This is a genomic window from Nevskia soli DSM 19509 (assembly GCF_000711955.1).
Taxonomy (GTDB): Bacteria; Pseudomonadota; Gammaproteobacteria; order Nevskiales; family Nevskiaceae; genus Nevskia; species Nevskia soli.
Genome location: NZ_JONR01000001.1, coordinates 1 through 115,343, shown reverse-complemented (window position 1 = coordinate 115,343; position 115,343 = coordinate 1). Strand labels below are relative to the sequence as shown.

89 protein-coding genes and 4 tRNA genes (1 of these 93 running past the window's edge) are annotated in these 115,343 nt (G+C 64.3%); 41 read left to right on the top strand and 52 right to left on the bottom strand.

Annotated features, from left to right (window positions below):
- The 3 genes from BP26_RS0100465 to BP26_RS0100455 all read right to left on the bottom strand — a co-directional run.
- Positions 1-1,842: the 5' portion of an efflux RND transporter permease subunit gene (locus BP26_RS0100465; RefSeq protein ID WP_029918613.1), read on the bottom strand. Its footprint begins 1,215 nt before the window's first position; 1,842 of the gene's 3,057 nt are visible here — the first part of the coding sequence; it begins with the start codon at positions 1,840-1,842; its stop codon lies beyond the left edge, outside the window.
- Positions 1,839-2,930 carry an efflux RND transporter periplasmic adaptor subunit gene (locus tag BP26_RS0100460; protein WP_029918612.1) on the bottom strand — a complete coding sequence of 364 codons (1,092 nt, stop codon included), beginning with the start codon at positions 2,928-2,930 and terminating at the stop codon, positions 1,839-1,841. Before BP26_RS0100460 ends, BP26_RS0100465 begins: the two co-directional genes overlap by 4 nt.
- Before the next feature lie 71 nt (positions 2,931-3,001).
- The gene (locus BP26_RS0100455) at positions 3,002-3,640 is read right to left on the bottom strand and encodes a TetR/AcrR family transcriptional regulator (RefSeq protein WP_211254783.1); all 639 of its coding nucleotides are present in this window, start codon (positions 3,638-3,640) and stop codon (positions 3,002-3,004) included.
- An 81-nt stretch (positions 3,641-3,721) separates the two neighbouring features.
- Between BP26_RS0100455 and BP26_RS0100450 the strand changes: the two genes are divergently transcribed.
- The gene (locus BP26_RS0100450; protein WP_211254782.1) at positions 3,722-5,203 is read left to right on the top strand and encodes an efflux transporter outer membrane subunit; all 1,482 of its coding nucleotides are present in this window, start codon (positions 3,722-3,724) and stop codon (positions 5,201-5,203) included.
- 606 nt (positions 5,204-5,809) lie between these two features.
- Here the strand turns inward: BP26_RS0100450 and BP26_RS0100445 are convergent.
- From BP26_RS0100445 to BP26_RS0100385, 13 genes are all read right to left on the bottom strand, one after another.
- Positions 5,810-5,896: transfer RNA gene (locus BP26_RS0100445), tRNA-Leu, on the bottom strand.
- A 52-nt stretch (positions 5,897-5,948) separates the two neighbouring features.
- Positions 5,949-6,022 (bottom strand) — tRNA-Cys (locus tag BP26_RS0100440).
- Positions 6,023-6,156: 134 nt separating this feature from the next.
- Positions 6,157-6,232, bottom strand: a tRNA-Gly gene (locus tag BP26_RS0100435).
- An 81-nt stretch (positions 6,233-6,313) separates the two neighbouring features.
- Positions 6,314-6,874: a CDP-diacylglycerol--glycerol-3-phosphate 3-phosphatidyltransferase gene (pgsA, locus tag BP26_RS0100430; RefSeq protein ID WP_029918609.1), complete on the bottom strand. Its 561-nt coding sequence runs from the start codon at positions 6,872-6,874 to the stop codon at positions 6,314-6,316.
- 117 nt (positions 6,875-6,991) lie between these two features.
- Positions 6,992-8,809: an excinuclease ABC subunit UvrC gene (gene uvrC / locus BP26_RS0100425; RefSeq protein WP_029918608.1), complete on the bottom strand. Its 1,818-nt coding sequence runs from the start codon at positions 8,807-8,809 to the stop codon at positions 6,992-6,994.
- Between the two features lie 108 nt (positions 8,810-8,917).
- On the bottom strand, positions 8,918-9,952 hold the full coding sequence (locus BP26_RS27200) for an SRPBCC family protein (RefSeq protein ID WP_051747932.1): 1,035 nt from the start codon (positions 9,950-9,952) through the stop codon (positions 8,918-8,920).
- Positions 9,953-10,125: 173 nt separating this feature from the next.
- On the bottom strand, positions 10,126-10,446 hold the full coding sequence (locus BP26_RS26295) for a hypothetical protein (RefSeq protein ID WP_157572285.1): 321 nt from the start codon (positions 10,444-10,446) through the stop codon (positions 10,126-10,128).
- Between the two features lie 17 nt (positions 10,447-10,463).
- The gene (locus BP26_RS0100410; protein ID WP_211254781.1) at positions 10,464-10,814 is read right to left on the bottom strand and encodes a hypothetical protein; all 351 of its coding nucleotides are present in this window, start codon (positions 10,812-10,814) and stop codon (positions 10,464-10,466) included.
- Positions 10,815-11,050: 236 nt separating this feature from the next.
- Positions 11,051-12,346 carry an isocitrate lyase gene (aceA, locus tag BP26_RS0100405; protein ID WP_029918605.1) on the bottom strand — a complete coding sequence of 432 codons (1,296 nt, stop codon included), beginning with the start codon at positions 12,344-12,346 and terminating at the stop codon, positions 11,051-11,053.
- A 115-nt stretch (positions 12,347-12,461) separates the two neighbouring features.
- Positions 12,462-14,045 (bottom strand): malate synthase A, encoded by a 1,584-nt coding sequence (gene aceB, locus BP26_RS0100400; protein ID WP_029918604.1) that lies wholly within the window; start codon positions 14,043-14,045, stop codon positions 12,462-12,464.
- 264 nt (positions 14,046-14,309) lie between these two features.
- Positions 14,310-15,650 (bottom strand): MATE family efflux transporter, encoded by a 1,341-nt coding sequence (locus BP26_RS0100395; RefSeq protein ID WP_036515739.1) that lies wholly within the window; start codon positions 15,648-15,650, stop codon positions 14,310-14,312.
- 204 nt (positions 15,651-15,854) lie between these two features.
- A complete protein-coding gene (rraA, locus tag BP26_RS0100390; RefSeq protein WP_029918602.1) occupies positions 15,855-16,337 on the bottom strand; it encodes a ribonuclease E activity regulator RraA in 483 nt (160 codons plus the stop codon).
- A 113-nt stretch (positions 16,338-16,450) separates the two neighbouring features.
- A complete protein-coding gene (locus BP26_RS0100385; RefSeq protein WP_029918601.1) occupies positions 16,451-16,951 on the bottom strand; it encodes a disulfide bond formation protein B in 501 nt (166 codons plus the stop codon).
- A 200-nt stretch (positions 16,952-17,151) separates the two neighbouring features.
- On the opposite strand from BP26_RS0100385, the gene BP26_RS0100380 reads away from it, so the two are divergent.
- Positions 17,152-18,510, top strand: coding sequence for a WS/DGAT/MGAT family O-acyltransferase (locus tag BP26_RS0100380; RefSeq protein ID WP_029918600.1), 1,359 nt, complete (start codon positions 17,152-17,154; stop codon positions 18,508-18,510).
- 52 nt (positions 18,511-18,562) lie between these two features.
- Positions 18,563-19,537 (top strand): quinone oxidoreductase family protein, encoded by a 975-nt coding sequence (locus BP26_RS0100375; protein ID WP_029918599.1) that lies wholly within the window; start codon positions 18,563-18,565, stop codon positions 19,535-19,537.
- A gap of 73 nt (positions 19,538-19,610) precedes the next feature.
- On the opposite strand, the gene BP26_RS0100370 is transcribed toward BP26_RS0100375, so the two are convergent.
- The gene (locus BP26_RS0100370; RefSeq protein WP_245611660.1) at positions 19,611-20,945 is read right to left on the bottom strand and encodes a sigma 54-interacting transcriptional regulator; all 1,335 of its coding nucleotides are present in this window, start codon (positions 20,943-20,945) and stop codon (positions 19,611-19,613) included.
- Positions 20,946-21,275: 330 nt separating this feature from the next.
- A complete protein-coding gene (locus tag BP26_RS0100365) occupies positions 21,276-22,694 on the bottom strand; it encodes a class II fumarate hydratase (protein ID WP_029918597.1) in 1,419 nt (472 codons plus the stop codon).
- Positions 22,695-22,794: 100 nt separating this feature from the next.
- Here BP26_RS0100365 and purB point away from each other — a divergent pair, with 100 nt between their 5' ends.
- The 3 genes from purB to BP26_RS0100350 all read left to right on the top strand — a co-directional run bounded on the left by purB (position 22,795) and on the right by BP26_RS0100350 (position 25,208).
- Entirely contained in the window at positions 22,795-24,165 is a 1,371-nt protein-coding gene (purB, locus tag BP26_RS0100360; protein WP_029918596.1) for an adenylosuccinate lyase, read from the top strand.
- Positions 24,166-24,181: 16 nt separating this feature from the next.
- Positions 24,182-24,685 carry a DUF7931 domain-containing protein gene (locus tag BP26_RS0100355; protein ID WP_029918595.1) on the top strand — a complete coding sequence of 168 codons (504 nt, stop codon included), beginning with the start codon at positions 24,182-24,184 and terminating at the stop codon, positions 24,683-24,685.
- An 88-nt stretch (positions 24,686-24,773) separates the two neighbouring features.
- Positions 24,774-25,208, top strand: a complete 435-nt coding sequence (locus tag BP26_RS0100350) for a hypothetical protein (protein ID WP_029918594.1) — start codon at positions 24,774-24,776, stop codon at positions 25,206-25,208.
- Positions 25,209-25,231: 23 nt separating this feature from the next.
- Here BP26_RS0100350 and BP26_RS0100345 read toward each other — a convergent pair whose 3' ends face one another.
- From BP26_RS0100345 to BP26_RS0100325, 5 genes are all read right to left on the bottom strand, one after another.
- The gene (locus tag BP26_RS0100345) at positions 25,232-26,227 is read right to left on the bottom strand and encodes a hypothetical protein (protein ID WP_157572284.1); all 996 of its coding nucleotides are present in this window, start codon (positions 26,225-26,227) and stop codon (positions 25,232-25,234) included.
- Between the two features lie 179 nt (positions 26,228-26,406).
- Positions 26,407-26,844, bottom strand: a complete 438-nt coding sequence (locus BP26_RS0100340; protein WP_036515833.1) for an acyl-CoA thioesterase — start codon at positions 26,842-26,844, stop codon at positions 26,407-26,409.
- Positions 26,841-27,038, bottom strand: a complete 198-nt coding sequence (locus BP26_RS0100335) for a DUF1289 domain-containing protein (protein ID WP_029918591.1) — start codon at positions 27,036-27,038, stop codon at positions 26,841-26,843. The genes BP26_RS0100340 and BP26_RS0100335 overlap by 4 nt, the downstream gene beginning before the upstream one ends.
- A gap of 205 nt (positions 27,039-27,243) precedes the next feature.
- Positions 27,244-27,657 (bottom strand): DUF4282 domain-containing protein, encoded by a 414-nt coding sequence (locus BP26_RS0100330; RefSeq protein WP_029918590.1) that lies wholly within the window; start codon positions 27,655-27,657, stop codon positions 27,244-27,246.
- 34 nt (positions 27,658-27,691) lie between these two features.
- A complete protein-coding gene (locus BP26_RS0100325; protein WP_029918589.1) occupies positions 27,692-29,746 on the bottom strand; it encodes an NADPH-dependent 2,4-dienoyl-CoA reductase in 2,055 nt (684 codons plus the stop codon).
- Positions 29,747-29,944: 198 nt separating this feature from the next.
- Here BP26_RS0100325 and BP26_RS0100320 point away from each other — a divergent pair, with 198 nt between their 5' ends.
- Together BP26_RS0100320 and BP26_RS0100315 are read left to right on the top strand one after the other, a co-directional pair.
- Positions 29,945-30,757, top strand: a complete 813-nt coding sequence (locus BP26_RS0100320; protein WP_036515736.1) for a crotonase/enoyl-CoA hydratase family protein — start codon at positions 29,945-29,947, stop codon at positions 30,755-30,757.
- A gap of 11 nt (positions 30,758-30,768) precedes the next feature.
- Positions 30,769-31,272, top strand: a complete 504-nt coding sequence (locus BP26_RS0100315; RefSeq protein ID WP_029918587.1) for a DUF4442 domain-containing protein — start codon at positions 30,769-30,771, stop codon at positions 31,270-31,272.
- A gap of 103 nt (positions 31,273-31,375) precedes the next feature.
- Here BP26_RS0100315 and BP26_RS0100310 read toward each other — a convergent pair whose 3' ends face one another.
- The 3 genes from BP26_RS0100310 to BP26_RS0100300 all read right to left on the bottom strand — a co-directional run bounded on the left by BP26_RS0100310 (position 31,376) and on the right by BP26_RS0100300 (position 32,628).
- On the bottom strand, positions 31,376-31,657 hold the full coding sequence (locus tag BP26_RS0100310) for a helix-turn-helix domain-containing protein (protein ID WP_029918586.1): 282 nt from the start codon (positions 31,655-31,657) through the stop codon (positions 31,376-31,378).
- Complete coding sequence (locus BP26_RS0100305; RefSeq protein WP_029918585.1) at positions 31,654-31,989, bottom strand: type II toxin-antitoxin system RelE/ParE family toxin; 336 nt, start codon at positions 31,987-31,989, stop codon at positions 31,654-31,656. Before BP26_RS0100305 ends, BP26_RS0100310 begins: the two co-directional genes overlap by 4 nt.
- 144 nt (positions 31,990-32,133) lie before the next feature.
- The gene (locus tag BP26_RS0100300; RefSeq protein WP_245611659.1) at positions 32,134-32,628 is read right to left on the bottom strand and encodes a thioesterase family protein; all 495 of its coding nucleotides are present in this window, start codon (positions 32,626-32,628) and stop codon (positions 32,134-32,136) included.
- Positions 32,629-32,921: 293 nt separating this feature from the next.
- Between BP26_RS0100300 and BP26_RS0100295 the strand changes: the two genes are divergently transcribed.
- The 5 genes from BP26_RS0100295 (at position 32,922) to BP26_RS0100275 (ending at position 40,805) form a co-directional block, all read left to right on the top strand.
- A complete protein-coding gene (locus tag BP26_RS0100295; protein ID WP_029918583.1) occupies positions 32,922-34,244 on the top strand; it encodes a 3-oxoacyl-ACP reductase in 1,323 nt (440 codons plus the stop codon).
- A gap of 93 nt (positions 34,245-34,337) precedes the next feature.
- Positions 34,338-35,615, top strand: a complete 1,278-nt coding sequence (locus BP26_RS0100290) for an acetyl-CoA C-acetyltransferase (protein WP_029918582.1) — start codon at positions 34,338-34,340, stop codon at positions 35,613-35,615.
- A 36-nt stretch (positions 35,616-35,651) separates the two neighbouring features.
- Entirely contained in the window at positions 35,652-36,845 is a 1,194-nt protein-coding gene (locus tag BP26_RS30010; protein ID WP_051747926.1) for an acyl-CoA-binding protein, read from the top strand.
- A 364-nt stretch (positions 36,846-37,209) separates the two neighbouring features.
- On the top strand, positions 37,210-39,060 hold the full coding sequence (locus BP26_RS0100280; RefSeq protein WP_211254780.1) for an alkaline phosphatase PhoX: 1,851 nt from the start codon (positions 37,210-37,212) through the stop codon (positions 39,058-39,060).
- A gap of 62 nt (positions 39,061-39,122) precedes the next feature.
- Positions 39,123-40,805 (top strand): Aq_1262 family (lipo)protein, encoded by a 1,683-nt coding sequence (locus BP26_RS0100275; RefSeq protein ID WP_036515733.1) that lies wholly within the window; start codon positions 39,123-39,125, stop codon positions 40,803-40,805.
- A 16-nt stretch (positions 40,806-40,821) separates the two neighbouring features.
- Here BP26_RS0100275 and BP26_RS0100270 read toward each other — a convergent pair whose 3' ends face one another.
- From BP26_RS0100270 to BP26_RS0100255, 4 genes are read right to left on the bottom strand one after another with little or no spacing between them, the layout of a single operon-like run.
- On the bottom strand, positions 40,822-42,099 hold the full coding sequence (locus BP26_RS0100270) for a DSD1 family PLP-dependent enzyme (RefSeq protein WP_029918578.1): 1,278 nt from the start codon (positions 42,097-42,099) through the stop codon (positions 40,822-40,824).
- A gap of 15 nt (positions 42,100-42,114) precedes the next feature.
- Complete coding sequence (locus BP26_RS0100265; protein WP_051747924.1) at positions 42,115-43,494, bottom strand: D-arabinono-1,4-lactone oxidase; 1,380 nt, start codon at positions 43,492-43,494, stop codon at positions 42,115-42,117.
- A gap of 10 nt (positions 43,495-43,504) precedes the next feature.
- A complete protein-coding gene (locus BP26_RS0100260) occupies positions 43,505-43,882 on the bottom strand; it encodes a c-type cytochrome (protein ID WP_029918576.1) in 378 nt (125 codons plus the stop codon).
- Positions 43,879-44,589 carry a TetR/AcrR family transcriptional regulator gene (locus BP26_RS0100255; RefSeq protein ID WP_245611658.1) on the bottom strand — a complete coding sequence of 237 codons (711 nt, stop codon included), beginning with the start codon at positions 44,587-44,589 and terminating at the stop codon, positions 43,879-43,881. The genes BP26_RS0100260 and BP26_RS0100255 overlap by 4 nt, the downstream gene beginning before the upstream one ends.
- A 332-nt stretch (positions 44,590-44,921) precedes the next feature.
- Between BP26_RS0100255 and qhpR the strand changes: the two genes are divergently transcribed.
- The 6 genes from qhpR to BP26_RS0100225 all read left to right on the top strand — a co-directional run bounded on the left by qhpR (position 44,922) and on the right by BP26_RS0100225 (position 53,885).
- A complete protein-coding gene (gene qhpR / locus BP26_RS0100250) occupies positions 44,922-45,962 on the top strand; it encodes an AraC-like transcriptional regulator QhpR (RefSeq protein ID WP_051747923.1) in 1,041 nt (346 codons plus the stop codon).
- Between the two features lie 107 nt (positions 45,963-46,069).
- Positions 46,070-46,897, top strand: coding sequence for an SDR family oxidoreductase (locus tag BP26_RS0100245; RefSeq protein WP_029918573.1), 828 nt, complete (start codon positions 46,070-46,072; stop codon positions 46,895-46,897).
- A 131-nt stretch (positions 46,898-47,028) separates the two neighbouring features.
- Entirely contained in the window at positions 47,029-48,414 is a 1,386-nt protein-coding gene (locus BP26_RS0100240; RefSeq protein ID WP_029918572.1) for a DUF1329 domain-containing protein, read from the top strand.
- A gap of 141 nt (positions 48,415-48,555) precedes the next feature.
- Positions 48,556-50,469, top strand: coding sequence for a DUF1302 domain-containing protein (locus BP26_RS0100235; RefSeq protein WP_029918571.1), 1,914 nt, complete (start codon positions 48,556-48,558; stop codon positions 50,467-50,469).
- 10 nt (positions 50,470-50,479) lie between these two features.
- Positions 50,480-52,843 carry an efflux RND transporter permease subunit gene (locus tag BP26_RS0100230; protein ID WP_029918570.1) on the top strand — a complete coding sequence of 788 codons (2,364 nt, stop codon included), beginning with the start codon at positions 50,480-50,482 and terminating at the stop codon, positions 52,841-52,843.
- The gene (locus BP26_RS0100225; RefSeq protein WP_036515730.1) at positions 52,836-53,885 is read left to right on the top strand and encodes a WD40/YVTN/BNR-like repeat-containing protein; all 1,050 of its coding nucleotides are present in this window, start codon (positions 52,836-52,838) and stop codon (positions 53,883-53,885) included. Before BP26_RS0100230 ends, BP26_RS0100225 begins: the two co-directional genes overlap by 8 nt.
- A gap of 289 nt (positions 53,886-54,174) precedes the next feature.
- Here BP26_RS0100225 and BP26_RS0100220 read toward each other — a convergent pair whose 3' ends face one another.
- On the bottom strand, positions 54,175-55,065 hold the full coding sequence (locus BP26_RS0100220) for a LysR substrate-binding domain-containing protein (protein WP_029918568.1): 891 nt from the start codon (positions 55,063-55,065) through the stop codon (positions 54,175-54,177).
- Positions 55,066-55,406: 341 nt separating this feature from the next.
- Between BP26_RS0100220 and BP26_RS0100210 the strand changes: the two genes are divergently transcribed.
- Positions 55,407-56,600, top strand: a complete 1,194-nt coding sequence (locus BP26_RS0100210) for an MFS transporter (RefSeq protein WP_169740616.1) — start codon at positions 55,407-55,409, stop codon at positions 56,598-56,600.
- Positions 56,601-56,738: 138 nt separating this feature from the next.
- A complete protein-coding gene (locus BP26_RS0100205; protein ID WP_029918565.1) occupies positions 56,739-57,071 on the top strand; it encodes a high-potential iron-sulfur protein in 333 nt (110 codons plus the stop codon).
- Positions 57,072-57,183: 112 nt separating this feature from the next.
- On the opposite strand, the gene ald is transcribed toward BP26_RS0100205, so the two are convergent.
- Positions 57,184-58,302 (bottom strand): alanine dehydrogenase, encoded by a 1,119-nt coding sequence (gene ald, locus BP26_RS0100200; RefSeq protein WP_029918564.1) that lies wholly within the window; start codon positions 58,300-58,302, stop codon positions 57,184-57,186.
- Positions 58,303-58,421: 119 nt separating this feature from the next.
- Between ald and BP26_RS0100195 the strand changes: the two genes are divergently transcribed.
- Positions 58,422-58,766: a hypothetical protein gene (locus tag BP26_RS0100195; RefSeq protein ID WP_029918563.1), complete on the top strand. Its 345-nt coding sequence runs from the start codon at positions 58,422-58,424 to the stop codon at positions 58,764-58,766.
- A gap of 124 nt (positions 58,767-58,890) precedes the next feature.
- On the opposite strand, the gene BP26_RS28165 is transcribed toward BP26_RS0100195, so the two are convergent.
- The gene (locus BP26_RS28165) at positions 58,891-62,469 is read right to left on the bottom strand and encodes a beta strand repeat-containing protein (protein WP_084182651.1); all 3,579 of its coding nucleotides are present in this window, start codon (positions 62,467-62,469) and stop codon (positions 58,891-58,893) included.
- Positions 62,470-62,679: 210 nt separating this feature from the next.
- Entirely contained in the window at positions 62,680-64,215 is a 1,536-nt protein-coding gene (locus BP26_RS0100175; RefSeq protein ID WP_029918559.1) for an amino acid permease, read from the bottom strand.
- Positions 64,216-64,634: 419 nt separating this feature from the next.
- Here BP26_RS0100175 and BP26_RS0100170 point away from each other — a divergent pair.
- Positions 64,635-64,711, top strand: a tRNA-Arg gene (locus BP26_RS0100170).
- Between the two features lie 44 nt (positions 64,712-64,755).
- On the opposite strand, the gene BP26_RS0100165 is transcribed toward BP26_RS0100170, so the two are convergent.
- From BP26_RS0100165 to BP26_RS0100115, 11 genes are all read right to left on the bottom strand, one after another.
- Positions 64,756-66,486 carry an alkyl sulfatase dimerization domain-containing protein gene (locus BP26_RS0100165; protein ID WP_051747919.1) on the bottom strand — a complete coding sequence of 577 codons (1,731 nt, stop codon included), beginning with the start codon at positions 66,484-66,486 and terminating at the stop codon, positions 64,756-64,758.
- Between the two features lie 16 nt (positions 66,487-66,502).
- Positions 66,503-67,687 carry a glutathione S-transferase family protein gene (locus tag BP26_RS0100160; RefSeq protein WP_051747917.1) on the bottom strand — a complete coding sequence of 395 codons (1,185 nt, stop codon included), beginning with the start codon at positions 67,685-67,687 and terminating at the stop codon, positions 66,503-66,505.
- Complete coding sequence (locus BP26_RS0100155) at positions 67,684-68,805, bottom strand: glutathione S-transferase family protein (RefSeq protein ID WP_051747915.1); 1,122 nt, start codon at positions 68,803-68,805, stop codon at positions 67,684-67,686. Before BP26_RS0100155 ends, BP26_RS0100160 begins: the two co-directional genes overlap by 4 nt.
- Before the next feature lie 4 nt (positions 68,806-68,809).
- Complete coding sequence (locus BP26_RS30005) at positions 68,810-69,613, bottom strand: SDR family NAD(P)-dependent oxidoreductase (protein ID WP_169740615.1); 804 nt, start codon at positions 69,611-69,613, stop codon at positions 68,810-68,812.
- Between the two features lie 8 nt (positions 69,614-69,621).
- On the bottom strand, positions 69,622-69,894 hold the full coding sequence (locus tag BP26_RS30000; RefSeq protein WP_029918554.1) for a hypothetical protein: 273 nt from the start codon (positions 69,892-69,894) through the stop codon (positions 69,622-69,624).
- 2 nt (positions 69,895-69,896) lie between these two features.
- Positions 69,897-72,215, bottom strand: coding sequence for a DUF3604 domain-containing protein (locus BP26_RS0100140; protein ID WP_084182649.1), 2,319 nt, complete (start codon positions 72,213-72,215; stop codon positions 69,897-69,899).
- Positions 72,212-73,048 (bottom strand): peptidyl-prolyl cis-trans isomerase, encoded by an 837-nt coding sequence (locus BP26_RS0100135; protein WP_029918552.1) that lies wholly within the window; start codon positions 73,046-73,048, stop codon positions 72,212-72,214. The genes BP26_RS0100140 and BP26_RS0100135 overlap by 4 nt, the downstream gene beginning before the upstream one ends.
- A 16-nt stretch (positions 73,049-73,064) precedes the next feature.
- Positions 73,065-74,828 (bottom strand): sulfatase family protein, encoded by a 1,764-nt coding sequence (locus BP26_RS0100130; RefSeq protein ID WP_084182648.1) that lies wholly within the window; start codon positions 74,826-74,828, stop codon positions 73,065-73,067.
- Positions 74,829-74,843: 15 nt separating this feature from the next.
- A complete protein-coding gene (locus tag BP26_RS0100125) occupies positions 74,844-75,443 on the bottom strand; it encodes a 2-hydroxychromene-2-carboxylate isomerase (protein ID WP_051747914.1) in 600 nt (199 codons plus the stop codon).
- Positions 75,440-76,111, bottom strand: coding sequence for a thioredoxin domain-containing protein (locus BP26_RS0100120; RefSeq protein ID WP_157572282.1), 672 nt, complete (start codon positions 76,109-76,111; stop codon positions 75,440-75,442). The genes BP26_RS0100125 and BP26_RS0100120 overlap by 4 nt, the downstream gene beginning before the upstream one ends.
- A gap of 112 nt (positions 76,112-76,223) precedes the next feature.
- Positions 76,224-77,246 carry an AraC family transcriptional regulator gene (locus BP26_RS0100115; RefSeq protein ID WP_029918548.1) on the bottom strand — a complete coding sequence of 341 codons (1,023 nt, stop codon included), beginning with the start codon at positions 77,244-77,246 and terminating at the stop codon, positions 76,224-76,226.
- A gap of 153 nt (positions 77,247-77,399) precedes the next feature.
- Here BP26_RS0100115 and BP26_RS0100110 point away from each other — a divergent pair, with 153 nt between their 5' ends.
- Positions 77,400-79,481, top strand: a complete 2,082-nt coding sequence (locus tag BP26_RS0100110; protein ID WP_029918547.1) for a DUF1302 domain-containing protein — start codon at positions 77,400-77,402, stop codon at positions 79,479-79,481.
- Between the two features lie 98 nt (positions 79,482-79,579).
- Here BP26_RS0100110 and BP26_RS0100105 read toward each other — a convergent pair whose 3' ends face one another.
- Entirely contained in the window at positions 79,580-81,385 is a 1,806-nt protein-coding gene (locus BP26_RS0100105; RefSeq protein WP_029918546.1) for a DUF885 domain-containing protein, read from the bottom strand.
- 248 nt (positions 81,386-81,633) lie between these two features.
- Between BP26_RS0100105 and BP26_RS0100100 the strand changes: the two genes are divergently transcribed.
- The 6 genes from BP26_RS0100100 (at position 81,634) to astB (ending at position 88,447) form a co-directional block, all read left to right on the top strand.
- The gene (locus BP26_RS0100100; protein ID WP_051747912.1) at positions 81,634-82,872 is read left to right on the top strand and encodes a hydrolase; all 1,239 of its coding nucleotides are present in this window, start codon (positions 81,634-81,636) and stop codon (positions 82,870-82,872) included.
- 10 nt (positions 82,873-82,882) lie between these two features.
- A complete protein-coding gene (locus BP26_RS0100095) occupies positions 82,883-83,635 on the top strand; it encodes a polysaccharide deacetylase family protein (RefSeq protein WP_051747910.1) in 753 nt (250 codons plus the stop codon).
- A 162-nt stretch (positions 83,636-83,797) separates the two neighbouring features.
- Positions 83,798-84,808 carry an arginine N-succinyltransferase gene (gene astA / locus BP26_RS0100090; protein ID WP_029918543.1) on the top strand — a complete coding sequence of 337 codons (1,011 nt, stop codon included), beginning with the start codon at positions 83,798-83,800 and terminating at the stop codon, positions 84,806-84,808.
- Positions 84,809-84,814: 6 nt separating this feature from the next.
- Entirely contained in the window at positions 84,815-85,606 is a 792-nt protein-coding gene (locus tag BP26_RS0100085) for a YdcF family protein (protein WP_029918542.1), read from the top strand.
- A 10-nt stretch (positions 85,607-85,616) separates the two neighbouring features.
- On the top strand, positions 85,617-87,089 hold the full coding sequence (gene astD, locus BP26_RS0100080; protein ID WP_029918541.1) for a succinylglutamate-semialdehyde dehydrogenase: 1,473 nt from the start codon (positions 85,617-85,619) through the stop codon (positions 87,087-87,089).
- Positions 87,086-88,447: an N-succinylarginine dihydrolase gene (gene astB, locus BP26_RS0100075; protein WP_084182647.1), complete on the top strand. Its 1,362-nt coding sequence runs from the start codon at positions 87,086-87,088 to the stop codon at positions 88,445-88,447. Before astD ends, astB begins: the two co-directional genes overlap by 4 nt.
- Before the next feature lie 51 nt (positions 88,448-88,498).
- Here the strand turns inward: astB and BP26_RS29105 are convergent, their stop codons facing one another.
- Positions 88,499-89,095: a hypothetical protein gene (locus BP26_RS29105; RefSeq protein WP_157572281.1), complete on the bottom strand. Its 597-nt coding sequence runs from the start codon at positions 89,093-89,095 to the stop codon at positions 88,499-88,501.
- Positions 89,096-89,567: 472 nt separating this feature from the next.
- On the opposite strand from BP26_RS29105, the gene BP26_RS0100070 reads away from it, so the two are divergent.
- Both BP26_RS0100070 and BP26_RS30815 read left to right on the top strand, forming a co-directional pair.
- Positions 89,568-91,172 (top strand): AAA family ATPase, encoded by a 1,605-nt coding sequence (locus BP26_RS0100070; RefSeq protein ID WP_157572280.1) that lies wholly within the window; start codon positions 89,568-89,570, stop codon positions 91,170-91,172.
- A gap of 76 nt (positions 91,173-91,248) precedes the next feature.
- Positions 91,249-92,187, top strand: a complete 939-nt coding sequence (locus BP26_RS30815) for a general secretion pathway protein GspB (protein ID WP_029918538.1) — start codon at positions 91,249-91,251, stop codon at positions 92,185-92,187.
- A 155-nt stretch (positions 92,188-92,342) separates the two neighbouring features.
- On the opposite strand, the gene BP26_RS0100060 is transcribed toward BP26_RS30815, so the two are convergent.
- From BP26_RS0100060 to BP26_RS0100050, 3 genes are all read right to left on the bottom strand, one after another.
- Positions 92,343-93,575 (bottom strand): aspartate aminotransferase family protein, encoded by a 1,233-nt coding sequence (locus BP26_RS0100060; protein ID WP_029918537.1) that lies wholly within the window; start codon positions 93,573-93,575, stop codon positions 92,343-92,345.
- Between the two features lie 283 nt (positions 93,576-93,858).
- Entirely contained in the window at positions 93,859-94,833 is a 975-nt protein-coding gene (locus BP26_RS0100055; RefSeq protein ID WP_029918536.1) for an NAD(P)H-dependent flavin oxidoreductase, read from the bottom strand.
- Between the two features lie 72 nt (positions 94,834-94,905).
- On the bottom strand, positions 94,906-95,685 hold the full coding sequence (locus BP26_RS0100050; RefSeq protein ID WP_029918535.1) for an enoyl-CoA hydratase: 780 nt from the start codon (positions 95,683-95,685) through the stop codon (positions 94,906-94,908).
- A 246-nt stretch (positions 95,686-95,931) separates the two neighbouring features.
- On the opposite strand from BP26_RS0100050, the gene BP26_RS29100 reads away from it, so the two are divergent.
- A complete protein-coding gene (locus tag BP26_RS29100) occupies positions 95,932-96,075 on the top strand; it encodes a hypothetical protein (protein ID WP_157572279.1) in 144 nt (47 codons plus the stop codon).
- A gap of 6 nt (positions 96,076-96,081) precedes the next feature.
- Here BP26_RS29100 and pbpC read toward each other — a convergent pair whose 3' ends face one another.
- Complete coding sequence (gene pbpC / locus BP26_RS0100040) at positions 96,082-98,385, bottom strand: penicillin-binding protein 1C (protein WP_029918534.1); 2,304 nt, start codon at positions 98,383-98,385, stop codon at positions 96,082-96,084.
- 150 nt (positions 98,386-98,535) lie between these two features.
- Entirely contained in the window at positions 98,536-104,604 is a 6,069-nt protein-coding gene (locus tag BP26_RS0100035) for an alpha-2-macroglobulin family protein (RefSeq protein WP_029918533.1), read from the bottom strand.
- 490 nt (positions 104,605-105,094) lie between these two features.
- On the opposite strand from BP26_RS0100035, the gene BP26_RS29095 reads away from it, so the two are divergent.
- From BP26_RS29095 to BP26_RS28155, 8 genes are all read left to right on the top strand, one after another.
- Positions 105,095-106,126 (top strand): hypothetical protein, encoded by a 1,032-nt coding sequence (locus BP26_RS29095; protein ID WP_157572278.1) that lies wholly within the window; start codon positions 105,095-105,097, stop codon positions 106,124-106,126.
- 3 nt (positions 106,127-106,129) lie between these two features.
- Positions 106,130-107,575: an MBOAT family O-acyltransferase gene (locus tag BP26_RS0100030; protein WP_029918532.1), complete on the top strand. Its 1,446-nt coding sequence runs from the start codon at positions 106,130-106,132 to the stop codon at positions 107,573-107,575.
- A gap of 403 nt (positions 107,576-107,978) precedes the next feature.
- A complete protein-coding gene (locus BP26_RS0100025) occupies positions 107,979-109,331 on the top strand; it encodes a phosphohexomutase domain-containing protein (protein WP_029918531.1) in 1,353 nt (450 codons plus the stop codon).
- 25 nt (positions 109,332-109,356) lie between these two features.
- Positions 109,357-110,769, top strand: coding sequence for a mannose-1-phosphate guanylyltransferase/mannose-6-phosphate isomerase (locus BP26_RS0100020; protein WP_029918530.1), 1,413 nt, complete (start codon positions 109,357-109,359; stop codon positions 110,767-110,769).
- A gap of 48 nt (positions 110,770-110,817) precedes the next feature.
- On the top strand, positions 110,818-112,026 hold the full coding sequence (locus tag BP26_RS0100015) for a glycosyltransferase (protein ID WP_051747904.1): 1,209 nt from the start codon (positions 110,818-110,820) through the stop codon (positions 112,024-112,026).
- Entirely contained in the window at positions 112,020-112,784 is a 765-nt protein-coding gene (locus BP26_RS0100010; protein WP_029918528.1) for an FkbM family methyltransferase, read from the top strand. Before BP26_RS0100015 ends, BP26_RS0100010 begins: the two co-directional genes overlap by 7 nt.
- A 111-nt stretch (positions 112,785-112,895) precedes the next feature.
- Positions 112,896-114,224, top strand: a complete 1,329-nt coding sequence (locus BP26_RS0100005; RefSeq protein WP_036515724.1) for a flippase — start codon at positions 112,896-112,898, stop codon at positions 114,222-114,224.
- Between the two features lie 64 nt (positions 114,225-114,288).
- On the top strand, positions 114,289-115,014 hold the full coding sequence (locus tag BP26_RS28155; protein ID WP_084182646.1) for an FkbM family methyltransferase: 726 nt from the start codon (positions 114,289-114,291) through the stop codon (positions 115,012-115,014).
- Positions 115,015-115,343: the final 329 nt, after the last annotated feature.

The window sequence follows — 115,343 nt, the reverse complement described above, 5'->3', positions numbered from 1 at the left end:
CGGCAACTCGGGGTTGTAACCCAGGAAAAAGCGCGGTGGGCCGGCCCCGATATAGGCTGTGACGATCTTGGCTTCAGGTTGCGTCTTCACCCACTGCTCGACTTTGATCGCGGCGGCCGTGGTGCTTTCTATACTGGTTCCTTCCGGCATTTGCACTTCGACCAGCAATTCCGGCCGGTCGGAACTAGGGAAGAACTGCTGCTTGACGACGCTCATACCGATACCGGCCAGCAGAAACAGTCCGACCACGGTGCCAGCAACGATAAACTTGTGCGCCACTGCCCATGCGACCAACCGGCGGAAACGCGCATAGCGTGGTGTCGCATAGATCGCCGCGTGCCCACCGGGGGCGGGTTTGATGTCAGGCAGCAGCTTCACTCCCAAATAAGGAGTGAACACAACTGCGACGATCCACGAGGTGATCAGCGCGTAACCGACGATCCAGAAAATATTGCCGGCGTACTCGCCTGCCGTCGATTTTCCGAAGCCCACCGGCATGAGACCGATGATGGTCACCAGCGTGCCTGACAGCATCGGTGCTGCCGTATGGCTCCAGGCATAGGCAGCGGCCTTGGTCCGTTCCAGCCCCTCCTCCAGCTTCACTACCATCATCTCAATCGCGATGATCGCATCATCGACCAGCAGTCCGAGCGCCAGGATCAGTGCGCCCAAGGTGATGCGATCGAACACACGGCCCGTGATCGTCATGATAACGAGTACCGCCGCGAGCGTAAGCGGCACCGCTGCCGCGACGACAATGCCGACGCGCCAGCCAAGGCTCAGCAGGCTTACCACCATCACTACGCCAAGCGCGACGAAGAATTTGAGCATGAACTCGTCGACCGCCTCGCGGATATTGACAGCCTGGTCCGAGATCTTGGTGAAGGTCAGACCGACCGGCAATTCGGTGGCGATTTTCCTTTCCTCTGAGTCCAGAGACTTGCCGAGGTCAAGGCCATTCCAGCCGTCTTGCATGACGACGCCAAGCACGAGTGCCGGCTCGCCGTTGTGGCGAATCAGGAAGGTGGCGGGATCTTCGTAGCCGCGCTTGACGTCGGCCACATCGGAAAGTTTCAACGCGCGGCCGCCGGCCACGATCGGTGTATCACGAATTTTCTGCACGTCGTCATAGGCGCCATCGAGCCGCACGAATACCTGTGGGCCATTGGTATCGACTGAACCGGCGGGCGTGACCATGTTCTGCCGTTGCAGCGCGTCGAAAATATCGCGCGCACCGATACCCAGCGTCGCGAGGCGCGCGTAGGAAAATTCAACGAAGATTTTTTCCGGCCGCTCGCCCAGGATGTCGACCTTCTTGACTCCCGCAACATGCAGCAGCCGTTGGCGCAAGCTCTCGGCCTGGCGCACCAATTGGCGAGGCGGCATACCCGGAGACTTCAGCGCGTACACCGCAAAGGTCACGTCGGAATATTCATCGTTGATGAACGGTCCGAGCGCGCCGGCCGGCAGCTTGTGCGCTTCGTCGCCCAATTTCTTGCGCGCCTGGTAGAACTGCTCCGGCACCTCGGCGGGCGGGATTTTATCCTGCAATGTCAGCATCATCACCGCCAGGCCGGGACGCGTGAAGGTTTCGACGTGGTCGTACCAGCGCAGTTCCTGCATCCGCTTTTCGAGTGGCTCGGCGACCAGGTCCTGCATTTCCTGTGCCGTGGCGCCGGGCCAGACAGCCGTCACCGTAAGCACCTTGATGGTGAATGCAGGGTCCTCGGCTCGCCCCAGTTCGGCGAATGAGAATATCCCCGCCGCAACGATCGCCACCAGCAGGAACAAGGTGATCGCACGCTCGCGGACCGCGAGTGCGGAAAGATTGAAGCCGCTCACGGCGCGTTACCCGAAACGCCGATGGCCCGCACCCGCTCCCCTTCATGCAGGAGGTGTGCGCCCAGCGCCACGATGTGCTGGCCTGGATTCAGCCCGCCTGTGACCACGGCCGTCTCCTCGCCGAGACGGCCGATTGTCACGTGATGGAATGAAACGGATTCGCGCTTGGCGTCCAGCATCCAGACACCCGGGCCATGACCGGAATCGTAGAGCGCTCCGATTGGCACTTCGACGCTTTGATCGGTCTCCGCCGTGGACAGATACACGGTCACCGTCATGCCGAGCGGGGCATTTTCGGCGGCACCCTGCAGGACGAATCGGGCGGGAAATGTGCGTGTCAAGGGATCGGCCGATTCGGATAGCTCGCGCAGGCGCACCGGCACGGATTGCGCATCGACACCATAAAGAACTGCTTTGCCCATGGCACCCAGCGGCAGGCGGACTGCTTCGGGCAGATTTACTGCGGCTTCCCGCGGATCGTCCTTGGCCAATTGGAGAACAGTCTGCCCGGCTGCCACCACTTGACCGGGCTCACCTCGGGTACTGACAACAACCCCATCGAAGTCGGCCGCAAGCACGGAATAGTTGTCGGCGTTAAGCGCGATTCCGGCTTGCTGCTCGGCAGCCGCTAGTTGAGCTCTTGCGCTGTCCGCCTCGGCCTTGGCTCGATCAAAGGCCTGTGCGGAAATGGCGCCTTGCTCCACAAGTCCGTTCAAACGGACCAAGTCAGCCTCTGCGCGGACCGCGTTCGCGCGCGCTGATTCCACGGTATTGCGTTGAGCCGTGGCGCCAAGATGCAGATCGTTCGGATCGAGCCGCATCAGTGGCTGTCCGCGTTGCACGTGCTGCCCCACATCAACCAGGCGCTGCGTGATCTTGCCGGCGACACGAAATCCCAGGTCGCTCTGCACCCGGGCCGCAACGATGCCGGTAAACGCCTGCGCTTGCTGCCCGTCCGCATGGACTACGGCAACGCTCACCAGCGGCACATCCAGACGTGGGTCCGCTTCAGGCGACTTGCCGCAGGCAGCGAACAGGACGGAGCTCATTGCGACGACAACGGGCAACTTCAACTCGGGAAATGACATGGCGGACTCCTTGATGAGCCCATATTAGTTACAAGTTACATAAACGTCAACTTGTAACTAATGCCATTTCTTCAGGGTGCCAGGCTACGGAGCACCAAGTTGCTGACCGCTATCGCGTTTTCTTTGAGATCCTCGGGGGATTTCTGCTCCAGCAGGATGGGATGTGCAAAAGGCGAGAGCACTTCCGAAATAGCCCGGGTGACTTCGTCGAACGGAGTTTTACGCTCAAACTCGCCAGCCTCCCGGCCATCGGTGACGATGGTCTTGACCACAGCGAGGAGAGCCTCCTCGTATTCCTGGATCGAGTGCCACTGGCCTGCCACGGAGACGACTACGATATCGTGCAGCTTGCGCTCGTTGAAAAACAATTCAAGCCCCTGATCTACAAGGCACTTGAACACCAGTCTCAAGCGTTGGGCCGCCGGCTTCCTGTCGGCTGCGATGTCTCGAAGCGCCGTGGCGATTTGCCCCAAAACCATGCCGCAAACTGCTTCGCCGATTGCCTGCTTCGATTCGAAGAATCGATAGACATAGGCGCTGGACACGCCGATTGCCTTCGCCAAATCCGCAACGGAAGTCTTGTTGTACCCGTAAAGGCGGAAGTGCTGGTCCGCCGCCTTGATGATCTGATCACGCCGTTCGTGTTCCACCGGGCCGCGCTGGCCAGGTGGCTGCATCTGCGTCAGTTCTTGATCTGTGTGTTCGCTCATATCTTAGGTTACGAATTTCCACATGTGTTGACAAATAGTAACACTTTCGCATAATCGTAACTATATTCAGGAGGGCTTGATGTGCCGCCAACCATTCTTCGCAAGGGTCGATTGCTCTTAACCATTGTCGCCGCTGTTGTTACCGCCGCATGCGCGGTAGGGCCAGACTACCGTCCGCCCGTGGAAACCTTGGCGCATGATTTTCATGGGTCCGCTGCCATGGAGCAACGTACGGGGGCCGTTGCGCCTCCGCCGCTATCGACCTGGTGGACCGGGTTCAATGATCCGGAACTGAATCTCGTCGTTTCGCGCGCCCTGGCGCAGAACCTTGATCTCGCCCAGGCCGTAGCTCGTGTCAGTCAGGCGCGCGCCGGCACAAAGGCGGCATTGTCCGCATTGCTGCCGAGCGGCCGGGTTACCGCTGATGCGGCTCGTGCGCACCAATCACTCGAGGATCAACTGGGTCGGGTGGAAAGCGCATCGCCAGGTTTCAATCGCAACGGCGGACTTTACGATCTAGGAATCGGTGCAAGCTGGGAAATCGATCTGTTCGGCGGCTTGCGCCGAACCCGGGAGGCGGCTGAAGCAGAATACCAAGCCAGCGATGCCGCGCGCGCTGCCACTCAACTGACGGTTGTGGCTGAAGCGGCTGACACCTATGTACTCGTCCGCACTCTGCAAGCTCGGATCGACCTTGCCCAAGGACAGGCTCGTACGCAGCAGAAACTGGTCGATCTGGTGCGGCTTCAGTATTCCCGAGGCGTAGCCTCCGAATTCCAGTTGCGCCAGGCCGAGGGACAGTCGGCCGACGTTGCGTCGGCGATTCCCGGACTTGAGACGGACCTGAACTCGGCCCTCAATTCACTCGATGTGCTGATGGGGAGCGCACCCGGCACTTACCGCGCGGAGCTGGAGAATCCTGGTGCGATTCCGCATGCGCCGGCCGTGCAAACCGCTGACGGTCCGACCAGCCTTCTGCGGCGGCGACCGGATATCATCGCGGCCGAACGTCGGTTGGCGGCTTCCAATGCGCGTATTGGCGAAGCGATCTCGGGGTATTATCCCAAGATATCCCTGACCGGGCTGATTGGATCTTCGACTACCGTTGCCGGCAACCTTCTGAGCTCGGACGCCAATCTCGCCCAAGGCATCGCGGGTCTGCGCTGGCGCCTGTTCGATTTCGGTCAAGTGGATGCAGAGGTGAAATCGGCGAAGGGCAAAAACGCCGAAGCGCTCGCCGCTTACCGTCTTACCGTACTGGAGGCCACTGCAGAAGTGGAAAATGCGTTCTCCGCTCTGGTCAAGCATGAAGCACAGATCGAGACGCTCAGTGCGGGAGAAGCATCACTGGCCCGGGCGCAGGATTCGGCATCTGCCGGCTATCACAACGGCGCACTCAGCCTTGTGGATGTCTTGGACGCGCAGGCACGCTTGCAGCGCACGCAGGATGAAAGAATCCTCGCACAATCGGCAGCAGCGCATGCAGCAATTGCTTCGTTCCGGGCGCTTGGGGGTGGGTGGGGCGATGACGTTACGGAGGTGAAGATCGCCGCGCTTCGGTAGACTTCAGGCAGTACATTGACGTATGCCCTGAGCCCCGTTCCGATATCTGAAGTTTATAGGGGGGCTGCTTTGGTGGGCGCTTGCAAACGTGTTCATTGCCGACGCGAATTGGAAGCGGACATTCCGAGATTTCGAGATGCTCCACAAGTTTGACTGACGGCTTCGGCGCCGGTTGCGACCGCGCGAATGACCGAGCCTGCCAGGAGCGGCCATTCATTTTGCACGAGCTCCCACCGTCTCCTTTTGGCAGCACGTTCCGGGCGCCGACAGAAATCGAGTAGACATCCGCTTTGTGGCTGCACCGGACATCACGGCGAATTCCTGCTGAGAGACGATTCGCGTCATCTGGACCGATGACGCCGGTGGAGTGCCGCCCGAACGAGCAGCACGTTGGCGTTAGCGCTCCGAAGGGAACGTAGCCACCACAGCTGAAGACTCTTTAGCGGAACGTGATAAGAGTGTGCAAGACCTATTTGAAAATTGAGCTTTACAAGCCGGTGAAGGAACAAGTGATTTATAAACGCAGGGGACTTTTAGTCCCATGCGCCTATCGGCAAGCGCGCTCCGGCAGGTGGAGTAAAGTCGAATTCCCGAAGAAAAACAGCTTGGTGCCCGAACCCGGACTCGAACCGGGATGGCCTTGCGGCCGGGGGATTTTAAGTCCCGTGCGTCTACCGATTTCGCCATTCGGGCCGGCGCGAAAAACCGCGAACGCGGCAGCGGGCGGTGAGGGGATTGTAGAAGATGGAGGCTCGAGCCGGAATTGAACCGACGTACGGGGATTTGCAGTCCCCTGCATAACCACTCTGCCATCGAGCCGATGCGACGCTGGGATTTTACTCCAGCAAGGTTACTGCGGCCGGATTCCCGTAAAAACAAGTGGGAAAACCTGAATATGAACCGCTAATACGAAAAAACCTCGTCGAGAACGAGGTTTTTCCAGATCAAATCGTTGGAGCGGGAAACGAGATTCGAACTCGCGACCTCAACCTTGGCAAGGTTGCGCTCTACCAACTGAGCTATTCCCGCTTGCGAGTTGCGTATTGTAGGGATCGACAGCGCCTCAGGCAAGCATTTTTCGCTATTCCGCCAAACGCGCACGATTGGCCGTTACGGACTATCCCGCATCACCGGCCAGGCCGCTCTTAAATACTGGATCATGGACCAGATGGTCAAAGCCGACGCCAGGAACAGCAGCACATAGCCAATGTCGTAAACCGGGATCGGCCCCAGCGGCGTCTGCCACAGCATCAGGCTGATCGCCGTCATCTGCGCCACCGTCTTCAGCTTGCCCAGCAGCCCCACCGCCACACGGCCGCGCTGGCCCAGCTCGGACAGCCACTCGCGCAGGGCGGAAATGGTGATTTCGCGGCCGATGATCACCGCCACCAGCACCCCCATGACGCTGCGCGGATCATCGCGCAACAGCATCACCAGGGCCACCGCCACCAGCAGCTTGTCCGCCACCGGATCGAGGAAGGCGCCGAAGCCGCTGGTCTGGTTCCACAGCCGCGCCAGGTAGCCGTCCAGCCAGTCGGTCAAGGCCGCCGCGATGAACAGCAGGGCCGCGACATGGCGGGCCGGCGGCCAGTCCACATAGAACAGGGCCAGCACAAGGGGGATCACCGCGACGCGGCCCAGGGTGAGGATGGTGGGAGTATTCAGCCGCATGGCTACAGTTTCCGGTTTCCGCTTGCCAGTTTCCAGTCTTTCTTCATCAGGCTGCCCCGGACAACCCCGCCGCGAGCTTCCCCGGAAACTCCAAGCTGGTAACTGGCAAACGCCTTTTCAATGAAAATGCGCGTAAATCCGCTCCGCCAGCGTGCGGCTGATCCCCTCGACCCGCGCCAGCTCGTCGACACCCGCACGCTTCACCTGCGGCAGGCCACCGAGCGTCTTCAGCAGGGCGCGGCGACGCGCCGGCCCCAGCCCCTCGATCACCTCCAGCCCCGACGTCAGCCGCGCCTTCTCGCGCCTCGCCCGGTGGCCGGTGATGGCGAAGCGGTGCGCCTCGTCGCGGATGCGCTGGATCAGGTGCAGGGCCGGCGAATCCGGCGCCAGCACCAGCGGCTGCTCCTGCTCCGGCAGGATCAGCTGCTCCAGGCCCGGCCGGCGCGTCGGACCCTTGGCGATGGCGACCACCCGCAGATTCTCGATCTCCAGCTCGCCCAGGGCCTCCATCGCCGCGCCCAGCTGCCCCTTGCCGCCATCGATGAACAGCACATCGGGACGCTGCACCTCCCCGCCCTTGATGCGCGCATAGCGCCGCGCCACCGCCTGCTTGATCGCCGCATAGTCGTCGCCAGGCGTGATGCCCTCGATGTTGAATTTGCGGTACGCCGCCTTCAGCGGTCCCTCCTCGTTGAACACCACGCAGGAAGCCACCGCCTTCTCGCCCATGGTATGGCTGATGTCGAAGCATTCCATGCGCCGCGGCGGCTGCTCCAGGTCCAGCGCCTGCTGCAGCTCGAGCAGCCGCTGATCCATGCTGGCCGCTTCCATCATGCGGGTCGACAGCGCCTGCTGCGCCGTGCCCGCCGCCATCTCCATCAGCCGCTGCTTGACGCCGCGCTCGGGCCGCGCAATGCGCACCTTGCGCCCCGCCTTGGCCGACAGCGTAGCCTCCAGCCACTCCGCATCTTCCGGCAGTTCGCTCACCAGCAGTTCCGGCGGCGGAGGCCGTTCCAGGTAGTACTGTGCGATGAAGCCGGACAGCAGCTCGTCCATCGCCATGCCCGGCGGATGCCGCGGGAAGAAACTGCCGTGGCCTAGATTGATGCCGTCACGCACCGACACCACCACCACGCAGCTGTTCGAAACATGCTGCGCCGCCGCGATCACATCCAGCTGCTCCGCACCACCGGTGATGGCGCGATGCTCCCGCACCCGGTTCAACGCCGCAATCTGGTCACGCAGCCGCGCCGCCAGCTCGAACTCGAGCTGCGCCGAAGCCTGCTCCATCTCCGCCCCCAGCTCATGCGCCAGCTCATCGCCCCGCCCTTCCAGCAGACGCACCGCCTTGGCCACATCGTGGGCATAATCCTCTTCGGAAATCAGCTTCACACAAGGCGCGGAGCAACGCTTGATCTGATGCTGCAGACAGGGCCGCCGCCGGTTGGAAAAGAAGGTGTCGTTGCACGGCCGCAACAGGAACAGCTTCTGCAGCGTCTGCAGGGTTTCGCGCACCGAGCCCGCGCTCGGATAGGGTCCGAAATACTGGTCCGGCCCGGTCTTGGCGCCGCGATAGAAAGCGATGCGCGGATAGGCATGCGCAGTAATCCGCACATACGGAAAACTCTTGTCGTCGCGCAGCGAAACGTTGTACCGCGGCGTCTGCTCCTTGATCAGCGCCGCTTCCAGCAGCAACGCCTCGTCCTCGGTGTGGGTCAGCGTCACCTCGACACGGCAGATCTGCCCCACCATGCTCTCGATGCGCGGATTGCCGCTGGCGCGCAGGAAGTAGCTGCCGACGCGCTTGCGCAGATTGCGCGCCTTGCCGACATAGAGCAGCTCGTCGGACTTGTCGTACATGCGGTACACGCCCGGCTGCGTGGTCAGCTGGGACAGGAACGTACGGGGATCGAAAGGCTGGGACGGCTGGTTCATCAGGGGTACAAGGATACAAGCCGGGAAACGGGAATGGGGAATCGCACGAAAAGCGCGCCGCCCGGTTTCTACGACCTCCGATTCTCCATTCCCGATTCCCGGCCCCGACTACTTCACCGGCACATAGATTTCGGTCAGCAACTGCGTCTCCGGCGTATTGCCGGGATCGCTGACGTACTGCTCCCACGACGGCCCGTTGTCCTGCAGCACATAGGCTTTCTTGAGGGCATCGATCATTTCGTAGGTCTTGCCCATGCCCTTGTAGGCGCCACGGTACTCCACCTTGAGCGCCGCCCCCGCATACGTCTGCGCGAGCTTCGCCTCGTTCGGCTTGCCGTTGATGGTTGCGGGCACCTGGACATCACCGCGGTCCACCGGAATGCCGGCGTCGTAGTCGTAAACCTTGGCCTGCATATCCCAGCGGCGGCTCACCGCGAGCGGCGCGCCCGCCTGCTTCAGGCCCGCGGCACTCATGAAAACACCGACCTTCCCGTATGCAGCCATCAAAGCCTTGGCGATGGCATCGCTGTCCGTGGTGGTGGTGCCGGAAACATAGGCATAGGGCAGCGCCTTGTTGTCCACCAGATCCACCTTCAGCGCCGAGAAGTCGGTCTTGTCCCCGCCCTCCGCCAGGGTCTTGAGCCGGGCCAGGCCGCGTTCGTAATCCGGCCCCACCTGCCGGTCCATCAAAAGGCCGAAATAATGGGCGATGGGATTCATGCCCAGATTGATCTCCAGGCTCCAGGCCACCCGCGTCATCGGTCCCGACTGCTCGACGTCGAAAACCGCCAGCGCCGGCCGGTCGAAGCCGGCAAAGGTCAATTTGGTTTTCACCTGCGCGTCTTTGGTACTGGCAACGATTTCCTGCGTTCCGCTACCCACATCCTTGTTGCCGCTCCACCCGTAGTGGGCGCCGACACCGTAAGGAGGCCCGCTGATCTGCACCTTCATCTGCGAATCCTTGTCCGCCCAGGGAGACCATTTATCGAACTGGCGGAAACCGTTGACCAGGGCGAAGACCTGCGCATCGGGCGCCTCGATCTTGATGCTGCGCTCGACGCGAACCCGGTCCGGCAGGACGAATCCGACCGCGAAGAACAGCACGACGAGTAAGGCAATGCCGAGGACGATGTTGCGTAACATGACTCCCCCTTATCTTATTGTGTCGTTTGCGACACACCATATAGCGGGACGCCACGCGGAACAATAGCCGTCCGTCTCCTGTGCATCGTCCCGCCCGGTCTCGGGAAATCAAAAAACTTCATGAAAACAAACAAAAAGAGCGCCCCGGAGGGCGCCCTTGGAGACCCCATGTCTCAGCTGTGGGCGGCGATGGCCCTGGCGGTGAGCTCGGTGCAATAGCCCGTGCCGACGAAGCCGTAAGTCCACCGCTCCTGCACCCGGACATCGGTGATGTAGTCACCGTGGGCCTGCTCCTGAAGATCTGCATAGGCCCGCTGCAAACGGCCATTCACGCTGATCGGGATGAACAGCAGGAGCTGGAAGCCGCAGGCGCCAGCCTTGATATCGCGGGACGGGCCGCTGGGCACGGCCACGCCGGTCCGGTCGCCCAGGTCCACGGGAACACCCGAGCAGCCGCTGGCCAGCAGTGCCAGTGCGCAAACCATCGTTGTCATTGCGGATCGCAGGATTCTCACTTGACGGCCTCCCCGGTGATCGTCACACAACGCATGGTTCCCAAAACGAACCAGTACCAGTTCTCCTGCATCTTCACGTTGATCAGGGACGTAGCGCCCGGCACGCTTTGCAGTGCATTGGCATATGCGCGTTCGACGCGGCTGTTGAGGCCCGCCGGAATGAAGTTGTAAGCCGTGGCGATGATCAGCAAGGAACCGCAGGCCGATCCTTCCGCCGGCCCCAGATTCCTGAAGCCGGCCTTGGCGGCTGGCGCCACCATTACCGGATCCGAAGCGCACCCGGCCAGCGCGAGGCCGGCGCATAGCGCCGCCAGCGTCCGCCTGCGCGGACGCAACAAGTTCTGCATTCAATTTCCCCTTCGATGGTTTTTAGACGTCACCGGGCGGCCGCTTTACCGCAGCCATCACCGCAACTCCCATTTCACAGCGCGGTCAAGCTAACACGGCCACCGGGAAAGGACCGTGACGGCGGTCTCGCCAGTACCGGATATCGCCAGGGGCAAGCGCGCAAAAAAAGGGGGTGTCCTCACGGACACCCCCTTTGCACATTACGCTGCTGCAGCAGCAACCCGAACCGCGGGTTTTAGTGGAACTGCTCTTCTTCGGTCGAGCCGGTCAGCGCGGTGACGCTGGACGCGCCGCCCTGGATCACGGTGGTGACGTCGTCGAAGTAGCCGGTGCCCACTTCCTGCTGATGCGAGACGAAGGTGTAACCGCGATCGCGCGCGGCGAACTCCGGCTCCTGCACCTTTTCCACATAGGCCGTCATGCCGCGCTTGGCGTAGTCCTGCGCCAGGTCGAACATGTTGTACCACATGGAATGGATGCCAGCGAGGGTGATGAACTGGTACTTGTAGCCCATCGCACCCAGCTCGCGCTGGAACTTGGCGATGGTCGCATCGTCCAGGTTCTTCTTCCAGTTGAAGGACGGCGAGCAGTTGTAGGCCAGCATCGTGCCCGGAACAGCCTTCTGCACCGCTTCGGCGAACTTGCGCGCGAAGTCCAGGTCGGGCGTGCCGGTCTCGCACCACACCATGTCGGCGTAGGGCGCGTAGGCGATGCCGCGGCTGATGGCCTGGGCCAGACCCTTCTTGGTCTTGTAGAAGCCTTCGGCGGTACGCTCGCCGGTGACGAACGGCTTGTCATTGGCGTCGTGGTCGCTGGTCAGCAGGTCGGCGGCCTCGGCGTCGGTACGGGCCAGGATCACGGTCGGCACGCCGTAGACGTCGGAGGCCATGCGCGCGGCAATCAGCTTCTGCACCGCGTCGGCGGTCGGCACCAGCACCTTGCCGCCCATGTGGCCGCACTTCTTGACCGAAGCCAGCTGGTCCTCGAAATGCACGCCGCCGGCGCCGGCGCGGATCATCGCCTTGGTCAGCTCATAGGCGTTCAGCACGCCGCCGAAGCCGGCTTCGGCGTCGGCCACCACCGGCGCGAAGTAGTCGACATAGCCCTTGTCGCCCGGGCCGATGCCCTTGGACCACTGGATTTCGTCGGCGCGGGTGAAGCTGTTGTTGATGCGCTCCACCACCTTCGGCACCGAGTCCACCGGATACAGCGACTGGTCGGGATACATCGACGAGTAGCTGTTGTTGTCCGCCGCAACCTGCCAGCCGGACAGGTAGATGGCCTTGATGCCGGCCTTCACCTGCTGCATGGCCTGGCCGCCGGTGAGGGCGCCGAGGCAGTTGACGTAGGGCTCGGTGTGGACGAGATTCCACAGCTTCTCGGCACCGTTGCGGGCCAGGGTGTATTCGACCTGAAGGGAGCCGCGCAGGCGAACCACGTCGGCGGCGGTGTACCCGCGCTTGACGTTCTTCCAGCGGGGGTTGGTGGCCCATTCCTTCTCAAGGGCTTTGATTTGCTCGTCACGGCTCATTGCAGCGGTCCTCTTGGGCCTTTAGCCCGATGGTCAAAAACGAATCAAGGGTTGGGAGGAAGCTCCGGGAACGTGTTTCAGACAGCAAGTCCCGTTCCCGAATTCCTCCCCACCTTCAGTCCAGATACTCGTATGCCGGCAGCGTCAGGAACTCGACGCAATCGCTGGCGGTGCTCATACGGGCGAAAATGCCGGCGGCCTCGGCGAAGCGGCCCTTGTAGAAGCGCTCATCGCCGAGCTGCTTGCGATAGGCCTGCATTTCCTCGTCGATGGTGCGCAGCACCAGCTCGCGACTCACCTTGCGGCCGTCGGCCAGCGTGGCGCCGTGCTTCAGCCACTGCCACACCTGGGTACGGGAGATTTCCGCCGTGGCGGCGTCTTCCATCAGGTTGTGCAGCGGCACGCAGCCGTTGCCGTTGAGCCAGGATTCGACGTAGCCGATGCCGACATTGACGTTGTTGCGCAGGCCGGCCTCGGTGATCTGCCCTTCCGGGCAGGTCAGCAGGTCGGACGCCTTCACGCCGTACTTGAACTGCTTGGAAACCTGGTTCGGCTCCGGCATGTTCTCGTTGAACACATCCAGCGCCACCTGCACCAGGCCCGGATGCGCCACCCAGGTACCGTCGTGGCCGTTCTTCACCTCGCGCAGCTTGTCGATGCGCACCTTGGCGAAGATCTGCTGGTTCAGTTCCTCGTTGTTCTTCACCGGGATGAAGGCGGCCATGCCGCCCATCGCCTGCGCGCCGCGCTTGTGCGTGGTCTCGCACAGCAGCTTGGAATACTTGTCGAGGAAGTGCTTGTCCATCGTCACCTGCAGGCGATCCGGCACCATCCAGTCGGTGCGGTTCCTGAGGGTCTTGATGACGCTGAAGATGTAATCCCAACGGCCGCAGTTGAGCGCCACGATGTGGTCGCGCATCTCGTACAGGATCTCGTCCATCTCGAACGCGGCCCAGATCGTCTCGACCAGCACCGTGGCCTTGATCGTGCCCTTGGGCAGGCCCAGTTCCTTCTGCGCGTCGAGGAAGATCGCGTTCCACAGCCGCGCTTCCAGATGCGACTGCATCTTCGGCAGATAGAAATACGGGCCGCTGCCGCGCTTGATCAGCTCCTTCGCGTTATGGAAGAAGTACAGCGCGAAATCCAGGATGCCGCCGGGGATCGGCTTGCCGTCGACCAGCACGTGCTTTTCCAGCAGGTGCCAGCCGCGCGGACGCACGATCAGCGTGGCGATTTCCTGATTGAGCTTGTATTCCTTGCCTTCCGGCGAGCTGAAGCTGATCGTGCGGCGCACCGCGTCGCGCAGGTTGATGTGACCCTGCACCATCAACTCCCAGGTCGGCGCCGCCGAATCCTCGAAATCCGCCATGAAGCACTTGGCGCCGGAATTCAGGGCATTGATGATCATCTTGCGGTCCACCGGACCGGTGATCTCGACACGGCGATCCTGCAGATCCGCCGGAATACCCTTGATGCGCCACTTGCCGCTGCGGATCTTCTTGGTTTCCGGAAGAAAATTCGGCAGCTTGCCGGCGTCGATCTTCGCCTGCCGCTCCACGCGCAACGCCATCAACTGCTCGCGGCGCGGGCCGTGCTTGCGCACCAGCTTGGCGACGAACTTCAGTGCTTCGGGCGTAAGCACCTTACGGTACGCCGGGGTCAGCGCACCAATGACTTCGATACCCTTGTTAACGCTCATCCTAAACTCCTGCCTGTTCTTGGGCGCGCGTTCTGACGACGCCCTTGGGGTGAAGGTACGCCGCGAAAGGCGCGCATTATACTCGCAAACACATTTCTCGTTGCAATGCAACAAATTCGATACACACCGTCACGACGGCCATTGCGAAGTGTCACGGCTTCGGGCATAAGCGAAGATTGCCCGCCTGAAACTGCTCCGCCGGAACCCTTCCGGCCCCCTTCCCGACAGCCGCCTGCCGCCCGCGCTCCGGCCGAAGCAGGGCATTCAGGACGCCGCCATAACCACTGCGGGCCCCGCCGGCCCCAGGCGCTTGTGCAGCTCTCGCCGCAGGAAATACAAGTTCATCAGCATCTGCACCACCGTGGCCGCCACCGAGATGACCCACACCCACAGCGGCCGGAACCCGGCGTGGTAGGACAGCACCCAGGACGGCCCCACCACCAGCGCGATACGCGTGGCCGAACTGATCAGCGTCGGAATCGTGTTGCCCAGGCCGGACAGCACGCCGAAGCTGGCGAAGGCCACCGATACCGCCATCAGGTTGAAGGCGATGACCCGCAGGAACTCGGTGCCGCCCGCCAGCACCGCCGGTTCCGACGAAAATGCCCCCACCAGCGCGGCGGGAAACACCTCCGCCACCACGAACAGCGGCAGCGCGCAGGCCAGCCCCAGCTTGAGCGAGGCGCTGAAGGTCTCCCGCACCCGGTGGCCCAGCCGCGCGCCGTAGTTCTGCCCGGCCACCGCCGAAGCGGCGAAGCTGATCGAGAACACCGGCATCATCGCCGCCTGCAGCAGGCGCTGGCCGATGCCGAAAGCGGCCTGTTCGGCGGCACCGAACGGCCGCAGCACCGCCGTGATGAACAGCATGTAACAGACCATCAGGGCGAACTCCATCGCCGACGGCAGGCCGATCCTGACGATGCGCCAGATGGTCGCCGCCTGCGGCAGCCATTCGCCCGGCCGCAGCCGCAGGTAGGTCTGCGGCCGCAGGAAATACAGCCACAGGCCGATCACCGAGGCCACCACCGAAATGAACGTCGCGAGGCCAGCGCCCGCCACGCCCAGCCGCGGCAGGCCAAGCCAGCCGAAGATCAGCAGCGGCGCCAGGATCATATTGAGAATCGCGCTGGCGATCTGCGCGACCGTGCCCGGCTTCATGTTGCCGGTGCCGCCGAGCGCCGAACCCATGATCATCATCGGGTACTGCAACGCCATCGACGGGATGAACCAGGCCATGTACGCCAGGGCAAAGTCGGCGGTCTGCGCATCGGCGGCGAAGGCGCGGCTGTAGGGCCCCTGTCCGAACCAGGCCGCGGCGGCGAACAGCAACGACAGCGCCAGGGCCAGACCCAGCGCCTGGTTGAAGATGTGGTGCGCCTCCTCGTGGTCCTTGCGTCCCACCGCCTGGGCCACCAGCGCACGGGTGCCCACCGCCAGCATCTGCGACAGCGCCATGGTCACCATCATCAGATTGCTGGCCAGGGTCACCGCCGCCTGCGCCGCCGCGCCCAGCCGGCCGACCCAGTAGATGTCGATCAGGCTGTACAGCGTCTGTACCACCATGCCGACCATCATGAAGGCAACCAGCCCCAGCAGCTGCCGCATGATGGGCCCTTGCGTAAGGTCTTTCATTGGATCGAAGCCGGGGGGAAAGTGGACGCGGCGTAGGCTACTCGCCCGCCCCCTCCGCGACAACTGCTTTGGGACGGCCGCAACGCATGCGCCGCCCCGCTCCTGGCTATCCGGTGAATCCGGAAGCCGCGATCACCGCAGCCGGACTGCGCCGGCTGACGCCAACCCTCTCCGGCTTCAGCCGTGGATCGGTTGCTCCGACACCACGATGCCGTCGGCATCGGCATACAACCAGGCACCGGGGGTGAAGGTTACGCCGGCAAACGTCACCACCTTGTCCACCTGGCCCGAGTGCAGCCCCCGCTCGCTCTTGCGCGGATGCAGCCCAATTGCCTTGATGCCCAGGTCCTGCGCCGCCAGCTCTTCCGAATCGCGCACGCAGCCGTGAACCACGATGCCGGCCCAGCCGTTCTTCACCGCCAGCACCCCCAGGTTGCCGCCGACCAGGGCGCAGCGCCGCGAGCCGCCGCCGTCGATCACCAGCACATGGCCCTTGCCCGGGCCTTCCAGCGCGGTGCGCACCAGCGTGTTGTCCTCGAACACCTTCAGCGTCTTGATCACGCCGTGGAAACCCAGGTTGCCGCCGAAGTCGCCGAACTCGGGCTCGCAGACCTGGGCTTCGGGATGGGCGTCGGAAAGATCGGTGGTGGCGAGGGACATCGGGAGTCTCCGAGAGGTAGAGTGCAAATAAGTGATTAGTGGCTAGTGACTAGTGGCTAGTAAAAAGCAAGGCAGCCGGCTTTTACTAACCACTAGTCACTAATCACCGACCACTATCTTCTTCTTGCAAGCAACGGCATGGCCAGGGCGAACAGGGTCAGGCCGATGAAGGCGAACAGGGTCCATTCCGGCAGGGCGATGCCCAGCCACTGCGCGTCGATCTTGGCGCAGTTGCCCTCGCCCTTCAGCACGTAGGCGATCACGTTCTGCAACGGCATCAGCTTCATCAGGTAGCCCAGCGTCGGCCCGCACGCAGGTACCTGGTCCGCCGGCAGCGACTGCAGCCACACCTGTCGTCCGGCGATGCCGGCGCCGATCAGCGCGGCCAGGCCCGCCAGCAGCGCATAGGTCCAGCGCCAGCCGCCGGCCTTCGGGCCATGCAGTGCCCCGATCAGGAAGAACAGCGCGCTGCCGCACATGGCCACCCGCTGGAAGATGCACATCGCGCAGGGCTCGAAGCCCTTGGCATGCTGCAGGTACAGCGCGAAGGCCATGCCCAAGGCGCAGCCCAGGAAGCCGAGCGCGGACAGGGCGCGAAAGCTGAGTCTCGTCATGAAGAGCAATAGCCGGGTAAAAAGCATAAAGAGGGGAGCCGCAGGTGCGGCGCAATGGACCGCAGATTAGCGGCTGGAGTTCCGGCTCGCAACGACGACAAATCATGGTGGTGCGGCCCACCGGCCCCGCTCGCTGTACGGCATCCGGCCGAAAGCGGATACTCGCAGTCGGCAGGAGGAGAACATAAGGGAGCTTCCCAATGAAGCCGCTGAGCCCGATGGACGCGATGTTCCTGTGGATGGAGCACCGGCGCCAGCCGATGCATGTAGCCGGTTTGCAGCTTTACTCGCCGCCCCCGGGCGCGGGGCCGGACTTCATCCAGGAACTGGTGGAGAATTTCCGCAAGCACACCGAGGCCAGGCCGCCGTTCAACCTGCGCCCGGTGTTCAAGCTCGGCCATTGGTTCTGGACCGAGGACGAGGAATTCGAGCTCGACTACCACCTGCGCCACTCCGCCCTGCCCCGTCCCGGGCGCATCCGCGAACTGCTCGGACTGGTATCGCGCCTGCACGGCACCCTGATGGACCGCAGCCGCCCGCTGTGGGAGATGAACATCATCGAAGGCCTGGCCGACGGCCGCGTCGCCGTCTACGTCAAGGTGCACCACGCCATGTTCGACGGCGTTGCCGCCACCCGCATGCTGCAGAATTCCCTGTCCGAAGACCCGGAAGAGCGGAAGCCGCCGGTGTGGGCGCAGGAACCGCGCCGCCGCGGCGCCAGGGCCGTGTCGGTACCCGCCGCCGCGCACAAGCTGTTGCAGCCCCTGTTCGACGCCGTGAAGGTGGGCAAGGACATCGCCCCCGGCATCGGCAGCGGCCTGTGGGAAATCGTGCGCTCCTCCCAGTCCAACCCGGCCGACGCGCAGCCGTTCCACGCGCCCGCCACCATGTTCAACGTCAAGATTTCCGGCTCACGCCGCTTCGCCGCCCAGTCCTACTCGATCGCCCGCCTGAAGAAGCTGGGCAAGCGCAACAGCGCCACCCTCAACGACGTCAGCCTGGCCATCTGCGCCGGCGCCTTGCGCAAATACCTGCTGGCGCACGACGCCCTGCCGGACAAGCCGCTGATCGCCATGGTGCCGGTGTCGATCCGCGGCGAAGGCCAGGAAGGCGGCAACCAGGTCAGCATGATCCTGGCCAACCTCGCCACCCATGTCGACGACCCGGCGGAACGGCTCCAGCTGATCATGCAGTCCACCGCCCAGGCCAAGCAGCGCATCGGCAAGATGTCGCGCCTGCAGCAGATGGCCCATGCCGCCGCCATGACCACCCCGCTGGGCGCCACCATGCTCACCGGCCAGGCCGGCAAGCGCCCGATCTTCAACGTGGTCATCTCCAACGTGCCCGGGCCGAAGGAACCGCTCTACATGAACGGCATCCACCTGGAGGAGACCTACCCCATCTCCATCCCCTTCGACTACGCCGCGCTCAACATCACCCTCAACGGCTGCTGCGACCACCTCGGCTTCGGCTACACCGCCTGCCGCCGCTCAGTCCCCGGCCTGCAGCGCATGCTCGACTACACCGAGGAAGCGCTGGAAGAGCTGGAGGCTATTTAAGCTCGCGGAACGCCGGGTTACCCTGTGCGCCTTCGCCCCCGGAGGAACACGGATGACACTCAGCGTACGCATCGAACAGCAGGGCGGCCCGGAAGTCCTGCAACTGGTGGAAACCTCCGTGCCCCCGCCCGGCCCCGGGCAGCTGCGCGTGCGGCATGAGGCCATCGGCCTCAACTTCATCGAGATCTACCAGCGCAGCGGCGTCTACAAGATCCCGCTGCCGGGCGGCCTGGGGGCGGAAGCGGCCGGCATCGTCGACGCGGTCGGGCCCGAGGTCGGCGGCTTCGCCGTCGGCGACCGCATCGCCTATGCCGGCGGCCCGCTCGGCGCCTACAGCGAGGAACGCCTGCTGCCCGCGGCCAACGCGGTGAAACTGCCGGCCGGGGTCAGCAGCGAGGCCGCCGCCGCGCTGATGCTCAAGGGCATGACCGCCTGGTACCTGCTGCACCAGACCTTCCCGGTCCGGCCCGGCCACACCCTGCTGGTGCATGCCGCCGCCGGCGGCGTCGCCAGCATCCTGGTGCCCTGGGCCAAGCACCTCGGCGCCATCGTCATCGGCACCGCCGGCTCGCCCGAAAAGGCGGAGCTGGCCAAGGCGGCGGGCTGCGACCACGTCCTCCTCTACCGCGACCGCGAATTCGCCCCCGAAGTGCGCCGCCTCACCGATGGCGCCGGCGTCGACGTGGTCTACGATTCGGTGGGCAAGGACACCTTCAACGGCTCACTCGATTCGCTCAGGCGCCGCGGCATGATGGTCAGCTTCGGCAATGCCTCCGGCAAGGTGCCGCCATTCGAGCCGATCCTGCTGTCGGAAAAAGGCTCCCTGTTCCTGACCCGGCCGACGCTGGCGCACTACACCGGCACCCGCCCCGAGCTGGAAGCGGCCGCCAACGCCCTGTTCGAGGTGATCGCCAAGGGCATCGTCCAGCCGCAGATCCGCCGGCGCTACCCGCTGCGCGAAGTGGCCCGGGCCCAGACCGAGCTTGCCGGCCGCCACACCACCGGCAGCAGCGTGCTATTGCCTTAGAGCCCGTTCGGCACCCAAAGAAAAAGCCGCCATCGCTGCGAAAGCGACGGCGGCCTGTTTGCAGCCGGACCGGTCAGGCCGCGGCGTAGATCTGGTGGCTGTGGTGCGTCTTCGGCTCCCACATCTCGATGCCGCGCTCGATCTCGGCCAGCTGGATCAGGCTGTCGCCGGTGAGCGAGGCGGTGTCGACGAAGGCCGCTTCCAGCACGCGGATCACGCCGCGGATGTTGCCGTGCCAGCGGCAGGCGCGCATCGCCTTCCAGCTTTCCAGGCTCATCCCGGTCGGGGCTTTCCAGTCCTTGCACGGAGCGGCCAGGCGCGCCAGGGCGCCGGCCACCACCGCGATCATGTCTTCCTCGCGGCGATTCAGTTCCGGCACTTCCAGGCGCGCCGCGCCCAGGCGGGTGAACTCGTCGAGATTGACCCCGCTCTGCAGGTGCTGCCAGCTGCGGTTGGTGGCATAGAGCAGCGCGCATTCCATCTGCCGCTTGGCCGAGGCGCCGTAGGGCATGTATTGGCCCTGGTCGAGCACTTCCATCAGCACTTCCATCACGGCGCCGGCGATCTCATGGCTCTCGTCCATGAAGCAGACACCGTCGCGGGCCGTGGTCAGTGCGCCGTTGCGGGCCGCGGCGCCTGGGAAGGCGCCGGAAACGTGGCCGCACAGCAGGGACTTGATCGCCGCCTTGTCGCCGACGTTTTCCGCGGCGAGATTGACCGCCACCCACTGGCCGAGGCCGCGGATCAGATAGTAGTAGTAAGCAATGGTGGTCTTGCCGCTGCCGGGGCCGCCCATCAGGATGGCCCGGGTCACGCCGTTGCGGGCAAAGCCGCGGACGCGCGCCACCAGGGACTGCAGCTCCGGGCTGAACACGTAGAAATTCTTGAAGACGCTGTTCTCGATCTCGGCCGAAGCCGGCATGCGGATGACGTTTTCCTCCGTCACCCGGAGCAGGCGCTGCGGCAACTGGGCGGCGATGGAGTCGACGTCGCCGCCGACCATCAGGCGCACCCCGGACAGGCGCCCGGCGATGGCGCGCTTGTCGAGCCAGTTGCCCAGGGCCACGAACTGCGAGGTGTAGATCGCCACGATCAGCACGGTGTGGTGGCCGTTCTTGCGCGCTTCCAGCACCTTGTCGGCGATGGCATCGAGCTGCGAGGGATCGATGAACAGGCTCAGCACGAATTCGCTGTTCAGCGGCCGGTCGGCACCGTGCTCGAGGGGCGAGATGAATTCGAAGCGCTGGCCTTCCGGCACATGCCGCTGCAGCAGCGCCAGGCCTTCACGGTCGGTGCGGAGCACTTCCGGCCCGACCACCGTCAGATAAGCCGGCGGCCGCGCATCGGCCGCGTGCAACTGCTCTACCTTGGAACCCTTGCCGAACATCGCCGCATCTCCCTGGAGCATCTGCCTAGGCTTGAAGGCTAACCGGACGTACCGGCAAACCCGCAGGTCGCCGACGAACAGAACCTCGCTCCCGACGAGCGGTTCAGGTTGCTGTCCCCTACGTCCATCCACCGCGTGCGGAACCGCCGCATGGCGGCATCCCGCAAACCTCAGGCCATTGTCGCGCAGTCCGCATCGCGCCTGCTGCCTGACAGTTCACATTCCACCCAGAGAATACCTGTGCGGGAGGCGGGAGGCGAGAGGAGAAAGGCGTAACGGCAAAAGAAAGGCTTGACACGATGCCGCCCTCCTTCATGCTTTTCTCGCCTCTCGCCTCTCGCCTCTCGCCTCTTAGCCCCCGCCGCCGCCCGGCCCCTTGATGCCGCCGGTGGTGAGCCCGGCGGGGTCCAGCAATTCCTTCAGTTCCTCGACATGCAGCTTGGTGTTTTCCTTCGCCACCTCCAGGACCGGCCGCCCTTCCTTGTAGGCCTGCTTGGCGATGGCGGCGCCCTTCTCGTAGCCGATGACGCTGTTGAGGGCGGTGATCAGGATCGGGTTGCGCGCCAGCGCGCCCTTGATCTGGGCTTCGTTGACGCTGAACCCGGCGATGGCCGAATCGGCCAGCAGGCGCGACACATTGGCCAGCAGTTCGATCGACTGCAGCAGGTTGTAGGCGATCACCGGCAGCATCACGTTGAGCTGGAAATTGCCGGCCTGGCCGGCGATGGTGATGGTCGCGTCGTTACCGATGACCTGGGCCGCCACCATCACGGCGGCTTCCGGTATCACCGGGTTGACCTTGCCCGGCATGATGCTGGAACCCGGTTGCAGGGCCGGCAGTGCGATCTCCCCCAGGCCCGCCAGCGGCCCGGAGTTCATCCAGCGCAGGTCGTTGGAAATCTTGGTCAGCGACACGGCGATGGTCTTCAGCGCTCCGGACAGCTCCACCGCGGCGTCCTGGCTCGACAGGCTCTCGAAGTAATCCGGGCTCGGCTCGAAGGCGATGCCGGTGCGCTTGGCCAGCAGCTTGGCGAACTTCACCCCGAACTTGGGGTGGGCGTTGATGCCGGTGCCCACCGCCGTGCCGCCCTGGGCGAGGCGGCGGATGCGCGGGCCGCAGGCCTTGAGGCGGTCGATGCCGTTGTGGATCTGCTGCGACCAGCCGCCCAGTTCCTGGTCGAAGCGCACCGGCATGGCGTCCATCAGGTGGGTGCGGCCGGTCTTGGTCACCCCTTTCAGGCTCTTGGCCTTCTTGTCGATGGCCTTGCCCAGGTGCTTCAGGGCCGGCAGCAGCTGCTCGCGCACCGCCAGGGCGGCCGAGACGTGGATGGCGGTGGGGATGGTGTCGTTGGAGGACTGGCCCAGGTTGACGTGGTCGTTGGGGTGCACCTTGTCGCGCACCACCCGGCTGGCGAGGTGGGCGATGACCTCGTTGGCGTTCATGTTGGTGGAGGTGCCGGAGCCGGTCTGGAACACGTCGATCGGGAACTGGGCGTCGTGCTTGCCCCCCGCCACCTCCAGCGCCGCCGCCACGATAGCCTGGGCGATGGCGTCGTCCAGCAGGCCCAGCTCGACGTTGACCTCGGCCGCCGTGGCCTTGATCAGGCCCAGGGCGCGGATGAAGCCGCGCGGCATGCGCAGGCCCGAAACCGGAAAATTATCGACCGCGCGCTGGGTCTGGGCGCCCCACAGGGCTTGCTCGGGCACCCGCAGTTCGCCCATGCTGTCGTGCTCGACGCGGAAACCGCCGCCCGCCGCCTGTTTGGTCATCAGTTCGCCCCGGTTACTGTGGTTCCGGGGCCTGCGCGAACCGATACGCCACCCCGGTCAGCTAAAATGCGCCCCGATCTTAACAAACGCAGATGACACGATGAATCTCACCTCGCTGACCGCACTGTCGCCGATCGACGGCCGCTATGCCGAAAGAACCTACGGGCTGCGGAAAATCTTCAGCGAGTATGGCCTGATCCGCTACCGGGTGCAGGTGGAGGCGCGCTGGCTCGAAGCCCTGGCCGCCCACCCCGGCATCCCCGAGGTGCCGGCCCTGTCGGCCGAGGCGGTGCAACGCCTCAACGTCATCGCCGACCGGATCGAGGTGGAGGACGCCCAGCGGGTCAAGGTGATCGAGGCCACCACCAACCACGACGTCAAGGCGGTGGAGTACTACCTCAAGGAAAAGATCGGCAACAGCGAAGAGCTGTCGGCGATCAAGGAATTCATCCATTTCGCCTGCACCTCCGAGGACATCAACAACCTCGCCTACGCCCTGATGCTGCGCGACGCGCGCAGCCAGGTGCTGCTGCCGGCCCTGGACAAGCTGATCGGCTCGCTGTCGACCCTGGCGCGGCGCTACGCCGACCAGCCGATGCTGGCCCGCACCCATGGCCAGCCGGCCAGCCCCACCACCCTGGGCAAGGAAATGGCGGTATTCGCCCAGCGCCTCAAGCGCCAGCGCAAACAGCTGGCCGAGGTCGAAATCCTGGGCAAGATCAACGGCGCCGTCGGCAACTACAACGCCCACATGGTCGCCTACCCGGACGTGGACTGGGCGCAGTTCGGCGGCGACTTCGTGCGCAGCCTGGGCCTGCTGCCCAGCCCGGCCACCACCCAGATCGAACCGCACGATTTCATCGCCGAGTACTTCCACGCGCTGATGCGCGCCAACACCATCCTCATCGACTTCTGCCGCGACGTCTGGGGCTACATCTCGGTCGGCTATTTCATCCAGAAGACGGTGGAAGGCGAAGTCGGCAGCTCGACCATGCCGCACAAGGTCAACCCGATCGACTTCGAGAACGCCGAAGGCAACCTGGGCATGGCCAACGCCATCCTCGGCCACCTCACCGAGAAGCTGCCGATCTCGCGCTGGCAGCGCGACCTCACCGACTCCACCGTGCTGCGCAACCTCGGCGTCGGCGTCGCCCATGCCGTGGTCGCCTTCCAGGCCATGGACAAGGGCATTGGCAAGCTCACCGCCGACGCCCACCGCATGAGCCGCGATCTCGACGACAACTGGGAAGTGCTGGGCGAGGCGATCCAGACCGTGATGCGCCGTCACGGCCTGCCCGAGCCCTACGAACAGCTCAAGCGCCTGACCCGCGGCCAGAAACTGGGCCGTGAGGCCATCCGCGCCTTCGTCCAGGAACTGGCCCTGCCGGAAGCCGACAAGCAGCGCCTGCTGGCGATGACCCCGGGCAGCTACATCGGCAACGCCGCCGACCAGGCCAATTCCCTCAAATAGGGTCAGGAGCCGCCCCTTGGACGATACCGCCGCCAGTCAGCCGCAACGCCTCGATGGCCGCGCCGCCTTCGCCGCCCAGGCACTGGAGCTGGTGCGCGGCAGCCGCAGCGAACTGCTGCTGCTCAGCGATTCACTGGAGCGCAGCCTCTACGGCGGCGATGCCTTCGCCGACGCCGTGAAGGCCTTCCTGCTCGGCAGCGAACGCGCCCGCGTCTGCGTATTCGTCAACCGCCCGCAGGAAGCCTTGAAGAATGTGCCGCGCCTGGTCGAACTGAGTCGGCGCCTCAGCAGCCGCTTCGAATTCCGCGAGCCCTCCGCGGCCCAGCAGGCCGGCGGCGGCAACCGCAGCGAATGGCTGCTGGCCGACCGCCGCGCGTTGCTGGAACGCCTGGAGCCGGAGAGCCTGGAAGCCCGCTACTGGGCCCAGGAACCGCAGCGCGGCAAGCTCCGCGCCGAAGCCTTCGAGGCCCTGTGGAACGAGGCGCAGCCGGCGCAGGAACTGCGCAGCCTGGGCATCTGAACGGCTGCCACAGCCAGGTGGGCGGCCGAACCGGCGGGGGCCGGCACGGTCCAAGCTTTACTCCGAGACCCCCGAGGGGCATCCCGCAATGAGCCTCATACCCACAATCCTGCGCCCGTCGCTCGCCGTCCTGCTCGCCGCGGCCCTGCTGGCCGCCTGCGCCTCCCCCGCCTCGCGCATCCGCCAGAACGAAGGCGTCTACAACAGCTATCCGCCGCAGATACAGGAGAAGATCCGCGCCGGCCAGGTCGACATCGGCTTCACCCCCGAGATGGTGAAACTGGCCCTGGGCGAACCCGACCGCAAGTTCTCCCGCACCAGCGCCGAAGGCAATTCCGAGGTCTGGGCCTGGCATGACGGCGGGCCCATGTTCAGCTTCGGCGTGGGCGGCGGCAGCTACGGCGGCGGTGGGTTCGGCGGCGGCGGCGTGGGCGTCACCACCGGCGGCGACCAGAACGACGACAAGCTGCGCGTGGTGTTCGTCAATGGCCTGGTGTCTTCGATCGAGAAAGTCTCGAAGTAGCGGCCTGCCAAATCTACCTGGGCCTACCTGGCTTTCGCCGCCCCGGCCACCGACTGCACCGCATCGGCCATCGCCTTGGCAACTTCGGCCGCGGTGCCCGCATCCCCTGCATCGGATTGCAGCGTCATGCCGCATTGCGGCTTGACCGTCAGCGCGCCCTTCACCGGGAGCGGGATCGCCTGCACATAACGGGGATCTGAGAAGCGGAAGTGCACGGTGTGCGTCACCAGCTGCGGCGCCACGCCGGACCTGGACAAGGTGCTGCGGTACTGCAGCGTGGCATTGCGGCAGGCCGGAAACAGGAACACGTTCTTCGCCGCGCCAAGCACCGCGGCCGCATCATCGTGGTTCAACTCCAGCGCGGACGCGGGCGGGGGCTCCACGCTCAGCACCGCCACCGCCGGCACGCCATCCCCGGCAAAGCCCACCAGCCGCGCCGGCACCTCGTCCGACGACAGCCCCGGACAGCCCTGATCGAGCTGCCGCAGGAAGGCATAGACGTTGAGTTCCTCGTCGAAGGCGGCATCGGCCGCCACCGCCGGCACCCTGTCGGGCCGCGAGCAGGGATTCGGACCGCTCGAGCGCACCGCGGTCAGGCCCGTCACCGTCAACTCCGCGGCGGTCGTGATATAGCTGGCCAGGTGATCGGTCACCGTCACATCGACCGTGCTCAACACATCCGAGTCGGAAGCCGTGACCAGGGTCACCGCCGTGGTCTTGTACCAGTGGTCCTCGCCGGCGATCATCAGCACATTGGTCTGTGCCGGGTCCGCCGCCGTGGCGGCACTCACCGTCATCTCGCCGCCAGCGTCCTTCTTGAAATGCAGCGCGGTGGTCCACAGCGCGTATTGGCCGCGCGTTTCGTTCAGGCTGTGCGGCGTGACCACACCGGTATTGGCCGGGCTGTAGTCGACCACCGGCGCGCTGGAACAGGCGGCCAAGCCGAGTAGCGCAACCGCGCAGCCCGGCACCTTGAAGCTGCCGAACGCGCCCGACATCGCTCTTTTGATCCGCTTCATGGCAATCCCCAGGCCGATCCGGACAGCGTCCCCTGCCGTCGAACCGGATGATTGTGTTCAGGACCTGCTTCGTGCCTTCAGGACGTGGCCGCGATTATTGGTTCGCGGCGGTTCGGCAACTGTGACCGGGTTCTGGTTACGAACAGCTTCCGGTCCATGAAAGGGGATGGCTTGCGGCCCTACTCTTCCGGCGGCACCGCTTCCCGCGCGCGGATCCAGGCCCGCACCGACTCCGGAATCGGCAGCGTCTTCTGCGCCGTGTAGTCGAACCACACCATCACGCCGCGCAGCACCGCCACCAACTTGCCGTCCTGGAAGATCGCCGTCTGCATGTTCAGGCTGCTGCGGCCCAGCCGCGTCACCCGCGTGCCGATCTCCAGTTCCGCCGGGTAATGCACCTGCGCCAGGAAATCGCAGGCCATGCTGGCCAGGATGATGCCGTACTCCTTCCAGAACTTCGGATCGTCCTTTTCCAGCGGATCGAAGTAGGCGATGCGGCCGGATTCGCCGTAGCGGAAATACTGCACGTTGTTGACGTGCCCGAGCGCGTCCATGTCGCCCCAGCGCACCGTCATCGGAATGAACTGGCGGAATTCCTCGCGCGTCGGCGTGCTCATGATTGCGCCGACCGGCTCGGCGGCCACACCTTCATCGTCGCCAGGCGCTCGCGCGCAACGGCGACGACGCGCAGCTTCACCTCCGGCGCGGAATTGCTCCAGGCCACGATCTCGTCGATGTGGCGCCCGCAGCCGAGGCAGATGTCTTTGTCATCGAGGCTGCACACATCGATGCAGGGTGAGGGAACGTCCATGTCCTATTATCGCCTAGAGACAAATTCCGTGTCCTCAGGCGCCGTTCACCCGGCACTACACCAAAGTCCGTTCGCCCCGAGTGCCGGCGTAGCCGGTGTTGCACCGAATGTCCCGAGTAGCCCGGCAAAGCTGGGCATATCGAGGGAGGGGCCAAGACTGCACCCCGAAGAATTGCCATCCAGACCGGACCCAAGTAGTGACGCCCTACTCCTCATCCTCCCCACCCTTGCGCCGCGCACTCTTCCAGAACTGGATGCGCGGCAATCCCCCGGCGATATCCTCGGTGTGCCCCGCCATGCGGCTGGCATGTACCGCCAGCCGGAAGATCGCCAGGCACAGCTCCAGCGCCACCCGCGCGCAGGTCACCATGGTCAGGAAGGCCAGCGGCCCGATCAGCAGCAGGCGCACCAGGCCGTCCGTCAGCGAGATGGAAAAGCCCTGCGCCGCGTAGGCCACCACCCACAGCCCGCTGGCGATGATGGCCAGCACGAACAGCGTAGGCAGCATGCGCGGCGTCAGCAGCCGCCGGAATTGCAGGTCGAACAGGTTGCGCAGGAACTCGCCGGCCCTGGCCGGCCACTCCTTCCAGTTGCCGCCGCTGTCTTCTTCCACGGTCACCGGTGGTGCTTCCCTACGCCCCATATGCGGAATCTCAGAGTGTCGCCGCCAGGCGGCTACCCTGATTGATCGCGCGCTTGGCGTCGAGTTCCGACGCCACGTCGGCGCCGCCGATGCGGTGCGGCTTCAGGCCGGCCGCCAGCAGGGGCGCCTCCAGCTCGCGCAGCGGCTCCTGGCCGGAGCAGAGCACGATGGTGTCGACTTCGAGCAACTGCGCGTTCTCGCGCTTCTCGCCATAGCTGATCAGCAGGCCGCGCTCGTCGATGGCCTCGTAATTCACCCCGGCGATCATCTCGACCTTCTTCATCTGCAAGGCCGCGCGATGGATCCAGCCGGTGGTCTTGCCAAGGCCAGCGCCGGGCTTGCTGGCCTTGCGCTGCAGCAGGTAGACCTGCCGCGCCGGCGGCTCCACCTGCGGCCGGCCGCGCGCCACGCCGCCACGCTCCAGCGCGGGATCGGTGACGCCCCACTCCTTTTCCCAGGCCTTCAGATCCAGCGTCGGCGAATGGCCGTCGCCCACCAGGAATTCCGACACGTCGAAGCCGATGCCGCCGGCGCCGACCACCGCAACGGTCTTGCCCACCGGCTTGCCGCGCAGCAGCACGTCGACATAGGACAGCACCTTGCCCGACCGCTCCGCCGCCTCCTGTCCCTTGATCTTCGGATTGCGCGGCGACACGCCGGTGGCGATCACCACCTCGTCGTACTTGCCCTGGATCAGGTCCTCGGCGGCGATGCGCCGGTTGAGATGCAGCTTCACCCCGGTGGTTTCGATCTTGCGGCGGAAGTAGCGCAGCGTCTCGTGGAATTCTTCCTTGCCCGGAATGCGCTTGGCCATGTTGAACTGGCCGCCGATCTCGCCGCTGCTCTCGAACAGGTCCACCACGTGGCCGCGCTCGGCCAGCACCGTGGCGCAGGCGAGGCCGGCCGGGCCGGCGCCGATCACGGCGATGCGTTTCTCCCGCAGCGCGGGCTCGTAATTCAGCTCGGTCTCATGACAGGCGCGCGGATTGACCAGGCAAGAAGCGGTCTTGAGCTGGAAAGCATGGTCCAGGCAGGCCTGGTTGCAGGCGATGCAGGTATTGATCTCGTCGGCGCGGTTCTGCGCAGCCTTGCTGACGAAGTCCGCATCGGCCAGCAGCGGCCGCGCCATCGACACCATGTCGGCGCAGCCGTCGGCCAGTACCTGCTCCGCCACGTCCGGCGCATTGATGCGATTGGTGGTGCACAGCGGAATGCCGACTTCGCCCTTGAGCTTCTTCGTCACCCAGGCGAAGGCCGCGCGCGGCACCGAGGTGGCGATGGTCGGCACGCGTGCCTCATGCCAGCCGATGCCGGTATTGATGATGGTGGCGCCGGCCTTCTCCACCGCCTTGGCCAGGGTCACCACTTCCTCCCAGCTCTGCCCGTCCGGAATCAGGTCCAGCATCGACAGGCGGTAGACGATGATGAAGTCACGGCCCACCTTCTCGCGCATGCGCGTCAGGATCTCCACCGGCAGGCGCATGCGGTTGGCATAGGTCCCGCCCCACTCGTCGGTGCGCTTGTTGGTGTGCGTCACCAGGAACTGGTTGATGAAATAGCCTTCCGAGCCCATCACCTCGACGCCGTCGTAGCCGCCCTCGCGCGCCAGCTGCGCGCAGCGCACGAAGGCGTCGATCTGCTTCTCCACGCCGCGCGTGGACACGGCGCGCGGCGTGAACGGCGTGATCGGGCTCTTGATGCGCGAGGCGGAGACGGAAAACGGGTGATAGCCGTAGCGGCCCGAGTGCAGGATCTGCAAGGCGATCTTGCCGCCCTCGCGGTGCACCGCCTCGGTGATCTGCCGATGCTCCTTCGCCGCGCCGCTGCTGCTCAGCTTCGACGCGAACGGCGACACCCAGCCGGCGATGTTCGGCGAGAACCCGCCGGTGACGATCAGGCCCACGCCGCCGCGCGCGCGCTCGGCGAAATACTGCGCCAGCCGCGGGAAGTGCTTGGCGCGATCTTCCAGGCCGGTATGCATCGAACCCATCAGCACGCGGTTGCGCAGCGTGGTGAAGCCCAGGTCGAGCGGAGCCAGCAGGTGCGGATAGGCCGAGGTGGTCACAGCGGAAACTCCAGATGGCGAATTAGCTTGTTTGAATAGTCCGCGCCATGGATGGCGCGGTGCTTGTCAGGACGACATACTGACGACCAAACACTACGGATATTAGCCGCTCGCCGCCGGCCCGCGTTGGCTGCGCGGACGCGCGCGCGCTGCGCCAGGGCCATGCTGCCGGCATTCCCCCAGGGCCCAGAATGGTGCATGCAATCACTCATCAACGGCCGCGTGCGGCTGGAAGTCAAAGACGGCATCGCCTGGGTGCGCCTGTCGCGCCCGGAGAAGTTCAACGGCCTGGACTGGGACCTGCTGCAAGGCCTGGTCGGCGCGGCGCGAACCATCCGCCGCCTGCCCGAAGTGCGCGCGGTGATCCTGCACGGCGAAGGCCCCGCCTTCAGCTCCGGCCTGGACTTCGGCACCTTCACCAGGCAGCCCGTACGCATGGTGCGCGCCTTCCTCAAGTACGGCCGCAATACCAACCTGTTCCAGGAAGCCTGCTGGTGCTGGCGCAAGCTGCCGGTGCCGGTGATCGCCGCCCTGCACGGCCGCTGCTACGGCGGCGGCTTCCAGATCGCCCTCGCCGCGGACTTCCGCATCGCCACGCCGGATTGCGAATGCTCCATCATGGAAATCAAGTGGGGACTGATCCCCGACATGACCGGCACCGTGACCCTGCGCGAGCTGGTGCCGATCGACGTGGCCAAGCAACTCACCATGAGCGGCCGCCTGTTCAGCGGCGCGGAAGCGAAGCGGATGAACCTGGTGACGCAGGTCTCCGACGATCCCCTCGCCGCCGCCGAAGCCATGGCCCATGAACTGATGACGCGCTCGCCGGACGCCGTGGCCGCCGCCAAGTCCCTGTTCCACCGCAGCTGGTTCGCCAGCGTGCGGCGCGCCTTCGCCATCGAAAGCCGCATCCAGTTCCGGCTGTTGCGCGGCGACAACCAGCGCATCGCCATGCGCGCCAACTTCGACAAGAAGACGCCGGTGTTCCGCAACCGCCGTTTCAAGGATTGAAAGAGCGCCTCGTGAAGAAAGCCGCGAATTCCCTGCAAAAACTCGTCGCCGCCGCCGCGCGCCTGCCCGCGCCGCTGCGCAGCCGGGCCATCACCACCGCCTTCACCTGGCAGGTGCGCTTCGCCGGCACCGGCGGCGTGCGCTTCGAAGTGCTGGAAGAAGGCCGCGCCGTGGCCGTGATCGGCAACCGCGCCAAGGTGCGCAACCACATCGGCGGCGTGCACGCCGCCGCCATGGCACTACTGGCGGAGACCTGCACCGGCGCCGTATTCGGCCTGAGCCTGCCCGGCGACAAGCTGCCTTTGCTGAAAAGCATGCAGGTGGATTACCTCAAGCGCGCCCAGGGCGGCCTGCGTGCCGAAGCCACGCTGGCCCTGCCGCAACGCCGCGCCCTCGCCGCCAAGGACCGCGGCGAAATCGTCGTCCCGGTCCACGTCACCGACGAAAGCGGCGAAGAACCGATCAAATGCAAAATGACCTGGGCCTGGGTGCCGAAGAAGCGCAGCGAGGTGTAGCGATTTTGAAGTTCGGCCTTTTTTAATCTTCCGAGATACTCATCATTCTGCGTTTTTACGACTGATGGAATCTACCCCGCCCGGACTTTCAAACGAGGCGGCGTCAGGCCGCCTTCGCCAAGTGCATCTCCACACGCAGCCCAGCGGCCGACGCCAGGTTGACCAGCGTATCGATGGCGAACAGGTCGATCTTGCCGCGCATCAGATCGGAGACTCGTGGCTGGGTCACACCCAGCAACTTGGCAGCTTGCGCCTGGCTCAGGCCCTTTTTCTCGATGTGCGCCTTGAGTTCCATCATCAGCACGGACCGCAGTTTCATGTTCTCTGCCGCCGCCGGCGTATCTTCGATGGCATCCCATACACTTGAAAACCGCTGTTTGCTCATTTGCCCAACTCCTGCATCAAATCCTTGTAACGGCTGGTTGCCAACGCCAGGTCTTCCCTGCTGGTCTTTTGCGATTTCTTCTGGAAGCAATGCAGCACGAACACAGCCTCCTCGAACTTGGCCACATCGATCACCCGGAATGCACCGGCATCCCGGATCCTGATTTCCCTCACGCCTGAACCAATGGTGCTCATCGGCTTCCAGTCGTCCGGATCCAAACCTCGCTGCACCAGGTCGAGTTGATGCCCCGCTTCGCGCCGGGCCGATTGCGGAAATGCGCGCAAATCGTCGAGCGTACTGCCGCGAAACTCGATTTCCTTAACGCGGTTCATCGAACACATTATATAAAATTTTGTATATTTTTGGGTTGAACAACTTATCGCTCACCGCATGCGTGCCAACAAAAACCCTTGGCACGCATGGCACGCATGGTGAAAAACCCCATGTAGCGCCATCCCCGCGCGCGGAGACGTTCCCTACCGCCCCGCCCGCAATTCCGCGCTGAGGCTGTCCTGCCCCCGGTGCCACAACTCCACGAATTCCGGCAACGGCGGCGACGGGTCCGTCCAGCCGACCAGGGCCATCACCTCCGCCGGCGACGGCCGCGAACCGTCACGCGCCACGAACAGGTAACGCACCACGATCACCGCGTGCACCCGCTCGCCCACCTGGAAACGGTGCTCGGCAAACAGCCACTTGCTGTTCCACCCCACCATGCGCGTCTGCAGCTCGTATTTCTGGAACGGCCTGAGCTGCTTGCTGAAGCGTGCGTTGGCATCCCCCGCCATCGGCCGCCAGCCGCGCGCCAGCGCCCGGTGCCACAGCCCGCTGCGCACCCACCAGTCGAGCCGCCCCAGGTCGGCCGCCGAGAAATAACGGCCGTTGTTCATATGGATGTTGAAGTCCAGGTCGTTCGGCCAGACCCGCATGGAGAAGCGGCTGGGCGCATCCGCCGCGATGCGCCGGCGCATGCGCGAAATCCACCAGACACGAACGAATCTGAGCATCATCACCATGGGTTTGGGTATCCGACTTCTGGTTCCGGCTTGTTGTTATGGCAGGACCGGCAAGAGCCTATGTTGCCGCAAAGTGCTTGTTCCGGCGAAGATTTCACGCTGAATGCCGCAGTGCAGCACTGGCGAGTTGGACAAACTCGATTGGCCGCAGAGCCATGGCGCCGGCAGGCCCCAGCGGCAAAGCTTGCGCCTCCCTGCCGGCGTCTCGCGCGGCAGCGATTCCACCAGACAAACTCGGGGCAAGACACATGAGCGACCGCTATCTGGAACTGGCACAGACCTCGCTGGGCCGCCAGTTCTTCTCCGCGCTGAACCTGCCGGGACCGCCGCGCCTGGCGCGCGAGCCGCAGCCCTATGGCGCGCAGCCGCTGGCCGGCAAGTCCGCCATCGTCGGCGGCGTGGCGCAGGCGCGCTATCGCGGCGGCGTCGAAGCCGCGCTGAAGGGCGCCGGCGCCAGCCTGGCAGAGTCGGCCGCGCCGCTTTTGGTATTCGACGCCGCCGGCGCGACCGGGCCGATCGAACTCAAATCCCTCTATTCCTTCTTCCACCAGCACCTCGAAGGCCTGCCCTCCGGCGCCCGCATCGTGGTCATCGGCCGCGCCGCCGCCAGCTGCGAGAGCGCGGCGGAAGCCGCCGCGGCCGGCGCCCTCTCCGGCTTCGTCAAGAGCCTGGCCAAGGAGATCGGCCGCAAGGGCAGCACCGCCAACCTGCTCACCGTCGCCGACGGCGCCGAGCCCTGGATCGACGGCGCCCTGCGCTTCCTGCTCAGCGGCCACGCCGCCTTCGTCACCGGCCAGGTGCTGCCCCTGGTGCCGGCCGCCAGGAGCCTCAAGCCGGGCGACTTCAACCAGCCGCTGGCCGGCAAGACCGCACTCGTCACCGGTGCCGCCCGCGGCATCGGCGCCGCCATCGCCGCCACCCTGGCGCGTGAAGGCGCCCAGGTCATCGGCGTCGATCGCCCGCAGGAAGAAGAAGCGCTGAACGCGACCCTGCACCCCATCGGCGGCCGCGCCGTGCTGCTCGACGTCACCGCCGCCGACGCCGGCGCGCGCATCGCCGAGGCCGCCGGCAAGCTCGACCTGCTGGTGCACAACGCCGGCGTCACGCGCGACAAGCTGCTGCGCAAGATGCCGGAGCACTACTGGGACATGGTGCTGGGCATCAACCTCGACGCCATCGTGCGCATCAACGAGCAGCTGCTCGGCGACAACCTCAAGCCGCAGGCGCGCCTGGTGTGCATCGCCTCGATCGGCGGCATCGCCGGCAATGCCGGGCAGACCAACTATGCCGCCACCAAGTCCGGCGTGATCGGCTACGTCGCCGCGCTGGCGCCGGAACTGGCGAAACGCGGCATGGCCATCAACGCCGTGGCGCCGGGCTTCATCGAAACGCAGATGACCGCCTCCATCCCGCCGGCCAACCGCTTCTTCGGCCGCCGCATGAGCGCGCTGCTGCAAGGCGGCCTGCCGGAAGACATCGCCGAAGCCGTGACCTTCCTCGGCGCCGCGCCGCTGTCCGGCGGCGTCAACGGCGCCACGCTGCGCGTCTGCGGGCAGAACTGGTTGGGATAAACAACCGCCGTTTTCATGATCTCGCCTTCTCTTTCAAGAGAGAGAAGGACCAAAAGAAATTGTCGATCACTACCTAGCTTCCAGGAAACATCCATGACCCAGACCGTCCGCAAGGTCGCCATTCTCGGCGGCGCGCGCATTCCCTTCAGCCGCTCCAACTCGGCCTACTCGCACAAGTCCAACCAGGACATGCTCACCGCCGCCCTGCGCGGCCTGGTGGACAAGTACCAGCTGCACGGCGAGCGTCTCGGCGAAGTCGCCGCCGGCGCGGTGCTGAAGCACTCGCGCGACTTCAACCTGACGCGCGAATGCGTGCTGTCCTCGGGCCTGGCGCCGGAGACCCCCGCGTACGACGTGCAGCAGGCCTGCGGCACCGGCCTGGAGACCGCCATCCTGGTCGGCAACAAGATCGCCCTGGGCCAGATCGAGGCCGGCATCGCCGGCGGTGTCGATACCGCCTCCGATGCGCCGATCGCGCTGAACGAGAAGCTGCGCAAGATCCTGCTCGACGCCAACCGCGCCAAGACCAACGGCCAGAAGCTGGCCGCCCTCGCCCGCATCCGTCCCTCCATGCTGGTACCGGCCATCCCCACCAACGGCGAACCGCGCACGCGCATGTCGATGGGCCAGCACTGCGAAGTGATGGCGAAGGAATGGCACATCCCCCGCGAAGAGCAGGACCAGCTCACCTACGAATCGCACAAGAAAGCCGCCGCCGCTTACGATGCCGGCTTCCACGACGACCTGCTGGTGGAATTCGGCGGCCTCAAGCGCGACAACAACCTGCGCCCGGACATCTCCATCGAGAAGCTGGCCTCGCTCAGCCCGGCCTTCGACCGCAAGGGCGGCACGCTCAGCGCGGGCAACAGCACCCCGCTCACCGACGGCGCCTCCACCGTGCTGCTGGCTTCTGAAGAGTGGGCCAAGGCGCACGGCCTGAAGCCGCTGGCCTACCTGACCCACAGCGAAACCTCCGCCGTCGACTTCGTCGGCAAGAAGGAAGGCCTGCTGATGGCGCCGGCCTACGCCGTGCCGCGCATGCTCAAGCGCGCCGGCCTGACCCTGCAGGATTTCGACTTCTACGAAATCCACGAAGCCTTCGCCGCCCAGGTCCTGTGCACCCTCAAGGCCTGGGAAGATCCGAAGTTCTGCAAGGAGCGCCTCGGGCTCGACCAGCCGCTCGGCTCGATCGACCGCAGCAAGCTCAACGTCAAGGGCGGCAGCCTCGCCGCCGGCCACCCCTTCGCCGCCACCGGCGGCCGCATCCTGGCGAACCTCGCCAAGATCATCGACGAAAACAAGGGCGGCCGCGGCCTGATTTCGATCTGCGCGGCGGGCGGGATGGGCGTCGTGGCGATTGTCGAGCGATAATCCCCGCAGAAAACCATTGGGGGAAGGGTCGCCGGCATGAACGCATCCGCTTCGCTGTTCGAGCAGCACGATTTCGTTTACGGCGACCATCGGCTTGCGTACGAGACGGTGGGCGAAGGCATGCCCTTCGTGCTGCTGCACGGCATCCTGCTCGACTCGCACATCAACCGCGAACTGGCGACGCGCTTCGCGGCGGAAGGCTACCGCGTGATCCTGCTCGACCTGCTCGGCCACGGCCGCAGCGACAAGAGCAGCGATCCCAAGGACCATCGCGCCGATTTCTACGCCGACCAGGTGATCGCCCTGCTCGATCACCTCGGCATCGGCCAGGCCCTGGTCGGCGGCGTGTCGCTGGGCTGCATCGTCTCCCTGCACGTCGCGGTGAAGGCGCCGCAACGGGTCGCCGGCCTGTTCCTGGAAATGCCGGTGATGGAATGGTCCGCACCCTGGGCCGCCGCCCTGCTGTCGCCCCTGCTGCTGGCGGCGCGCTTCATGCGCCCCGGCTACGCTTCGTTCACCCGCATGGTGCGCGCACTACCGCGGCCGCACCAGCTCAAGTACGAGTGGCTGGCCGGCATCATGAACACGCTGTCGCTGGAACCCTCGGTGGTGGCGGCGATCCTGCACGGCGTGCTGGTCGGACCCATCGTTCCCTCCGAGCAGCAGCGGCGCAAGCTGACCATGCCGGCCCTGGTGATCGGCCATACGCGCGACAAGCTGCACGAGTTCCGCGACGCCCATCTATTGAGCCAGCAACTGCCCAACGCACACCTGCTGGAAGCGCGGCACATCATGGAGCTGCGCACCCGCCCCGACCGCCTGTGGCCGGAGATCAGCCAGTTCCTGCGCGAGGTGCGGGAAGCCGGACTCACTGCACCGACCGCGGCGAAAGCCATCAGCCCGGCGCCGTCGGTCGCAGCCGCACCCTCCGCAACACCGGCAGCGGCATCCGGCGGCGGCCTGAAGCAGCGCTTCGAACAGGCGGTGGAGAAAGTACGTACGGCGCCGCCGGATGGCCCGTTCAAGCCCTCCAACGAACTCAAGCTGAAGATGTACGCCCTCTACCGCCAGGCCATCGACGGCGACGTGCGCGGCAAACGCCCCGGCATGCTCGACGTCGTCGCCCGCTACAAGTACGACGCCTGGGCCATGGCCAAGGGCCTGTCGAGCGAGGACGCCATGCGCAAATACCTGGAAGAAGTGGCCAAGGTCGAACAGAAGTTCGGCTGATCCGAAGCTGCACCGACCTGGCTTCGCTGAGAAGCCTCATCGCACTGCGTAATCGCGGCCGCGCGACGGCGCGGCTGGTGCACCCCCGGCGCAGATCCGGCCGGGTCTTGACGCCCGCGGACCGTCCCGGTGTTCTTGCAACCGGCCACAGGGCAAGCCGGGAAAACCTCGGCGCATAAAAAAACACCCGTTTTGCCCTCCCGGCGGCGTCCGACACCCCTTTTCCAGCCGTGCCCCCTGCCCGCGGAATCCCGTGTCCGGCGCCTTAACGAGCCCGTCACAGAGTTTCCTTACATTTGCCTTACAGAAACGGCCGACCACGGCCGCACTGTCAATCCAGCCACCGAGATTCGGGAGAAATCCAGTGTCACAACCTTTGAAACTGCGCCGCACGGCGCTGGCGACCGCGCTTGCCGGCGTGGGCGCCTTGTACGGCTGCAGCTCCGACGACAACCAGGGCAGCACCGACGCCACGGCGCAGTTCGCCGAGGTCACCGCCGCCGGCACCGACGGCGAGAAGCGCACCATACGCGTTTCCGATTCGGCCATGATCGGCGGCAAGATCACCACCACAGGCTATCAGACCATCCTGCGTTCCGGCGACCAGCGCGGTCCGGACGCCAACCTGAATACCTATGGCCTGCTGGTGGACAACCAGCTCAAGCCGATCAAGGCCGCGGACGGCTCCACCACCGTGGCCAACTCCAACGACTTCTCCTCCGTGCTCAAGGTCGGCGCCAAGTTGTTCAACGTCTCGCACTTCGAGGACATCCCCGGCGCGCTGTACCTGACCGAGCTGTCGCAGGACAAGAGTAGCGGCCAGCTCAGCGCCGTCAGCACCCGCGCGCTCGACCTGTCCGGCATCAACGGCATCGTCTCCCCCTGCGCCGGCAGCGTCACGCCGTGGCAAACCCACCTGGGCAGCGAGGAAGATGCCCCCAACGCGCGCGCCGCGCGTCCCGACTACATGGCCACCTTCTTCGGCGGCGGCACCACCGTCGGCGGCACGCCCAATCAGAATCTTTACTTCTGGGGCTATCCGGTCGAAGTCGCGGTGACCGAGGCCGGCGCCGCCACGGTCAGCAAGCACTACAGCATGGGCCGCTTCGGCCACGAGCTGTCCTACGTCATGCCGGACAACAAGACCGTCTACGAGTCCGACGACAACACCAATACCAGCTATTACCTGTACGTCGCGGACAAGGCACAGGATCTTTCGGCCGGCACCCTCTACGCGCTGAAGATCAAGCAGAGCACCGCCGCCGGCACCACCGACCTGATCCAGGGCGACGTCACCTGGAACAAGCTGGGCCACGCCACCGACGCCGAGGTCAAGGCGATCATCGACGCCGGCACCAAGTTCAGCGACATCTTCGACACCGCCACGCCGGCTGCCGACTTCAGCTGCGCCAGCGGCTTCAAGCCGGTGAACACGTCGGTGGGCCTGGAGTGCCTGGCGCTGAAGCCCGGCAAGGAACAGGCGGCCGCCTTCCTCGAAACCGGCCGCTACGCCGGCTACGTCGGCTCCACCATCGAGCTGCGCAAGGAAGAAGGCGTCACCTACGATCCGGCGGCCAAGCGCATGTACGTCTCCTACAGCTTCCTGGAGAACGGCATGGAGGACAACCGCAAGAAGGGCAAGGCCAATACCTCGTACGACCGCGGCGGCAGCAACGACATCAAGGCCACCTTCAACCATTGCGGCGCGATCTACGCCTACGATATGGCCAGCGACGCGGCCATCGGCTCCGACTACGTGGCGAACAAGGTCAGCGGCGTGCTCGCCGGCGTCATGACCACCCTGGCCGATCCGGACAAGCTCAACGCCGGCACCGTCGCCGCCTATGCCAGCGACAGCCCCTTCGCCGGCAGCGCCTGCTCGGTGGACGGCATCGCCAACCCGGACAACATCAGCTTCATGCCGGGCCAGAAGACCCTGCTGATCGGCGAGGACAGCGATGACGGCCATCAGAACGACATGAGCTGGGCGTACAACATCGAGACCAAGAAGCTGACACGCATCCAGACCACGCCGTACGGTTCGGAAGTCACCGGCATGTACTACTACCCGGCGATCAACGATTTCGGCTATATCATGAACATCGTGCAGCACCCGTACGGCGAGAGCGACACCGACAAGGTGACCAGCACCAGCCCGGAACGCCACTCCTACCTCGGCTACATCGGTCCCCTGCCCGCGTTCAAGCAGCAGTAACGCAAGGCCTTCATCCCGGCGCCGCAGGGCGCCGGGATTTTTTCTTTGTTTATCGGCACAACATGCACATCAGCCTTTTCCTGCGCGCCGGCCTGCTCGCCGGCGCCTTTGCGCTCGGCGGCTGCGGCCGCGACGACAGCGGCATCGACCTGCATACGCGGGCCGTCGCCAACCGCCTCGCCTACATCCCGCCGCAATGCTTCACCCGCACCCTCGATCCCCGCGCCGCCAGGGCGCAGAACCCCTGCTACGTCTGTCACGCCGACGCGGCCGTACCGAACTACCAGGGCCAGCCGGAACTGCAGCTGGCCTACGCCTTTCCGCAACTCCAGGGCGGCCGCGACGTGGCCAACCCCTGGACCAACCTGTTCGCCGATCACGCAGCCGCCATCGGCAAGATCAGCGACCGCGATATCGCGCGCTACGTCGACGACGACAACTACCATGACCAGGACAATACACCTGTCCTGGCAAAGCGACTGGCGCGGGTGCCGCAGCGCTGGGATGTGAACGGCGACGGCCACTGGAGCGGCTACCTGCCCGACGCCGGCTTCCGCTACGACGCCCAGGGCTATGACCTGGCGGCGGACGGACAGGCCAGCGGCTGGCGCCGCTTCAGCTATTACCCGCTGCCGGGTGCCTTCATGCCCACCAACGGCTCCTTCGACGACGTGCTGATCCGCCTGCCGCCGGCATTCCGCGAGGATGAGCAGGGCGCCGCCAGCACCGCCGTCTACAGCATCAATCTCGCCATCGTCGAGGCGCTGATCCGCCGCGCCGACATCGACATCGATGCCGCCGACGAGAAGCTGCTGGGCGTCGACCTCGACGGCGACGGCCGCCTCGGCAATGCCGTGCGCGTGCACTACGACTGGCAACCCACCGCCGGCCGTAACATGTCTTACGTCGGCCGCGCACGGCTGGAGCAGGCTGCCGGCAGCCTGCATCTCGCCGCCGGGCTCTATCCGGAAGGCACCGAGTTCCTGCACAGCGTGCGCTACCTCGCGGTGGACGCAGACGGCAAGGTGCGCGCCGCGCCGCGCATGAAGGAGTTGCGCTACGCCCGCAAGCTGCGCTGGCTCAGCTACTCCGACCTGCGCCACGACGCCGGCCGCGAGGCGCGCGAAGCCGAATTGAATCCGAACCGGCTGGAGCACTTCAACGGCGATCCGGAGCAGGGACTGCAAAACCTGATCGGCTGGAGTTACCAGGGCTTCATCGAGGACCGTCGCGGCCGCCTGCGGCCACAGACCTACGAGGAGACGGTGCAATGCATGGGCTGCCACGGCGGCCTGTCCGCCACCGAGGACGGCAGTTTCTCCCTGCCGCGCAAAACCAGTGGCGGTGCGGCGCATGGCTGGGGCAGCACGGCAGCCTATGCCCTGCCCGATCCACTGCGCAGCGACGGCGCGGCGGAATTCGCAACGTATCTAAAAAACAACCATGCGGGGGATGAATACCGCGCCAACGAGGAAGTGCTGAAGCGCTTCTATGAAGCCGATGCCGCGCCGCAAGCCGCGGCTTTCGAGGCGCTGGCGCGGGATCTGTCGACGCTGCTGCTGCCCTCGGCGCAACGCGCGCTGGCGCTGGACAAAGCCTACCGGGTGCTGGTGGAGGAGCAGAGTTTCGCCAAGGGACGCGACGCCATGCTGGCACCGGCCTTGAACGTACACCGGGACATCGCGCCGGATGCGCCCACCGGCATCATCGAAGCGCAGCCGGCGCCGAGACTCGCCGTCCACTGAAGAGGCGGGGACGCCCTCAACCCTGCATCGGCGCCCAGTAATCGACGATCTTGCCGCCACGCACGGCGACGAGGTCGCCGAACTGCAGCAGCACGAATTCGCTCTGCGTCGGCCGGAAGAACACCTGGTCATCGACCTTCAAGCCCACACCGGGGGAGGCGTTGACGATTTCCTGGTTGGTGCTGTGGCCGAAGGTGGAATTGAACTGCAGACCCTTGGGCGACTCGTACTCCGCCATCCAATAGCCGCCGTAGATGAAATAGGTCTGCAATTGATTCGGGTCCCACCAGGAGAAGATGCGCGACTTGCCGTCCAGGGCCGGCAGCTCCACCGGCCCCACCGATTTCAGCACCGGGGTGGCGATGTATGCCGCGGGCACATGCGCGGTGAGTGTGTCGAGATCGTAATGGGTCGGCTTGAGCAGGGCGGTGCCGACGGAGATGTCGTTGCTGAGCGTCTCGGCCTCGTGCATCTTGTAGGTTGGGCTGCCGGCGGCGTTCAGCGTCAGGTCCTCGCGCCACAGCCTGGCGTACTGGTTGCGGGTGAAGTCGGCGCGCTCCTGATAAATCGCCATACCCTTGCGGAACAGTTCCTCGTGGCTGCCGAGGATGCGGGGCACGGCCATGCCGGCATGCGGGTCGTAGCCCATGAAGCCGGCGAACTCCAGGTTGGCCGGATTGGCTGCAATCAGCGACAGCATCTGGCCGAGCACTTCGTTGCCGGCGACGCCACCGCGATGCAAACCGACATCAAGCTCGATATTGATGCGCAGCTTCGCCCCCAGGCCCTTGGCCAATTCGAGGTACTGCTGCACGTGTTCCGGCGTATCGTTCAGCCATTGCAGCTGGCGCGAAGGATCGAAGCTGCCCTTCAGATTCTTGTAGAACACCTCCGCCGAGCGCACGGGCAGGGGCTTGCCGATGAGGATGTCGGCGTCCGGGAAGGCCACCACGTCGTCATTGATGAAGGGCTGGTGGAAGGACATCAGCCGCCGCGTGCCGGCGCGCTTGGACACGTAGTCGATCAGCCCCTGCGAGGGCAGCGACTTCTCGACGATGCGGTAGTGCTTGGGCAGCTTGACCGACTGCACCACCTGGTCGATGTTGTGGTCGAGCCGATCCAGGTCGATGACCAGGCAGGGCCTCATAGGGCCGTTCTTCTTCAGCTCCTCGTTGAGGACGCGGAAGTATTCGTCATACGGCTTGCCATTGGCGGAAGGGCGCGCCAGCAGGCCGCCACCGACGACCACGGCGCCGACACCGGCGGCGCCCAGCATGAAGTTGCGGCGGTTCATTGATCGAGGCCCTTGTTAGCAGGTGACGCCGAAGACGGAGCGCAGGTGCCCGTTGAGGAATTTTCCGGTCGGGTCGAGCGCGGCCCGCACGTCGAGGAAATCCTTCCAGTGCGGGTAGAGTTTCGAGAACTGGTTGTGATTCAGGGTATGCAGCTTGCCCCAGTGCGGCCGGCCCTCGTACTTCCAGAAGATCGGCTCGATCTGTGCGAAGAAGTTGTGGAAGTCGAGGCGGTAGTCCTGGTGCACCGAGATGGCGACGGTATCGCGGCCGTTGAACATGCTCAACGGGATGTCGTCGCCCTTGACGTAGCGGTATTCGAGCGGGAAGAAGCTGTTGAGGTTCTGCTCGCGCACGGTCTTGAGGATTTCGCGCACGCAGGCCGGTCCCGCTTCGGCGGGAAGCTCGTATTCCATCTCGTTGAAGCGCTGGTCGCGCACGTGGGAGAAGACGCGGAAGGAATCGTCCACCACATCCGAGCCGATCATGCGCTTGACGAAGGTGTTCAACAGCGCCGCCTGCACTTGGGGATGATTGCGGGCATAGGTGTTGATCGCCATCAGCGCGGAAACGCCGTCACCGTCGCCGCCGCCCTGCTGCGGCTTGGTGTGAGGATCGGTGGTCTCGTTGGTAGCGGTGGCCAGCGCCACGTCGGAGTGCAGGATCGGATTGATTTCGAAGTGATCGTTCTCCTTGATCAGCCGCGGCATGTCTTCCAGCAGTTCTTCGGTGTTCTGCACCCAGATTTTCTCGTGCAGCCGAAACGCCTTGCGGTTCTGCAAGCGCACGCGGGTGATGATGCCGAGGGCGCCGAGCGAGGTACGGGCGACGTTGAAAATCTCCGGATGGTTTTTGGCATCGCAGTCGATGATATCGCCGGTAGCCGTGACCAGGCGCAACCCGACCACGGTACTGGAATAGGAGCCGAACTTCGGCCCGGTGCCGTGGGTGGAGGTGCTGATCGCACCGGCGATGGTCTGGTAATCGATGTCGGCCATGTTGAGCATGGCCAGGCCGGCCTTGAGCAGCGGCTCGCCCATGTCGGCGACGCGGGTGCCGCCCCAGAACTCGGACTGCAGGGTCTGCGCATCGGCGCTGATCATGCCGCTCATATTGCTGAGCGACAGCAGAGTGCCATCGGTGGGTACCAGGGCGCTGAACGAATGGCCAGAGCCGACTGCGCGGATCGTGTCCCTGGTTCCGCGCACCACTTCGGCCAGCGCCGCCTCGTCCGCGGGCGCCACGCGCACCGCCGGAATGCAGGCCTGCCCGCCGGACCAGTTGCGCCAGGGAATGATGCGCTCGGACGCGGCGCGGGCCAGCCCGCTCAAGCCGCCCGCGCCGAGCAGGCCGAGCGCACCGGCCTGCTTCATCACTTCTCTGCGTGTCAAAGCCATGGTGCGATCCTTATTGCAGCTTGGCGCCGGCCATGTATTCGGTGACGGCGATGAAGTCGTCTTCCGCGCACTGCATGCACAGGCCCATTGGCGGCATGCCCTGGTAGCCGTTGATGATGTGACCGAGCACCACCTCTCGCCCCTGCGCCACGCGCGGCGCCCAGGCCTTGGCGTCGCCGAGCTGCGGCGCGCCGGAGGCCGGCTTGCCGTGGCAGTTGCTGCAGGTGCTGTCGTAGATCTTCTGGATCGCCGGGCTGGCGGCGACCGGCGGCGGTGCGGGTGCCGCGGCGGGCGTGGCGGCCTTGCCCTCCTGGCCACTGCCGCAGGCGGCGAGCAACAGCATGGAAGCGGCGATGAATCCGCCTGAAATCAAAATGGAACGGCTCATGACTTTCCCTTTCTTTCCTTGTTGCTGATCGCTGTGCGCGGCGCGGCCTTGCCGGCACGCGCTGCCGTTCCCACTGCCGCCTCCTGCTCCGCCATCCGCACCAGCATGCGCACCACCCGTGCGCGCTGGCGCGGCGTGAAAGGAGACAGCTGCAGCAGTTCCTGGGTCCACAGGCCCTCGGTCGCCAGGTAGACCAGGGCTGCCTGCTCGAACGGCACGTCCTGCGCCAGCTTGGCGAAGCGGCCGTTGAAATATTCGGCCACCGGGGCCAGCACGTTGCGGTCGCTGTTGAGCGCCGCCAGCAGGGCGCCGCTGACGCGGTCGTCGACGTCCAGCGCACGCACCGAATTCATCACATAGGCCTTGAGGCTGCGGCCCGGCCGGTCCGGCAGGCTGGCGGTGACCTGGGCGTGGGCATGCCGGTTGTGTTCCACCAGCCGCTCGACCATGGCCTTGAGCAGGGCCTCCTTGGTGGGGAAGTTGTACATCACCCCGCCCTTGCTGACGCCGGCACGCTTGGCTACCGCATCCAGCGTGAGCTTGCCGGCGCCGCCCTCGAGCACCACGTCCTGCGCCGCGTCGAGCATGGCTTCGCGCGAGTTGGGGCGGCCTCTGGTTTTCGGGAGCTTCGGCATCGGGCTGCTGCTGACCTGGTTCGAATACTGTACCGGCTGGTCGGCAAAACCTGTGCCGGCGGGCGACTCCATCCGATCTGCCGGAAGGCTGCGGTTGTCGTCCCTCACGTCGCTGCACCGATCCTGCTGTTCATACCGCAATCTAAACACTGCGCGGGGCCTTACGCTTGACAGCGGACGACAGTTCTCGATTCCGGCGCGAACTGTTCGCAAAGCCCATCCGGCCCCGCCGAGGCGATTGTGACCCACGGGGCGGCAGGGGGACTAGGCAGAAATATACTTGGGGCGTGACAGCCCCCGCTGCTTGAATTACTTTACCGTCCAGTCGGCACAGTAAATGCAATGGAGAATCCCGTCCACGGGATCGCCGGCCGCGGGTTTTCCGCGGCACGAAGGAGGGTGTCATGCTGCAAACCGTCACCAGGGCCCCGCAGCGCGAGGCCACCATGCGCTGCGCCTCGCTGGCCGGGCTCGAAGCCCTGTTGCAGCGCCGCGGCGTGGGGCTGGGCGAGGTCTGCGCCCGCGTCGGCGTGGATGCGGCCCTGCTGTCCCAGGCGGAAAGCCGCCTGCCGGTGCACCGCTTCGTCGCATTGCTGGAGGAAGCCGCGCGCGCCTCCGGCGACGACGCCATCGGCCTGCACTTGGGCTATTCCCACAGCACCGACAGCTTCGGCGCGCTCGGCGACGCCATCACCCGGGCGCCGGACATCGCCGGCGCCGTCGCCAACGTGGCCCGCTATTTCCACCTGCACCAGGAAGGGGCCTGCCTGGAACTGCGCATCGAAGGCCGCAACGCGATCATTACCTACTGCATCCGCGACGTGGAAATCATCGACTACCGGCAGGACGCCGAACTGTCGATGGCGAAAATGCTGAGCTTCGCCCGCATCGCCACCGGCTGCCGCAGCTGGGCACCCTCCGCGGTCTATTTCGAGCACCCGGAGCCGCGTGACAGCAGCGAGCACCGCCGCATCTTCGGCGCCCCGGTATATTTCTCGCAGCCTTACAACGCGCTGGTGGCGCCGCGGGAAATACTGGCCATGCGCGTCAGCGGTGACGATTCCGGTTCCCTGGCACGGCTGCAGAGCCTGGCGGAAGCCCGCGCCACGCATCCAGTGCCCGGCGACGAACTGCTGGCCGGGGTGCGCCAGCACATCCTGCGCGGCCTGCGCGCCGGCGGCGTCTCGATCGAAAAGGTCGCGGCGGCGCTGGACCTGAGCGAGCGCACCCTGCAGCGGCGCCTGGGCGAATGCGGCGTCACCTTCAATGAACTGGTGGAGCGCATGCGTTTCGAGTTGTCGCAACGCTACCTGCGCCAGGATCACCTGTCGCTGACCGAGATCGGCTACCTGCTCGGCTATTCCGAGCTGAGTGCCTTCAGCCGCGCCTTCCGCCGCTGGGCCGGCGTCAGCCCGATCGAATTCCGCAAGGTGAGCTGCGCTTGAACCCGGTAAAACTGGAATCCCCGCCTCCCGACGACTCGGCGCGTGCGGGATCGCGGCTGTCTCCGGCCGGATCCGGGACCACCGCAGCCGCGACAAAAGAATCGGATATGGAAGCAAGGACCAAACCCGTGGTGCTGATCACCGGCGCGTCTTCCGGCATCGGCAAGACCTGCGCCGAGCATCTGCATGCGCGGGGCTATCGCGTTTACGGCACCAGCCGGCGCGCCGCGGCGGCGCCCGAATCCGGCGGCTTCCGGCTGATCGCCATGGACGTGACCTCCGAGGAATCGGTGGCGCAGGCCATCCAGCTGATCCTGTCGCGCGAAGGCCGGCTCGACGTGGTCTTCAACAATGCCGGCGACGGCATCGCCGGCTCGGTGGAAGACACCAGTATCGAGGAAGCGCGGCAGCAACTCGACACCAATTTCTTCGGCGTACTGCGCGTCTGCCGCGCCGCCCTGCCGGTGATGCGCCGGCAAGGCGCCGGCCTGATCCTCAACGTCAGCTCGCTCGGCGGCCTGATCGGCCTGCCCTTCCAGGGACTCTATAGCGCCAGCAAGTTCGCGGTGGAGGGCGCGACCGAAGCATTGCGCATGGAAGTGCGCCCCTTCGGCGTGCGCGTGGCATTGATCGAACCCGGCGACTTCCGCACCGGCTTTACCGCGCAGCGGCGCAAGGTGCGCGCCGCGCAGGGCAGCAATGCTTACACGGCGCGCTTCGACAAGGCGCTGGCGACGATGGAGCGCGACGAAAACGGCGGTGCCGACCCGATCGCCGTGGCGCGCCTGCTGGAGCGCCTGATCAATACGCATTCGCCGCGTCCCCGCTACAAAGTCGGCGGCTTTTTCCAGAAACTGTCGGCCGGGCCGCTGCGCAAGATCCTGCCGCAGAAGCTGTTCGAATACCTGCTGATGGGCAGCTATGGCATCGCCTGATTCGGCAGTCATGACACAGGCTGCGCCGGTGGCGTCAGATGTCAAGATGCACCGCAGGCGATCAAGGATAGTTTGATAAACCCGAGTCATGCAGCGCAGCGCGCTGCGCACCCAGCGATACGGAGTCGAAGATGGTCGCAAGCAGAAACAAGTCCGCAGTGTTGCTCGGCGCCATGGCCGCCGTGCTGTTCAGCGGTGCCGCCGCGGCGGCGCCCGATGCACAGATCGCCCGGCTGGGGCAGGACCTGACGCCGATCGGCGCCGAAAAGGCCGGCAACAAGGATGGCAGCATCCCGGCCTGGAAGGGCGGCGAGATGACCGCGCCGGCGGGCTGGAAGCCGGGCACTGTGCGTCCCGATCCGTATGCCTCCGAGAAGCCGGTGCTGTCGATCAACGCCGCCAATGCCGACCAGTACAAGAACCGCCTCAGCGCGGGCCAGCTGGAGCTGCTGAAGACCATCAAGGGCTACCGCATGGACGTCTATCCGACGCACCGCTCCTGCGGCTACCCGGACATCGTTTACCAGCGCAGCAAGGAAAACGCCAAGAGCGCCACATTGGCCGGCGACGGCTTCGAACTGGCCTCCGCCACCGGCTCCGGCTTCCCCTTCCCGATTCCCGCCAGCGGCGTGGAAGCAATATGGAACCACAAGCTGCGCTACGAAGGCCAGGGCCGCATCGAGCCCAACTACACCCTGCTGTCGCCGTCCAAGGGCGGCTCCGATTTCACCAAGATCGAATACATCGCCAAGTACTTCGTGCCGTTCCAGGCGCCGACCACCAAGAGCATCGCCGATGCCAATGGTGTGGAGTTCTACTTCTTCCAGGAAACGGTCTCGCCGGCGGCACTGGCGGGCACACTGCAAGCCGGTGTGTACTACCTGCAGAAGCTGAACGAGGGCTGGCAGTACTTCCCGGGCCAGCGCCGTGTGCGCCGTCTTTCGACTTACGCCTACGACGCGCCGCTGATCGGCCTGGAAAACACCTACTACGTCGACCAGGCCTGGATGTACAACGGCATGCTGGACCGCTACACCTACAAGCTGATCGGCAAGCAGGAGATGTACATCCCCTACAACAGCTTCTCCCTGCGCGACGGCACCCGCTTCAACGACAAGACGCTGTTCGGCGCCGATCATCTCAATCCCGACGCGCGCCGCTACGAGCTGCACCGCGTGTGGAAGGTCGAGGCAGACGTGCGCCAGGGCCAGCGCCACTCATCGCCGCATCGCGTGTTCTACCTCGACGAGGACACCTGGGCCATCATCGCGGTGGACATGTACGACGCGCAGGGCAAGATCCAGCGCGTGCAGGAAGGCAGCGTCACCCCGATCTGGGAGATCGGCGCCTGCGACGCCAGCGAGGACTACGTCAGCTACGACCTGCCGAGCGGCCGCTACTGGGGCGACATCTTCACCATCGGCCAGCCGGAAACCGATTGGCTGGCCGGCAAGGAAGGCCGCCTGAAGACGGATATGTTCACCGAGGACTACCTGCGCAGACAGGGTGCCCGCTGAACCAATAGGCAACGAGATCGGCTCCGGGAGAACAAACGTCCGCACAGCGGACACCGATCAGGATCACAGCGGTAGAGAAAGGGGGCAGTAATGAAGGGCAAGGTCAAGGCTAGCGCGGCAAACAGGAAGGGAACGCAGGCAATGGGGCGCAAGGTCGCCCGCTGCGCCGCGGCGGGTGCGCTGGCCGCGACGGCGCTGCCGGCCGCCGCCTTCAACTTCGATCTCGGCGGCGGCTTCAAGGGCGCCTTCGATTCGACCGTTTCCTATGGCCTGCAGATGCGCATGCAGGGCCAGGCCTGCGGCCTGATCTCCCGCGACAACGGCGGCTGCGCTTCCACTACCGCCGCCTTGCCGGAAGCGTCCGAGGACGCCTACTTCATCAACGCCGACGATGGCGACCAGAATTACCGCAAATACGACCTTGTTTCCGAAGTGGTCAAGGGCACACACGAGCTGCAGCTGAAGATGCCGTACGACTTCAGCTTCTTCGGCCGCGTTTCCGAATTGTATGACTGGCGCATCGGCGAAACCGAGCGCACGCCCCTCGACCCCGAGGCGCGGCGCTTCTCGGTCTACAACTTCCAGCCGCTGGATGCGTACATCAACAAGAACTTCGAGCTGTTCGACCGCAGCATGCGCCTGCGCGCGGGCTGGCAGGTGATGAGCTGGGGTGAGGACATCTTCGTGCTGGGCGGCATCAACTCGATCAATGCCTACGACGTGCGGCGCGCGCACGTCCCCGGCACCCAGGTGAAGGAGATCCTGCGGCCGGCGCCGATGGTGTCGTTCAGCACCGACGTGATCGACCGCGTCAGCATGGAAGGCTACTGGCAGTGGCACTGGAACAGCTTCCAGCTCGACCCCAGCGGCACCTACTTCTCCAGCGCCGACCCGGTCGGCAGGGGCAATACCAAGGCCCTGTTCATCCCTACCTCGACCATCAATGCCGGTGTCGCCGCCAACCCGCTGGCGCAGCCGCTGCTCGCCCTCGGCCTGATCCAGCTGGCGCCGGCCGGCACGGTCGGCGACGAAGGCAGCACCGGGCTGACCACGGCGCAGCTGTCGAATCCGCAGTACGTCTCGCCACGCCTGATCAAGGGCTTCAGCACCGGCAACCCGCTGTCCACCGTGGTGGCGACCGCCCTGGTCAAGCTGGCGCTGAATACCGGCAACGTGATTCCGCAGGCGTCGGACGTGGGCGGCAGCAATCACGGCCAGTACGGTGTCTCGTTCCGCTACCGGCCGGAATGGGTCGATGCCTCGTTCGGCTTCTACTACGAGCACCTCAACTCGAAGATCCCGTTCATCACCTATACCGTCAACGACGCCTACAAGACCGACAACCCGGCCTCGGCCGCCTACAGGATCGAATATCCCACCGGCATCCAGCTGATCGGCGCCTCCTACAACACCAATGTCGGCGACTGGGCCCTGGGCGGAGAACTCTCCTGGCGTCCGAATGATGCCGTGGCGATCGACCCCTCGGTGCCGACCACCGCCGGCAAGCAGCCGCTCTATGCCTGCGTCAATGACGGCGGCGAAGCCAACGGCCACTATTGCAAGGGCTGGGTCAACCGCTCCAAGTTCCAGCTGCAGCAGTCCGCCCTGCAGATCTTCTCGCCGACCGGGGGCCTGGGCGGCTTCCTGCTCAGCACACTGGGCGCCAACGAGGGTTACTTCCTCGGCGAATTCGGCGCGACCGACTATCCCGGCCTGGATCGTCTGGGCGGCGTGCCCTGGTCGCTGCCGGCCTATGCACTGCCGAACAAGTTCTCGGCCGGCTACACCTTCGAAACGCAGGTCACCTACGCCAACGTGCTGAACCTGGGCTTCGACTGGCTGCCGCAGATCGACTGGTCGCAGGGACTCATCGGCAATACGCCGAATGCCCTGCCCTGGCAGCAAGGCGCCAAGGCGGCGACGTTCACGCTCAACTTCAACCGCCACAACAAGATCACGTCCGCCATCGCCTACAGCTGGTTCTGGGGCGGCGGCACGCAGAACCAGACCAGCGACCGCGATTTCCTGAGCTTCACCCTGTCATACAACTTCTGAAGATGCCCGCATGTTGAGTACGCTGGTACGCCGGCTAGAGGACTTCCTCTTCGGCCATCGCGGTACGGTGCTGGCGATCTTCGCCGCGCTCACCGTGGTGATGGGCTGGGAAGCCTCGAAGCTGCGCATCTCCGCCGGCTTCGACAAGCTGCTGCCGTCCGGTCATGAGTACATCAAGACCTTCGACGACTACCGCGGCCAGCTGCACGATGCCAATGGCATCGCCCTGGTGGTGCATCCGCGCCATGGCGACGTCTGGAACGCGGCGACCCTGAAGACCCTGCTCGATGTGACCCAGGCCGTGACCTTCCTGCCCGGCATCAACCGCGGCAGCGTCACCTCGCTGTGGACGCCCAACATCTTCGTCACCGAGATCACCGAGGACGGCTTCAAGTCCGACCTGCTGATCAGCGGCACGGTCACGCCGGACGCACTGACGCCGGAAGTCATCGGCCAGATCCGCGACCGCGTGGTCGAGGGCGGCTACATCGGCAAGCTGGTGGCGAAGGACGGCTCCGGCGCCCTGATCGCGGCGGAGGTGATGGATCCGGACCCGCGCAGCGGCGAGCCGCTCGACTACATCGCCTTCGGCCATTCGCTCGAAACCGAAATCCGCGCCAAGTTCGAAAACGCGGATGTGGAAATCCAGATCATCGGCTTCGCCAAGGAAGTATCGGACATCGCCGACGGCGCGCAGGGTGTACTGCTGTTCTGCGGCATCGCCCTGCTGCTGACCATCCTGGCGGTGTACTGGTACTGCCGCTCCTGGACCCTGACCTTCCAGAAGATCATCTGCTCGATGACCACGCTGATCTGGCAGTTCGGCACGGTGCACCTGCTCGGCCTGGGCCTGGACCCGCTGGCCATCCTGGTGCCGTTCCTGATCTTCGCCATCGGCGTGTCGCACGGCGTGCAGCAGATCAACTTCATGGTGCGCGAGGTCGCCGGCGGCGCCGACATGTACACCGCCGCGCGGCGCAGCTTCAGCGGCCTGCTGATTCCCGGCGTGCTGGCCCTGGCCACCACCCTGGTCAGCTTCATCACCATGGTGCTGGTGCCGATCCCGATGATCCGCGAGCTGGCGGTGGTGGCCTCGATCGGCATCGCCTACAAGGTGGTCAGCAACCTGATCATGCTGCCGCTGGCGGCTTCCTATTCCAGCGTCAGCAAGGAATGGGGCCAACGCTCGCTGCAGCGGCGCGAGAGCCGCGGCGATCTGATGACACACATCGCACGCATCGCCAAGCCCCGCAACGCCTGGGCCATGACCGTGTTCACCCTGGTGATCTTCGTCGTGGCGGTGTTCCTGTCGCAGGGCCGCGTCATCGGCAGCCTGCTGCCCGGTTCGCCGGAACTGCGCGCCGACGCCCGCTACAACGTCGACTCGCGCGCCATCGCCGAGAAATTCGACGTGGGCCTGGACTGGCTCACCGCCGTGATCGAAGCGCCGGACGAATCCTGCGGCAACGTCGAGCTGCTCAAGCTGGTGGACGAATTCAGCTGGGAGATGCAGAACGTGCCCGGGGTGATCTCGGCCGAGTCCGTCGCTTCGCTGACCAAGCTGTACAACTCCGGCCTCAACGAAGGCCAGCCGAAGATGGCTACCATTCCCCGCGACAGCCATACGCTGGGCTACAACATCGCACAGGCGCACGAGGCGGCTGCCATCACCGGCAAGGGCTGCAAGTGGATGGCGGTGAACCTGTACCTGACGGATCACAAGGCCACTACCATCCAGGGCGTGGTCGAGGCGGTGAAGCAGTTCCGCGCCAGCCACGCGATGGAAGGTGTGCGCTTCCGCCTGGCCAGCGGCAATGCCGGCGTCGAGGCCGCCACCAACGAGGTGCTGGCCAGTGAAGAATTGCCGATGCTGCTCTACGTCTTCGCCGCCATCCTGCTGCTGGTATTCCTGGCCTACCGCGACTGGCGCGCCATGCTGGCCTGCTGCCTGCCGCTGGCGGTGGCCACCTATATCGGCTACGCCTTCATGAAGCTGCTCGACATCGGACTCACCGTCGCCACCCTGCCGGTAATGGTGCTGTCGGTCGGCGTCGGCGTGGACTACGCCTTCTATATCTACAACCGCCTGCAACTGCACATGGCCCGTGGCGAGAACATCGTCGATTCGTTCGAGCATGCCCTGAAGGAAACCGGCGTCGCCACCGTGTTCACCGCGCTGACGCTGTCGGTGGGCGTGGCCACCTGGAGTTTCTCGGCACTGAAATTCCAGGCCGACATGGGCAAGCTGCTGGCCTTCATGTTCATGGTCAACATGATCATGGCGATCACCGCCCTGCCCGCTTTCGCGGTGGTGCTGGAACGCCTGTTTCCACGCCGCGGGCCGGTGCGCATGCCGGGGTTGGCGCATGACTGAGACCTCTTCGTTCAAGCGTGGCCTGCCGGAAGGCATCGCGGCCATCGTCGGCCTGTGTATCGGCGCCGGGCTGTGGTACGCCCATTCGATGTGCACGGCCAGCACCGCGCCAGCCTCCGCCAGGGTGGCGGCAAGCCCGGCCATCAACGGCAGGGCGCAGATCTCCGCCGCGCCGGTGGCCGACCCGATCCATGCGCCGCTGTATGCCGCCGCCCATGCCGGCAGACGCATCGTCGTGGCGGGAGAACACGGCGTGATCGTGCTGTCCGATGATGCCGGCCAGACCTTCCGCCAGGCGCGGACGGTACCGACGCAGGCGCTGCTGACCAGCCTGAGCTTCGTCGACGACAAGCAGGGCTGGGCCGCCGGCCATGACGGCGTGGTGATCCACACCGCCGACGGCGGCGAAACCTGGGTGCTGCAGCACGAAGAACTGGACGGCGACAAGCCGCTGTTCTCGGTCTTCTTCCGGGATGCGCAGCACGGCTTCGCCGTGGGCCTGTTCGGCACCGCCATCCAGACCGCCGACGGCGGCAAGAACTGGGCGCCGCTGGCGGTCGAAACCGGCGAGGAGAACGATCATCACCTGTACGCCATCTTCGGCGACGCGACGGCGGCGCTGTATGTCGCCGGTGAAACCGGGCTGATCTACCGCTCCAGCGACGGCGGCGCCAGCTGGAACACGATCAAGACCTCCAACCCGGGCTCGTTCTGGGCCGGCCTCCAGCTCAGCGACGGCAGCCTGCTGGCCGCCGGCCAGCGCGGCCACCTGTTCGGCAGCCATGACCAGGGCGCGAGCTGGACCGAAATCCCCTCCGGCACGGAACAGTCCCTTACCGGGATCGTGCAGGCGGCGGATGGCGCCATCCTGGTCACCGGGCTGGCCGGCACCACGCTGAGCAGTACCGACGGCGGCAAGACCTTCAGCGCCCAGACCCGCAACGATCGCGTGCCGCTGAACGGCGCCCTCAGCCAGGCCGCCGCCGCGCCGGTGCTGTTCGGCGACAAGGGCATCGTGGGGCGGCCGAAAGAGCGGGAATAGCCTTGCCGCAACGCGGTGCCGGGCGCCTTGGGCAGTGCGCTGAGCGACCTGGGCGACCTGTCCAACATGAGCAAGTGGGACGGCACCCAGTTGGCCAACTCGGCGGCGAAGAACAAGGCAACGGTGGAGAAATACGACGAGATCGAGTTCTCCGCCTTCGGCCTGCTCCCCGATCCGGTCATGCCCTGGATCAACCGCCCGACCTGCCAGCAGGTGGTCGAGGTGCAGAGCGGGCGCCGAGGCGGCAATGCGGTCCTCATGGCCCGGACAGCGCGGCGCGCCGCCCGGGCTATTTTGTTTGGCTCAAGGCGATGGCCAGGAAGTTGCGCAGGGCCGGCGACGCCGGGCCGCGCTTCCAGGCCAGCAGGATGTCGGTCGCAACGCCGGTCTCCACCAGGGGCAGGAATACGACGCCAGGCACATGGATCTGCCGCATCGACGCCGCCACCAGGGCCACACCGACCCCCGCCGCGACGAGGCCGATGATGGTCGGCATTTCATGCACTTCCTGCACGATGCGGGGTGCGAAGCCGGCCTTGAGGCAGAGCGCCAGGATCTGGTCGTGCAGTCCGGTGCTGACGCTGCGCGAATAGAGGATGAACGGCTCCTGCGCCAGCGCGGCCAGGGGCAGGCGCTTGCGGCGCGCCAGGAGATTGTCCGCATGCAGCGCCAGCAGCAGCGGCTCGCGCAGCACCACCCGTGTTTCCAGCTGCTCCAGCAGTTCGTGCCGGGTGGGACGGAAAAAACCGACGTCCAGGGTTTCCGCGGTGAGCCGCTCGATCTGCTCGCGGGTGCTGAGCTCGCGCAGCTGCAACTGCACGCCCGGATAAGCCCGGCGGAAATCGTGCAGCACGCGCGGCATCACCGGCGTGAACGGGAGGGAGCCGGTGAAACCCAGTTCCAGCGCCCCGCTTTCGCCGCGCCCCACCCGCTGCACCGCGGTCTTCGCCGCCTCCGCCTGGGCCAGCACGAGGCGGGCGCGCGGCAGCAGTTCCCGGCCGGCGTCGGTCAGGCTGATGCGGTGGCCGGCGCGCTCGAACAGCGCCACCCCGAGTTCCTGCTCCAGCGTCTGGATCTGCAGCGACAGCGGAGGCTGCGAAATATGCAGGCGCCGTGCCGCGCGGCCGAAGTGCAGCTCTTCGGCGACGGCGATGAAGTAACGCAGGCGGCGCAGGTCCATCCTAGAAGCGGTGGTTGGGGATCGAATGATCGGCGATCCCGCAGCGAGGGATAGCGCCGGCCTGGAGCGAAACCCATGGCTGTTCCATGGGTTGAGTGAAGGCCAAGCTAGACCCGCGAGGGGCGCCGAGCACCGATCCAGCGGGAGAAGCATTCGCCGACTTTGCAGGGAAGCTCTCCCCGTCAAAGATCTCAAAGACATCTAACAAGTCCATGGCTTCTCCCGCGGTCAACCGCCGCTTCCAGGATGATATGGATAACATATCAAATATCGCCAAAAAACATATTTGCCGTATCAATAAGCCGGGACTAAGCTGCGCCACTTCTTGTAGGGAGCGGGCAGTGCGGATCGAGCGTGGTCAGGTGGCGGTGGTGGCAGCCGGGATGTGCGCCTTCTTCAATATGTACATCACCCAGGCGCTGCTGCCGGAGCTGCGCCGCGCCTTCGGCGCCGGCGTGGCCGCCGTCAGCCTGACGGTGACCGCCACGACCCTGGGCGTAGCTTTCGCCGCTCCCTTCGCCGGCGGCCTGGCCGACCGCTTCGGCCGCAAGCGGGTGCTGCTGATCGCGCTGTCCCTGCTGACCCTGGCCACCTTCGGCGCCGCCAGCGCCGACGGCCTCGGCGCGCTGCTGGTGTGGCGCGCGTTGCAGGGCATGGTGATCCCCGGCATCTTCGCCAGCGCGGTGGCCTATATCGCGGAGGAATGGGCGCCGGCGGAGGCCGCCACCATGACCAGCCTCTACGTCGCGGGAACAGTCCTGGGCAGCTTCTGCGGCCGCTTCATCTCCGGGCTGGCGACCGATGCCTATGGCTGGCGCAGCGCCTTCCTGCTGATGGGTCTCATCAACCTGTGCTTCGTGCCGCTGATCGCGGTGCTGCTGCCGCGTTCGCGCCGCTTCACGCCAAGCGCCTCCCTGCTGGCCTCGCTGGCCGGCGCCGGCGCGCACCTGCGCAACGCGCCGCTGCTGGCGACCTACGGCATCGGCTTCACCCTGCTCTTCGCCCAGGTCGGCACCTTCACCTACGTCAATTTCTATCTCAGCGCGGCGCCGTTCGGGCTGTCGACCCATGCGCTGTCCTTCATCTTCTTCGTCTTCCTGATCGGCATGGCGGTGACGCCGTTCAGCGGTCGCTGGGCACTCCGCTGGAGCCCGCGCGGCGTGGGGCTGGCCGCGCTGGCGGTGAGCGGCCTGGGGCTGCTGCTGACGCTGAGCCATTGGCTGCCGCAGATCGTGCTGGGCCTGATCCTCAGCTCGGCCGGCATCTTCATCGTACAGTCGCTGGCGACGACCACCGTGCCGCGCCTGGCGCAGGGCGCGCGCTCCGCCGCGGTGGGCCTGTACCTCACCTGCTATTACTTCGGCGGCAGCGTCGGCGCCAGCCTGCCGGCGTCGCTGTGGTCCTTCGCCGGATGGCACGCCTGCGTCGCCCTGGTGCTGGCGGTGCAGCTGGTTGCGGCGCTGCTGGTACATGCGACCTGGGCCGGAAACGACACACGCTCGGCGGCGATGCTGCCGCTGTACGGCAAGACCTGAGCGACGCTCAGACGCAAGCGATTCTCGTTACGTGAATCGCGGCGAATGTCTGTTAGTTTCTCCAGCTCGGGCGTCGCAAACGTTCTAACCATAAAAGCGTTTGTGCGCTCCAGCACACCCCCAACTGGAGAACGCACCATGTCGCACCCTGTCTCTTCCGATCGCCGCCGTTTCCTCAGCCGCATCGCCCTCGGCGCCGCCGCACTGCCGCTGCTGCGCCTGACTTCCGCGCAGGCCGCCGACCTGCCTCACCTGAGTCCGGACGATCCCACCGCCAAGGCCTTGGGTTATACCGAGAACGCCAGCAAGATCGATCCGAAGAAGGAAACCGCGTTCAAGGCGGGCAGTCATTGCGGCGGTTGCGCCCTCTTCACCGCGCCCGCCAGTGGGGACTTCGGCGCCTGCGGCGCGTTTGCCGGCAAGGCCGTGAACCAGGCCGGCTGGTGCCGCGCCTATGCTGCCAAGGCTTAATGGACATCCTGTCCAAAAACCGGTCATCCCTGACCGGACTATTCAAATAAGCAAGCGCATTAAAAAAGCCCCGGCCAAGGCCGGGGCTTTTTTTGTTCTGCAATGAACCCTTTCAGGCTTTCAAGGCTTCCTCGGCCGGCTGGTATGCATAGCCGAGCGTGTCCGCCACTGCCTTGTAGGTCACCTTGCCGCGGCTGACGTTGAGGCCTTCGCGCAGGTTGGCGTCGTCCAGCAACGCCTTGCGGTAACCCTTGTCGGCCAGCGCCAGCGCGAACGGCATGGTGGCATTGGTCAGGGCGAAGGTCGAGGTACGGGCCACGCCGCCCGGCATGTTGGCTACGCAGTAATGCACCACGCCTTCTTCGACATAGGTGGGGTTCTGGTGGGTGGTGGCGCGCGAGGTCTCGAAGCAGCCGCCCTGGTCGATGGCGACGTCGACGATCACCGCGCCCGGTTTCATCGTCTTGAGCATGGCCCGCGTCACCAGCTTGGGCGCGGCCGCGCCCGGCACCAGTACCGCACCGATCACCAGATCGGCCTGGCTCACCTCGTTTTCCAGCGAATCCACGCTGGAGTACAGGGTGGTCAGCCGCCGCTCGAAGATCGTATCCAGCCAGCCCAAGCGCGGCAGGGAGCGGTCGAGGATGGTGACGTCGGCACCCATGCCGACCGCCACACGCGCGGCGTTATAACCCACCACGCCGCCGCCGATCACCACCACCTTGGCCGGCGCCACACCGGGCACGCCGCCCAGCAGCACGCCGTTGCCGCCCTGCGCCTTCTCCATGGCATGGGCGCCCGCCTGGATCGACATGCGCCCCGCCACCTCGCTCATCGGCGCCAGCAGCGGCAGGCCGCCGCGGCCGTCGCTGACCGTTTCATAAGCAATGGCGATGGCCCCGGAGTCGACCAGGCCCTTGGTCTGCTCCGGATCCGGCGCCAGGTGCAGGTAGGTGAACAGCACCTGCCCCTCGCGCAGCATCTTGCATTCGACCGCCTGCGGCTCCTTGACCTTGATCACCATCTCGGCGCGGGCGAATACTTCCGCCGCGTCCGGAACGATTTTCGCGCCCGCCGCCTCATACAACGCATCGCTGATGCCGATGCCCACACCGGCCTGCGTCTGCACAATGATCTGGTGGCCGTGGGCGGCCAGCTCGCGGACACCCGCCGGCGTCAGGCCGACGCGGTATTCGTGTACCTTGATTTCCTTTGGAACGCCGATCAGCATTCGGAAGTTTCCTTGTGATGGCTGCAATGGCCCAGTTTATCCCAGGCCGCGAACCGCCACAGAATCCCCATTCACCCCACCGGGCGAACTTTCAATCAATTCAAACTGTTGGAGATCCAATGCAAGGCAGCCTGCGCTACCGACTCGCTTTTCTTCTCGCCGCCGGAGGGATGGGGCTGTGCGGGTATGCGGGACTGCAGTGGTATGAGTTGCCGCATTACAGCGAGGACGACATTAAAGCTTCAACGGAGTTGAATCTGCAGGTGGACCTGGCAAGACAGGGGGACAAAACGCCACCACCTGCCGATCAACTGGAAAAGCTACGTCAAGGCGAACGCGCGGAAATAGAGACCGATATCCGCTCGCAACACGAGCGCGTCATGAGCTGGCTGGCTGGGGGCTTGGCCCTGTTGGTCATGGCTGGAGGCCAGGGCCTGGCCATCTATCTTGGGAAGATCCGCTGATTGCTGCACAGGACTTTTGAATGCAGACCTGATGCGGCCCGGCAAGACGACTGAAGCGATGGGATCGGCTTAGCCCTGGCCAGCCGGATGGACCTTGTGACAAAAGTCCATCCGGCTTCCGGTGTTACGGCAGATTTGGCGTCACGGTAATGGTCACGGGCTTGCTGTCCGAACCCTGGCAACTTACCGTCGCGTTGTCTCCGCTTACCGCGGGACCAGCATCTGTGCGCGAAATCTTGACCACGCCAAATCCACTGACGTCGGTTGTAAGGTTCCCATCCAGTCCGGTCGGTTGGACGACCGCACTGATCGCAAAAGTGCTGGCGGGTGTCGTCGAGCGCGTTACATTGGATACCGTGCAATTCAACGCTGTGTAAGGCATCGGCACTGTGTCGCCACCATCTCGAAGGAGCAACGAAATATTGGTGGAGGCCTTGGCATCCAGAGCGATCGCAGTCTGATTGGGGGTCAAAGTGGTTCCTGCAATAGCCGCGAAGCACGCCTGATCACCTTCGGCTATCGCGACGGTTCCGGTTCCGGCGGATGCGACAACCACAGTCTGGCGGGATTGCGGCACCGTGCTACGCAGGTCGATTGTCGAATAGGCGGCGCTGGAGGCATTGGGGTAACCGTAGCAACCGGTGAGAATGCTCCCCACATTCGCCGGATACGTAATACGGAATTCAGCGATGCCACTGACCGTCGTCGCGGTACCGGGAACGATGCTGCCGGTCTCATTACCCGCGGTCGCCAAACTGCCGATGCTAGCGCCCAGTCCTGCCGTTCCAATCCAGAACTGGCCACCGGTCAGCTTCGCAAGATAGTTCGATATAGCCGTCAGCTGCGTGCCGCTCGTAACAGCGCTGACGGTATTCCGCTTGTCGCCGGTTACTGCATTCTGCATCAGGATGAGATCGCCGTTCTCGATTCCACGCGCGGTTCCATTGCGGGTAATCGTGCTGTTGAAGTCATTGCTGACACCGGTGGTGCAATTGGAAGCCTCACCTCCGTTCAGCGGTTCGACGGTACAGCGACGGGTGATCAAGCTGGAACCAGAACGCGTCAGGATGGGCGAGCCCGCATTCGTGACGCCAGTGTCGTCCTGTGCGATGACCGAATCCATGATCGCCAGGTTCACCACTGATCCGTCTGCGACCGGGTTACCGTAGCGGTCGCTGACATCCACTTTGCCTTTGCGGCGATAGTTGCCGTTGCCGAGGTTGGTAATGGAGTTCGTGATCGGATAACTAAACACGATCGAACTTGCCGGACCAGCGGCGATCGAAAGCTGCGGAACAGCCGCCGTCGTGGCGATATCACCGGTATTGCTCAGGCTGGTGCCCGTGAATTTAAGCACCTGAGCCTCAACCTCTACCACCCCTGAAATCGTGCCACTCTGCAGGCTGACCACCGCGATGCCGTTGGTCGTATGCACATCAATGGACGTGGTGCTGGTTTGGATGGCGTTGTTTACGTCTTTTGCCGTCAGCGTTTCGCCGCCGTTCGGATGCGCAATGAAGAAGAGCCTTAGATTGTTGACCGGACTATGGGTATAGCCCGCCTCGTTGATCGGTGTGCCTGACGAATCGACCACGGTAACGGTAATGGTGGATTGATCATTCTGGCCCACCCCGCCGACGCTGATCGTGGTGGGGGAAGTCTTGAAGCGGACCGATGACGGATCACCTGTCGAGTTCGTGATAAAGGCAACGGAAGTATGCAGGGCCGTCAGCCCCTGGACTGTTACGACGTTGCTCGGCGCGGCGGACGTGGGCGCTTTCAGGGTAAACGTCGCGCTTCCGTTGGCCAGCAATTGAGTGGCGTTGCCGGTGAACGTACCAGCCTGCGTCAGCAACGTTACTGAGGTGCCATTCGGCAATGGATTGTTGAAGGCGTCGTTCAACAATACCGTTATGGTGCTCGTTGAAGTGCCATCCGCCACCAGGCTGCTGGGCGACGCGGTGAGGCTTGAATTGCTGGTCGAAACAGCTCCGGGAACCACATTCAGGCTTTGTTCGACATAAAAGCCGCCGGCCGATGCCTGAACAGTGACTGTTCCGGCGCTGGTGGGGGCCAGCAGATTGACGCTAACCTGGCCGTTCGCGTTGGTCGTGGCGGAAGCCGCCGATAGTGAACCGCCGGTCGTGGTGAATGACACATTGACGCCCACTACAGGACTGCCACTGGTGTCGGTCACCGTCGAATTTACGGCGATGCTGTTGTTGGCAGCTGCGGCGATGCTGGATGCGCCAAGGGTCATGCTCACGTTACCGATGACCGCATTGCTTGGCGAAACCTGGATATTGGCAGTCCCGGTAACGCTGCTACCAGCGGTACCGGCCGCAATTGCCTTCACGGTATCGGTGACGGAAGCAGCGGCAGAGTTGGTGCCCGATTGATAGGTTACCGTGGCGTTGCCGTTCGAGTCGGTTACGGCATTTGTGGTCGACAGATTGCCGCCGGAGTTGTTGGCAGCCAGCGAAAACACCAATCCAACATTCGCGATAGGAGTGCCATTGGCATCCGTCACAGTCGCTTGCACTGTACTTTTACCACCGACCGGCAAGCGGCTGGGCGAGGCACTCAAGACGACATTCGCCGGAGCACCGGCAACGAAGGTGATCTGCGCGCTGCTCGAAAAACCCGCCGTCTTGGCAACAATCGTTGCAACGCCAGGGGTTTTCGGAGAGGTCAGCAATACAGCAGCATTGCCCGTACCGTCGGTCGTCGCCGAAACTGCGCTGAGGGTCCCAATTGATGAAGAGAAACTAACCGTGACATTCGGAACCGGATTGCTGTTGGTATCAGCGACGAGTGCGCGCAATGTCGTCTGAGTGGTTCCATCCGCAGTGACTGTCTGAGCGCCAAGCGTAAGGTTGATGGATCCGATCAGGGTTGCCCCCACGTTGACCGAAAGTTGGGACGAACCGGTGAGACCTCCTGCGGTCTTCGCTCCGAGTACGTCTATGCCCGATTTTGAACCCGCCGAATAGTTCGTCGCCGCTCGGCCATTTACATCCGAGGTCGCGCTCAGATTCTGAAACGCTCCCCCGCTCACGTCCGTATTTATAGAAAACGTAACCGGTTCACCCGAAACAGCATTGCCGTTGGCGTCAACGACGATAGCATCTACCGAGGTGGTTGCGCCGGGAAGCACTGTAGCCGGTGCGAGCACCATGCTGATGCTGGCTGCCGGACCTGCGACGAAGGCAACATTTACCGTTGCGGAAAGCCCCGATATCGGCTCCCGTACAGTAACGGTGGCACGGCCAGCAATCTTTGAAGCGATGACGCGGACGATCACATTGCCGGAAGAGCCTGAAGTGCCCTTATTCGAACTCAGACTGCCGGCGCTGGTGGAGAAATTCAGTGTCAGTCCGGAGATCGGCGCACCAGTGGTATCGACGATCTGAGCGGTGAGAACCGCGGCGGACAATCCATCCGCTGTAATGCTCGACTGTGCGGACACCAGGGTTAGTGTTTGCGCGACGGCGGCCGCACCTGAACTGCTGGAACTGGCACCGGAACTGCCGCTGCCACTGGAAGAGCTGCTACTCGAGGAAGAACTGCTGCTGGAAGAAGAGCTGCTGCCCGACGAACTGCTGGGGAGAAGGGAGATATCAGGTCCCCCGCCCCCGCAGCCGACCAGAACCAAAGAAAGCAGAACGGCCGCACAGGCCTGGGCAATCGTCTGACCGCGCATGAAATTCCCCTATCCGCCGCACTTTGCGGCACTTCCCTATTTAGCCGATCCTAGCCCGAAATTTCAGCGAAAACAAGAAAATCGGGCGCTATTGCAATGCGGTTTACGAAGTTTTACCGCCGGCAGCCCGTACCTTTCGGTACAGGCCCCGGCGATCATGCACCGCGCAATCTTGAAGGCTGATGACAGCCGAGGCGGGAAAGGCCGCCCCTAGCGCGCCTGTTCCAGGCCAAGCGTGCTGCGGCTGCGGCTGTAGCCGAAGTAGATCACCAGGCCGATGGCCAGCCAGGTGAAGAAGCAGACCCAGTTGCTGATGGACAGGCCCATCATCAATAAACCGCAGGTGAGGATGGTGACGATCGGTGCCAGCAGGCCACCGGGGGCGCGGAAATGGCGAACCCGCTCCGGCTGCTTGAAGCGCAGGATCATCACGCCCAGCGCCACCAGGGCGAAGGCGAACAGGGTGCCGATATTGGACAGGTCGGCCAGGGTGCCGATGTCGAGCAGGCCGGCCGGGATGCCCACGGCGAAGCCGGCGGCCCAGGTGGAAAAATCGGGCGTGCGAAAACGCGGGTGAATGTGTCCGAAGAGCTTCGGCAGCAAGCCGTCCCGCGACATGGCGAACCAGACCCGCGCCTGCCCAAGCTGGAACACCAGGAGCGACGACACCATGCCGATCAGGGCCCCGAGCAGGACGATGAGCCGCACCGTCTCCAGGTGCAGCTTCTTCAGGGTGTTGACCACTGGCGCGGCATCATCGAGCAGGGTCTGCCAGGGCACCAGGCCGGTCAGGACCACGGCGACCGCGATATACAGCAGCGAACTGACGATCAGGGTGGCGATGATGCCGATGGGCAGGTCGCGCTGGGGGTTCTTGCACTCCTCCGCCGCGGTGGAGACCGAGTCGAAGCCGATATAGGTGAAGAAGATGATCGACCCGCCTGTCAGCACCCCCTGCCAACCATTGGGCGCGAAAGGATGCCAGTTGTCGGGATGGACCAGGTGCGAGGCGAAGCCGACGAAGACCAGGATGGCGCCGATCTTCAACAGCACCATGATGTTGTTGGTGCGCGCCGACTCGCGGATGCCGCGCACCAGCACGAAGGTCAGCAGCATCACCACCACGAAGGCCGGGATGTTGAAGCCGAAATGCCAACCCGACTCGTACAGGGTCTTGCCCTGCAGGTCGCTCAGGCCGCCGGGCAGGTAAGCCGGCGTAATCCAGCGCAGGTCGGGCGTGACGCCGAACCAGTCGAGCAATCCCACCAGGTGGGCGGAAAAACCCACGCTGACCGCCATATTGCTGACGGCGTATTCCAGAATCAGGTCCCAGCCGATGATCCAGGCGATCAGCTCGCCCATGGTGACGTAGGTATAGGTGTAGGCGCTGCCGGCGATGGGGATCATCGACGCCAGCTCGGCATAGCACAGCGCGGCGAAGCCGCAAGCCATCGCCACCAGGATGAAGGACAGGGCAATGGCCGGGCCCGCGCCGGGCCGGCCGAAGGAAGCGGAGTGATGCAGCAGGTATTCCAGCAGCGGCGCGTTGAAGATGGACGAAATATCCATCTTTTCGCCGGCGATGGCGGTACCGATCACGGTGAAGATGCCGGAGCCGATCACCGCGCCGATGCCCAGCGAGGTCAGGCTGAGCCAGCCCAGCGTCTTCTTCAGGCTGCGTTCGGAATCCTCGGAATCGGCGATCAGCCTGTCGATATCCTTGACGCGGAACAGCTTTGATCCCATTACCCTCTCCCTCCGCGCCCGGCCATTTGGCGAGCCGCTATTAGTGATTCCGGCGTCGGCCCAATGCGCAGACGCACAGCGAAAAAACGATGCCCCCGGCAGGCCGAAGCCCGCGATGTTTACCGCTCGGGAGGGCGTGGACTCGAGCCTCCGAACGCGCACGGAGGCGAGTATGGCGTCTTTCCGCAAGCGGCCGATTACGGCAAATCCGCCGGACCGCCCCGGCTGCGGACCTGGATTCCCACGCCGGACGAAGACCTTCCTCGGGTGAAGCATGGCCGAACGACCGGCCTCCGGGCAAGGGCGCCTGATCGGCGGAAGGAAAGCAAAAACCGATGCCGGGGATATTTCCGGAGCATGCCCCGTGCCATCCGGTGCAAAGAATCGCGTCAAAGCTTGCTAAAATCGGCCCCGCGCCCGCCCCCGTAGCTCAATTGGATAGAGCGCACCCCTCCTAAGGGTGAGGTTGCCCGTTCAATTCGGGCCGGGGGCACCATTTCAACGCTGGATCCAGAAGAGCAGACGGAGCCTGCGCCCCTGCTAGCCCGGCGGCTGGAACAGCTTCATGAAGCCGGCGAACTCCAGCTTGGTGCCCTTGAGCACATGGAAGTCCGTGGCGATGGACAGGGCCGGGTTGCGGATGCCGGCGAGCATTTCCTTGAAATCCTGGGCGGAGACGCTGACCCGCAGGTCGACGTCTTCGCCGATGCCCGGCAACACTTCCGACACCCCGCGCCGCACGATATAGGTGTAGCGCTCGCCGCTGTCGCTGAATTCGAAGCCGGTGCGGATGGTGCGGTCGAGGCAGTCCTCGGCATGCAGGTTGACCGCCATGCCGTCGAAGAAGATCGACAGCGGCATCGCCGCCAGCATCTCCGGCGTAGGCCGAACGATGCGCTGCGGCAGTTTGATCTGGCCGTCCAGTTCGCGCGCGGCGACGAAGTACCAGTCGCGTGCCGGCGGGTTGGTCTCGGCACCGCCGAGTGCCCGCAGGGCCGCGCCGCGGGCTTGGCGCGCGCGCGCATCGGCCTGATCGGCGCGCAGCGCGTAGCCGCTGAGCTGCAAGGCCCATTGATAGTCCCGCTTGCGCAGGGCCGCCTCGATGCGTTCGTCCAGCGCGGCGCCCCCGCCGGCCAGCTCGACCATGCGCCTGGCCTCGTCGGTCGGTTCCAGCGGCTGCAGCCCGGCGGGATCACCGCTGTACCAGCCCAGGGTGCCGCCGAAGATGGACTTGGCGCTCCACGACGGCTTGCCGTAGAACGGCTGCAGCCAGGGCGAAGCCGCCAGGTGCGGCGGCAGCTGCACCCGCGCGGCGATCTCATCCGGCAGCAGGCCCTGGTTCATCAGGCGGATGGTCTGGTCGTAGACGTAGCGGATGGCGTCGCGGTAATCGGTCAGGGCCGCATCGATGGCTGCGGTGCCGGACAGCGGACGCGTGTGGCTCGGCACCAGGAATCGCGGGTGCAGCGCGCGCATGCGGTCGAGCGAGGCGGCCCACAGCTTGGGGTCACGGTAGCCGGTGCCGCGGATGGTATAGAGGTTGGGGAAAGACTTGTAGAAATCGTCGCCGCAGAGCAGTACGCCGCGCTCCGGCAGCCACATGAACAGCTGGTCCTCGGTCTCACCCGGCGCGTGCACCAGCTGGAAATGGATACCGGCGACGGTGTCCTCCAGCTGGTCACGGAAGGTGCGCGTCGGGCGCAGGGTGCCGACGGTGGAACCCTCCTGGAGGTCGAGAAAGCCGCCAATGCCCAGGTTGACCCGCTCCTCCGGCGGCAACTGCGCGCCGTACATGCGCAGCGAGCGCCGCGTGATCACCGGCTGCAGTTCGGAAGCGATCTTGTCCATATTGGCCGCCACGTCTTCCTGGGCGTAGATCGGCACGCTCGTACCGGGCGGCACGAAGGCGGCGGCGCCGCCGACATGGTCCGGATGCGAATGGGTATAGACGATAGCCTTGATCGGCTTGTCGCTGACCTTGCGGAATTCGGCCAGGACCTTGCGCGCCGACTCCACCGATTCCATGGTGTCCACCACGATGGCGCCGTCGCCGCCCTCCAGCAGGATGGAATTGGCGATGCCGTAGCCGACCGCGACATAGACGCCGTCGGTGACCTTGATCACGCCCGGCTTGAATTCCTCGCTGTGCGCGAGCAGCGCCTGTGGTGTGGGCGCGGCGACCGCTGCCGGCACACCGGACTGCGAATGGCCGCAGGCGGCGAGCACCCAGGCAGACAGGAACAGAAGCGGGATCAGGAAAGGCTTGCGCATGGACGCTCGACTCCGTTCAGGGCACCGGGTGCTTCGGCGCGCCGGGGACCTGCCAATGGGTGCCGGTGACGAAAAGCCGCAAGCGCTCCATCATGCCCACCGCGCGCGGCCGGCACAGCGGCGGTACCGTGTCCGTGTACAGGCCGGAAGCGATGCTGCCGTCGGCGAGCAGCGGCTGCAAGGCGCCGGTCGCCGCCAGCAACTCCTCCACCGGCGCCCTCGCCTCCTCCGGCAGCGCGGCGAAGTGCTGCTGCAGGCGCTCGCGGCACCAGACACGGTATTGCACCACCGGCAAGTTGCGATAGCGCGTTCCCTGCACTGCGACATCGAAGCGCGAACGACCCTCGCGCCAGGCCAGGGCGTTGGCATGCAGATACGGCAGGTAACCGCTGCCGATATCGCGCAGCAGCGGCAGCCAGTCATGCGGCAGGGAGCCGGGCGCATACCACTCACCCCGCGTGGCGCTGTGCCGGGCGTTCCACAGCCGCGCCACCCATTCGAACACCGCCGGCGCACGCTGCTGCATGATCAGGCTCGGCGTGGGGTCCCGGCTGAAGTGGCGGAACATCGAGGCGAAGAAGCCGAAATCCGCCAGACAAGGCCGCGCGCCAAGCAGGAACGGCCGCCGCTCGAAGATCGCCTGCAGGCGGTCCAGCGTATCCAGGTAGATCGATTCCACGTGCGGCCGCGTCGCGGCAGTGATGCCGTCGCCGGCGACATAGATCCGGTGCTGGCGGTTGCGCGCCATGGCCGCGGTCATCGCGCGCGGCATCGGCTGGTCGGACAGGAAGGTTTCGGCGAAGCGGCGCGACAGGGCATGAGCGTCGGCGGCATAGCTCCAGCGGTAGTGCAGCGCCGGGCGCCACAGCCACTCGTCGGCATAGTCCTCGACCAGGCGGCAGAAGAAGGCCTGCAGGGGGTCCTCCGGAATCACCCCGCCCAGCGGATGCCGCGCCTCGAACCAGTCGATCATCGGCGTGCTGTCGGCCAGCCATTCGCCCTGCGGCGTGCGCACCACGGGGACTTTCATCAGGCCAGTGTTGGCGTAGACTTCGTGCAGCAGTTCACCGCGCCATTTCGGCTCGACCGTGCGGTGTGGAATTTCCTTGTAGCGCAAGTAAGCCTGCATCTTGCCGCTGAAATAGGAGATCCAGAATAGGTATAGCGTATAAGGCTCGGCCGGAGCGGATACGGCACTCATGCCCGCGGAGCATCCGCGACAAGCCGGTTCTGTATGCGGCTCAGGCGATGCCCGATACGGGTCTGCATCGCGTCGAAGCCGCCGACTTCACGCAGCAGGGCGTCCACGGATTCCTTGTCCTCGCCCCGCAAGGACTGATAGAAATCCAGCGGGCGCTGCAGCATCCATTGCGCATAGGGGAAGATCTTCCGCACCGCCTTCACGCCGCCGAGGCTGAACTCGTGCTCACCGATGACGCGCGGGATGCGCCGCTCCGGATTTTCCTCCAGCCAGGTTTCGAGCCGGCGCACGGTGTCGAGCAGCACCGGGAAATGCTCGGCGAACATGCTCCGCAGCACCGGCAGCAGGGTTTCCGGCACCGCATCGTTCGCCAGGAACTGCGTGGGCTGCGGTGCGTGGTTCATGCGCTGCACCCATTCATAGAGGTGCGGCGCCTGCGCCTGCATCAGGGACTTGGGATAGAAATCGCGGCCGAGGTGGGCGTAGAGCGGCCCCATCAGGCCGAAGTCGCCGATGCTGGCGCGGCCGCCCAGCAGGTAGGGGTGTCGGGCGAAGTGCGCATCCATGTCGCGCATGAACGACCCGTACCAGGACTCCAGCGCCGGAATGTTGTGCGGATGGATGCCGAGCAGCGGCAGGGAACCGCTGAAAGGCCGGCAGAAACGCTTGCCAACCTGACGGCGCAGCAGGCGCGGCGCGCGCGGCGACAGCAGCATGCCGAAATGCTCGAGCACGTCGTTGATGTGGGCCTTCTCGTGCCAGAAGCTCCAGCGGTAGTGCATGGCCGGCAGCAGCAGCCATTCGTCGCCATACAACTCGAACAGCAGACTCACCAGCTTCTGCCGCGGCGTTTGCGGATAGACCGGATCCCTGGGGAAGCGGGCCTCGAGGAAGTCGATGATGTCGCTGGTGTCCTGCACCACCACGTCATCTGGGCTGTGCAGCACGGGAATGTACTTCACGCCGGTGCGCGGAATGATGACCTTGTAGAAGAGCCGCAGGGTCGAGACCTTCTCGCGGTAGGGGATGCCCTTGTAGCGCAGGTAGCTGCGCGCTTTGCCGCTGTACAGGGAATGCGGCAGGGCGTAGAGGAGGTAGCTGTTTTCGGTCGCGCTCATCGCCTCATCCCCGCAGCACGCGCTCGAGCAGGCCCGGCGCCCAGCGCTTGAGGGTGCGCGCCATCACCGCTTCGCGTCCGATCGAAGCCAGGGCCTCGTTGCGGCGGATGGCGGTGAGCGTGCGTTTGGCCACGGCCTCCGGCAGCAGCCTGGTACGCTCGAAATCCCCGTTCACCCGTTCGCGGGCGCGCGGGCTGTCGAGCGCGCCGACCAGCTTGACCTTGCCCTGGATCGGCGTCTTGACGAAGCCCGGACAGATGACGCTGACGCCGATGCGATGACGGTGCAGTTCGGCGCGCAGCGACTCCGACAGGCCCACCACGGCGAACTTGCTGGCGCTGTACGTCCCCATGCCGCTGGTGCCGGCGAAGCCGGCAACCGAGGCCATGTTGACAACATGACCGCCCTGCCCGCGCGCGATCATGCGCGGCACGAAGGCGCGGATGCCGTGCACCACGCCCATCACGTTGATCTCATGCAGGCGTCGCCAGTCGGCCGGCTCCACCTCCCAGCAGAAGCCGCCCATCACCACGCCGGCATTGTTGACCAGCACGTCGAGTGCGGCATCGCGGCCATGCACCTGGTCCGCCAGCGCCTGCACCTGGGCTTCGTCGGTCAGCTCGGCCGCGTGGGTGACGACATCCGCACCCAGGGCTGAGCAGCGCCGGCGCACCGCCTCCAGCCGCTCCGCGTCGCGCGCCGTCAGCACCAGACGGGCGCCTTCGCCGGCAAAGGCCAGGGCCAGGGCTTCGCCGATGCCGCTGCTGGCCCCGGTGACCAGTACCAGCTTGTCACGGAAATCCCGCATGGCCATGCTCAGCGCAGTGCGTAGATGCCGCGGCGGGCCGGCAGCCACCAGGTGTAGCCGAATACCAACGTCATCAGCGACACGCGCAAGGGTGCGGCCCCGCGTCCACGCAGGACCATGAAGGCCAGCGGCACCTCCAGTACGTGTGCCGCCAGGATCACGGCCGCCACCAGCACCAGCCAGTGACTGCTTTGCCCCAGTACGAGCAGAGCCAATGCCGCCAGCCAGAAAGCAATCAAGGCCAGGTTCTGCGCCAGCCACAGCGCCTTGTTGTCGAGCATCTTCATTTCCCCGAAGTGGAAGCAACGGAAGCAGCAATCGCCGCGGGCTTGTACCAGACCGGCGACGCCCAGGCCCGCTCGGTGATGGTGTTGAAAGCATTGCTGCCGCGGAAGCTGCCGGGCGCGCCTTCGATGCGGCAGCAACCCTCGTAGCCCTGCTTGCCTGAACTCGCCGGGAACATGCCGTTGGCCGAATCGAGCTTGCCGCAATCGACCTGATTGGCCACGCACAGCTGCGTGCTCCAGCGGCAGCTCGGCACCTCGAAGGCGCGCGCATACCAGTAGGCGCGCTGCTGCGGTTTGAAGTCCGGATCATGCCACACCGCGCACAGGCGTTCGGGATGGCCGGCGGTCACCGCGCCGCAGTCCTTGGTGGACGGCGGCAGCACCGGAGCACTGGTTTTCGCCACGCCGTCGTAGACCTGGACGTGCGGCCCCATCGAATCGCTCCATCCCTTCACCACATCGAGCTTCTGCAGCGGCAGGCCGGGCTCGGCGCCGCCTGGATCCTGCTGGGCCCAGACCACCACGTAGGGTGCGCCGCTGCCGCCTGCAGTCAGGTCGCCGCCCATCACCGCGCCCTGCATCTCCCCCGTATCCACCGGGTTGTCGCCGGCGCTGAGGCGGTCGCAGATGTCGGCGGGCGGCACGGTCCAGCTGGCCACGGTGCGGATGCGGATGCGCGGGCCGGAGGTGGCGAAACTCTCGCCGCGCTGCAAGGCCGACCATACCGAGGCGCGCGTATTCTCCGGCGCCCACACGCCGGCCAGGCCGCCAGGATTGAAGCCGCGGGCACGGTCCTGGAACTGGCGGTCGGTGCAGTGCGCCGGATCGGCCGGGTCTTCGCTGCTCTTGGCACAGGTCCAGTAACCCAGCTGGGTCTGCGGATCGTCGTCGAGCACGCCGCCGTGGCCCGGGTAATTGCTTTCATGCACGTCGCCCGGATCGCCGTTGTGGGTGTCGGAAGAGCCGATGAAAGCCATCTTCATCGGGTCCACGCCGAGCACGTCGTCGATGGCCAGGCCATCGGCCAGGATGTTGCGGGCCATGTCCAGCGGCGCCACGCACTTCGTGTCCGGTCCGGATGCGCCGTTGCGGCCCTCGTACTGGCACACGCCGGTGGCATAGGTCGGCGCGGTCCGCAGGCGGCAGAAATCCGGATCGGTGGCGGCGTTGCCTGTACATACCTGCGCGCACTCCGGCGGATCCTGCGGCAGGCCGCGGCAGACGTTCTTGGCCGGCTCCAGCGTGCAACTGGGGTCGAGACTGGTCTCGTAGATTCCCAGGCCGACGCCACACTCGGAATTGCCCTTGTGCTGGTGGATTTCGATGACGCGGTCGTACTTCGCACGCAACTGCGCATCGGCCAGCGTCAGCGCCTTGCCGTCGCGGCCGGCGGGCAGGCCGCTGACCGGATCACGCGGCAGGTACATGCCGCCCGCGCTCTGGTTGGAGTTGTGCGGGATGCTCATGGTCTGGCAGCCCTTGAGCGGATCGCAGTTCTGGTCCAGCCAGTCGTACAGGCGCCAGTCGTCGTTGGTGTTGTCCGAGGTCTGCGCCGTGATGTCGGTCAGCGTGGAGACGTGCGGCACGTCCTGCGGCCGGCTGGTGCCGGCGAAGTAGGCGTCGCGGTGGATCATCTGGTTGTGGAACTGCGAGGTCCACTCGAAGCCCGGAAAGGTGGTGAAGGCGCAGGGCTTGTTCTCGTCGTCGGCGATATTCAGCTCGTCCTGCCAGGGCAGCACCGTCGCCGGCAGCGGCGCGGCGGCGGTGGTCAGGATGTAGAAGGCCGGGGGAGCGCCGCCGTTGACGATATCGGTGACATTGGTGCGCAGGTAGTTGCCGACGAGGTTGCACACGGGGTTGATGCCGATGGGCAGGGCGCCGTCGACCTGGCACAGCAGGCGCCAGTCGCCGAGGAAATCGGAGTGGTCGGTAACCGCGGCGAAGTCCAGCGGCCGGTCGAGCTGGATCTGGCGCCCCGCCGTATACGGATCGCTCTCCCCAGCCGGCAGGCTCTCCCGCTCGCCCTGGGCGAAGCGGTAAGCCTCGCGCGGCCCGTTGAGGCCGTTGAAGAAATAGGCGTCGATCGAATACAGGGTGTGCACGTGCATGTCGCCGAAATACACGTTCTTGTGCGTGGCGTCGGCGCCCTCGCAGGTGGTTGCGGCAACACCGCCGCTCGAAGAAGAGGCACCGCCAGAGGAGCTGCTTCCAGTGCCGCTCGCCTGCGTCACCGGCGCGCTGCTGCTGCCGCAGGCGACGAGTGCCAGGCTCAGGGCCAGGGCGCCGAAGCGGATCAATGCGATGCAGTTATTCATGGAATCTCGCTCTCGTCCGTCACCCGCCGCGTGATGCTGATGGCTGAAGGGTCATCGACCACGCGATAACGGCCGCGCAGGGAAGCCAGCGCCAGCCGCAGCGCTTCCTGCTTCTCAGACTCCGCGTAGTCCGTCGCGACCCGCGCCCGCACCTCCGCCAGTGCAAGCGTGCGCCCCGGTTCGATCCGTTCGAGACGTACCCAGTGCGCACCCAGGGCCGAGGGAATGGGGCCGTGCCAACCGTCGGCCGGCAATTGCGTCACGTCCTGCGCGAAAGCCAGTCCGAATTCGGAAACGATGCGGGCCGCGCTCACCGCCACGCGGCGGGCGCCGTTGGGAAATGGATCGCCGAGCTTGGCAAAATCATCCGGACTGGCGCGAAGCCTCGCACCCAGGGCCAGGGCATCGGCTTCGAGTTGCGCGCCGTGGGCGCCGCAGCTCAGGTAGACCTGCTCGAAGGTGTAGCGCGCCGGCGCCTGGTAGCGGTCGGCGTGCTGATCCAGGTAGGCCTGCAGCGCCTCGTCGCCGGCCGCCTGCGGCGGATGCTCGGCGAGCAGGGCTTCGCGCGCGCGACGCTGCAACTCGCGGCGCACGATCAGGTCGTCCAGCGCATAACCGCGGCGCAGGCCTTCGCGGAACAGCAGTTCGTCGTCGAGCCAGCGATCCATCTCGTGCCTGGCTTCCAGCGCCTGATGCTGCGCAGGGGTGATGGCGATCACGGTGGAGAACGCACTACTCTCACCAGCCGGTGCGTATGCCTGCGCCAGTTTCAGAGTCAGCGCGGTTCCGGCCAGGAAGGAGGCGATGCAACAACCGGCGATGCGAAAGTTCATCGGCTTGCGCTCCAGCTCAAAGGCGATAGAGGAAATCGGGACCGACCTGCTCGCGCCCGTCGTCGAAGCCGATCTCGTCAGTGACCAGGGCATTGATCTTCTGGTTCAGCGCCAGGATCAGCTCCTTGTGCAGCTCCGGCTCGGCGGCGAGATTGACGATCTCGTCCGGGTCGGTCTGCGTGTCGTACAGCTCCAGCTGGTTGTGCTTGAGCAACGTATCCCAATCTTTGGGAATGTGGTGCTCCTTCGGCTTGAAGTAGCGGGCGAACTTGTAGCGGCCGTCATGCACGCCGCGGAACAGGCCGGGATGATCCAGGCGCGGACCGAGATGGCCTTCGGCCAGGTTCGCCTTGAACAACGCCCACCAGGTCGCATCCTCGTGCGCGGCCATCACATGCCGCGCGGCTTCCGGGTCGATGTACAGGGTGGTGTTGTAATCGTAGAGATGGCCGCGCCGGTCACGCTCGGTGCGCGCATTCGCATCCGCCACCGCCGCCGACAGGTCCACACCTTTCAGCGCCGGATATTTCTCCGCGCGCTGCTGCTCGCCCAGGCCGGCGAAGGAGAGCAGGGTCGGCACCAGGTCGATGGCGCCGGCCAGGGCCTGGGTGGCAGCGCCGGCTTTCGCGTCGGGATGACACACGATGAAGGGAACACGCACGTTCTCCTTGTACATGGTCGGACCCTTCTGGCGCAGGCCGTGCGCCCCGAGCATCTCGCCGTGGTCGGCGGTGTAGACCACGATGGTGTTGTCATCCAGGCCCAGCTGTTCCAGGGTGCGCAACACGGTCAGGGCATGCGCGTCGACGTCGCGGATGCAGTTGTAGTAGTAGCTCTGGTAATGGCGCCAGCGCGTCTCGTCCTTCGGATCGATGCGGCCGAACAGCATGTTGCAGAACTCGAGGTACGAGCGATGCGCCCAGGGCTTGGTCGACAGGTCGTCGGCGTAGTAGCTGCGCGGCAACGGCAGGTCCCACTGTTTGGTGTAGACGCCCTCGAACGGCGGCGGCGCCAGCGGCGACAGGAAGTCCGGGTCCAGACGCGTGTGCGATTGCTGATGGTCGGCGTCGTCGAAGAACACGATGTCATGCGGGTTGACGAAATTCACCGCCAGCAGCCAGGGCTGGTCCAACCTGGTGCCGCGATCGTGCAGCCACTGGCAGGCGGCGCTGGCGACCTCGCCGTCGAGCTTGAAGCCGGACCAGGTGGCACCGTCGGCAATGCCGTTGTCGCTGTAATCGGAAAAGCCGTAAGGCTCCAGCGCCATGCGTGCGCCGTGGAATGGCCCGTAGCGGACATTGCCCCCAGCGGGTACATCGGACAGGTGCCACTTGCCCTTGTAGGCGGTGTAGTAACCCTGGTCGCGCATCAGGTGGCCCAGCGTGGGCACCTTGTTCAATGAGGGGTAAGGCGGCGCGCCGACGTTGGAGGTAACGCCGGTGAACTGGGTGTGCTGCCCCGTGTACAGGTTGGAGCGCGACGGCGAGCATGGCGTCGTATGCACATTGAAATTGCTGAACGCGGTACCGCGCTCCATCAGCCATTCGTGGGCGTTCAGGCCTAGGCCGCCGGGAAGATCGGGCCAGCCGCGTTCCTGGTCAGACATGATCAGCAGGATATTGGGCCGCTTGCGCTTCACCACGGCCGGCGCCGTTCCGGCTGCCGGCTGGGCCTGGCTGCCACCGGCAAGCGCAACCCCGCCCAGCGCCAGCGCGCGGGTGAACTCGCGGCGCGTATATCCCTCGTTTTTTCTGTTGTTGTTCTTGCGATCCTGCGACATGGTCTGTTCCTGTTCTCAGTGCCGGTCCAGTGGAGGTGCGGCACGGCTTAGCGCCCGCTCCAAATCCTCGATGCGGTCCTGGCCCCAATAGGCTTCCCCCTCGAACACCAGGGTCGGCACCCCCCAATGCCCCAGAGCCGCAAGCTGCGCGGTATTGGTTTCGACCCGCTCGCGGTAATCAGGTGTCGTGATGGCGCGGCGGCAGGCTTCCCATTCCAGCCCGGCGCGCTCGCACAGCGTACGCAGCGGCGCATCGCGCGATACGTCCACGCCCTCGCCCCAGATGGCGCGCGCGGTGAGGTTGACGAACACCGCCAGCCGCCCCTGTTCAAGCGCGTGCTCGGCCACGCAGAGGCAGCGCCACACGCCCTCACCGAGGGGATCGTGGATGCGGCCGAACGGCAGTCCCAGGCGATCGGCTTCGCGCGCGGCGTCGCGCAGGATGTAGAACTGCTTGGCGCGCGGCAGCGGCTGGCCGCGCATCGCCATCGGCCGCACGCCGCGCCAGACCAGTTCGATGCCATAACGCCGCGGCAACTCGAACACCCGCGGCGCCGACAGGTAGGAATACGGGCTGCGGAAAGAAAAGAAATACTCGACCCTGGGGGCGTTCATCGTACGGCTCCCAGAAGCTCGTCGAGGCGTTCGGCAATCTGCGCCAGGCGTTCATGGGCAAAAAACCACTCGCCATCCACCCGCAGCGCCGGCGACTCCCAATGCCCGCGACTGCGCAGGCGCCGGCTGTTGGCGGACAGCGCCGCCTGCAGTTGCTCCGTCTCGGCCGGAGGCTCGCAGTGCAGGATGCCGCGATGCAGCTCCGCATACGTTTCCCGCTGTAACGGCCCAGTGGAGTTCAGCCACAGCGCCTCCACGACGGCCGCGGCAAAGCTGCCGACCTCGGGATTGCGGCGCGCGGCTTCGGTCCAGGCGGCAAGGAAGGCGCAGTCCGTGGCAGCCAACGGCTGCCGGCGCGACAACTGCCGGCCGCCGCGCAACAGCAGCCGGTCGGCATCGACGATGGAGTAAAGCTGGCGTTGCCGCGCTGCGGGATCACCGGCAATGCCGCGCTCCAGCAGCGGGTACAGATCCAGCGGCAGGCCGTGCTCCAGCGCCAGGCTCAGCAACCCCGGCAGCGCTACCGCCACGTAAGGATCGTCGAAGGCGAAATACAGTTCGAGCCGGAGCGGGCGGCGCAACCAGCGTGGCAGGCGCAGCCGCGACAGGGCCACCACGGTGCGTGGCGCCAGCGAGCGTTGTACGCGGTCGCGCAGCATCCCGGCCAAGGCCGTCTCCCCCCTGTTATTACTATGGGGCCACTTTGGCGGGGCATGGGCGCGGCGTCTTGGCCTTCCCGGTCAAACGATGGGCGCAACAGGACAGATGCGCCGGGGTGGTTCAGGCTTCCAGCGGCTGGCTGCGGAATTCGCCCGGCGTCAGGCCGGTCCAGCGCCGGAATGCCCGGGTGAAGCTGCTCTGGTCGGAGAAGCCGAGCCGGAACGTCACCTCGCACACCGAAACGGCGCTCTCGCGCAGATACTGCTGCGCCAGGTCGCGCCGCACCTCGTCCAGCACCTGCTGGTAGCTGGTGTCCTCGTCCTTGAGCCGGCGTTGCAGGGTCTTCTCACTGAGGTGCAGGGCTGCGGCGACGGCGGCGCGCGGCGGCTCACCGGCCGGCAGGCGGGAGATCAGTTCGGCCCGCACCTTTTCGGCCAGGCGGGCGCCGTCGAAGCGGCTCAGATACTCCATCACCACCAGGTCGTTCTGCCGGGCGAGCTGGGGATTGGCCATGGGCAGCGGCCGGTCCACCCACTCCTGCGGCACCAGCAGCGAATTCTCTTCCGCATCGAACCAGATCGGGCAGCGGAAATAGGCCTCGAACTCGGCCCGCATGGCCGGCGTGGCGCTGCGGCACAGCCGCAATTCCAGCGGCTGGGCCGCCTGCGGGTCCAGTCCCAGCAGCAGCGCCCCCATCTTGACGGTGGAAGCCATCATCAGGTCGATCGCCTCTTCCACCACCGGCACCCCCGCGCGCCAGCGCATCACTTCCTTCAACCCCCACGGGGTGCGTTCGATGACGATGTCGGCGGCACTGCTGACGATGCGCGAGAACCGCGCCGAGCGTTGCAGGGCATCCTCCAGGTTCTGGCTGGCCAGCATGGCCAGGCCCAGACTGTGGAAGGTGGCGGGCTGCACGAACGCCGCGGCCTTGAGGCCCAGACAGGGATCGCTGGTCTCCTCCACCGCCAGGCGCCACAGCCGCACCATGCCGCTGACCGGAACGCGGCCGTTGGGGTCCTTGAGCATGACGCCGTCCAGGCCGGCGCGCAGCAGCAGCGCATCGACGTCGCGGCCGCGCACCTGCAGGGTACGGACCAGGGCGTTGGCCCAGGTGTTCAACGTGGTTTCTTCCCGGCCCATCCTTCTCCTTCGGGGTTGTTTAAGGCCGTTTTTCCGGCTCTTGTCCCGCAACGACTAGAGTATGTCCCGCAGGGTCGAGATTGCCTAGCGCGTCTGGGCTAAAACAGGCTCGGGGCACATACGACGCGGATCAACCGCGCGACTGGGGAGGAGATGAGCGCAAACCGCATCCGCCACTGGCTGGGCTGGGCCGCTTTGCTGCTGGCCGGATCGGCGCAGGGCGCGGACCTGAAGCTGCAGCTGGGCGAGGCCGAACTGGGCCTGACCGGGGTCCTCACCAGCGGGGTGGACTGGCGCATGCAGGACCGCAACCTGAACCTGCTCGGCAAGACCGACGTGCCGGGGCAGCAGACCCTGTGCGCGCCCGACGACTGCATGTCGCTCAGCGGCAACCCGGAACCGAACCAGCGGTTGATCAAGGCGACCGGCGCGTTCAGCGGCGTCAACAGCGACGACGGCGACATGAATTACGGCAAGCACCAGATCGTCGCCGCCACCACCAAGCTCACCCCCACCCTGACCCTGGCCTGGGGTCCGCTGGCAGCCAAGCTGCGCGGCATCGTGTTCTACGACCCCGAGAATGTCGCCTTCCAGGAAACCCACAACAACACCCTGTTCCAGCCGCCGCAGACCGAGCGCAGCGGCAACCTCGAGCACCGCTTCGCCCGCGGCTACAAATGGCGCGAGATGTTCGTCACGTTCGGCGACGAACGCCGCTCGGTGACCTTGGGTAGCCAGATGCTGCCCTGGGGCGAAGCGACGCTGACCCAGTTCAACACCCTCAACACCATCAACCCGTTCGACGCCAATGTGGTGCGCATGCCGGGCGCCCAGATCAACGAGTTCCTGCAGCCGGTGCCGGCGCTGACCGCTGGCGGCGAGCTGGGCGGCGGGCTCTCGGCCGAGCTGTTCTACCAGCTCAAGTTCGTGCCGGTCATTCCGGACGCGGCGGGCAGCTTCTTTTCCTCCAGCAACGTACTCGGCGGCGGCAAGTTCATCGAAGTCGGCCTGGGCCAGTACGCGCAGGACCCGAACCGCGAGTACAAGCCGCCATTCCCCAACTCGCTCATCACCAGCTCCACCCGCACCGCCTACCTGCTCGGCGAGCACTACGGCTATCCGCACGACAACGGCCAGGTCGGGCTGCAACTCAAGTACTACTCGGACGCGCTCAACGGCGGCACCGAAATCGGCCTGTACTACCTGCGCTATCACAGCCGCGTGCCCTACCTCAGCGCCTATGCCGCCGACGGCTCCTGCATCCGGCAGGCCGTGGTACCGGGCTCGTTCGCGGCGGCCCTGGTCTCGTGCCTGGGCTTCCACGGCAGCATCAACCCCGTCGGCGGCAGGGAGCCGCTGCCGGTGGACACGCTGCGCCCCTTCCTGGACTACCCGGAAGGCATCAACATGGCCGGGCTGAGCTTCAATACCACCGTGGGTCACTGGTCACTGGCCGGCGAGTACGCCTACCGCCCCAACATGCCCTTGCAGATCGCCTTCAGCGACATCATCTTCGCCGCGGAGTCGCCGGCTTTCCCGTCGCAGGACATCCCGGTGCCCGTGCAGGCATTGGGCCAGGCTGCGCCCTTCACCATTCCCGGCAACCGCACCGCGGTGCCGGATTTCCTCAGCGTCTACCGCGGCAAGGCGACCGCGCCGCACGACCTGATCCGCGGCTACGAGCGCTTCGGCGTGGGACAGTTCGCCCTCACCGGCATCCGCCAGCTCAGCGCTACCGAGAATCCATTCGGCGCCGATTCCCTGGTGATCGTGGCCGAGCTCAGCGGCGAGAACATCTTCGGCCTGCCGCCGCTGGAGCGCCTCCAGCTCGAAGGTGCGGGCGACCGCACCCACCACAGCCCCGGTGCCGACGGCAGCGGCGATCCCAACGGCGCAGCCAACAGCCTGCGCATCAACCCGACGCAGCAGACCAAGGGCTATGCCACCGCCTATTCCTGGGGTTACCGGATACTGGCGCGCCTGACCTACGACGACGTCTTCGCCGGCATCAACCTGATCCCCGGCGTGCTGCTGTTCCACGACCTCGGCGGCATCTCACCGGCCAGCACGCCGAACTACGTCTCGGGACGCAAGACCATCTACACCGTGCTCGACTGCGAACTCAACCACGGCTTCAAACTCAACTTCCAGTACCAGATCTTCACCGGCGGCGGGAAATACAATGTGCTCAGCGACCGCGACAACCTTGCGGTGAGCGTGGCCTATACCTTCTGAGTCGATGATCCTGCCGCGGGCAATTTACCCCGAACTGCGGACAAAAAAGCCCGCGCCGCATGACCGCGGCGCGGGCTTGGATCAAACAATCAGCGCTATCAGGGCTGCCCGGACGCCGTGGCGCCAGCCTTCTGCGCCGCGATCCAGCCGCTGACGCGGCCATCCATCACGTCCAGGGGCAGCGCACCGCCGTCGAGGATCTCGTCGTGGAAGGCACGGATGTCGAACTTGGCGCCGAGTTCCTTCCTGGCCCGCTCACGCAGATCCAGGATCTTCAGCTGGCCCAGCTTGTAGGCCAGGGCCTGGCCCGGCCAGGCGATGTAACGATCGGTCTCGGCCTGGATGTCCGGCTCGTCCTCGGAGGAGTGCTCGCGGAAGAACTTGACCATCTGCTCGCGCGTCCAGTGCTTGTAGTGCACGCCGGTATCCAGCACCAGGCGATCGGCGCGCAGCAGTTCGCCGGAGAGACGGCCGTAGTCGCTGAGCGGATCCTGGTAAAAGCCAATTTCCTTGCCCAGGCGTTCGGCATACAAGGCCCAGCCTTCGACATAGGCGTTGTAGCCCGCCTGCTGGCGGAACGGCGGCAGGCCCGGCAGGGTCTGCGCGATGGAGATCTGCATGTGATGCCCGGGCACGCCTTCGTGGTAGGCGGTGTCCTCGATCGGCAGCAGCGAGCGGTTCTGGTAGTCGCCGGTGTTCACGTAGACCATGCCGGGACGCGAGCCGTCCGGTGTGCCCTGGTTGTATTCGGCGGCAGCGGCTTCCTTCTCGCGATACTCCTGCACCGGCACCACCTTCACCTCCGTCTTCGGCAGCAGGCCGAACAGCTCCGGCAGCTTGGGCTGCATCTGGGCGATGTACTTGGTGTAGAGGTCGACGATCTGCTGGCGCGAGGTGGCGTGAACCTTGGGATCGGTCTTCAGCGCCGCGCGCATGGCCTTCAGATCCTTGTAGTGCAGCTTCCTGGCGATGGCGGTCATCTCGCCTTCGATGCGCTTGACCTCGGACAGGCCCAGGTCGTGAATCACCTGCGGATCCTTGTCGGTGGTGGTCATGCTGTGGATGGCGAAGCGGTAACGCGCATCGCCGTCCGGCAGTGACCACAGGCCTGGCTGGGCGCGGCCCTTCGGCGCATATTCGGTGGCGACGAATGCCGCCAGCTTCTGATAGGCCGGGCGCACCTCGGTATCCACCGCCTGCAGGATGGCGTCATGCAGGCGCTTGCGGTCCGCCTCCGGCACTGTGTCCGGGAACTTGGCCACCGGCTGTCCGAAGGCGCTCGCCTCACCCGCCGGTTCCGCAATGGACTTGGCCTGCGTCGAGACCTTCTCCAGCAGGAATTTCGGCTGCATCAGGCCGTCCTTCTGGCCCTGGCGCGCCACTTCGATCACCTGGTCGATGATTTTCGGCACCTGGTGCAGGCGCGCCAGGTAGTCTTCGTAATGCTTGGTGCTGTCGAAGGGCAGTGCGGAAACCAGCTGCGCCAGCTGCAGGTGGATGCCGTTGAACTGGTCCAGCGGTTGCTCATAGGTCTTCAGCTCGAAGCCCTTGAGCGTGTCCTGCAACTGCTCCACCATCAGCTTCTGGCTGAGCAGTTCCTGCTCGGGGAAGCCGCTGGTGTCGATGGCCTGGAAGCGGGCCAGGAAATCCTGGGCGTCCTTCTTCTGCTGCTGCACATGGGCCAGCGAAACATCGCTGACCTTATCGTTGTAGCGGTAGTCGCCGATGATGGTGGCGAACTCCGGGCTGTCCTTGAGGTTGTACTCCCACTGCTCGGCCAGCAGGCTGTCCAGCGCCTTGACGCGGACGGCCACATCGTCGGCGGCCAGGGCCGGCGCGGCCAGGGTCAGCGCCGCGGCCGCGAGTGCCGTCAGGGACAGTGTCCTGCGGAATGAATGGTTCATGATGCTCCCGAATGATTTATAGGTGGATGACGAATAGCCCCACGTGACCCGGTTTGACGCGGTAAAGGTGCTCCGGGTTTGGATGCGGGCCGCAGACGGCTGGATTCAACCGACGCCTTCGTCAGATGGCGCCTAAGATAACGCCACCGCCGGTCTTTGCAAAAAAGACCGGGACCGGAACTGCTGCGCCGCAGCGGCGACGGCGGGGGCAACAACCCGGCACCCGGCGGCGGTAGTAGACTATCCCCATGTCTCCCCCGCCTGCCCATGGCGCGCCCAACGGCGTGCCGCAGCTGCATTGGATCGACGGGCAGGTCGCGGCGATGCGCGACGAACTGCTGAGTCTGTCCAACCTCAATTCCGGCAGCTTCAATACCGCCGGCGTCGACGCCTGCGCGCAGCGCCTGCGCCAGCTGTTCGCGCCGCTGCAGGCCGAAGCCGAAAGCATCGCCGTGGCGCCCTACCGCTATACCGACGACCGTGGCGAATGGCGCGAGCGGCCCCTGGGCCATGCCCTGCGCCTGCGCAAGCGCCCGGATGCACCCTTGCGGGTGTTCCTGTGCGGCCACCTGGATACCGTCTTCGGCGTCGAACACCCGTTCCAGAACGCTCATGTTGCCGGCGACGACCGCATGCACGGCCCCGGTGTGGCCGATCTCAAGGGCGGCCTGCTGGCCATGTTCCTGGCCTTGTCCGCCCTGGAGCAAAGCCCGCACCGCGAGCGCATCGGTTGGGAGGTGCTGTTCAACCCGGACGAGGAGATCGGCTCGCAGGGCTCGGCGCCGCTGCTGGCGGAGGCGGCGGGCCGCAATCATTTCGGCCTGGTCTACGAGCCGGCCTATGCGGATGGCGGTCTCGCCTCCGAGCGCAAGGGCAGCGGCAATTTCGACATCGTGGTGCGCGGCCGCGCCGCCCATGCCGGGCGCAATCCGCAGGATGGCCGCAATGCCATCGCAGCCGCCGCCGCACTCGCCACCGAACTGCATGGCATCAACGGCCGGCGCGAGGGGCTGACGCTCAATGTCGGCTACGTCCACGGCGGCGGCCCGCTGAACATCGTGCCGGAGCGCTGCGTGCTGAAATTCAATGTGCGCACCAGCCGCCACGAGGACGAAGCCTGGTTGCTGGATGCCGTGCAGAAACTGGTCGATACCGCCGGCAAGGCTGAAGGTTATGCGCTGGAACTGCGCGGCGGCTTCACCCGCCCGCCCAAGCCGGTCAGCGCCGGCACCGCGCGCCTGCAGCAATTGCTCAGCAACTGCGGCGAAACCCTGGGCCTGCAACTGCAGTTCCGCCCCACCGGTGGTTGCTGCGACGGCAACAACCTCGCCGCCCGCGGCCTGGCCAACGTCGACAACCTCGGCGTGGTCGGCGGCGAGATCCATTCCGATCGCGAGTGGATGCGCATCTCCAGCCTGGCCGAACGCGGCAAGCTCAGCGCGGCGCTGCTGCTGAAGCTGGCTTCCGGCGAACTGTCATGGACCTGAGCACCTGCCGATGAGCGCTCCGCTGCCTTCCACCTATGCCTCGCTGGGGCCGTTCCGCGATTACTTCGGCGGCGGCCTGCCGGTGCTGATGTACCACAAGCTCGGGCCGCGCCCGCCGGGCGTGCGCCTGAAGGGCCTGTATATCGGCGAGAAGCTGTTCGACCGGCAACTCGCCGAGCTGCGCCAGGCCGGCTACCAGTCCTGCGATTTCGACGCGCTGGCCGAGCGCAGCAAACCGGAGCCGAAGCGCATCGGCATCAGCTTCGACGACGGCTACGTCAACGTGCTCAAGTACGGCCTCGGTCCGCTGAAGCAACACGGCTTCCAGGCCCTGCAATACATCGTCGCCGACAACATCGGCGGCGGCAACGACTGGGACCTGCCGGCGGGCGAAGCCTATGAGCCGCTGATGGACCAGGCGCAGATCCGCGAGTGGCTCGCCGCCGGGCATCTCATCGGCTCGCATACGTGCAGCCACGCCAAGTTGCCGGAACTGAGTGTCGAGCAGGCGCGCGAGGAAATCGGCTCCAGCAAGAAAAAACTGGAAGACCTGTTCGGCGTGGCCATCCACCATTTCTGCTATCCCTACGGCTTCTGGAACGAGCGCGTGCGCGACCTGGTGATCGAGGCCGGCTACCTGACCGCCACCACCACCCAGTTCGGCCTCAACGACGCCGCCACTTCGCCGTTCGAACTGCGCCGCATCATGGCCCGTTACCAGTCCTGGGGGCTGCGCAGCCTGCGCCAGCGCCTGTTCGGCTGAGACGTACTCCAATCACCCGGCCATGTCCGATTGCGCATCCAGAAAAATGAATATCGCATTGGACATGGCCGCCCTCACCCCGCCAACGGCTCCGCCGTCGGCCCTCCCCTCTCCCGCGATGCGGGAGAGGGACGCCGGCGTCGCTACGCGACATCCACTCCTATGAAAGTCATCCGCCCGATCCGTTCCACCGATATCGACGCCCTGCTGCACATGGCGCAGAGCGCCGGCGCCGGCTTCACCTCGCTGCCGCCGGTGCGCGAGTTCCTGCAGAAGAAGATCGATCTGTCGGAGCAGTCCTTCGCCGCGGATGTGGACGAGCCGGGGCATCAACGCTATATGTTCGTGCTGGAGGACGTCACCACCGGCACGGTCGGCGGCTGCTGCGCAGTGGAAGCGGCCTGCGGCCTGGATGAGCCGTTCTACAACTACCACGTCGGCCTTACCGTTCATGCCAGCCATGAACTGCAGGTCTACAACCGCATGCCGACGCTGTACCTCTCCAACGACTACACCGGCACCAGCGTGCTGGTGTCGCTGTATCTCTCTCCCGATTTCCGCGGTGGCGGCGCCGGGCGCCTGCTGTCGAAATGCCGCTTCGCCTTCATGGCGCAGTTCACCCGGCGCTTCGCCGCCAAGATCATCGCCGAGATGCGCGGCGTTTCCGATGAGCATGGCCGGTCGCCGTTCTGGGAAGGCCTGGGCCGGCACTTCTTCTCCATCGACTACGACCGCGCCGAGCACGTCGTCGGCATGGGCAACAAGGCTTTCATCGCCGAGCTGATGCCCAAGCACCCCATCTATACCCTGCTGCTGCCGCCCGAAGCGCAGACGGTGCTCGGCAGAGTCCACCCGGATACCGCGCCGGCGCTGCACCTGCTGGAGCAGGAAGGGTTCCGCTATCAGGGTTATATCGACATCTTCGACGGCGGCCCGACTGTCGAAGCCCCGCTGGCCGACATCCGCAGCGTGCGCCGCTCGCGCGAGCTCACGGTGAAGATCGGCAAGGGATCGGGCGGCGGCACCCACCTGATATCCAACACCGAGCTGGCCGGCTTCCGCTGCACCCTTGCTGAACTGACACCAGGGACGGACAGCGTGGAACTGGACGCGACACTCGCCGCGGCGTTGAAGGTGAAAGCCGGCGCCTTAGTGCGCATTGCAGCACTCTGAACCGATATGGCCTTCGCTCTTTCGAAAATCCTGTGGGCATTGGTGTCTCCCGGCTCCCTGGTCTTCCTTCTGCTCGGCAGCGCTTTCCTCTTGCACCGCCGCCGGCCAACCCTGAGCCGCTGCCTCCTGGGTTTGGTACTGCTGGCGTTCATTGCGACTGCCACACTGCCGATCACCCGCTGGGTGGTATCACCACTCGAGCAGCGATTTCCATTGCCAGGCTTGCCAACCAATGTAGACGGCATCATCGTACTCGGCGGCGCGATCGAACCCTCCGATACCCACAATCCCACTCAACCCGGTCTTAATGATGCAGCAGAGCGTGTTACCGCATTTGCCGCTTTGGCGCAGCATTTCCCCAACGCCCGTCTGATCTACAGCGGCGGTTCAGGATCGCTGCTCGACCAGGAAACGCGTGAAGCCGACCTGGCCAAGCCGCTCCTACAAGCGCTGGGCGTCGATCCGGCACGCACCATTTATGAGCGGAATTCACGCAATACCTGGGAAAACGCGGTGTACTCGCAAAAACTGGCTGATCCCAAGCCGGGAGAAACCTGGTTGCTGGTTACTTCCGCATGGCATATGCCGCGAGCGGTGGGATGTTTCCGCAAAATTGGCTGGAACGTTGTTCCCTACCCAGTCGATTACTTCGGCAATGGACCGATAAGGGCCGGTCTGGACGCATTGAACCAATTTCGTTTCATTGGAATAGCGGAAAAAGAATGGCTCGGGCTGCTTACCTACCGCCTGATGAACCGCAGCGATGCCTTGTTTCCCGCAGCACAGGAACCACGTTGAGGGTATGCATATGGTCGCGCATGAAGCACTCCTAATCGGTGGCCAGTGGCGCGCGGGTAGCGGGCCGGAATTCGCCAGCATTAGCCCCTCCAACGGTGAAACGGTTTGGCGCAGCAAGGCCGCCGCAGCGTCCGAAGTCGATGCGGCGGTGAAGGCTGCACGCAGTGCTTTTTCCGCCTGGGCGAATCTACCGTTCGCCGAACGCGAGCGCATCGCCCGCGCCTTCGCCGCCCTGCTGGAGAAGAACAAGGAAAGCCTGGCCCGCACCATCGGCCGCGAAACCGGCAAGCCGCTGTGGGAAACCCGCACCGAAGTGGCGACGATGGTCGGCAAGATCGACATCTCGGTGCGCGCTTATCACGCCCGTACCGGCAGCAGCGAAACGCAGAGCGGCGCCATGACCCAGGCGCTGCGTCATCGCCCGCACGGCGTGGTGGCGGTGTTCGGGCCCTACAACTTCCCGGGTCATCTACCCAACGGCCACATCGTGCCGGCCCTGCTGGCGGGCAACGTGGTGCTGTTCAAGCCAAGCGAGCTGACGCCCGGTGTGGCCGAGGAAACGGTGAAGCTGTGGGCCGACGCCGGTCTTCCCGCCGGCGTGCTGTCGCTGCTGCAGGGCGAGCGCGCCACCGGCGAAGCCCTGGCCGCGCACCCCGGCCTGGACGGCCTCTACTTCACCGGCAGCGCCCGCACCGGCCATATCCTGGCGCGGCAGTTCGCGGAAACGCCGCACAAGATCCTGGCCCTGGAAATGGGCGGCAACAATCCGCTGATCGTCGGCGCGGTCAAGAACACCAAAGCTGCGTTGCATGACGTGGTGCAGTCGGCCTATCTGTCTTCCGGCCAGCGCTGCACCTGCGCGCGGCGCTTGTATCTGCCCAGGGGCGCCGATGGCGACGCCTTCCTCGATGAACTGGCGAAGATCACCCGCAATCTCAAGGTGGGTGCCTACGATGCCGAGCCGCAGCCCTTCATGGGCGCGCTGATCTCTGCGCGGGCAGCCGACGGCATGGTGGAAGCGCAGGCCAATCTGGTTTCGCTGGGCGCAAAACCCCTGGTGGAACTGAAGAAGCTCGATCTCGGCCCCGCCTATCTTTCGCCCGGCCTGCTCGACGTCAGCGGCATCGCCGAACTGCCGGACGAGGAATATTTCGGGCCGCTGCTGCAGGTCGATCGCTACGGCACGCTGGATGAGGCCATCGAGCGCGCCAACCGCACCCGTTACGGCCTGTCCGCAGCCCTGCTGTCGGACCGGCGCGAGGACTACGAGCAGTTCTACCGCGGCATTCGCGCCGGCATCGTCAACTGGAACCGCCAGACCACCGGTGCTTCCAGCGCCGCGCCCTTCGGCGGCATCGGCGCTTCGGGCAACCACCGCGCCTCGGCGTTCTACGCCGCCGACTACTGCGCCTACCCGGTGGCCTCGATCGAGTCGCCGGCCTGCGAGCTGCCGGCGCAGCTGTCACCCGGCCTCAGTCTGTGAGCATAGCCAGGGGTACCGTCGAGGCGAACTTCGACGGCCTGGTGGGGCCGACGCACAACTACGCCGGCCTGGCGATGGGCAACGTCGCCTCGGCCAAGAACGCCGAGCAGCCGTCCGATCCGCGTGGCGCCGTGCTGCAGGGCCTGGCCAAGATGAAGGCGTTGGCGGACCTGGGCATGGCCCAGGGCGTGCTACCACCGCAGGAGCGTCCGCACATCCCCTCCCTCAAACGTCTTGGCTTCTCCGGCAGGGACGCCGACGTGTTGCGCAAGGCGCACAGCGAAGCACCGGCCTTGCTGGCGGCGATGGCATCGGCTTCGTCGATGTGGACGGCCAACGCCGCCACTGTTTCGCCCAGCATGGATTGTGCTGACGGCCGCGTGCATTTCACCCCGGCCAACCTCGCCACCCACCTGCATCGCGCCATCGAACCGGAGACCACGGCGCGGGCACTGCGCGCCATCTTCACCGACGACAAGCGCTTCGTGCATCACGAGGCGCTGCCGGCCACGCCGCAGATGGGCGATGAGGGCGCCGCCAACCACACCCGCCTGTGCAGCGATTACGGCGCGCCCGGCCTGGAACTGTTCGTCTACGGCGCGGCTGGCGACGACAGCCCGCGGCCGCAGAAATACCCGGCGCGGCAGACCCTGGCCGCCAGCGAGGCGGTGGCGCGCCTGCACCAGCTCGATCCCTCGCGCCGTTACTTCGCCCAGCAGAAACCGGAAGTGATCGACCAGGGCGTGTTCCACAACGACGTGATCGCCGTTGGCAACCGCGAGGTGCTGCTTTACCACGAGCAGGCGTTCACCGATAAAAAAGCAATACAGGATTGGGTGCGGCGCTGCCTGCGCGGCAGCAGCGTCTCCGCACGCGAGCCGGTGTTGCTGGAGATCAAGGACAGCGAAGTGCCGGTGGAGGACGCGGTGCACTCCTACCTGTTCAACAGCCAGCTGATCTGCCCGCCGGACGGTTCGATGTGGATCGTGGCGGCGCACGAATGCGAAGAGCGTCCCAGGGTGTGGGCGGCGATCCAGCGGCTGGTCGAAGACCCTGCCAACCCCATCGCCGGAGTCAAGGTGTTCGACCTGCGCCAGTCGATGCGCAACGGCGGCGGCCCCGCCTGCCTGCGCCTGCGCGTGGTTCTAGCCGAGGCCGAGCGCGCGGCGGTGAATCCCAAGATCTGGATGAACGACGCCCTGTACACCCGCCTGACCGCCTGGGCTAACAAATATTACCGCGACCGCCTGGTGCTGGCGGACCTTGCCGATCCGACCCTGCTCGACGAATCGCGCGGCGCGCTGGACGAGCTGACGCAGATTCTGGGGCTGGGCAGCCTGTACGACTTTCAGAGGTAGTCGGCACACGCTTTAACACGTGAGTCCGCAGCAATTGCTGCTGCCGCCGTTTCAGTGCTGCGGTTGCATGCCGGTCGACTGCCTGTTCATCCCTCGCCGTCCATTCAAGCTTTTCGTACTGCCCCCCATTCTTGGCGTGCCGGCCCCCATTCCTGAAGAAGTGTGGTTATAGCCCGAACTACCGCCACAATGGTTGAATCTTGAGGAACTGCTGGACATGCCGCTCGCCGGGCGATTCATACCCCCTCCCCCCGCGGCACCATGGCCGCCTAAGCGGCTGCTACCGCATTGGTCCATGCCGCCGGCGGAGGTACCGCCACTGCTGCCACTCTCGCCACTGCCACTGCCCGGGTTCGTCACTTGAGTGGAACTCAGGCTGCTCGTTTTGGACCTGGTTGCCTTGTGGGAGGTTGCCGCCGTTGATTGAGGACCGCCGATCTGGCTACTGCTCAATGATTTACTGCCACGGTAGGGATCGTAAATTCCACCGGGCGCATAGGGATTGTCGAATGAGGTGTAGGCCTGAGAGCGTTGCTGGGTATATGGCGAGGCGGCGCCGGGAATGGCGCCGCCGCCTTGTGCGTTTGCTGCTGCCGCGACCAAACTTGATAAAACAAGCGTCAACGTCGCGCTCAAGCGGGTATTCATGGAAAAAGACTCCTCGGACAGCGACTGATGCTAGGCATTTGCACCGGAGTCCGCAATCATCTCAGCTGAAATGTCATTACTTATCCAAATAGACCGCCCAGCGCTTGCAATGTTCCTCGTCCAAGTTCCAAAGACGCCCCGGTTCCGCCAACAATGCGGAAATGTGAAGTTTCAAATAGCCCGCTTGCCACACTCAAAACAGGTGCGCGACCATTTCCAATGCCGGTTGGGGTGATAAAGCCCCTCGACCCGCAAATCACGAACCCGGCAACGGGCGGCATCCGTTTTAATACGTACATCGCCCCTGCGCTCATCAGGTGTTTACGGATACTCTAAGCACTGCTCGCTCTGGGCTATACTCGCTGCCGATTCCGACCGTTTTTCCGCCCAGCCTCCCATATTCGTGTACGCCGCGCATTTCAATCTCCGCGAGCCGCCGTTTTCGATTGCCCCGGATCCGGCCTTCCTTTACATGAGCTCGCGCCACCAGGAGGCGCTGGGCCATCTGCTCTATGGCACGGGCCAATATGGTGGCTTCGTGCAGCTCACCGGCGAGGTCGGCACCGGCAAGACCACCATCGTGCGCACCCTGCTGTCGCAGAAGCTCGGCAATGTCGACGTGGCGATGGTGCACAACCCGCGGCAGAACGAACTGGAGTTCGTCGCCTCGATCTGCGACGAGCTGGGGGTGAATTACGAGAAGCCCCCGACCTCGATCAAAACCCTGGTCGATGCACTCAACGAGCACCTGCTGAAGACCCACGCCGCCGGTCATCGCACCGTGCTGATCATCGACGAGGCGCAGCAGCTCGATCCCAAGGTGCTGGAGCAGGTGCGCCTGCTGACCAACCTGGAGACCGACAAGGAAAAGCTGCTGCGCATCATGCTGATCGGACAGCCCGAGCTGATCGAGCTGCTGGCCCGGCCGGATCTGCGCCAGCTCGCTTCGCGTATCACCGCGCGCTACCACCTCACGCCGCTGTCGGTGGCGGAAACCATCCAGTACATCAGTCACCGCCTGCAGGTCGCTGGCGGCGCCAGCGACCTATTTGCCGACGCGGCGATGCGGCGCGTGCATCACTACGCCCACGGCATCCCACGCCAGATCAACATCATCTGCGACCGCGCCCTGCTCGGCACCTACGCCAAGGGCTACCGCACGGTCACGGCGGAGATCGTCGACCACGCGGCCAACGAGGCGCTGGGCCTGGACCACAAGCCGCGCCCGGCTTCGCTTACGGACCGGCTGCGCCAATGGCTGCCGGCCGGCATTCCCCTGCGCTGGATCGAGGGTGCCCTGGCGGTGGCGGCATTGATCGTCGCCGGGGTTCTGCTGAGCGAGCGGCTCGGCCGGCACCAGCCGGAAGCGGCGCCGGTGGCAGCGGCTGCCGCACCGGTCGCGGCGTTGCCGCCTCCTGCCAGCAGCGTGGCCGCGCCGACGCCGGCTCCGGCCATCGATGCCGGGATCGGTGCACTGCGCGCCACGGCCCAGCCTTTGCCCGTGGTGATGGCGCGGCTGATCGGCCTGTGGAATCCGAAGATCACCGTGCCGCGCGGCGAGAATGTCTGCCATGCGCTGTCACAGCAGGGCCTGGAGTGCTACCACGCCAACGGCAGCTGGGCCGACCTGGCGCAGCTCAATCGCCCGGCCGTGCTCAGCCTGAACCTGGATTCGGGCAAGACCCAGTACGTGCTGCTGAGCGCGCTCAACGGCGACAGCGCCGTGCTGGACAGCGGCAGCGGGCCGCTGCGCCTGGCGCAGGCGCAGCTGGAACCCCTATGGAGCGGCGAGTTCCTGCTGCTGTGGCAGCGCGATGCGGATGCCGCCCCCGTCGGCCCTGGCGCGCACGGCGCCAGCGTGGTTTGGCTGCGCCAGCGCCTGGCCCAGGCGCAAGGCAAGTCCCTGACGCCGCCGGTACCGGCCACCTACGGCCCCGAACTGCGCGGCCAGGTGACCGATTTCCAGAATGCGCACGGCCTGGACGCGGATGGCGTAGCGGGCATCCGTACCCTGATCATGCTGTCCAACATCGGTCACACGGCCGGGACCCCGGTCCTGGCGGAGAACGGCGGATGATATTTGCCATGTCACCCTGCGAACGAAACGGACTACTGCCCTCATCCCCGCATCGACTCGCAACGCTAGGATCCCCATGCTGCGCATGGGGCCCCTCCACGCTGCTCGCGAAGCCATGAGCTACATCCTCGACGCCCTCAAGCGTGCGGAACGCGAGCGCAAGCAGGGCCAGGTTTCGGTCCTGGATGAGATAACGACCACGCAACCGGCCGCGGAGCAAAAACGGCGCCTGCCGGCCTGGCTGGTTCCGGTCATTCTCGCCGTGATGGTGCTGGCGCTGCTGATCTACACGCTGGTGGCCTGGCGGCATCACGGCAAGGATGCGGGTGCCGCATCGGTTCCGCCGCCGGCTCCTGTGCAGGTAGCTGCGGCGAACAATGTCCCGCCGCCGCCGGTGGCCGTGCCGCGCAATGTGCCGCCTGCCCAGGCGGCCACCATCGAGGATGGCGGCAAGATCGCCACCCTGGACGACGTCAGCGAAGCGCCGCAACCCCCGCCCCCGGGCGACCAGCCGCCACCGGATCAGGCAGCCGGTCGGGCTCCGCCGCCCGACCGGCAGATGCGGCCGCCGCCGGGACCGCCTCCGGGCGGCGAACCGCCGCAGGTGCGGCGTTCGCCGCGGCCTCCGGTGGTCACCGTGCCGTCGGACGCCGCGGCTGCCGCGGCCAGCACGGCGCCGCCGGTCGACGATTCGACGGCGAACAATGCCGCCAATGCGGCGGTCGCCGACGTGCCGCCGCCGCCGACTTCAGCGCAGGACCAGGTGCAGCAAGCCCCGCCGCAGCAGCGCCAGTTGCGGGAAATGCCGGAAAACTTCCGCGCCAATTTCCCCGCCTTCACAGTGGATGTGCACGCCTACAACAGCAATCCGCAGCGGCGGTTCGTGTTGATCGGCGGCAAGCGCTACCACGAGGGCGATACTCTGGCCGAGGGGCCGCGCATCATCGGCATCGTGCCGGAGGGGCTGGTGCTGGACTGGCAGGGGCAGCAGGTGCTGTACGCCATTTCGCACTAGGCGTTCGGTCTGCTGACCAAGTGTTGTCGAAGACCTGATCGACCTTTGAGGAGCGGCCGCGTGGGCTGCGCGCCTGCGGCGCTTCACCCACCCTACGATTTAATTCAGTGCACCTCGGGTAGCGCCAGGCGCTTCCCGGGCTACGGCCCGTATCTTCAGCCGCCGGAGGCTTTCTTCACGGCGGTGCCGGCCAGTTCGGCGCAGGCGGCATCGAGGCGCTTGAGGCCTTCGGCGAGATCGGCTTCGGCGATGATCAGGGACGGCGCCAGGCGCAGCACGTCGGGGCCGGCCACCAGGGTCCACAGGCCGTGGCGGAAGCCGGCGTTGACGATGTCCTTGGCCCGGCCTTTCCATTGCGCGGTGAGCGGCGCGCCGATCAGCAGGCCCATGCCACGAACCGGCTCGAAGATGCCGTAGCGCTTGCCGATGACGTCGAGGCCTTCGCGCAGCAGTTTGGCGCGGGCTTCCACGCCGGCCAGCACTTCGGGCGTGTTGACGATGTCCAGCACCGCCTCGCCGACGGCGCAGGCCAGGGGATTGCCGCCGTAGGTGGAGCCGTGGGTGCCGAACTGCAGCACCTCGGCGGCCTTCTGCGTGCACAGCATGGCGCCGATGGGGAAGCCGCCGCCCAGGCCCTTGGCGCTGGTCAGCACGTCGGGCGTCACGCCGAAGTGCTCGTAGGCGTAGAGCTTGCCGCTGCGGCCCATGCCGGTCTGCACCTCGTCGAAGATCAGCAGGGCGTTGTGCTTGTCGCAGAGGCGGCGGGCGCCTTCGATGAACTCCTGCGTGGCGGGGAGGATGCCGCCCTCGCCCTGCACCGGCTCCAGCACCACGGCGCAGGTTTCGTCGGAGATCTCCTCTTCCAGCGTCGCCAGGTCGTTGTACGGCAGGTGCTTGATGTTGCCCGGCAGCGGTTCGAAGCCCTGGGTGTACTTGGCCTGGCCGCCGACGCTGACGGTGAACAGGGTGCGGCCATGGAAGGCGTTGTAGAACGAGATGATCTGGTTCTTGCGGCCGTCCGACTGGGTGTTGCCGAAGCGCCGCGCCAGCTTGAACGCCGCCTCGTTGGCCTCGCCGCCGCTGTTGCAGAAGAACACGCGGTCGGCGAAGGTGGCCGCGGTCAGCTTCTGCGCCAGGCGCAGGGCCGGCTCGTTGGTCATGACGTTGGACAGGTGCCAGAGCTTGCCGGCCTGCTCGGTCAGCGCCGCCACCAGCTTGGGATGGCAGTGGCCGAGCAGGGTCACCGCGATGCCGCAGGCGAAGTCCAGGTATTCCTTGCCCTGCTGGTCCCAGATGCGGGAGCCGGCGCCGCGCACCGGGATGATGTCGGAGGGCGCGTAGTTCGGCACCATCACGTGGTTGAAAGTGGCGCGCGTCACGTTCTGCATGGATAGACCCGGCGGGCGGTCCGCCTCAGTGAAAAAGGCCCGGCGGACAGCGGACGGGCCTTGATATATGGAATGTTGCAGCGATTATACGCCCACGCCGGGCGGGTTCCAGGACGGGTGGACCGCGTTTCCGGCCTTGGGCGAGGGTTCAAAACGCCGAAAATGCCGCCGCGCAGTCCCGGGTAGCGCTTCGCGCTTCCCGGGCTACTTTGGGGCGATTTTCACCATGCGTGCCATGCGTGCCAAGGTTTTTTGTTGGCACGCATGCGGCGAGCGAAGAATCTCAGGCGGCCAGAACGCGTTCGCGGGCGGCGCGGTATTCCTGGCCCAGGCGGGTGACCAGTTCGGCGGTAGTGGGGATGTCGCGGATCTGGCCGGTGCCCTGGCCGGCCCCCCAGATGTCGCGCCAGGCCTTGGCGCCGCCGGTGGCGGGGTCGGCGCCGGCACCGAAATCCATGGCGCTCTTGTCGCCGTCCGGCAGCTTGTCCGGGTCCATGCCGGCGGCGACGATGCTGCTGCGCAGGTAGTTGCCGTGGACGCCGCTGAACAGGCTGCTGTAGACGATGTCCTCGGCGGCGCTGTCGACCAGGGCCTGCTTGTAGCCGGGCACGGCGTTGGCTTCCTGGGTGGCGATGAAGCGGGTGCCGATGTAGGCGAGATCGGCGCCGATGGACTGGGCGGCGAGGATGGCGTCACCGCTGGCGATGGCGCCGGAGAGGATGATGGTGCCGTCGTAGAAGGCGCGGACTTCCGGCACCAGGGCGAACGGCGACAGGCGCCCGGCGTGGCCGCCGGCGCCGTTGCAGACCAGGATCAGGCCGTCGACGCCGGCCTTGAGGGCACGCTTGGCGTGCTGGATGGTGGTGACGTCGTGGAAGACCAGGCCGCCGTAGCTGTGCACCGCTTCCACCGCCTGGTCCGGCGCGCGCAACGAGGTGATGACGACCGGCACCTTGTACTTCACGCACAGCTCGATGTCGTGCTGCAGGCGCGGGTTGGAGGCGTGCACGATCTGGTTGACGGCGAAGGGCGCGACCTTTTTATCCGGATGGGCGGCCTTGTAGGCGGCCAGTTCGCTGGTGATGCGCTGCAGCCACTGCTCCAGCACCGGCTCGGGACGGGCATTGAGGGCAGGGAAGGCGCCGACGATGCCGGCCTTGCACTGCTCGATCACCAGATCGGGGGTGGAGACGATGAACATCGGCGAACCGATGACGGGCAAGGCAAGGTTGTCGCGCAGCAGCTGCGGCAGTGACATTGAATACTCCTTTAATGAACATCCATGTTCAAGAACCGGTCATCCATGACCGGACTGTTAAAACCAGCCAAATCAGGAAAGCTTGGAAAAATCCGGGGCGCGCTTTTCGAAGAAGGCCGTAGCGGCCTCCTTGAATTCGGCGGTGCGCAGACGGCGGGCGAAGTGGCCCGCTTCCTCGACGATGCGCTCCGGCACGGAACCGGCAGCGGATTTGAGCAATTGCTTGGTCAGCAGCAGGGCGGCCGGCGCCTTGGCGGCGAGCTTGCGCGCCACGCCCCGCGCGGCCTCCTGCAATTCGGCCAACGGCACCATGCGGTTGACCAGGCCCAGGCGCTGGGCGGTGGCGGCGTCGACCGGTTCGCCCAGCAGGGTCAGTTCGGCCGCCTGGTGGTAGCCGATGCGCTGCGGCAACAGCAGGGTGCTGCCGAACTCCGGCACCAGGCCGAGGTTGATGAAGGGGAAGGACAGGCGGGCGTTGTCGGCGGCCAGCACCAGGTCGCAATGCAGCAGCAGGGTGGCGCCGACGCCCACCGCCGGCCCCTGCACCGCCGCCACCACGATCTTGCGGGTGGTGGACAGCGCGCGCATGAAGCGCATCACCGGGCCGGCGTCGGCCTTGTCGTCGAGGTCCGGGGGGTTCTGCATGAAATCCTGCAGGTCGTTGCCGGCGCTGAAGGCTCCGCCCTCGCCGCTCAACAGGATCACGCGGACCGAGGCGTCGGCCTCGGCGCGCTCCAGGGCTTCGACGATGCCGGCGTACATGGCCTCGGTGAAGGCGTTCTTCTTGTCGGCGCGGTTGAAGCGGATTTCGAGCACGCCGGCGGCGGCGCTGACCAGGATGTTGTCGGACATGACGGTGTGTTTGGATGCCAAGCGGGCTGAAAGATGCGGGGAGTAGCTTAGCCTTGGCCGGGAAAAAATGCGGCTTACCCCGGCATGAAGCATGCGAAGCAGTGACGGGCCTGGAAGCAATTCTTTACCCGGCAAAGGCGAACCAGGTCGCGGTTGGTTCGGTCTATGAGCCGTAAAATATTGCTGATGTAGCTGATCATTCAGCAGTTCATTTGTCGGTCCAGGCCCCAAGGACGGGAGGGCAAGATGACGGATCCTGTTTTCCTCGCGCGGTTGCTGGCGGCTTCGCTGGTCGCGGTGGCGCTGGCACTCAGCGCCATCAATACCGGCGACGGTGCCGAGCAGGCCGGCCACCAGGCTGTGCACGCCATCAGCACCGTCGTTCGCTGAACCCGCTTACTGGGTCAGCGCCACGCGCAGCTCGCGCGTGTCGGCCCGTCCGTGATCGTCCACCACCCTGAGCTGGAAGCTGCCGCCGCCGGGCGGCGTCCATTGCAGGGTCGCGCCCGGGCCGGTGGCGGCGACGAAGCTGTCTCCCACGAACCAGTACATCGAACGCACGTCGGCGTCGGCGTTGGCAGTGAGCGGCACCGACTCGCGGCCCAGACGGGCGGCGCGCAGGGTGTAGGTGGCGCCGGTCATCGGTGAGGTGATGGCGGGCGGTGCGCCCGCGGCGCCGATGGCGCCGGAACACTCCCCGGCGGGCGGGGGACGGCGGCGCGGCATGCCGGCCTGGGCGAACAGGCGCTGCAGATCGGACGGCCAGAATTCGTAGACCTCGCCGTGCAGCTGTTCCGGCGGATCGCCCGGACAGGCCTGGCGGCCGGTGCGCAGGTTGACCAGCACGCGGCGGTGCACGGTGCTGAGGCGGATCGGCGACTTGCCGGGGATGAACCAGGTGCTGCTCTTCTGCGGGCATTCGGCATTGGGCAGGTCGCCGGAGGCGGTGCAGACCTCGACCCGTACCAGGTTGGAGGGTACGCGCCAGGCCGGTTCTTTCAGGCCGGGCTGCTGCGCCTGCACGCCGTCGACGATCTCGAAGAACAGCGGCGCCGCGGCCTGCACGCCGACGAAGGCGGGATTGCTGCTGCCGTCGAAGTTGCCGACCCAGACCACCAGCACATAAGGCCCGAACAGGCCGGCGGACCAGGCGTCGCGGAAGCCCCAGGAGGTGCCGGTCTTCCAGGCCACCGGCAGGCGCGCGGCGCCCTGGGCCATGACCTCGTCCGGGCGCGGATTGTCCTTGAGGATGTCGCGCACCATGAAGCTGGATTCCTCGGACAGCAGGCGCATGCCGCTGTCCTGCGGGTCCTCCTGGCGATAGCGCAGCTCGTGCAGCACGCCGCGGTTGGCCAGCATGGCGTAGAGCCGGGCCATCTCCTCCATGGTCACTTCGCCGCCGCCCAGGGTCAGGGCCAGGCCGTAGTGTTCGCGGCTGGCCATGCGCGAGACGCCGGCGAGCTTGAGGAAGTCGTAGAGATCCGGCTGCGACAGGCGCGAGGCCAGGGTCACGGCCGGGATGTTGCGCGAGCGGATCAGGGCGTCGTGGGCGGTGATGGGACCGACGAAGCTGCCGTCGAAGTTCTCCGGCGAGAAGGGGCCGAAGGCGGCGGGCGCGTCCTTCAGCACCGATTGGGGGTGGATCAGGCCTTGGTCCATGGCCAGGGCGTAGAGGAAGGGCTTCAGCGCCGAACCGGGCGAGCGCTTGGCGAAGGCGCCGTTGACCTGGCCGCCGATGTCGCCGTTGAAGAAGTCAGCCGAGCCGACCAGGGCCTTCACCGACAGGTCGCGCGCGTCCACCAGCATGGCGGAGGCGTTGACGATGCCGATGCGCGACTGGCGCTTGACGTAGCTGCGCACGCGCTCTTCCAGCAGGCGCTGCAGGCCCGAGTCCAGGGTGGTGCGGATGACCTCGCCATGCCCCGGCTGGGCCAGCAGGGCGTTGCTCAGGTGCGGAGCGGCGAAGGGCAGCTGGTCCAGGCCCCGGAAATGCAGGGGCGGCGGCATCAGCTCGGCCACCGCATGCGCCTGCGGATGCTGCTGCGCCCAGCTGTCGAAGAGGCGCAGGCGGGCGGCGCGCAGGCCGGGCGGTTCCTCGCCATCCGGGCTACGCGCCGCCGGCGACTGCGGGATCAGCACCAGGGACAGGGCTTCGGGCAGGCTCAGGTGGTCCGGGGTCTTGCCGAAGTAGACCAGGCTGGCGGCACCGACACCCTGGATGTTCTGGCCGTAGGGCAGCAGGTTGATCTCGGCTTCGAGGATGTCGTGCTTGGAGTAGCGCAACTCCAGCCACAGGGCGTCCACGATCTGGCGAAGCTTCCCGGCGGGGGTGCGGGTGTTGAGACCGTAGAGCAGGCGCGCCAGCTGCATGGTGATGGTGGAGGCGCCCTGGCGCGCGCCGCCGCTGTAGGTTTCGACCACGGCGCGCAGCAGGGCCGGCGGGTTGACGCCGGGGTGCCAGCGGAAGTGCCGGTCCTCGTGCAGCAGCAGGGCCTGGGTAAAGGTGGGCGCCACGTCCTCGAGCGGGGTCCACAGACGGTACTGCTGGTCGCCGGCCAGGGTCAGGCGCAGCAGGCGGCCGTCGGCGTCGAAGACAGCGGTGGAGCTGGCGATCTGCTGCCGCAGGGTCTGGTGGGGCCAGAGGCGCAGGGCCGTGGCGAGGGCGAGGAGGCAGCAGGCGACGAGGGCGTAGCGGTGCAGGCGGTGCTTGGGCTTCTGGTTTGGGGATGGGGGCGGCGATGGAGATTGAGTCGCCGCGTCGAGTGCGCGGCCCTCTCCCCTGCCCCTCTCCCGCGAGCGGGAGAGGGGAAACCATCGACCTATGATTGCCGCGAGCTTCACTGCATTGCCCTACGGGGCGATCACCGTGATGCTGCCGGCGGTGGACTGGGCCTGGATGGTGCGGTCGTACATGGCCTCGCCGTAGGCGGGCGGCACGGTGAAGGTGCCGGTGTTGGTGGCCTTGATGCGGTAGGTCAGCTCGCCGACGCCGGTGCCGATGTTGCCGTAGGCCACCACGCGGTCCTCGCGCAGGTCGGCGTAGTCGGGGAAGGCCGGCGGGTGGGTCCAGAAGAACCAGCAGCCGCAGTCGGGTTGTGCGGCTGCGTCGCCCTCGCCTTCTCCCTCGGCCTGGTTGGCGTCCGCGTCCGACGCGTTCGAGCCATCCGCGGCCGCTCCGTCCGGACTGGCCCCTTGCATCGGCTGCTGCGCCTGGTCGGTACGCGGCAGTACGATCTCGAAGCCGCCCGGCAGCAGGTCGACCAGCACGCCGTTGCTGAAGGCCTTGTTGTTGGTGGCGCGGAACTTGACGTGCACCACCAGCTCCTGGCCCAGCTTGACGGTGGTCAGCGGCTTGCCGTCGGCGTCGGTGTACTCGCGCAGGATTTCGAAGCCCTGGCTGATCGCCTTCTGCGGCGGGGCGCGGTCGAAGCCCGATTCGTCCACCTCGTAGTAGGCGCGGACGTCGGCATCGTTGCCGAAGCGCAGCTTTGTGGCCAGGGCGTCGAAAGGCGCCTTGGGCAGGATGCCATCGGGCAGGGGCAGCGGCTTGGCGCTGCCGTCCTTCAGGACCTCGGCGATGGACAGCTTGCCGGCGGCGGCGGTGCCGACGGTGGCGGCGTACTGGTCCAGGGCCAGGATGGTTTCGGCCGAGGACAGGGTCTGGTAGTCGCCGTGGCCGATGCGCTGCACCAGGGTATCCAGGAAATCCGCCGGCAGGGCCTTGGCGCGGTCCGGGAAGTGGCGCGCCAGCAGGTAGAGCAGTTCGGCGTCCACCGCCATCGGCGAATGCCAGGCGTCGTAGGACTGCATCACGCCCAGCTTGACCTTGGCGATGGTCTTGTCGGCCAGGTGCTTCTGTTTCATCAGCTGGTAGGCCGAAGCGAGGTAGGCGGCGGTGATGTCCTGCGGCCAGTCCTTGTAGCGCTCGTCGAGCCGGCCCTGCAGCGCGGCGGCCTCGTTGGCCATGACATTGCCCTGCCGGGTCAGCAGGTAGATGGCGTAGGCGGTGTCGCGCTCCTCATCGAGATTGTCGCCGTCGCGGGCGGCGAGCTGGCGCAGGTAGTCGTTGCCGTGGTTGAGCAGGTCCTGCGGCACGGACTGGCCGCGTTCACCGGCTTCCAGCAGCACCTGCTGGGCGTAGAGCGAGACGAACTCGACCACGTTGGAATTACCGCCGGGCCAGTAACGGTAGGAGCCATCCCCGGTCTGGCGCGCGCGCAGCTCGGCGATGAGTCCGGGCAGGTCCGCGCCCTGGAGCGCCTTGACGTAGCCGAACTCGGGCCGGTTGCCCAGGACGATGGCGGGCATGGCCATGCTGGCCAGCTGCTCGGTGCAGTCGTAGGGGTAGTTGCCGAGGTAGCTGACCAGGCCGTGGCTCAGGCCCAGGGGCAGCACCGACACGCCGGCCTCGGCCTTGCGGTATTCCGGGTAGAGATTGCGCGTCACCGGCACGTCCTGGCTGCTGCGGGTGAAGCTGCCGGCGCTGAGCCGCGTTTGATAGGGCGTGACCGGGCGCACCGACATGGTTGCGGCGATCTGGGCACTCTTGTCCTTGAACGCGGCGTGGAACTGCAGCGTGGCCGAGCCGAGCTGGTCGCGCGCCTTGATCTTGAAGTGGGCGGACGATTCATGCATCTCGGTGATGTTGAGGGTCTGCTGCCTGTCGCCGAGCACTTCGAGCTGGCTCGAGGGATCGACGCTGACCACGATGGGCGCCTCGGCACCGCTGCCCTTGACGTTGTTGGCGACGCCGACGCTGACGTCGAAGATATCGCCCGGCGAAACCGTGGTCGGCGCGTTGGGCGAGAGCACGAAGTCGCCGCGCACGGTGGTCTTGCCCTCGGCTGTGCCGATGGCGTCGTCGGCCACCGCCACCGCCATCACGCGCAGGCTGCCGTTGAAGTAGTCCGGCACCTCGTAATCCACTTCACGCGCGGTCTGGTCGGCGTCGATGATGCCGGACCAGTAGGCGACGGGCTTGTCGGTCTTGCGCTTGAACGGGTTGAGATGCCGGCCGAGGGCGCCCTCGGCGTCGCCGCCGGGAGCGGCCATGGCGGCGTCGTGAAGGAACTCGGGCAGGATCTGGTCGAGGATCTGCAGGGTGCGCACGTCGAGCGAGCGCTTCTGGAAAAACCAGGCCAGGGGATTGGGCGTCTTGTAGCGCGCCACCTGGAGGATGCCCTCGTCGATGGCGAAGATGACGATGCGCGCCGGGCGGTCGGTGCTGTAGTGGATGGCCAGGCGCTGGCCGGGCTTGACCAGTTCGGCCTGCTGCAGGGTGACGTGGGCGGTGCGATGGTCCAGCGCCACCGAGAACGGCTGCACGCCGTAGGACAGGGGGCTGGTGTAGATCTCGTCCGAGCCCGGATCGCGGATGAAGCTGACGCTGACGTAGGCATTGCCGTCGATGCCGTCGGGCAGCTTGATGTGCTGCACCGAGCTGGTGGTGTCGGCCTTGAACCACTTGTAGCTGTAGACCTTGTCGCGCTCGATGGTGATGAGGCCGGCGCCGGTGTAGGGCGCCTGCACCTGCATCGAAATGTCGTCGCCGGGGGCGTAGTCCTTGCGGTCCAGGGTCAGCTGCAACTCGGCGTTCTTGTCGAGGCGGCCGGCGAGGTTGGCGGCGCCGGCGACGCTGTAGTCGATGCGGGCGTATTGCTGGCCCGCGGCATCCTGCACGACGTAGCTGAAGCTGCCGGGGGTATGGGTGTCCAGCGCCAGCTGGGTGCCGGCGGCGGGGATGCTGTACGGGTCCTCGCCCAGGGTGACTTCCTTGAGCTTGGAGACGTACTTGTAGGTGCCGCTGTCGAGCTTGGTGAGGATGGAGACGTAGCGGCGCTCGATGCGCAGCAGCTTGAGGTCCTTGACCTCGGTCTTCTTGGCCTGGGGGTTGATGGCGAGGAGGTCGACCTTGCGCGCGCTGTCGTGCGCGACGTAGCCGAGGTCGCCATCCGCTTTCCAGCCCACCAGGTAAGGCAGGTTCGAGACCAGCTGTGCGGTTTCCGCGGCGACGCCGCGGCCGCCGTCGGCTTCGAAGCCTTCGGCCACGAGGTGCAGGCGGTAGGTGGCGCGGGTGAAGCGCTGGAGGTTCAGGTCGAAGGAGGCGCCGCCCTTGTCGTCGGTCTTGGTTTCGGCAAGCTGGTCGTTGAAGCCTTCCTTGGCGGCCTGCGGATCGTAGAACTGGTAGCCGCCGTAGGCCGGGAACGCGGGGAAGCTGGGCGAGAGGATCATCTGCGCGGTGACGCGGCGGTTCTGCGCCGGGGTGCCGAACAGATTCTGCAGGTCGACGCTGGCCTTGAGCTGGTCAGGCGAAACCCAGCCTTCTGTGCTTTCAGCCGAGAGGTGAGCAGTCATGCGCAGGCGGTCAGGCAGGAATTCCTGCACCTTGACGGTGATGGAGCCGATGGCGTCCTCGCGGCCCTCGTTCTTGATGATGGCCAGCGAAATCGCGTATTCGCCGGTGGGGGCGGTGTCGCGCGTGGCGTAGCGGATGTCCTCGAAGCCGGCGGCGGAGAGGCGGATGGAATCGCGCTTGACCACGGTGCCGCGCGGGTCGGTGATCTGCACACGCAGGGGCACGCCGGCCAGGGACTTGGCCCAATCCTGCGCCTTGACGATGGCACCCACGCGGATCTCGTCGCCGGGGCGGTAAATGCCGCGGTCGGAGAAGAGGAAGGCGCTGAGGCGGCCGCTGTCGGCGGAGTTGCTGACGCCGCCGATGTCGAAGCGGGACAGGTCCAGCTCGCGGTCGCCGCGGCCGATGGGGAGGAAGCTGCTGTCGCCGTTCTTGCGGGCGAGGTACAGCACCGGCTCGTGTTCGCGCTTGAAGTTCTTCAGGTCGGCGAAGCGGGCGTGGCCGTCGGCGTCGGTGGTCTGGGTCTGCACCGCCTCGCCGTTCTTGCCCAGCACGGACAGGCTGACGCCGCCCACCGGTTCGCCGCTGTGGATGGACTGGACGAACAGGTCCTGCGAGCCGTCGACGGCCCGCTTCACCAGGATGCCGAGGTCGCTGACGACGATCATGCGCTGGTCGCTGGACTGGCTCCAGGTCTGCGGCGCGGGGGCAGCGTCGCTCTCCTGAGCATCGTCGCCCTCGCCTTCGGGCTGGTCCGGCGCCGGGGCTGCATCCTCGCCATCGCTGCCAAGTACTTTCTTGGTATCCGGATCGTAGGCGCGCACGCGCAGCAGGAAGACGCCGCGGCGGTCGGCGCCGTCCTTGTTGAGGTATTCGCCGAGGTCGACGGGCTCGTAGTGCGCGGTGCCGGGCTTGAGCTTGGGCAGGCGCAGGATTTTGGTGAAGCGCTCGGTGATGTTGCTCTCGTCAAAGCTCCAGCCGGCCTTGAACTGGGGATTGCGGAAATCGCCGCTGGTCTGGGTGACAAGGTGTTGCAACTGGTCCGGCAGCAGGCGGGCGATCTCCACCTGCAGGCCGGGCACATCACGGGTGAAGACGGTGATCTTCTTGGCCCCGGACATCGCCAGGAGCGAGCCTTCGTGGGCGATGCGCAGCTCGCGGGGGAATTCCGGGACCTGCAGGGTCTGGGTGTATTGCTTGCCCAGGCTGTAACCGCCGAAGGATTTGAGGCCCTTGTCGACCTGGATGTAGACGTAGCGCCCGGGATCGGCCTGGTAGCCGAAGCTGTGCAACTCGACGTGCTCCTGCTCGTTGGGGGTGTAGCTCAGGGCCAGGGGTTCGGCGGCCTTGAGCAGCTCGGGCGTGATGTTCTTGCCGTCCCAGGCGAAGGGCAGCTTGCGGCCCTTGTGCTGTTCATCCCATTTCTTCTGCTGGTCCGGGTCGGGGCTGCGCAGGGGCAGCAGCCAGGCTTTGACCTTGGCGGTGATTTCCTTTTCGGTGACGGAATAGCTGGTGTGCAGGAGCACGATCTGGCGCGGGTCGTCGTGCTGGTCGCGGGCGATGTCCAGGCCCAGGTCGGACACTTCGAGGGCGAACTGGCCGGGAACGACGGTGCTGGAGGTGAGGGCGTCGGCGGTCTTGTTGCTGCCGTGCGCGGCGCGCAAGCCGGCGCCGATCTCGACCGCCAGGCGGCCCTGCTTGGCCGGCACGGCGAGCTGCTCGGAGTGGATGAAGGCGTGCAGCTTGTATTTGTCGTACTGGACGGTGAAGGCGGGCTTGCCGACCGGCTCTTCCTCGGTGTCGGTGACCTTGTTGTACAGGGCCAGCTTGATGCGGCTTTCGAAGTCGGCGGTGTCCGCCGGGTGGGAGAAATCGACGGTCACCACCACTTTCTTGTCGTTGACGTTGACCGGGTCCTGGTAGAACTCGGTGCTGCCGATCTTGGCGCTGAACGGCACGGTGGGGAACTTGAGGTGGTAGTCCTTGAGGTGGACGTGGGCGGCGGCGAAGCCGTGCTTGCTGAACGAGACCTCATAGGACTGGCCGATGGGCCAGTCGGCGCCGGGCAGGAACTTGAGGGTCTTGTCGTCTTCCCAGGTCCACACGCCTTCGATGGCCGGGGAGATGCCGATGCCACCGGCCTTGGGGTCGACGGCCTTGCCGGACGACTGCAGGGGGGCGACGGAACCAGAGAAGCGCACGTAGAGGGGCTTGGGGCCGTTGTAGGGGGCGTCGCAGTCGTAGCAGGTGGCGGGCGGAGCTTCGACGGTGAAGGTGAGTTCGACCGGCTTGGGGCGGTGCTGGTACCAGTGCCAGCCGTATACACCGGCCGCGACCAGGGCCAGGCAGAGTACGGCGATGGAGGCGCCGCGCAGGGGGTGGCTGCGTAGCCACAAGGCAAGACCGCTGAGGGCGCTGCGTAGCCGGCTCCACAACCAGGTCAGCCATTTCGGCGGGGTCCACTGCACGTTTCCAAGAAGAATATGCAACAGGCCGCCAAGCACCTGGTCGACGAACGCCAAGGCTACGGACAGACCGCGGACCAACGCCTTCAACCGATCCATCGATGCCCCCTTTTATGCTCTTATAGAGCGCGCCAGATATCGTTATTATCGCGGTTGCACCCGGCAAGATTGTGTCGGATTTGTGCAAAAGCACCAGAATGTTGTGTCTGTCCTTGGAACGATTCGTGAATCGGATATTACCGACGCCTGATCGGAGAACTGATAACCAAGTCTCAAAAACAACCCGCATATGCGTCTGGAACACAAAATAGCCTTCGAGCATGCTGTAGCATTTTTTTGAATTAATGTTTCCAATATTCAAAATAATGATTCTAGAGCACTGTTGCTTCGGGAAACCCGTTTATGCGCAACAAGAAATTTGATATCAGGGAGCATATCGTTTCAAAATTTCCGCCAACTAAGCGGCAAATTTGACAAGCTACACGTGAAAAGCACGGTAGAGCCGTTTAGATTTCGGGCCCAAAACTCAAGGTGGAGGCCCATTGTTCTGACGGCGTTATTGCATTAAATCAGCGCCACTATCGATAAAATGTCACTAGAACTTAATTCCGAAGGCAGCAATATTGGTCGCCCGGAAAGCAAAAAGAAAATATCCGCCAATAGGATTTCCTTTATCTCACTGATGCTTGGATTTTTGGCGCTTTGGCTCGCTTTCTTTATTCTATACCGCACTTTCCCCTATTTAAGTTCCGGATCTTCAGTTGTTTATCGAGCAAAAATTCAACGGGAAATGAACGGCGAGGTTTTTCCCGAAGATACTGATCTAGAGCGCATCTTGATATTCGGTGATAGTAAAGTACTCGCCGGCTTCGTTCCGGATTTATTTGACAACTTGGCGTCTTCGGATGGAATCAGGCTGACATCATACAATTCCGGATACCCGGGTCTTACTACATTTGTTCCTGAATTGACGGGAATGATTAAGCACGGACAGGTACCTAATGTCCTTCTATTAACCAGTCCCTGGAAGGCGGGCTCACAGCATTTCAATCCGTTCAAAATGGTCGAAAACGATCATGATATGGCTGAAGACCTTTTCCCCTTTCGTTATCTAATACGAGATACATTCAGCTTTCTCATAACGAGCCGCGAGCATGGCGGTCCCTGGCGGTTCTATCGCGAATGTCGCGATAACGTTAGAAAAATGGTCCGTGATCGCGGTTACTACTTTATTTCGGAACAAAGCCACTTTACGGGGAACAGCCTTCCGGACAACTTCAAGCTTCCATCCGATCAACCAGACCGCATTCGCAGCAGAAATGGCGACTCTGAAGCCGATGAACTTCACGAATTGAATCAGCTAATCGTTCAGAACGGCATTCATTGTTACTATGTTCCTAGCTATTTGCGCCAAGGCGAGGCAGCTCAGCCACCCGCCGTTGACGAAGCTTTTGCGCAATTGTTGCGTAATCATTCAAAGTGTAATTTGCTTGGACCAGATTATTTTATATACCCCAATAAAATCTTCTCGGACGAAGCACATTTGAACCCTGAGGGTGCTCGTATATATACCGAATCCCTGTACCAACTTCTGTCCAGTTCACTACACCGGGATCGCTGAGCGATGCTTTTCAATAGCTTTCAGTTTCTTTACTTCTTCATTGTCGTTTGGGTTGCATTTCTCGCTATGCGCGGGACTCCGCGAAAGGTGTTCCTGTTGGTCGCCAGCTATTATTTTTATATGTGCTGGAACGCAAAATACATCTTGGTGATTTTGGCAATCACACTGATCGACTACGTTGCGGGCATCCAAATCGAACAAGCAAAAACATCTGGACTGCGTCGAATCTACCTTGGCGTAAGTCTGTTTTGCAACCTTGGGCTGCTTGTAGTTTTTAAGTATTTCAACTTTCTCGCCGGGACAATTTCATCTTTGGCAAGCAATGCCGGAATGGGACTCGACGTTCCACTGTTAAACATCATTCTTCCGGTTGGCCTTTCGTTCCATACTTTCCAAGCAATGAGCTACACCCTCGACCTTTATAAGGGCAAGGTGCCTGCGGAACGCAACTTTCTAAATTATGCGTTGTACGTGGCGTTCTTTCCACAAATGGTCGCGGGCCCCATCGAGCGCCCGAATCAGCTTTTGCCGCAGTTCCATCGTGAGCCCGAAATTACAGCTGAAAAGATCAAGTCAGGCGTTGCTCAGACGCTCTGGGGACTCTTCAAGAAAATGGTAATCGCCGATTCCCTGGCATCTTTTGTAAATATGGTCTACGCCAGTCCTCAGCAATTCAATGGCGTTTACCTATTGTTGGCGACATGCTTTTTCGCCCTGCAAATCTATTGCGATTTTTCCGGGTACAGTGACATCGCCTTGGGCATTGCCCGCATCATGGGCTATGAACTAAGGATCAATTTTCAGCAACCCTACTTCAGCAGATCCATTGGGGAATTTTGGCGTCGCTGGCACATTTCACTATCTTCATGGTTTCGCGACTACGTTTATATTCCCTTGGGGGGAAATCGCGTCAGCAAAAGTCGTCACTATCTGAATCTAATGGCGACCTTCGCGATCAGCGGGCTATGGCATGGTGCTAGCTGGACGTTCGTGATGTGGGGCATTCTGCATGGAAGCTACCAAATTATGTCCCAAATGACTCAGGGACTTCGCAGCAAAGTAAGCCATGTGCTTGGCTTGGAACGATTTCCGAGATTGGTCGCAGTCTTGCAGGTCTTCGTCACCTTTACCCTAGTTACAATCGCATGGGTATTCTTCCGCGCCAGTAGCATCCAGTCTGCCTTTTACATCATCACGCATTTTTTCCCGCTCGGACATTTCGAGTCCGCGACGCTGAGTGTTGGAAAAATTCCGCGAGCAAATACTCCGTTTTTAGCCGTCTTTATCGCTTTGCTATTTGTCGTCGAATGGTTGATCGCCCACCCGTCGAAAATACCGACTATCTGGAGATTCGGTGCGTTTCGTAAAGCATGTTATTACTCATGCGCTTTTTCGCTTGTGTTTTTCGGTGTCTTTGGCCACACGGATTTCATCTATTTCCAGTTTTGACAGTTTTTATAATGAGACAATCGTTTCGCTTGGTTGCATCATCCCTCTCACTTCATAGGTTACATTTACCGGGTAAACAGCAGGGGCACTGGCGGGGGAGCTGAGGTAAGGACGTCGCAAGTGGCAAAACGTGATATTCCGGCTCAGCACTTGAGCAGGCCTGAAATAGTTGTTTTCTCGGCTGCAATTGACAGAATTGTGTCGGTTTTGCGCAAACAAAAGGTGTCGGGATGCTAATGCACTCTTGGAACGATTCGTGGATCAGATTTAAGTTCTCTGGGCTTGAGCAAGCAAACTGACGACCAAATCTCAAAATCCAACCTCTTATATGAGCGCATAACACCAGCGTCCGCCAGTCATGCTGTAACATCTCTCAGATCTAGCATTTTCAAGATTCAAAACAATGAGTTCCCTCCCCTGTTTCAAAGCATATGACATCCGTGGCCGCGTCCCCGAGGAGCTGAATGCTGATATCGCCTTCCGGCTCGGTTGCGCCTTTGCACAGCGCTTTGCGCCCAAGCGCGTGGCGCTAGGCCGGGATGTGCGGCATTCCAGCCTCGATTTGCTCAACGCCCTGGCGCATGGCTTGGTCACGCAGGGAGTGGAAGTGCTCGACCTCGGCCTGTGCGGCACCGAGGAGGTGTATTTCGCGGCCTTCCAGCCCGGCATCCATGGCGGCATCATGGTCACGGCCAGCCACAATCCGATGGATTACAACGGCATGAAGCTGGTCCGCGGCGGCGCTATACCGGTTTCCGGGGATACGGGGCTGCGTGAACTGGAAGCGGTCGTAGCGGCTTCCATCGCCCGATCTCCTACCGGGATCGCCATGCGTACCCCGATCGAGTTGCGCGCGAGCTATGTCGAGCATCTGCTGGATTATGTCGATCCGGACCGGCTCAAGCCGCTGAAGATCGTGGTCAATGCTGGCAATGGCTCGGCCGGCCTGGTGATCGACGCGCTGGAGCCGCGGATGCCGTTCCGCTTCGTCAAGGTGCATCACCAACCGGACGGCTCGTTTCCCAACGGCATTCCCAATCCCCTGCTGCCGGAAAACCGCTCCGCCACCTCGGCCGCGGTGGTGGCGCACCAGGCGGATTTCGGCATCGCCTGGGATGGCGACTTCGACCGTTGCTTCCTGTTCGACGAAACCGGCGCCTTTATCGAGGGCTATTACATCGTCGGCCTGCTGGCCGAGGCGCTGCTGAAGAAGGAGCCCGGCGCCAAGATCATTCACGATCCGCGCCTGACCTGGAACACCATCGATACGGTGACCCAGGCCGGGGGCATTCCAGTGCAGTCCAAGACCGGCCATGCCTTCATCAAGGAACGCATGCGCGCGGAAAACGCCATCTATGGCGGCGAAATGAGCGCTCATCATTATTTCCGCGATTTCGCTTACTGCGACAACGGCAATATTCCCTGGCTGCTGGTGGCCGCGCTGCTGTCCGAAAGTGGCCTGCCGTTATCGCGGTTACTGGCCGAACGCCAGAAGAAATTTCCGGCGTCGGGGGAGATCAATCGCAAGGTTTCCAGCATCGAGGCCGTGCTGGCGAAGATCGAACAGCGCTATGCGCCCAATGCGACGGCCATCGAAAAAGTCGACGGCGTTTCCATCGAATACCCGCAATGGCGCTTCAATCTGCGGGGCTCCAACACGGAACCGGTGTTGCGCCTGAATGTGGAATCCCGCGGCGATGCCAGCCTGATGCACAGCAAAACTCAAGAACTACTCGAATTCATCGATGCCAGCTAATTCTTTTAAGTCCAGGCAAGCGACCATGATTGTCCCCGTTCTGCTGGCGGGAGGTTCCGGCACGCGGCTGTGGCCGCTGTCCCGCGAGGGCTATCCCAAGCAGTTCCTGAAACTGACGGACGAGTGGTCGCTGCTGCAGCATACGGTGCGCCGCGCGGGCGCCCTGGCCGGAGCCACGCCGCCGATCCTGATCTGCAACGAAGCCCATCGATTCCTGGTGGCCGAGCAGCTGCGGCAAGCCGGTGTCGAAGGCGCAGAAATCTTGCTGGAGCCGGAGGCGCGCAATACCGCGCCCGCGGTCGCGATCGCCTGCCTGGTGGCGAAGGAACGTCATGGCGGGGATGCGCTGGTTTTCATCATGGCGGCCGATCACCTGATTGCCGACCTCAGCAGTTTTGTCGCTTCTACCGAGATCGCCGCGAAGGTTGCGGCACATGGCCGGCTCACCACGTTCGGCATCACGCCCCAACGGGTGGAAACCGGTTACGGCTATATCCGCAAGGGCGCGGCGCTGCCGGAAGGCGGCTTCGAGGTCGCTGCATTCGTCGAAAAACCTGACAGCGCCCGCGCCAAGGCATATGTCGATAGCGGCGAATATCTGTGGAACAGCGGCATGTTCCTGTTCAAGGCGCAGAGCTTTCTGGATGAGCTGCAGCACCTCGATCCGGCCATGCTCGAAGCCTGTTCCAAGTCGGTCGCCGACGCCAAGCGCGATCTCGATTTCGTCCGTCTGGATGCCGCGGCTTTCAAAGCAGCACGTTCCGATTCGATCGACTACGCCGTGATGGAAAAGACCGACAAGGCCGCAATCGTCCCGCTGGATGCGGGCTGGGACGATGTGGGCTCTTGGTCCTTCCTGGAAACCCGTGCCCGCGACAGCCGCGGCAACTATTCCCACGGCGACGTCATGCTGGAGGATTCCGACAATACCCTGATCCACAGCGAAAGCCGCTTGGTGGCGGCGCTGGGCCTGAAGGACGTTGTGGTGGTGGAAACCAAGGACGCGGTGCTGGTGACGGATCGCAGCCGCGCGCAGGACGTGAAACGCATCGTGTCGCGCCTGAAAAGCCTGCGCCGGCCGGAAGCTGAAAGCCATACCGTGGTGCATCGTCCCTGGGGCAGCTACGAAACCATCGCCACGGGTAGCCGGTTCCAGGTCAAGCGCATCATCGTCAAGCCGAGGCAGAAGCTCAGCCTGCAGATGCATCACCATCGGGCGGAGCACTGGATTGTGGTCTGCGGCACTGCCCGCGTGACCTGCGGAGATAAGGAATTCCTACTCGCCGAAAACGAATCAACCTATATTCCGCTAGGGTCACAACATCGCCTCGAGAATCCGGGCTCGATTTTGCTGGAGCTCATTGAGGTGCAGTCCGGTGGCTATCTCGGCGAAGACGATATCGTCCGGTTCAATGATGTTTATGGCCGAGCCAGCTGAATAAGGCGTTTAAACAATAAGCGGACTCGGACTAAATAGGCATGCATCATGCGGCTACTTAACGTAATTGGAACACTGAAACCGGAATACGGCGGCCCTGTAGAGGCGCTTCGCCAAATGAATATGGCGCTTCATGAGCTTGGCCATGAATCAGAAGTTCTGACGTTGGATGACCCGGAGGCTCCCTGGATCGCCAGGTTCCCAGGAGTGGTTCATTCACTAGGGCCAAGTTACGGCAAATACCGCTACAACACAAAGCTCATCCCATGGCTGATAAGCAACGGACACAAATACGATGCGCTTGTGGCATGCGGAATTTGGCAGTATCAAAGCCTTGCGATATGGCGCGCCGCTCGCCAAAAAGGATTCAACTACTTCGTATATGTACACGGAGCTCTGGATCCATGGTTCAAACGGGCGTTCCCACTGAAACATTTAAAAAAATGGCTTTACTGGCCATGGGGTGACTATCGTGTATTAAGAGATGCTGGCGCCGTGCTCTTTCTGAGTGATGAAGAGAAGCTGCTGGCTCGAGAGTCATTTTGGCTCTACAAAGCCCGCGAAGCCGTAATCGACAACGGGATATTCAGCCCTGCTGCTGCTCTGGATGCCCAGCGCGATCTGTTTTTTGGCGCTCATCCGGAGACGAGGGGGCGTCGATTGATTCTTTTCATGAGCCGACTCCACGCAAAGAAAGGCTGCGATCTACTGGTAGAAGCCTTTGCGCGAGTCGCGCCAGATGACCCGTCACTTCACTTGGTAATGGCGGGCCCCGATCAGGATGGCTGGAAGAAAGAGCTGGAAGCACTTGCGAAGCGAAGTGGCATTGCGGAACGAATAACTTGGACCGGGATGTTGCACAGCGATATGAAGGAAGGCGCAATGCGCGCAGCGGAGGTCTTTGTGTTGCCTTCGCACTCGGAGAATTTTGGCGTAGTCGTTGTTGAAGCACTTGCGCGCGGGATCCCTGTCCTGATTACAAACAAGGTTAATATTTGGAAGGAAATACAGAGTGATGGCGCGGGACTTGTCGCGGAAGATACTGAGATTGGCGTAACGGAAATGTTGGAACGTTGGCTCAAGATTGACGTTGCGATGCGCGTGCAAATGGCTCAATGTGCCCGCGAATGCTTTGAACGCCGTTTCGACATCAAGAAGTCAGCGGCCAATCTTATTGATGTGATACAAAGATCGATCGCCAATCGTCATGTCGCCACAGGCCACAGTAACCACGCTAAAGGGACCGGTGCATGGTGACGTCAGCAGCAAAACTTTATGCTAAGTTTCAAAAACTGGCCACAATAATAGGACGGCCTCGTTATCTCCGCGCAATGCGATTTGGCGTGGCCGCAGGTGTAGAGCACGCACAAGTGTTAAATGGGATTACCTGCAGCACAGTGGTTGACATCGGAGCGAATCGCGGTCAATTTGCGCTGGTGGCGCGACACTGTTTCCCGGATGCCAATATCATCTCTTTCGAACCGTTATCGCTACCTGCGTCGTTGTTTCGAAAAGTATTTGGAAATGACAAACGCGTTACGCTGCACGAGGCTGCGGTCGGAGTCAGTCACGGTGAAGCGACAATCCATATTTCGCAACGCGATGATTCCTCTTCGCTATTGGCCATCACAGCGATGCAGAATGCGATATTTCCTGGAACAGCCGAGGCCACAACAGCGGTCATTCAGGTTGGTCGCCTGGACGAGTATGTGGCGGACGAGGACTTGCGAGCGCCTGCACTTTTAAAACTTGACGTGCAAGGTTACGAGCTTCAGGCCTTAGTAGGCTGCGAAGATCTACTCAATCAATTTTCTTACGTATATGCGGAATGTTCCTTCGTGGAGCTTTACGAGGGGCAAGCTCTCGCCGACACGATCATTGCATGGTTGAAGGAGCGCGGCCTACATCTTGCTGGTATTTATCACATGAATTATGACCGGTCTGGCCGCTCAATTCAGGCAGATTTTTTGTTTGCGCGCAGGGAAAAGGATCTGCTGTCCGACAAGTCCAGGTAACATAGAGAAATTTTCGGTCGGGTGCTTGCTGGATAAATAAATATAGGCAGCTCTTTCATATTCCGCACTGCCTTTATTTTTTGCGTTGAAGATTTCGGAACAGTCATCGCTATGCATCTATTGGAAAAACTGACTGAACTGAGACGGCGTCCGCTTTTTTCAAAAGTGCTAGTCAATACTGGCTGGATGATCGCCGATAAAGTCTTGCGCCTTGGTGTAGGCCTTCTGGTAACGGTCAAAATTGCCCGCTATCTCGGCCCCGAGCAATTCGGCAAATGGAACTACGCGATCGCCTTCGCGACACTGTTTGGAAGTTTTGCGACCCTCGGCCTGGATACCATTATCGTCCGCGATCTTGTTCGCACCCCTGCCAAAGTCAATCAGATTCTCGGCACTGCATTTGCATTGAAGCTAATCGCCGCATTAACTGCCGTTCTCATAGTTACTTTGAGCATTGCCGTTCTCAAGCCGAATGACATCGAGCTAATATTGCTCGTAATGCTCTCCGCAACAGCGTTTATATTTCAAGCCACGAACATTGTCGATTTCTATTTCCAAGCCAGTATAAAAAGCAAGTACAGCGTACTGGCTCAGAATGCTGCTTTTTTGATTATGGCGGTGATAAAGCTGACACTCCTGATCAACCACGCAACACTTATTCAGTTTGCAATAGCCACGCTAGCCGAAGCCGCACTGACCGCTATATTCATGCTCTGGGCATTTTTCTTAAAGGGCGATCCCATCAGACAGTGGAGTTTTGATCGGGTTTATGCCTTTCAAATCCTGAAGGATGGATCTCCCCAAATCCTTGCTGGTCTAGCGGTCACGGTTTACTACAAGATCGGCTTGATCATGATTGGCGAAATACTGGGAGATAAGGCGGTAGGCATCTACAGCGCCGCTACAAGGATCAGCGAGGTGTGGTACTTCGTGCCAATGTCGATCGCTGCCTCGGTCTTCCCAATCTTTGTGAAGAAGCGAGAATATTCAGAAAAAGACTACCTAGTCGATACACAGAAGTTCTACACAATCATGTTCCTACTAGCGTTTGTCGTTGCATTGATCACAACGGCGATCGGACCAAGCATCATCAACCTGCTCTATGGCTCTAGATACGAAGGCGCTGCTTCAATACTAGTGCTTCATATTTGGGCCGGACTGTTTGTCTGTCTTGGACTCGCAAGCGGCTCCACACTTACCATTCAGGGATTGCAAAAATATAATTTTTATCGGACCTTGATCGGGTGCGTTTCCAATGTTGCATTGAATTTTCTATTGATTCCATCGTATGGAGGTGTCGGAGCCGCTGCAGCAACTGTTCTGTCATATGGCATATCGATTTTTTCGATCGGCCTATTTCCGGCTGGCCGCGAGACTTTTTTAATGTTGGTTAAGTCATTCAATATTTTTAGTGTCCTGGTGCCAGCTCGCGTAAGTTGATTCCATGCCGCATCCCATAACTTGGACCATGCACCGACTCAGATGAAAAGCCAAAGGCATACAAATGTTGAGATTTATTCGTAGGCTAGGAGTTGCACTTCTCGAGCCGTGGCGCTACGCCAATCGATGGGCCAGAAAAAGCTACGCTCAAGAAGGTGAGGATCTTGTTGTTGATCGCTTGTTTGATGGGCATTCGAGGGGATTCTATGTAGATATAGGTGCACACCATCCTTTTAGGTTCTCGAATACATTCTTTTTTTATCGTAAAGGGTGGAAGGGAATCTGCGTTGACCCATTACCGGGTACGCTCCAAATTTTTAATAAATACCGCCCGAAGGATATTTTCATTCAAGCCGGCATTTCCATGCAGGCAACGACATTAACGTATTTCATGTTTAACGAGCCCGCGCTAAATACATTTGATGCTGAAATTGCAAAAAAGCGAAATGGGCTAAGCAACAATAAAATAGTTGACGCTATAGAAGTAGAAACAGTCCGATTATCCTCAGTTCTTGAAGCCAATCTCGGCAAAAACCAGAAAATAGACATCCTCTCAATTGACGTTGAGGGCCTAGATCTCGAAGTTCTAAAGTCTAATGATTGGAATAAATATAAGCCAGAATGTGTAATCGTTGAGTGTCTAAAGACTAATCTTGAGAATCTATTGAGTGATCCGGTTTTTCTTTACCTCAACAGCATGGAGTACGAAATTTATGCAAAAACTGGTAATAGCGTCATTTTTGTAAAACGAGGCATGACCACTTTAAAACTCACTTCTGCAACAACCTAAGCCAATGCACTCACTCTATGTCGTTCTTTTCTCTGGTTCGGCGCCGCGCTGAAAATAGCCATACCTGTTTGGATAAATTCATACCCGACTTCAGTGTAAATATATTGAAGTATTACGCAGTTAGGATATGTAAATAAGATTTTGCCTAAGCTCCGGACGGATTTTTCGGCCGCTTAGATAGTGGGAGCTTTTGGACATTAACACCACTCAAAGTTCAATATGATGTTATTTTCAAGCCGACTCCTATTGTGCGCCTCTTTTTGCATTGTCCTCGTAGGCTGCGGAAGTGGCTCTGGTTCATCTAGCTCTGGTTCATCTAGCTCTGGTTC

Excerpts from the sequence above, each read along its gene's own strand:
- BP26_RS0100460 (WP_029918612.1), bottom strand. The coding sequence starts at position 2,930 with ATGTCATTTCCCGAGTTGAAGTTGCCCGTTGTCGTCGCAATGAGCTCC.
- BP26_RS0100455 (WP_211254783.1), bottom strand. The coding sequence starts at position 3,640 with ATGAGCGAACACACAGATCAAGAACTGACGCAGATGCAGCCACCTGGC.
- pgsA (WP_029918609.1), bottom strand. The coding sequence starts at position 6,874 with ATGCGGCTGAATACTCCCACCATCCTCACCCTGGGCCGCGTCGCGGTG.
- uvrC (WP_029918608.1), bottom strand. The coding sequence starts at position 8,809 with ATGAACCAGCCGTCCCAGCCTTTCGATCCCCGTACGTTCCTGTCCCAG.
- BP26_RS27200 (WP_051747932.1), bottom strand. The coding sequence starts at position 9,952 with ATGTTACGCAACATCGTCCTCGGCATTGCCTTACTCGTCGTGCTGTTC.
- BP26_RS26295 (WP_157572285.1), bottom strand. The coding sequence starts at position 10,446 with ATGACAACGATGGTTTGCGCACTGGCACTGCTGGCCAGCGGCTGCTCG.
- BP26_RS0100410 (WP_211254781.1), bottom strand. The coding sequence starts at position 10,814 with ATGCAGAACTTGTTGCGTCCGCGCAGGCGGACGCTGGCGGCGCTATGC.
- aceA (WP_029918605.1), bottom strand. The coding sequence starts at position 12,346 with ATGAGCCGTGACGAGCAAATCAAAGCCCTTGAGAAGGAATGGGCCACC.
- aceB (WP_029918604.1), bottom strand. The coding sequence starts at position 14,045 with ATGAGCGTTAACAAGGGTATCGAAGTCATTGGTGCGCTGACCCCGGCG.
- BP26_RS0100395 (WP_036515739.1), bottom strand. The coding sequence starts at position 15,650 with ATGCGGCAGCTGCTGGGGCTGGTTGCCTTCATGATGGTCGGCATGGTG.
- rraA (WP_029918602.1), bottom strand. The coding sequence starts at position 16,337 with ATGTCCCTCGCCACCACCGATCTTTCCGACGCCCATCCCGAAGCCCAG.
- BP26_RS0100385 (WP_029918601.1), bottom strand. The coding sequence starts at position 16,951 with ATGACGAGACTCAGCTTTCGCGCCCTGTCCGCGCTCGGCTTCCTGGGC.
- BP26_RS0100380 (WP_029918600.1), top strand. The coding sequence starts at position 17,152 with ATGAAGCCGCTGAGCCCGATGGACGCGATGTTCCTGTGGATGGAGCAC.
- BP26_RS0100375 (WP_029918599.1), top strand. The coding sequence starts at position 18,563 with ATGACACTCAGCGTACGCATCGAACAGCAGGGCGGCCCGGAAGTCCTG.
- BP26_RS0100370 (WP_245611660.1), bottom strand. The coding sequence starts at position 20,945 with ATGCTCCAGGGAGATGCGGCGATGTTCGGCAAGGGTTCCAAGGTAGAG.
- BP26_RS0100365 (WP_029918597.1), bottom strand. The coding sequence starts at position 22,694 with ATGACCAAACAGGCGGCGGGCGGCGGTTTCCGCGTCGAGCACGACAGC.
- purB (WP_029918596.1), top strand. The coding sequence starts at position 22,795 with ATGAATCTCACCTCGCTGACCGCACTGTCGCCGATCGACGGCCGCTAT.
- BP26_RS0100350 (WP_029918594.1), top strand. The coding sequence starts at position 24,774 with ATGAGCCTCATACCCACAATCCTGCGCCCGTCGCTCGCCGTCCTGCTC.
- BP26_RS0100345 (WP_157572284.1), bottom strand. The coding sequence starts at position 26,227 with ATGAAGCGGATCAAAAGAGCGATGTCGGGCGCGTTCGGCAGCTTCAAG.
- BP26_RS0100340 (WP_036515833.1), bottom strand. The coding sequence starts at position 26,844 with ATGAGCACGCCGACGCGCGAGGAATTCCGCCAGTTCATTCCGATGACG.
- BP26_RS0100335 (WP_029918591.1), bottom strand. The coding sequence starts at position 27,038 with ATGGACGTTCCCTCACCCTGCATCGATGTGTGCAGCCTCGATGACAAA.
- BP26_RS0100320 (WP_036515736.1), top strand. The coding sequence starts at position 29,945 with ATGCAATCACTCATCAACGGCCGCGTGCGGCTGGAAGTCAAAGACGGC.
- BP26_RS0100310 (WP_029918586.1), bottom strand. The coding sequence starts at position 31,657 with ATGAGCAAACAGCGGTTTTCAAGTGTATGGGATGCCATCGAAGATACG.
- BP26_RS0100305 (WP_029918585.1), bottom strand. The coding sequence starts at position 31,989 with ATGAACCGCGTTAAGGAAATCGAGTTTCGCGGCAGTACGCTCGACGAT.
- BP26_RS0100300 (WP_245611659.1), bottom strand. The coding sequence starts at position 32,628 with ATGCGCCGGCGCATCGCGGCGGATGCGCCCAGCCGCTTCTCCATGCGG.
- BP26_RS0100295 (WP_029918583.1), top strand. The coding sequence starts at position 32,922 with ATGAGCGACCGCTATCTGGAACTGGCACAGACCTCGCTGGGCCGCCAG.
- BP26_RS0100290 (WP_029918582.1), top strand. The coding sequence starts at position 34,338 with ATGACCCAGACCGTCCGCAAGGTCGCCATTCTCGGCGGCGCGCGCATT.
- BP26_RS30010 (WP_051747926.1), top strand. The coding sequence starts at position 35,652 with ATGAACGCATCCGCTTCGCTGTTCGAGCAGCACGATTTCGTTTACGGC.
- BP26_RS0100275 (WP_036515733.1), top strand. The coding sequence starts at position 39,123 with ATGCACATCAGCCTTTTCCTGCGCGCCGGCCTGCTCGCCGGCGCCTTT.
- BP26_RS0100270 (WP_029918578.1), bottom strand. The coding sequence starts at position 42,099 with ATGAACCGCCGCAACTTCATGCTGGGCGCCGCCGGTGTCGGCGCCGTG.
- BP26_RS0100265 (WP_051747924.1), bottom strand. The coding sequence starts at position 43,494 with ATGGCTTTGACACGCAGAGAAGTGATGAAGCAGGCCGGTGCGCTCGGC.
- BP26_RS0100260 (WP_029918576.1), bottom strand. The coding sequence starts at position 43,882 with ATGAGCCGTTCCATTTTGATTTCAGGCGGATTCATCGCCGCTTCCATG.
- BP26_RS0100255 (WP_245611658.1), bottom strand. The coding sequence starts at position 44,589 with ATGGAGTCGCCCGCCGGCACAGGTTTTGCCGACCAGCCGGTACAGTAT.
- qhpR (WP_051747923.1), top strand. The coding sequence starts at position 44,922 with ATGCTGCAAACCGTCACCAGGGCCCCGCAGCGCGAGGCCACCATGCGC.
- BP26_RS0100245 (WP_029918573.1), top strand. The coding sequence starts at position 46,070 with ATGGAAGCAAGGACCAAACCCGTGGTGCTGATCACCGGCGCGTCTTCC.
- BP26_RS0100240 (WP_029918572.1), top strand. The coding sequence starts at position 47,029 with ATGGTCGCAAGCAGAAACAAGTCCGCAGTGTTGCTCGGCGCCATGGCC.
- BP26_RS0100235 (WP_029918571.1), top strand. The coding sequence starts at position 48,556 with ATGGGGCGCAAGGTCGCCCGCTGCGCCGCGGCGGGTGCGCTGGCCGCG.
- BP26_RS0100230 (WP_029918570.1), top strand. The coding sequence starts at position 50,480 with ATGTTGAGTACGCTGGTACGCCGGCTAGAGGACTTCCTCTTCGGCCAT.
- BP26_RS0100225 (WP_036515730.1), top strand. The coding sequence starts at position 52,836 with ATGACTGAGACCTCTTCGTTCAAGCGTGGCCTGCCGGAAGGCATCGCG.
- BP26_RS0100220 (WP_029918568.1), bottom strand. The coding sequence starts at position 55,065 with ATGGACCTGCGCCGCCTGCGTTACTTCATCGCCGTCGCCGAAGAGCTG.
- BP26_RS0100205 (WP_029918565.1), top strand. The coding sequence starts at position 56,739 with ATGTCGCACCCTGTCTCTTCCGATCGCCGCCGTTTCCTCAGCCGCATC.
- ald (WP_029918564.1), bottom strand. The coding sequence starts at position 58,302 with ATGCTGATCGGCGTTCCAAAGGAAATCAAGGTACACGAATACCGCGTC.
- BP26_RS0100195 (WP_029918563.1), top strand. The coding sequence starts at position 58,422 with ATGCAAGGCAGCCTGCGCTACCGACTCGCTTTTCTTCTCGCCGCCGGA.
- BP26_RS28165 (WP_084182651.1), bottom strand. The coding sequence starts at position 62,469 with ATGCGCGGTCAGACGATTGCCCAGGCCTGTGCGGCCGTTCTGCTTTCT.
- BP26_RS0100175 (WP_029918559.1), bottom strand. The coding sequence starts at position 64,215 with ATGGGATCAAAGCTGTTCCGCGTCAAGGATATCGACAGGCTGATCGCC.
- BP26_RS0100165 (WP_051747919.1), bottom strand. The coding sequence starts at position 66,486 with ATGCGCAAGCCTTTCCTGATCCCGCTTCTGTTCCTGTCTGCCTGGGTG.
- BP26_RS0100160 (WP_051747917.1), bottom strand. The coding sequence starts at position 67,687 with ATGAGTGCCGTATCCGCTCCGGCCGAGCCTTATACGCTATACCTATTC.
- BP26_RS0100155 (WP_051747915.1), bottom strand. The coding sequence starts at position 68,805 with ATGAGCGCGACCGAAAACAGCTACCTCCTCTACGCCCTGCCGCATTCC.
- BP26_RS30005 (WP_169740615.1), bottom strand. The coding sequence starts at position 69,613 with ATGCGGGATTTCCGTGACAAGCTGGTACTGGTCACCGGGGCCAGCAGC.
- BP26_RS30000 (WP_029918554.1), bottom strand. The coding sequence starts at position 69,894 with ATGCTCGACAACAAGGCGCTGTGGCTGGCGCAGAACCTGGCCTTGATT.
- BP26_RS0100140 (WP_084182649.1), bottom strand. The coding sequence starts at position 72,215 with ATGAATAACTGCATCGCATTGATCCGCTTCGGCGCCCTGGCCCTGAGC.
- BP26_RS0100135 (WP_029918552.1), bottom strand. The coding sequence starts at position 73,048 with ATGAACTTTCGCATCGCCGGTTGTTGCATCGCCTCCTTCCTGGCCGGA.
- BP26_RS0100130 (WP_084182648.1), bottom strand. The coding sequence starts at position 74,828 with ATGTCGCAGGATCGCAAGAACAACAACAGAAAAAACGAGGGATATACG.
- BP26_RS0100125 (WP_051747914.1), bottom strand. The coding sequence starts at position 75,443 with ATGAACGCCCCCAGGGTCGAGTATTTCTTTTCTTTCCGCAGCCCGTAT.
- BP26_RS0100115 (WP_029918548.1), bottom strand. The coding sequence starts at position 77,246 with ATGGGCCGGGAAGAAACCACGTTGAACACCTGGGCCAACGCCCTGGTC.
- BP26_RS0100110 (WP_029918547.1), top strand. The coding sequence starts at position 77,400 with ATGAGCGCAAACCGCATCCGCCACTGGCTGGGCTGGGCCGCTTTGCTG.
- BP26_RS0100105 (WP_029918546.1), bottom strand. The coding sequence starts at position 81,385 with ATGAACCATTCATTCCGCAGGACACTGTCCCTGACGGCACTCGCGGCC.
- BP26_RS0100100 (WP_051747912.1), top strand. The coding sequence starts at position 81,634 with ATGTCTCCCCCGCCTGCCCATGGCGCGCCCAACGGCGTGCCGCAGCTG.
- BP26_RS0100095 (WP_051747910.1), top strand. The coding sequence starts at position 82,883 with ATGAGCGCTCCGCTGCCTTCCACCTATGCCTCGCTGGGGCCGTTCCGC.
- astA (WP_029918543.1), top strand. The coding sequence starts at position 83,798 with ATGAAAGTCATCCGCCCGATCCGTTCCACCGATATCGACGCCCTGCTG.
- BP26_RS0100085 (WP_029918542.1), top strand. The coding sequence starts at position 84,815 with ATGGCCTTCGCTCTTTCGAAAATCCTGTGGGCATTGGTGTCTCCCGGC.
- astD (WP_029918541.1), top strand. The coding sequence starts at position 85,617 with ATGGTCGCGCATGAAGCACTCCTAATCGGTGGCCAGTGGCGCGCGGGT.
- BP26_RS29105 (WP_157572281.1), bottom strand. The coding sequence starts at position 89,095 with ATGAATACCCGCTTGAGCGCGACGTTGACGCTTGTTTTATCAAGTTTG.
- BP26_RS0100070 (WP_157572280.1), top strand. The coding sequence starts at position 89,568 with ATGAGCTCGCGCCACCAGGAGGCGCTGGGCCATCTGCTCTATGGCACG.
- BP26_RS30815 (WP_029918538.1), top strand. The coding sequence starts at position 91,249 with ATGCTGCGCATGGGGCCCCTCCACGCTGCTCGCGAAGCCATGAGCTAC.
- BP26_RS0100060 (WP_029918537.1), bottom strand. The coding sequence starts at position 93,575 with ATGCAGAACGTGACGCGCGCCACTTTCAACCACGTGATGGTGCCGAAC.
- BP26_RS0100055 (WP_029918536.1), bottom strand. The coding sequence starts at position 94,833 with ATGTCACTGCCGCAGCTGCTGCGCGACAACCTTGCCTTGCCCGTCATC.
- BP26_RS0100050 (WP_029918535.1), bottom strand. The coding sequence starts at position 95,685 with ATGTCCGACAACATCCTGGTCAGCGCCGCCGCCGGCGTGCTCGAAATC.
- BP26_RS29100 (WP_157572279.1), top strand. The coding sequence starts at position 95,932 with ATGACGGATCCTGTTTTCCTCGCGCGGTTGCTGGCGGCTTCGCTGGTC.
- BP26_RS0100035 (WP_029918533.1), bottom strand. The coding sequence starts at position 104,604 with ATGGATCGGTTGAAGGCGTTGGTCCGCGGTCTGTCCGTAGCCTTGGCG.
- BP26_RS29095 (WP_157572278.1), top strand. The coding sequence starts at position 105,095 with ATGTCACTAGAACTTAATTCCGAAGGCAGCAATATTGGTCGCCCGGAA.
- BP26_RS0100030 (WP_029918532.1), top strand. The coding sequence starts at position 106,130 with ATGCTTTTCAATAGCTTTCAGTTTCTTTACTTCTTCATTGTCGTTTGG.
- BP26_RS0100025 (WP_029918531.1), top strand. The coding sequence starts at position 107,979 with ATGAGTTCCCTCCCCTGTTTCAAAGCATATGACATCCGTGGCCGCGTC.
- BP26_RS0100020 (WP_029918530.1), top strand. The coding sequence starts at position 109,357 with ATGATTGTCCCCGTTCTGCTGGCGGGAGGTTCCGGCACGCGGCTGTGG.
- BP26_RS0100015 (WP_051747904.1), top strand. The coding sequence starts at position 110,818 with ATGCGGCTACTTAACGTAATTGGAACACTGAAACCGGAATACGGCGGC.
- BP26_RS0100010 (WP_029918528.1), top strand. The coding sequence starts at position 112,020 with ATGGTGACGTCAGCAGCAAAACTTTATGCTAAGTTTCAAAAACTGGCC.
- BP26_RS0100005 (WP_036515724.1), top strand. The coding sequence starts at position 112,896 with ATGCATCTATTGGAAAAACTGACTGAACTGAGACGGCGTCCGCTTTTT.
- BP26_RS28155 (WP_084182646.1), top strand. The coding sequence starts at position 114,289 with ATGTTGAGATTTATTCGTAGGCTAGGAGTTGCACTTCTCGAGCCGTGG.